The sequence below is a fragment of the Clostridia bacterium genome, from assembly GCA_035561135.1.
GTDB lineage: Bacteria > Acidobacteriota > Terriglobia > Terriglobales > Acidobacteriaceae > DATMYA01.
Window position 1 is genome coordinate 57672 of sequence record DATMYA010000071.1, and the last position, 115343, is coordinate 173014.

The 115343-nt window shown below is 58.0% G+C and carries 104 protein-coding genes and 1 tRNA gene (2 of these 105 cut by a window edge); 48 read left to right on the forward strand and 57 right to left on the reverse strand.

Annotation, left to right across the window (positions count from 1 at the left end; all coding sequences use genetic code 11):
• The 5 genes from VN622_14575 to VN622_14595 all read right to left on the reverse strand — a co-directional run.
• Positions 1 to 332: the 5' portion of an SPOR domain-containing protein gene (locus VN622_14575; GenBank protein HWR37085.1), read on the reverse strand. The gene continues 283 nt to the left of window position 1, outside the view; the window shows 332 of its 615 coding nt (coding positions 1–332); the start codon lies at positions 330 to 332; the stop codon falls past the left edge of the window.
• A gap of 43 nt (positions 333 to 375) precedes the next feature.
• Entirely contained in the window at positions 376 to 1152 is a 777-nt protein-coding gene (locus VN622_14580; protein HWR37086.1) for a slipin family protein, read from the reverse strand.
• A 111-nt stretch (positions 1153 to 1263) separates the two neighbouring features.
• On the reverse strand, positions 1264 to 1602 hold the full coding sequence (locus VN622_14585) for a spore germination protein GerW family protein (protein ID HWR37087.1): 339 nt from the start codon (positions 1600 to 1602) through the stop codon (positions 1264 to 1266).
• 194 nt (positions 1603 to 1796) lie between these two features.
• Positions 1797 to 3131: a nodulation protein NfeD gene (locus VN622_14590; GenBank protein ID HWR37088.1), complete on the reverse strand. Its 1335-nt coding sequence runs from the start codon at positions 3129 to 3131 to the stop codon at positions 1797 to 1799.
• A 45-nt stretch (positions 3132 to 3176) separates the two neighbouring features.
• A complete protein-coding gene (locus VN622_14595) occupies positions 3177 to 4820 on the reverse strand; it encodes a tetratricopeptide repeat protein (protein ID HWR37089.1) in 1644 nt (547 codons plus the stop codon).
• Positions 4821 to 5075: 255 nt separating this feature from the next.
• Between VN622_14595 and VN622_14600 the strand changes: the two genes are divergently transcribed.
• Positions 5076 to 5768: an LPXTG cell wall anchor domain-containing protein gene (locus VN622_14600; protein HWR37090.1), complete on the forward strand. Its 693-nt coding sequence runs from the start codon at positions 5076 to 5078 to the stop codon at positions 5766 to 5768.
• A 120-nt stretch (positions 5769 to 5888) separates the two neighbouring features.
• Here VN622_14600 and VN622_14605 read toward each other — a convergent pair whose 3' ends face one another.
• Entirely contained in the window at positions 5889 to 7232 is a 1344-nt protein-coding gene (locus tag VN622_14605) for an NAD(P)/FAD-dependent oxidoreductase (protein HWR37091.1), read from the reverse strand.
• 159 nt (positions 7233 to 7391) lie between these two features.
• Between VN622_14605 and VN622_14610 the strand changes: the two genes are divergently transcribed.
• The 6 genes from VN622_14610 to VN622_14635 all read left to right on the forward strand — a co-directional run bounded on the left by VN622_14610 (position 7392) and on the right by VN622_14635 (position 16300).
• Entirely contained in the window at positions 7392 to 8138 is a 747-nt protein-coding gene (locus tag VN622_14610; GenBank protein ID HWR37092.1) for a TetR/AcrR family transcriptional regulator, read from the forward strand.
• Positions 8139 to 8145: 7 nt separating this feature from the next.
• Entirely contained in the window at positions 8146 to 9336 is a 1191-nt protein-coding gene (locus VN622_14615; protein ID HWR37093.1) for an efflux RND transporter periplasmic adaptor subunit, read from the forward strand.
• Positions 9337 to 9439: 103 nt separating this feature from the next.
• Positions 9440 to 12628, forward strand: a complete 3189-nt coding sequence (locus tag VN622_14620) for an efflux RND transporter permease subunit (protein ID HWR37094.1) — start codon at positions 9440 to 9442, stop codon at positions 12626 to 12628.
• A gap of 215 nt (positions 12629 to 12843) precedes the next feature.
• A complete protein-coding gene (locus tag VN622_14625) occupies positions 12844 to 13482 on the forward strand; it encodes a GvpL/GvpF family gas vesicle protein (protein ID HWR37095.1) in 639 nt (212 codons plus the stop codon).
• 339 nt (positions 13483 to 13821) lie between these two features.
• A complete protein-coding gene (locus VN622_14630) occupies positions 13822 to 15897 on the forward strand; it encodes an ATP-binding protein (GenBank protein HWR37096.1) in 2076 nt (691 codons plus the stop codon).
• Between the two features lie 4 nt (positions 15898 to 15901).
• Positions 15902 to 16300, forward strand: a complete 399-nt coding sequence (locus VN622_14635; protein HWR37097.1) for a response regulator — start codon at positions 15902 to 15904, stop codon at positions 16298 to 16300.
• A 23-nt stretch (positions 16301 to 16323) separates the two neighbouring features.
• Here VN622_14635 and VN622_14640 read toward each other — a convergent pair whose 3' ends face one another.
• The 18 genes from VN622_14640 to VN622_14725 form a co-directional block, all read right to left on the reverse strand.
• Positions 16324 to 18336 carry a hypothetical protein gene (locus VN622_14640; protein HWR37098.1) on the reverse strand — a complete coding sequence of 671 codons (2013 nt, stop codon included), beginning with the start codon at positions 18334 to 18336 and terminating at the stop codon, positions 16324 to 16326.
• A complete protein-coding gene (locus VN622_14645; GenBank protein ID HWR37099.1) occupies positions 18333 to 18839 on the reverse strand; it encodes a DUF192 domain-containing protein in 507 nt (168 codons plus the stop codon). The genes VN622_14640 and VN622_14645 overlap by 4 nt, the downstream gene beginning before the upstream one ends.
• A gap of 166 nt (positions 18840 to 19005) precedes the next feature.
• Positions 19006 to 19914: a type II secretion system F family protein gene (locus tag VN622_14650; GenBank protein HWR37100.1), complete on the reverse strand. Its 909-nt coding sequence runs from the start codon at positions 19912 to 19914 to the stop codon at positions 19006 to 19008.
• Between the two features lie 2 nt (positions 19915 to 19916).
• Positions 19917 to 20882 carry a type II secretion system F family protein gene (locus VN622_14655; protein ID HWR37101.1) on the reverse strand — a complete coding sequence of 322 codons (966 nt, stop codon included), beginning with the start codon at positions 20880 to 20882 and terminating at the stop codon, positions 19917 to 19919.
• 34 nt (positions 20883 to 20916) lie between these two features.
• Positions 20917 to 22215 (reverse strand): CpaF family protein, encoded by a 1299-nt coding sequence (locus VN622_14660; GenBank protein ID HWR37102.1) that lies wholly within the window; start codon positions 22213 to 22215, stop codon positions 20917 to 20919.
• Complete coding sequence (locus VN622_14665; GenBank protein HWR37103.1) at positions 22209 to 23396, reverse strand: AAA family ATPase; 1188 nt, start codon at positions 23394 to 23396, stop codon at positions 22209 to 22211. Before VN622_14665 ends, VN622_14660 begins: the two co-directional genes overlap by 7 nt.
• Positions 23397 to 23446: 50 nt before the next feature.
• Complete coding sequence (locus VN622_14670) at positions 23447 to 24688, reverse strand: pilus assembly protein TadG-related protein (GenBank protein HWR37104.1); 1242 nt, start codon at positions 24686 to 24688, stop codon at positions 23447 to 23449.
• Positions 24685 to 26271, reverse strand: coding sequence for a pilus assembly protein N-terminal domain-containing protein (locus VN622_14675; protein HWR37105.1), 1587 nt, complete (start codon positions 26269 to 26271; stop codon positions 24685 to 24687). The genes VN622_14670 and VN622_14675 overlap by 4 nt, the downstream gene beginning before the upstream one ends.
• Before the next feature lie 35 nt (positions 26272 to 26306).
• Positions 26307 to 27149, reverse strand: a complete 843-nt coding sequence (cpaB, locus tag VN622_14680; GenBank protein ID HWR37106.1) for a Flp pilus assembly protein CpaB — start codon at positions 27147 to 27149, stop codon at positions 26307 to 26309.
• A gap of 18 nt (positions 27150 to 27167) precedes the next feature.
• Positions 27168 to 27686 carry a TadE/TadG family type IV pilus assembly protein gene (locus tag VN622_14685; GenBank protein ID HWR37107.1) on the reverse strand — a complete coding sequence of 173 codons (519 nt, stop codon included), beginning with the start codon at positions 27684 to 27686 and terminating at the stop codon, positions 27168 to 27170.
• Positions 27664 to 28101 (reverse strand): TadE/TadG family type IV pilus assembly protein, encoded by a 438-nt coding sequence (locus VN622_14690; protein HWR37108.1) that lies wholly within the window; start codon positions 28099 to 28101, stop codon positions 27664 to 27666. Before VN622_14690 ends, VN622_14685 begins: the two co-directional genes overlap by 23 nt.
• A complete protein-coding gene (locus VN622_14695) occupies positions 28098 to 28595 on the reverse strand; it encodes an A24 family peptidase (protein HWR37109.1) in 498 nt (165 codons plus the stop codon). The genes VN622_14690 and VN622_14695 overlap by 4 nt, the downstream gene beginning before the upstream one ends.
• A 31-nt stretch (positions 28596 to 28626) precedes the next feature.
• Entirely contained in the window at positions 28627 to 28806 is a 180-nt protein-coding gene (locus VN622_14700) for a Flp family type IVb pilin (GenBank protein HWR37110.1), read from the reverse strand.
• Positions 28807 to 28896: 90 nt separating this feature from the next.
• The gene (locus tag VN622_14705; GenBank protein HWR37111.1) at positions 28897 to 29073 is read right to left on the reverse strand and encodes a Flp family type IVb pilin; all 177 of its coding nucleotides are present in this window, start codon (positions 29071 to 29073) and stop codon (positions 28897 to 28899) included.
• Between the two features lie 301 nt (positions 29074 to 29374).
• Entirely contained in the window at positions 29375 to 30733 is a 1359-nt protein-coding gene (locus VN622_14710) for a sigma-54 dependent transcriptional regulator (protein ID HWR37112.1), read from the reverse strand.
• A 285-nt stretch (positions 30734 to 31018) separates the two neighbouring features.
• Positions 31019 to 31390, reverse strand: a complete 372-nt coding sequence (locus VN622_14715; GenBank protein HWR37113.1) for a hypothetical protein — start codon at positions 31388 to 31390, stop codon at positions 31019 to 31021.
• 61 nt (positions 31391 to 31451) lie between these two features.
• Positions 31452 to 31691 carry an exodeoxyribonuclease VII small subunit gene (locus tag VN622_14720; GenBank protein HWR37114.1) on the reverse strand — a complete coding sequence of 80 codons (240 nt, stop codon included), beginning with the start codon at positions 31689 to 31691 and terminating at the stop codon, positions 31452 to 31454.
• A gap of 98 nt (positions 31692 to 31789) precedes the next feature.
• A complete protein-coding gene (locus tag VN622_14725; protein ID HWR37115.1) occupies positions 31790 to 33643 on the reverse strand; it encodes a bifunctional homocysteine S-methyltransferase/methylenetetrahydrofolate reductase in 1854 nt (617 codons plus the stop codon).
• A 179-nt stretch (positions 33644 to 33822) separates the two neighbouring features.
• On the opposite strand from VN622_14725, the gene VN622_14730 reads away from it, so the two are divergent.
• Positions 33823 to 35016, forward strand: a complete 1194-nt coding sequence (locus tag VN622_14730; GenBank protein ID HWR37116.1) for a YncE family protein — start codon at positions 33823 to 33825, stop codon at positions 35014 to 35016.
• A 79-nt stretch (positions 35017 to 35095) separates the two neighbouring features.
• Here the strand turns inward: VN622_14730 and VN622_14735 are convergent, their stop codons facing one another.
• Positions 35096 to 37555 carry a penicillin acylase family protein gene (locus VN622_14735; GenBank protein ID HWR37117.1) on the reverse strand — a complete coding sequence of 820 codons (2460 nt, stop codon included), beginning with the start codon at positions 37553 to 37555 and terminating at the stop codon, positions 35096 to 35098.
• Between the two features lie 270 nt (positions 37556 to 37825).
• Between VN622_14735 and VN622_14740 the strand changes: the two genes are divergently transcribed.
• The 8 genes from VN622_14740 (at position 37826) to VN622_14775 (ending at position 46408) form a co-directional block, all read left to right on the forward strand.
• On the forward strand, positions 37826 to 39541 hold the full coding sequence (locus tag VN622_14740; protein ID HWR37118.1) for a hypothetical protein: 1716 nt from the start codon (positions 37826 to 37828) through the stop codon (positions 39539 to 39541).
• 53 nt (positions 39542 to 39594) lie between these two features.
• A complete protein-coding gene (locus tag VN622_14745; GenBank protein ID HWR37119.1) occupies positions 39595 to 40137 on the forward strand; it encodes an FMN-binding protein in 543 nt (180 codons plus the stop codon).
• Positions 40121 to 41329, forward strand: coding sequence for an FAD:protein FMN transferase (locus tag VN622_14750; protein ID HWR37120.1), 1209 nt, complete (start codon positions 40121 to 40123; stop codon positions 41327 to 41329). The genes VN622_14745 and VN622_14750 overlap by 17 nt, the downstream gene beginning before the upstream one ends.
• The gene (locus VN622_14755) at positions 41310 to 41807 is read left to right on the forward strand and encodes a Fur family transcriptional regulator (GenBank protein HWR37121.1); all 498 of its coding nucleotides are present in this window, start codon (positions 41310 to 41312) and stop codon (positions 41805 to 41807) included. The genes VN622_14750 and VN622_14755 overlap by 20 nt, the downstream gene beginning before the upstream one ends.
• A gap of 55 nt (positions 41808 to 41862) precedes the next feature.
• Positions 41863 to 42330, forward strand: a complete 468-nt coding sequence (locus tag VN622_14760; protein ID HWR37122.1) for a zinc-ribbon domain-containing protein — start codon at positions 41863 to 41865, stop codon at positions 42328 to 42330.
• 238 nt (positions 42331 to 42568) lie between these two features.
• Positions 42569 to 43540, forward strand: coding sequence for a phosphoesterase (locus tag VN622_14765; GenBank protein HWR37123.1), 972 nt, complete (start codon positions 42569 to 42571; stop codon positions 43538 to 43540).
• Positions 43541 to 43957: 417 nt separating this feature from the next.
• A complete protein-coding gene (locus tag VN622_14770) occupies positions 43958 to 44974 on the forward strand; it encodes an Ig-like domain-containing protein (protein HWR37124.1) in 1017 nt (338 codons plus the stop codon).
• A gap of 96 nt (positions 44975 to 45070) precedes the next feature.
• Positions 45071 to 46408, forward strand: coding sequence for a hypothetical protein (locus VN622_14775; protein HWR37125.1), 1338 nt, complete (start codon positions 45071 to 45073; stop codon positions 46406 to 46408).
• Positions 46409 to 46475: 67 nt separating this feature from the next.
• On the opposite strand, the gene VN622_14780 is transcribed toward VN622_14775, so the two are convergent.
• From VN622_14780 to VN622_14815, 8 genes are all read right to left on the reverse strand, one after another.
• Positions 46476 to 46949: a PA2169 family four-helix-bundle protein gene (locus VN622_14780; protein HWR37126.1), complete on the reverse strand. Its 474-nt coding sequence runs from the start codon at positions 46947 to 46949 to the stop codon at positions 46476 to 46478.
• 130 nt (positions 46950 to 47079) lie between these two features.
• A tRNA-Arg gene (locus VN622_14785) sits at positions 47080 to 47156 on the reverse strand.
• 215 nt (positions 47157 to 47371) lie between these two features.
• A complete protein-coding gene (locus VN622_14790; GenBank protein HWR37127.1) occupies positions 47372 to 48508 on the reverse strand; it encodes a ferritin-like domain-containing protein in 1137 nt (378 codons plus the stop codon).
• 200 nt (positions 48509 to 48708) lie between these two features.
• Positions 48709 to 49221 carry a hypothetical protein gene (locus VN622_14795; GenBank protein ID HWR37128.1) on the reverse strand — a complete coding sequence of 171 codons (513 nt, stop codon included), beginning with the start codon at positions 49219 to 49221 and terminating at the stop codon, positions 48709 to 48711.
• On the reverse strand, positions 49218 to 49451 hold the full coding sequence (locus VN622_14800; protein ID HWR37129.1) for a hypothetical protein: 234 nt from the start codon (positions 49449 to 49451) through the stop codon (positions 49218 to 49220). The genes VN622_14795 and VN622_14800 overlap by 4 nt, the downstream gene beginning before the upstream one ends.
• 51 nt (positions 49452 to 49502) lie before the next feature.
• Positions 49503 to 49742, reverse strand: a complete 240-nt coding sequence (locus VN622_14805) for a carboxymuconolactone decarboxylase family protein (GenBank protein HWR37130.1) — start codon at positions 49740 to 49742, stop codon at positions 49503 to 49505.
• A gap of 169 nt (positions 49743 to 49911) precedes the next feature.
• Positions 49912 to 50259: an STAS domain-containing protein gene (locus tag VN622_14810; GenBank protein HWR37131.1), complete on the reverse strand. Its 348-nt coding sequence runs from the start codon at positions 50257 to 50259 to the stop codon at positions 49912 to 49914.
• The gene (locus VN622_14815) at positions 50256 to 50702 is read right to left on the reverse strand and encodes an ATP-binding protein (protein ID HWR37132.1); all 447 of its coding nucleotides are present in this window, start codon (positions 50700 to 50702) and stop codon (positions 50256 to 50258) included. Before VN622_14815 ends, VN622_14810 begins: the two co-directional genes overlap by 4 nt.
• 364 nt (positions 50703 to 51066) lie before the next feature.
• On the opposite strand from VN622_14815, the gene VN622_14820 reads away from it, so the two are divergent.
• Positions 51067 to 52311 (forward strand): CBS domain-containing protein, encoded by a 1245-nt coding sequence (locus VN622_14820; protein ID HWR37133.1) that lies wholly within the window; start codon positions 51067 to 51069, stop codon positions 52309 to 52311.
• Positions 52312 to 52431: 120 nt separating this feature from the next.
• Entirely contained in the window at positions 52432 to 53673 is a 1242-nt protein-coding gene (locus tag VN622_14825; GenBank protein HWR37134.1) for an Nramp family divalent metal transporter, read from the forward strand.
• Positions 53674 to 53819: 146 nt separating this feature from the next.
• Here the strand turns inward: VN622_14825 and VN622_14830 are convergent, their stop codons facing one another.
• The 3 genes from VN622_14830 to VN622_14840 all read right to left on the reverse strand — a co-directional run bounded on the left by VN622_14830 (position 53820) and on the right by VN622_14840 (position 55673).
• Complete coding sequence (locus VN622_14830; protein HWR37135.1) at positions 53820 to 54212, reverse strand: (deoxy)nucleoside triphosphate pyrophosphohydrolase; 393 nt, start codon at positions 54210 to 54212, stop codon at positions 53820 to 53822.
• A gap of 87 nt (positions 54213 to 54299) precedes the next feature.
• Positions 54300 to 54782 carry a GAF domain-containing protein gene (locus VN622_14835; protein ID HWR37136.1) on the reverse strand — a complete coding sequence of 161 codons (483 nt, stop codon included), beginning with the start codon at positions 54780 to 54782 and terminating at the stop codon, positions 54300 to 54302.
• Positions 54783 to 54815: 33 nt separating this feature from the next.
• Positions 54816 to 55673: an ABC transporter substrate-binding protein gene (locus VN622_14840; protein HWR37137.1), complete on the reverse strand. Its 858-nt coding sequence runs from the start codon at positions 55671 to 55673 to the stop codon at positions 54816 to 54818.
• A gap of 67 nt (positions 55674 to 55740) precedes the next feature.
• On the opposite strand from VN622_14840, the gene VN622_14845 reads away from it, so the two are divergent.
• Complete coding sequence (locus VN622_14845; protein HWR37138.1) at positions 55741 to 56091, forward strand: iron-sulfur cluster assembly scaffold protein; 351 nt, start codon at positions 55741 to 55743, stop codon at positions 56089 to 56091.
• Between the two features lie 107 nt (positions 56092 to 56198).
• On the opposite strand, the gene VN622_14850 is transcribed toward VN622_14845, so the two are convergent.
• Together VN622_14850 and VN622_14855 are read right to left on the reverse strand one after the other, a co-directional pair.
• Entirely contained in the window at positions 56199 to 56903 is a 705-nt protein-coding gene (locus VN622_14850) for a haloacid dehalogenase-like hydrolase (protein ID HWR37139.1), read from the reverse strand.
• 20 nt (positions 56904 to 56923) lie between these two features.
• Entirely contained in the window at positions 56924 to 57562 is a 639-nt protein-coding gene (locus VN622_14855) for a nucleotidyltransferase family protein (GenBank protein HWR37140.1), read from the reverse strand.
• Positions 57563 to 57635: 73 nt separating this feature from the next.
• Between VN622_14855 and VN622_14860 the strand changes: the two genes are divergently transcribed.
• The 11 genes from VN622_14860 to VN622_14910 all read left to right on the forward strand — a co-directional run bounded on the left by VN622_14860 (position 57636) and on the right by VN622_14910 (position 70433).
• On the forward strand, positions 57636 to 58754 hold the full coding sequence (locus VN622_14860; protein HWR37141.1) for a 3-isopropylmalate dehydrogenase: 1119 nt from the start codon (positions 57636 to 57638) through the stop codon (positions 58752 to 58754).
• Complete coding sequence (locus VN622_14865) at positions 58751 to 60208, forward strand: hypothetical protein (protein ID HWR37142.1); 1458 nt, start codon at positions 58751 to 58753, stop codon at positions 60206 to 60208. The genes VN622_14860 and VN622_14865 overlap by 4 nt, the downstream gene beginning before the upstream one ends.
• Positions 60209 to 60362: 154 nt before the next feature.
• Positions 60363 to 61244, forward strand: a complete 882-nt coding sequence (gene mtnP / locus VN622_14870; protein ID HWR37143.1) for an S-methyl-5'-thioadenosine phosphorylase — start codon at positions 60363 to 60365, stop codon at positions 61242 to 61244.
• A gap of 1 nt (position 61245) precedes the next feature.
• Complete coding sequence (locus VN622_14875; protein HWR37144.1) at positions 61246 to 62172, forward strand: PfkB family carbohydrate kinase; 927 nt, start codon at positions 61246 to 61248, stop codon at positions 62170 to 62172.
• Between the two features lie 10 nt (positions 62173 to 62182).
• Positions 62183 to 63811, forward strand: coding sequence for a hypothetical protein (locus tag VN622_14880; protein ID HWR37145.1), 1629 nt, complete (start codon positions 62183 to 62185; stop codon positions 63809 to 63811).
• Positions 63812 to 63885: 74 nt separating this feature from the next.
• Positions 63886 to 64602, forward strand: a complete 717-nt coding sequence (locus VN622_14885; protein ID HWR37146.1) for an MgtC/SapB family protein — start codon at positions 63886 to 63888, stop codon at positions 64600 to 64602.
• Positions 64603 to 64629: 27 nt separating this feature from the next.
• Positions 64630 to 65409 (forward strand): diaminopimelate epimerase, encoded by a 780-nt coding sequence (gene dapF / locus VN622_14890; protein HWR37147.1) that lies wholly within the window; start codon positions 64630 to 64632, stop codon positions 65407 to 65409.
• A gap of 12 nt (positions 65410 to 65421) precedes the next feature.
• Positions 65422 to 66414: an LD-carboxypeptidase gene (locus tag VN622_14895; protein HWR37148.1), complete on the forward strand. Its 993-nt coding sequence runs from the start codon at positions 65422 to 65424 to the stop codon at positions 66412 to 66414.
• A complete protein-coding gene (mpl, locus tag VN622_14900) occupies positions 66411 to 67823 on the forward strand; it encodes a UDP-N-acetylmuramate:L-alanyl-gamma-D-glutamyl-meso-diaminopimelate ligase (protein ID HWR37149.1) in 1413 nt (470 codons plus the stop codon). Before VN622_14895 ends, mpl begins: the two co-directional genes overlap by 4 nt.
• Before the next feature lie 40 nt (positions 67824 to 67863).
• Entirely contained in the window at positions 67864 to 69732 is a 1869-nt protein-coding gene (locus VN622_14905; GenBank protein ID HWR37150.1) for a PDZ domain-containing protein, read from the forward strand.
• Positions 69729 to 70433 (forward strand): lysophospholipid acyltransferase family protein, encoded by a 705-nt coding sequence (locus VN622_14910; protein HWR37151.1) that lies wholly within the window; start codon positions 69729 to 69731, stop codon positions 70431 to 70433. Before VN622_14905 ends, VN622_14910 begins: the two co-directional genes overlap by 4 nt.
• On the opposite strand, the gene VN622_14915 is transcribed toward VN622_14910, so the two are convergent.
• From VN622_14915 to VN622_14930, 4 genes are all read right to left on the reverse strand, one after another.
• Complete coding sequence (locus tag VN622_14915; GenBank protein ID HWR37152.1) at positions 70434 to 70811, reverse strand: hypothetical protein; 378 nt, start codon at positions 70809 to 70811, stop codon at positions 70434 to 70436.
• Between the two features lie 57 nt (positions 70812 to 70868).
• Positions 70869 to 71663 (reverse strand): response regulator, encoded by a 795-nt coding sequence (locus VN622_14920; GenBank protein HWR37153.1) that lies wholly within the window; start codon positions 71661 to 71663, stop codon positions 70869 to 70871.
• An 86-nt stretch (positions 71664 to 71749) separates the two neighbouring features.
• On the reverse strand, positions 71750 to 72757 hold the full coding sequence (gene lpxD / locus VN622_14925; GenBank protein ID HWR37154.1) for a UDP-3-O-(3-hydroxymyristoyl)glucosamine N-acyltransferase: 1008 nt from the start codon (positions 72755 to 72757) through the stop codon (positions 71750 to 71752).
• 41 nt (positions 72758 to 72798) lie between these two features.
• Positions 72799 to 73284, reverse strand: a complete 486-nt coding sequence (locus VN622_14930; protein HWR37155.1) for a hypothetical protein — start codon at positions 73282 to 73284, stop codon at positions 72799 to 72801.
• Between the two features lie 250 nt (positions 73285 to 73534).
• Here VN622_14930 and VN622_14935 point away from each other — a divergent pair, with 250 nt between their 5' ends.
• The 5 genes from VN622_14935 (at position 73535) to VN622_14955 (ending at position 83121) form a co-directional block, all read left to right on the forward strand.
• Complete coding sequence (locus VN622_14935) at positions 73535 to 75226, forward strand: CCA tRNA nucleotidyltransferase (GenBank protein HWR37156.1); 1692 nt, start codon at positions 73535 to 73537, stop codon at positions 75224 to 75226.
• Between the two features lie 175 nt (positions 75227 to 75401).
• Positions 75402 to 78875 (forward strand): DNA polymerase III subunit alpha, encoded by a 3474-nt coding sequence (dnaE, locus tag VN622_14940; protein HWR37157.1) that lies wholly within the window; start codon positions 75402 to 75404, stop codon positions 78873 to 78875.
• 164 nt (positions 78876 to 79039) lie between these two features.
• Positions 79040 to 79996, forward strand: a complete 957-nt coding sequence (locus tag VN622_14945) for an acetyl-CoA carboxylase carboxyltransferase subunit alpha (protein HWR37158.1) — start codon at positions 79040 to 79042, stop codon at positions 79994 to 79996.
• Positions 79997 to 80239: 243 nt separating this feature from the next.
• Positions 80240 to 82081, forward strand: coding sequence for a 2-oxoacid:acceptor oxidoreductase subunit alpha (locus tag VN622_14950; GenBank protein ID HWR37159.1), 1842 nt, complete (start codon positions 80240 to 80242; stop codon positions 82079 to 82081).
• The gene (locus tag VN622_14955; protein ID HWR37160.1) at positions 82081 to 83121 is read left to right on the forward strand and encodes a 2-oxoacid:ferredoxin oxidoreductase subunit beta; all 1041 of its coding nucleotides are present in this window, start codon (positions 82081 to 82083) and stop codon (positions 83119 to 83121) included. The genes VN622_14950 and VN622_14955 overlap by 1 nt, the downstream gene beginning before the upstream one ends.
• A gap of 132 nt (positions 83122 to 83253) precedes the next feature.
• Here the strand turns inward: VN622_14955 and VN622_14960 are convergent, their stop codons facing one another.
• Complete coding sequence (locus VN622_14960; GenBank protein ID HWR37161.1) at positions 83254 to 83583, reverse strand: hypothetical protein; 330 nt, start codon at positions 83581 to 83583, stop codon at positions 83254 to 83256.
• A 468-nt stretch (positions 83584 to 84051) separates the two neighbouring features.
• Here VN622_14960 and VN622_14965 point away from each other — a divergent pair, with 468 nt between their 5' ends.
• Positions 84052 to 84378: a hypothetical protein gene (locus VN622_14965; protein ID HWR37162.1), complete on the forward strand. Its 327-nt coding sequence runs from the start codon at positions 84052 to 84054 to the stop codon at positions 84376 to 84378.
• 165 nt (positions 84379 to 84543) lie between these two features.
• Here the strand turns inward: VN622_14965 and VN622_14970 are convergent, their stop codons facing one another.
• The 6 genes from VN622_14970 to VN622_14995 all read right to left on the reverse strand — a co-directional run bounded on the left by VN622_14970 (position 84544) and on the right by VN622_14995 (position 89791).
• On the reverse strand, positions 84544 to 85398 hold the full coding sequence (locus VN622_14970) for a tetratricopeptide repeat protein (GenBank protein ID HWR37163.1): 855 nt from the start codon (positions 85396 to 85398) through the stop codon (positions 84544 to 84546).
• Positions 85399 to 85569: 171 nt separating this feature from the next.
• The gene (pal, locus tag VN622_14975) at positions 85570 to 86307 is read right to left on the reverse strand and encodes a peptidoglycan-associated lipoprotein Pal (protein HWR37164.1); all 738 of its coding nucleotides are present in this window, start codon (positions 86305 to 86307) and stop codon (positions 85570 to 85572) included.
• 174 nt (positions 86308 to 86481) lie between these two features.
• Positions 86482 to 87810, reverse strand: a complete 1329-nt coding sequence (tolB, locus tag VN622_14980; protein ID HWR37165.1) for a Tol-Pal system beta propeller repeat protein TolB — start codon at positions 87808 to 87810, stop codon at positions 86482 to 86484.
• Between the two features lie 54 nt (positions 87811 to 87864).
• Positions 87865 to 88653 carry a TonB family protein gene (locus VN622_14985; protein HWR37166.1) on the reverse strand — a complete coding sequence of 263 codons (789 nt, stop codon included), beginning with the start codon at positions 88651 to 88653 and terminating at the stop codon, positions 87865 to 87867.
• Positions 88654 to 89085: a biopolymer transporter ExbD gene (locus VN622_14990; GenBank protein ID HWR37167.1), complete on the reverse strand. Its 432-nt coding sequence runs from the start codon at positions 89083 to 89085 to the stop codon at positions 88654 to 88656.
• A gap of 10 nt (positions 89086 to 89095) precedes the next feature.
• The gene (locus tag VN622_14995) at positions 89096 to 89791 is read right to left on the reverse strand and encodes a MotA/TolQ/ExbB proton channel family protein (GenBank protein HWR37168.1); all 696 of its coding nucleotides are present in this window, start codon (positions 89789 to 89791) and stop codon (positions 89096 to 89098) included.
• A 370-nt stretch (positions 89792 to 90161) separates the two neighbouring features.
• Between VN622_14995 and recN the strand changes: the two genes are divergently transcribed.
• From recN to hpnE, 12 genes are all read left to right on the forward strand, one after another.
• The gene (recN, locus tag VN622_15000; GenBank protein ID HWR37169.1) at positions 90162 to 91850 is read left to right on the forward strand and encodes a DNA repair protein RecN; all 1689 of its coding nucleotides are present in this window, start codon (positions 90162 to 90164) and stop codon (positions 91848 to 91850) included.
• Positions 91851 to 92085: 235 nt separating this feature from the next.
• Positions 92086 to 93174, forward strand: coding sequence for a TIGR03118 family protein (locus VN622_15005; GenBank protein ID HWR37170.1), 1089 nt, complete (start codon positions 92086 to 92088; stop codon positions 93172 to 93174).
• A 229-nt stretch (positions 93175 to 93403) separates the two neighbouring features.
• A complete protein-coding gene (locus tag VN622_15010; GenBank protein HWR37171.1) occupies positions 93404 to 94375 on the forward strand; it encodes a 4-hydroxy-3-methylbut-2-enyl diphosphate reductase in 972 nt (323 codons plus the stop codon).
• A 14-nt stretch (positions 94376 to 94389) separates the two neighbouring features.
• Positions 94390 to 96342, forward strand: a complete 1953-nt coding sequence (gene shc / locus VN622_15015) for a squalene--hopene cyclase (protein HWR37172.1) — start codon at positions 94390 to 94392, stop codon at positions 96340 to 96342.
• Between the two features lie 123 nt (positions 96343 to 96465).
• A complete protein-coding gene (hpnH, locus tag VN622_15020) occupies positions 96466 to 97464 on the forward strand; it encodes an adenosyl-hopene transferase HpnH (protein HWR37173.1) in 999 nt (332 codons plus the stop codon).
• An 88-nt stretch (positions 97465 to 97552) separates the two neighbouring features.
• The gene (gene hpnA / locus VN622_15025; GenBank protein HWR37174.1) at positions 97553 to 98584 is read left to right on the forward strand and encodes a hopanoid-associated sugar epimerase; all 1032 of its coding nucleotides are present in this window, start codon (positions 97553 to 97555) and stop codon (positions 98582 to 98584) included.
• Complete coding sequence (locus VN622_15030) at positions 98581 to 99315, forward strand: hypothetical protein (protein HWR37175.1); 735 nt, start codon at positions 98581 to 98583, stop codon at positions 99313 to 99315. The genes hpnA and VN622_15030 overlap by 4 nt, the downstream gene beginning before the upstream one ends.
• A 6-nt stretch (positions 99316 to 99321) precedes the next feature.
• On the forward strand, positions 99322 to 100449 hold the full coding sequence (locus VN622_15035; protein ID HWR37176.1) for a zinc-dependent dehydrogenase: 1128 nt from the start codon (positions 99322 to 99324) through the stop codon (positions 100447 to 100449).
• 8 nt (positions 100450 to 100457) lie between these two features.
• On the forward strand, positions 100458 to 101495 hold the full coding sequence (locus tag VN622_15040; protein HWR37177.1) for a zinc-binding dehydrogenase: 1038 nt from the start codon (positions 100458 to 100460) through the stop codon (positions 101493 to 101495).
• A gap of 185 nt (positions 101496 to 101680) precedes the next feature.
• Complete coding sequence (hpnC, locus tag VN622_15045; protein HWR37178.1) at positions 101681 to 102688, forward strand: squalene synthase HpnC; 1008 nt, start codon at positions 101681 to 101683, stop codon at positions 102686 to 102688.
• Positions 102685 to 103599, forward strand: coding sequence for a phytoene/squalene synthase family protein (locus VN622_15050; protein HWR37179.1), 915 nt, complete (start codon positions 102685 to 102687; stop codon positions 103597 to 103599). The genes hpnC and VN622_15050 overlap by 4 nt, the downstream gene beginning before the upstream one ends.
• Complete coding sequence (gene hpnE / locus VN622_15055; protein ID HWR37180.1) at positions 103596 to 105047, forward strand: hydroxysqualene dehydroxylase HpnE; 1452 nt, start codon at positions 103596 to 103598, stop codon at positions 105045 to 105047. Before VN622_15050 ends, hpnE begins: the two co-directional genes overlap by 4 nt.
• Before the next feature lie 89 nt (positions 105048 to 105136).
• Here hpnE and cysK read toward each other — a convergent pair whose 3' ends face one another.
• From cysK to mutS, 8 genes are all read right to left on the reverse strand, one after another.
• Entirely contained in the window at positions 105137 to 106108 is a 972-nt protein-coding gene (gene cysK / locus VN622_15060; protein HWR37181.1) for a cysteine synthase A, read from the reverse strand.
• Between the two features lie 122 nt (positions 106109 to 106230).
• The gene (locus VN622_15065; GenBank protein HWR37182.1) at positions 106231 to 108075 is read right to left on the reverse strand and encodes a hypothetical protein; all 1845 of its coding nucleotides are present in this window, start codon (positions 108073 to 108075) and stop codon (positions 106231 to 106233) included.
• Positions 108076 to 108188: 113 nt separating this feature from the next.
• Positions 108189 to 108947, reverse strand: a complete 759-nt coding sequence (locus VN622_15070; protein ID HWR37183.1) for an HAD family hydrolase — start codon at positions 108945 to 108947, stop codon at positions 108189 to 108191.
• On the reverse strand, positions 108947 to 109744 hold the full coding sequence (locus VN622_15075) for a TIGR00282 family metallophosphoesterase (GenBank protein ID HWR37184.1): 798 nt from the start codon (positions 109742 to 109744) through the stop codon (positions 108947 to 108949). The genes VN622_15070 and VN622_15075 overlap by 1 nt, the downstream gene beginning before the upstream one ends.
• Before the next feature lie 331 nt (positions 109745 to 110075).
• A complete protein-coding gene (locus VN622_15080) occupies positions 110076 to 111635 on the reverse strand; it encodes an ABC transporter substrate-binding protein (GenBank protein HWR37185.1) in 1560 nt (519 codons plus the stop codon).
• Complete coding sequence (locus VN622_15085; GenBank protein HWR37186.1) at positions 111628 to 112770, reverse strand: anhydro-N-acetylmuramic acid kinase; 1143 nt, start codon at positions 112768 to 112770, stop codon at positions 111628 to 111630. Before VN622_15085 ends, VN622_15080 begins: the two co-directional genes overlap by 8 nt.
• A 14-nt stretch (positions 112771 to 112784) precedes the next feature.
• A complete protein-coding gene (nagZ, locus tag VN622_15090; GenBank protein ID HWR37187.1) occupies positions 112785 to 113894 on the reverse strand; it encodes a beta-N-acetylhexosaminidase in 1110 nt (369 codons plus the stop codon).
• Between the two features lie 236 nt (positions 113895 to 114130).
• Positions 114131 to 115343 carry the 3' portion of a DNA mismatch repair protein MutS gene (mutS, locus tag VN622_15095; protein HWR37188.1) on the reverse strand. Its footprint extends 1463 nt past the window's final position, so the window shows 1213 of its 2676 coding nt (coding positions 1464–2676); the start codon falls outside the window, past its right edge; the stop codon is at positions 114131 to 114133.

Here is a 115343-nt window from a genome sequence, read left to right on the forward strand (position 1 = left end):
AGTTGCGGGTTCGCATCTTTCTGTTCGACAGACTTGTAGAAAGTGAGGTCCTGGGCTTGCACTCCTTCGGCGGAAAGATTGCAAGTCTCCCCCTCAGGGCACTCGGCAGCTTTAGAAGAGCCTGACTGTCCAGCAGTTGGCTTCGTCGCGCCGGATGCAGGCTGGGATGTGCTACCTCCATCCGCTGCTGCAATCGGTTCGGTCTGCGCCGCGTTGCGCCCGAGCGTATAGCCCACGCCCAGGAAGACTCCACACAGGATCACGAGGCCGAAAAACAAAATCACTAATCGGCCAATGCCCAACGTGATCTCAGTATCGTAGTTCTCACTCATAGTTCTCACTCATACCTGCTAATTCCAACTCCTCCAGACGGCCCTACTCTTTCTCTAGCTTTGCGGCTTGCGTCTGGACCATTTTGCTAAACCCGGCGAGCAGATCGACGGGCAGCGGGAATACGATGGTTGTGTTCTTCTCCACGCCAATTTCCGTCAGCGTCTGCAAATAACGCAATTGCATACTGGCGGGTTCCTGTTGCAGCAGGTGCGCCGCGTCAATGAGGCGCTGCGCCGCTGCGAACTCGCCTTCGGCATGGATGATCTTCGAACGTTTTTCGCGCTCCGCTTCGGCCTGCTTCGCCATCGCGCGCATCATGCCTTCCGGCAGATCAACCTGCTTCACTTCAACGTTCGCGACTTTCACGCCCCACGGATCGGTGTGCATATCTAGAATCGACTGGAGGCGCAGATTGATCTTCTCGCGATGAGCTAGCAGTTCGTCCAATTCAACTTCGCCGAGCACGGAACGTAACGTCGTTTGCGCGAACTGCGAGGTCTGGTACTGATAGTTCATCACCTCGGTGACCGCACGCCGTGGTTCTACGACGCGCAGGAAGATCACCGCGTTGACCTTCAGCGTGACGTTGTCACGGGTGATGATGTCTTGCGGCGGCACGTCGAATGCGATCTGGCGAAGGTCCACCCGCACCATGCGGTCAATGGGCGCAAACACCAGGATGATGCCGGGGCCTTTCGGCGCAGGCAGCAAGCGGCCGAGGCGGAATATAACGCCGCGTTCGTATTCAGAAAGAATCTTGATGGAACTGAGCAGGTAAAAACCTACAACGAACACAACGATGAGAACGAACAAGTTCACGCCTTGCCTCCAGAAATTCGGTTTTCGACGGGGAAAGCTTCGCGCGGATTGTATCGCAGGTAAGCCTCGTTCAGGTACATACAATCCTCGCCTTCATTCCGCTATGCTGCGTTAGCTATCGCGCCGCCCCATCCACCAGCCGAAAATGATGCCTGCCATCGCCACTGCTGCCAAATTTCGCAGACTCGTAAAGTGAATGAACCGCGTGCGCTCTTTCGTTACCTCGAGCACTCCGAGTGGGATAGTGCCTCCCCCGCCACCTCCGCCGCATGGAACATCTTCCGCGCCACCGTTCTTCCGGCTAGCGCCGGCCCCGAAGCCAAAACCGATGCGCGCCACAGGAATGATTGTCTTTTCGCCAAGCTGGTACGGTTCTCCGAAGACGCTTCGCACCGTCACCTTGTCTGCTACCTGGCCGCCTATCCGGTCGATCAGTTCGCGAACGCTCATATGGCGTCGCCTCCCGTGGCGCTAATTATAGGGCCGACCGTTGGGGTAAACGTGGCGGTTCTCTCGTATTCCTTTGCAATTAACTGGCAAGAAAGACGGCAGGTACGTTGCACTATGTGTGCGATAGGTACAAAGCATCCGCGACGATGCTTGCGCAAGCTGCATAATTGGGGTGGTAGGGAACACCGCGCCCGCTAGGTTCGGTGCTCCGCTGCGGAGACATCCGGAACCGCTTCAACATCCAGGTGCAGGCCATCCACCTTTGTCACTATCACAGAAGCACCCGGTAGCAGGTCGCCGGACGAGCGAGCGTTCCAAATTTCTCCGTGCACGAACACCTTGCCTTCCGGCGCAATTGCCGTTTGCGCTACGCCCAGTTCTCCGACAAGGCCCTGAGTCCCGGTGACCACCTTGTTCGAGTGCGCTCGCAGCGCGATGGTCATGAGAAAAATTGTGATCATTCCAAGCGGAATACTTACACCGAGCGCCGTCCACAGTTTCACGCGCATCTCCGGAATCGGTCCATCCACAAGCAGCAGGCCTCCAAGCGTAAGCGCCGCTACGCCGCCAATACCGAGCACACCGTGCGTCGCAAACTTCGCCTCCAACGCGAACAGAATGAAAGCGGCCAATATCAGCGTGAGTGCGGCATAGCGAGTCGGCAGCAGGTTGAGTGCGAAGATCGCCAGCAGGATAAAAATGAGTCCGACAACTCCGGGAATCACTGCGCCGGGATTATTGAACTCCGCATAGAGGGCGAGCGCGCCGACGGCGAGGATCAGGAACGTGATATTCGGATCCATCAGCCAGCCGAGAATGTTCTGCTTCAACGACATTGGAACTTCGTGCACGGGTTTGCTGGCGAGATGCAGCGTTACGCTGTCGCCATTGAAACGGTGGATGGTGCGGCCGTCCAGTTGGCTGAAGAGATCCTGCTCGCTCGCCGCGACCACGTCGATTAGTTTCTGCTGGAGCGCTTCCTGGTCCGTGAACGATTTCGATTCACGAACCGCACTCTCGGCGACTTCCACGTTGCGACCACGTTTCGACACGAACGATCGCATAAAGGCCGCGGCATCGTTCTCCATCTTCGACTTCATCACGTCATCGATTTTGCCGCCGCCGAGCGTGACCGGATGCGCCGCTCCGGTATTGGTCCCAGGTGCCATCGCTGCCACATCTGCGGCCTGCAACAGAAAGAATCCAGCCGAAGCCGCCCGCGCTCCACTCGGCGAGACGTACACAATCACCGGCACGGGAGACGCCAGCATCTTCTCGACGATATCGCGGGTGGAGTCGACCAACCCGCCCGGCGTGCGCAACTCGATCAGTACAGCATCGGCCTTTTGTTGTTTGGCCTGTTCCAGCACGCGTCCGATGAACTCGTCAGTAATGGGGTGGATGGTTCCATCCACCTTCACTTTCAGGATGTCAGCTTGACTGGCGGTTGCGAATGCAAGCATGAGTGCCAGTACACAGTACGTGCGTAACTTGCGATGGAATATCGTGAGGATCGCTGAGGCAGCCATAGACGACTCCTGCGTTTCCGAAATTGCGGCTTTCTGTCGCTGTCTCTAGCGCTGTGCCGGTTCTGGTACTCCTGCCCTTCGCGTGGTAATGGAACGCCTGAGCGCCACAGCGGCGGGATTTGCAGGCTCCAAGCGTAGTGCGCGATCAGCGTTTTCAGAAGCGCTATCTACATTATTGTCCTTCAGGTCAAGATTGCCGAGCACGACGTATGCATCCGCAATCGGTTGCAGTCGAAGCGCGGCATCGGCCTCTGAACGCGCGACTGCGACGTTGCCATTCACCTCCGCTACGCGCGCCATGCCTGCATGTGCTCCGGCATTGACCGGATCGCGCATAATCGCCTCACGGAACTCTCTCTCCGCGTCCATCGTGAACCCGCGGTTCAGCAGTTCGCGTCCGCGTTCCACGTGGGCTGCCGCGTGTGTTCGCGGGTCGGTCTTCTCCAGCGCCTGCTCCATCGCGTTCTGCACTTCCAGCGCGAGTTGCCGGTATGAGGTCTCGTCGTAGTTTCGCTTAATGCGCTCCATTGGAACCTTTGCCGGTGAACTAGCGCTCACCGCGGGTGTTGTCCCCGGGGTCTCAGGTTTGGCAAGATTGGCGGCGGACCCGCTTACCAGCGAATCCAGGAGTTGCTTGGCCTCCGCATCGGCAGGACGGCGGGCGACGGCCTCTCGAAGTTGCCGTGTAGCTCCTGCAATGTCTCCGTTTTTGTATAAAGCCGCTCCGAGGTTGAAGCGGTAATCGATATCGTTAGGATCGGCCTGGACTGCGCGCTGGAAGTACTCAATCGCAGTCCTGCGTCCGCGACGGCTCAGTACGACGCCGATGTTGTTGTAAACCTCCGTGAGTGGCACATTCCGCTCGGTCACGCGAAAGGCAGCTTCGGCCTTCTCGAATTGTCCCTGGTAATAGTTTGTCAGCCCGAGCAGGAAATTGGCTTCGCTGGAAGCTGGATGGTTCTTCGGAACCTTGGATAGCCAGGATGCGGCTGATTCGTACTCGCGTCCCGCGTAGTACGTCTTGCCAAGTTGCAGGATTGCCGACGTGTACTGCGGGTTCAGGCGGACGGCTTCGCGAAAATGCCGAGTCTTCTCCTGGCGGGTTCCCGCGAGTACACCGCGAATGTAGTTCTCGAAGGCATCGAGGCGAGTAGGGGGATCGTTCCTCAGGAACTCGTCGCGCGCAAGCAACGTCTCGGGATAGATCGTTTTCAGCAGTTGCCACGCGATAGTGCGCTGCACGTCGAGCAGTGTCGGCAGCGGACCGGACGCGCGTGTCGCGTCTGACAGGCGCAAGCGCTTCATGTCGAGTACCTGTGCCTGTGCGCTGAATGTGCGCCCATCGAAGTTGTACTCGCCGAGCACGATGTAGTCGGCATCCATCTGCTCGGCAATACGGTAGAGGGTGGCGCGAGAGGGATGCACAGTAGCTGGAATCCCGAGACGATCGAAGGCGTAGATGCGGTCTTCGCGGCTGATTACGTACAGCATCGGGGAAGCCAACTTTGCGCCGAGTACCTCCGGAAATGCCTCGCTAATCCACTGCAAACCAGGTGCGCGCGACCCGTTTTCAAAGGGCAGGACCACGATGGTCTGCGCGCCATGCGGGCTCACCTGCGCCACCGCAATCCCAGCCAGCAGAGCTACGGCAAGCAATAGAACCGAGTAGCGGAAATACTTCGTCGCCAAGATTCGGGAATCCAAGATAGGTGAATTATAGCGGCTTCGCCCATTGTTGGCCCGAAAGTCGCTTCCCCACAGAGATGCAGAACGCACTGCCTTCCTGTGGAAAGAGAGCAGACCAATAAGCGCCGGCAACTCGTGAATATGTCCTTCAACGTTTCTGGCGCGACAACCAATGCCGGCGACTTAAACTCAAATTCTCAATGGTTGAGTGGCTAAAAGGAAAACCTCGTTTAGCAACACCCAAGGGAGAAGTTCGGCATGAAGACGATCGCTTACTTAACATCGATGGCATTACTCGCGGCGGGCATAGCGCTGGCACAGACAGGGAGTGCCGGTTCGGCCGCTGGCAGTGATCAGGGATCAGCGAGCAGCAGCACAGTCGCCCCTCCAGCAGCACGCCGTTCAGCCGCGAACCCCGCAGGAACGACGTCTGGACTGGACATGTCTCCGCCAAGCAGCACGTCGACGACATCGCCGCCAAATACGCAAACAACTTCCGGTAGCGCTCAAAGCAGTACGCAAAGCAGTACGCAGGCCGCTACCAGCACCACGGGCACGGCCCCGCAGCAATCAGCTACCTCTGCACCACCGTCCGGTACGACAGACAATTCGGCGGGCAACACTGCCGGCAATACCGGCATGAGTACCTCAGAATCAACGGCAGGCGCGGTCAGCTCGCAACCATCGGCCTCGGAATCGGCCTCGGAGACGCAGCAGAACGAAAATGCCGCGACGAGCGGTGCTACGAGCACGACTGATCAAAATGCCGCAAGCCAGTCGGGCACTTCGATGACGAGCGATCGAAGTGGGGTGGGCGACCAGTCTGCTCAGTCCGCGCAAAATCAGGGTGCCACAAGTTTGCCACGGACGGGCTCTGAACTCCCTCTGCTTGGCCTCCTCGGCATGGGCCTCGCTTCGGCCGGCTACTATGTCAGGCGCATCATTAGGTAACGGTCTCAACCAGGATTGGGACAGCAGACAAATAAGGCATAAGCAACAAGCCCTCGGTAAGCATGTCCGAGGGCTTGTTAGTGTTTACTCATTGCACTACGTAACCGCGAAGCTCAGGATTCAACTATGAAGCGGTTGATCCTTGGGAAATTCGCTCGGCCGTACATGTTCTATGACAGGCGCTACTTCATCCGTGCTCCCGGTGATGAGGCGTGCTCCGCGCTGGTAGGTGAAGTAGGCCCAGGCCCACTCAAAGATTATGAGAATGCGGTTTTTGAATCCAATAATGAAAAAGATGTGAATGAACAGCCACGCTAACCAGGCGACGAAGCCGCTTAGATGAAGCGTGCCAAACTCCGCGACGGCCGCCTTGCGCCCTATCGTGGCGAGCGAACCCTTGTCGCGATAGTCAAAGACCGCGCGAGGCCGTCCGCGCAAATCGTTGATGATGCATTGAGCGGCGAACTCCCCCATCTGAATGGCAGCAGGCGCCACGCCTGGGACTGGCTTTTCATTTGCGTACCTGGCGGACGCGAGATCGCCCACAACGAAAACTTCGGGATGTCCGGGGAGGGTGAGGTCGGGCCCTACAATCACGCGCCCTGCGCGGTCGAGTGGGACGGAGGTGCGTCCGCCAACGGATGCCGCCACCGCGAGCTGGCGTCCGAGCGGGGATGCCGCCACGCCTGCGCCCCACAACGTCACGGCCGCAGGCAGGTGCTCTTTGCCGAGTTGGATGTGGTCCGGACCGACGCCGGTCACCATAGCATTTGTCCGCACCTCCACTCCAAGCGATCGCAGTTGATCTTCGGCGCTGCGCGAAAGGTCCTCGGGATAGGTGCTGAGGATGCGCGGCGCGGCTTCAACGAGGATGATGCGCGCGAGTGCCGGGTTTATCGACCGGAAGTCAGACGCCAATGCACGCCGGGCGATCTCGACCAGCGCCCCGGCGAGCTCCACTCCTGTGGGGCCTCCGCCTACGACGACGATATTGAGCTGTTCCTGCTTGTGCTGTAGACGAGCGCGGCGCTCTGCAAGCTCAAAGGCGAGCAAGACGCGCCTGCGAATCTCCGTTGCGTCTTCGAGTGTTTTGAGGCCAGGAGCATACGGCGCCCACTCATCGTGTCCGAAGTAGGCGTGAGTGGCTCCGGCCGCGACAATCAGGCAGTCGTAGTCGATTCCGCCGTCCTGCAATGTAACTTGCTGATGGTCGAGATCGAACCCAATGACTTCCCCCAGCAGCACTTCCACATTCCCGTGTTTCTGCAGGATAGACCGGATGGGTGCGGCAATCTCGCCCGGCGAGAGGCCGGCCGTCGCTACCTGGTATAGGAGCGGTTGGAACGTGTGGTGGTTTTTACGATCCAAAAGCGTAATCCGAACGGAAGCCTTGGCGAGAGCACGCGCGGCGTACAGGCCAGCGAACCCGCCACCGACGATCACGATATGGGGAGCAGTTCCCACAAACACCTATCTGATTATATTTTTCTGCGAGTGGTTGATTTCTTTTCACATGCTGGCACGTCCGAAACAGATGGGGAAGTGTGCCCCGGCAGAATTGTGACCCTTGACGAGCTATTTGACGAGGGAGTTGCATCTAAATAAAGTAAGTAATCACTTACTATGAGCACTGCACAACAAAGATTTTCGTCGGAAGACAGGCGCCACCAGATACTGGAGGTGGCTACCGAGATATTTGCGAGGCAAGGTTTTGAAGGCACGACCACGCGCGAGATCGCGCAAGGCGCGAATGTCAACGAGGCTATAATCTTCCGGCATTTTCCTTCTAAAGAAGAGTTGTACTGGGCGGTCATCGATCTGAAGTGCCGTACGGGCCGAAGCAAGGCGCAACTGTGCGAAGCGCTTGCGGAAGGCGACGACCTGCGCAGCACTTTCGTCGGCATCTCAGAACGGATTCTGCGGCGAAGGGCGGAAGACCAGACACTGACGAGGTTGCTACTTTTCAGCGCGCTTGAGAATCACTCGCTCTCGCACCGGTTCTTCCAGACGTATGTAGCCGAGTATTATGAGGCTCTCGCCGAGTACATTCGGTCGCAGATAGACCGGGGGGCGCTGCGTGAAATGGATCCGCTGCTTGCAGCGCGGGCCTTCCTTGGCATGGTTTTTTACCATTCGCTCATTCAGAATTTGTTCGGAGGCAGCAAAGTTCGGCAGTATGACGCACGCGAGGTGAGCGAAACGCTGGTTTCCATCTGGCTGCAAGGGATGTTTTCAAAGGAAACTAAAGCGGGAGACGGCATCGCGAACACGGCCCGATCACATTCGAGAACCGCAAACGAGGAACGCAGTCGCGAACTGCGCCTCGTAACTGCAAAGTCCGTCTGCGCGAAAACAAATCAAGGGAAGTGACGCAAGCATGAATCTAAGCAGGCATGGCAATTCTTCTATTCGCCGGAGCGCGGTCGTGAGACTGGCGCTCGCGGTCTGTGTACTGTTTTTGTTGGCCATTCTGGCGGGGTGCAGCCAGGAGAAGAAGGCTTCCGCTGCGCAACCGCCGGTCCCCGTAGTGGTTGCGTCAGCCGAACACCGCGACATTCCGTTGACATTAAACGCCATCGGCACGGTAGAAGCTTTTTCAACCGTTCAGGTAAAGTCGATGGTAGCCGGGCAGATGCTGAAGGTGCACTTTAGCGAAGGCCAGGACGTAACGAAGGGGCAAATCCTGTTCACGATCGACCCGCGTCCATTCGAGGCGGAACTGGCGAGGGCAAGGGGAAACCTGCAACGTGATGCTGCTCAAGCCGAGAATGCGCGAGTGCAGGCGGTTCGCTATGCGGCGCTGCTCAAGGAAGGCGTGGTCGCACAGCAGCAATACGACCAGATGCAATCGACGGCCGATGCAGCGCAAGCTACTGTTGCGGCCGATAGAGCCGCCGTTCAAGCCGCGCAGGTGAACCTGCAATACACGAAGATCTACTCCCCGATCAATGGTCGTACGGGAAGCCTGCTCGTACATGAGGGCAATATCGTGAAGGCGAATGATGTGCCGCTGGTGACGATCAACCAGATCACGCCGATTCTCGCCGAGTTCTCGCTCCCGGAGCAATTCCTGCCAGAGATAAAGAAATACATTGCTGCCGGCCAACTGACCGTAGCAGCGGTATTCTCGGATTCTCAGCAGCCGCCCATCAAGGGCAGGCTCAATTTCATCGACAATGCGGTGGATCGCTCGACGGGGACGATTGCTCTGAAGGCGGAGTTTGGAAACAAGGACCGCATCTTGTGGCCGGGCCAGTTCGCGAACATAGTTCTGACGTTGACGACAGAAAAAAACGCTGTGGTGGTTCCTTCGCAAGCCGTGCAGTCGGGTCAGGAGGGAGCGTACGTTTTCGTGGTGAAGAGCGATAAGACAGCAGAATCGCGCCCTGTCGTAACTGGCTCAACGTACCAGGGCGCAATCGTCGTTCGCTCAGGTGTGCAGGCTGGCGAGACCGTGGTGACAGACGGACAGATGCGGCTAGTTCCGGGAGCGCACGTGGATGCGCGAACCGCGCAGGAGGCGCAACCCGCGGCAACTCCGGCCAGTGCTGAAGGAGCAAAGTCGTGAGCACCGTTCTCAAACACGCGGAATCTGATAAGAGAAGTGCTTGCATCTCACGTGGAGAGCGGCGGTGGGAGTTAGGGCCGACGGTCGTAAGAGGTAGCAATTCATGAATATTGCTGAGATTTTCATCAAACGACCGGTCATGACCACATTGGTGATGTTCGCGATTCTGTTGTTCGGAATCGTCGGATATCGCCTGCTTCCTGTCAGCGATCTTCCGAATGTGGATTTTCCGACCATTACGGTGAACGCCTCGCTACCGGGTGCAAGCCCGGAGACGATGTCCACGGCGGTCGCGATGCCGCTGGAACAGCAGTTCTCGACGATCAGCGGCGTCGATTCGATGACTTCGACGAGTTCGCTGGGTTCGACGAGCATCACCCTGCAATTCTCGCTGGATCGCAACATTGATGCTGCCGCGCAAGATGTCCAATCCATGATCGCGAAGAGCGCGCGCGATCTTCCGCAGAACATGCCCGCGCCGCCTTCTTACCGGAAGGTAAACCCCGCTGACCAGCCAATCCTGTACATGGTGCTTAGCTCGCCGACGATGCGGCTTTCGGATGTGGATGAATATGCCGAGACCACGATGGCGCAGCGCATCTCGATGATCAACGGCGTCGCGCAGGTGTCGGTCTATGGCGCGCAAAAGTACGCGGTGCGCGCGCAACTCGATCCCAGCGCACTCGCGAGTCGCAAAGTTGGAATCGACGAGGTTGTCCAGTCCATACAGAAGGGCAACGTCAATCAGGCGACCGGCACGCTCTACGGCGATTTCCAGGCGTTCACGATCGAGTCGAACGGGCAGTTAACCAAAGCGACGGACTACGTACCGCTGATCGTTGCTTACAGGAATGGAAACCCGATTCGCCTGGGCGAACTGGGCAAGGTAACGGACAGCGTAGAAAACGATAAGACGGCAAGCTGGTTCGTAAAGAATGGCGTCTCACAGCGAGCCATCATTCTCGCCGTACAGCGCCAGCCAGGCACAAACACGATTCAAGTTGTCGACAATATCAAGGAGCTGATGCCGGCTTTCCGCCAGCAGATTCCGGCGGCTGTAAATATCGATACGCTATACGACCGCTCAGAGTCGATTCGCGAGTCGGTTGGAGATGTGAAGTTCACGCTGATGCTGACTATCGGGTTGGTCATCATGGTGATCTTCCTGTTCCTGCGGAATCTGTCGGCAACTGTAATTCCCAGCCTTGCCCTGCCGATGTCCATCATGGGCACCTTCGCCGTGATGTACCTGCTCGGGTACAGCATTGACAACTTGTCACTGATGGCGCTGACGCTCTCGGTGGGTTTCGTTGTGGACGATGCGATCGTAATGCTCGAAAACATCGTGCGTCACATGGAGCAGGGCGAAGGACCGTTGCAAGCGGCGCTGCACGGGTCGCGCGAGATCGGGTTCACCATTCTCTCGATGACCATTTCGCTCGCGGCAGTGTTCATTCCTGTCATGTTCATGGGCGGACTGGTGGGCCGCCTGTTGCATGAGTTCGCAGTCACAATTACGACGGCAATTCTGGTTTCGGGTGTCGTATCACTAACGCTGACGCCCATGCTGGCTAGCCGCTTTCTGAAATCACATAAGCAGGAGAAGCATGGCAAGCTGTTCCTTGCTTCAGAACGTTTTTTTGAGGGGTTGCTTCGTCTATACGACACGACTCTGAAGGTTGCCATCCGGCGCCGGTTTGCGACGCTGATGGTGTCCATGGCCGTGCTGGTCGCGACGGTGTTCCTGTTCATGAACACGCCCACGGGCTTTCTACCGAGCGAGGACACAGGGCAGCTCTTCGCGCCCACCGAAGCCGCGCAGGGAATTTCGTTCCAGGACATGGTGCGCCACCAGCAGGCCGCTGCCGCCGCAGTGGCGAAGAACTCCAATGTCGAGCAGTTCATGTCGTCGATGGGAGGCGGTGGCGGCAATACGGGACGCTTCTTCATGCGGTTGAAACCGCGTGAGGAGCGCCAGCCGGCGCGTGAGGTGGTGCAGCAGTTACGGCGCGACGTCGCCAAAGTACCAGGGATCCAGGTTTATCCGCAGGAGCCGCAGGCCATCCAGATTGGCGGACGTTCGAGCAAGAGCCAGTACCAGTTCACGCTGCAGTCGCCTGACACGCAGGAGCTCTATAGCGTATCCCAGCAACTGCTCGTTAAGCTGCAAGGCGTGCCCGAAATTCAGGACGTGACGAGCGATCTCCAACTTAAGAATCCTCAGGTCACCGTCGATTTCGATCGGGATAGAGCGTCTGCAATGGGGGTGACGGCGCAGCAGATCGAAGACGCACTGGGTTCAGCCTATGGACAGCGGCAGGTGTCTACGATCTTCGCACCTAACGATGCATATCGCGTGCTGGTGGAGGTGCAACCGCAGTACCAACTGGATCCGACGGCGCTGTCATTGCTGTATGTGAGGGCGACTCCGCCATCCGGAACGGGGCAAGCGGGTTCATCGGGCGCAGGTCAGGATGCGACTTCGGGCGGATCGCAATTGGTCCCGTTGAACACGGTTGCGAAGCTGACGCGCACGGTAGGTCCATTGACGGTGAATCACCAGGGGCAATTGCCTGCGGTGACGATCTCGTTCAACCCCGCGCCCGGCGTTGCGCTGGGCGACGCGGTTCAGAAGGTACAGGACTTCGCGAAACAAACGTTGCCGACGAGCGTAACGGGAACGTTCCAAGGAACGGCACAGGCCTTCCAATCATCCGTAAAGGGACTGGGATGGTTGTTGGCGTTGTCAATCCTCGTCATCTACATCGTGCTGGGAATTCTTTACGAAAGCTTTATCCATCCCATTACGATCCTTTCGGGATTGCCGTCAGCGGGCTTCGGCGCTTTGGTGACGCTGAGGCTGTTCCACCTCGATCTAAATCTCTACGCGTTTGTCGGAATCATCATGCTGGTAGGTATCGTGAAGAAGAACGCCATCATGATGATCGACTTCGCGCTGGAAGCTCAGCGCAAGGAAGGGAAGAGCCCGGCGGATGCCATCTACGAAGGCTGCCTTGTACGTTTTCGTCCTATCATGATGACGAGCATGGCTGCATTGATGGGTACGCTGCCGATCGCACTCGGAATGGGCGCAGGTGCCGAGTCGCGGCGGCCACTAGGCCTGGCAGTAGTCGGCGGGTTGCTGTTCTCGCAATTGATTACGCTGTACATCACACCCGTGATTTACGTGTACATGGAATCCTTCCAGTCATGGCTTGGACGCCGTGGTGTTCGCGACAAGGTAACAGAGGCCGACGTGGAGCACGAAGAGGCTATTCTGACGGGCGACTGAAGCGCTTAGGGAGTAATTTGTAAGGGGCAGCAGTGTGGTGGGCGATTTGAGGCGTTCACGGCTGCTGCCCCTTTATCATGGTTGCACATAGACGGAGTTGAACAATTGCATCATGTTGACAGACGTGTCTGTGCGCTTGTGGTCGATCGATGCCGTACAATGAAGTAATCTGCTTTCGTGCATGAGCCGTGCGCGGAAACTCTGAACGAGAAGCCATGTCAATCCTGCCGTACTGCATCGTAGATGAATTCGCCGAAATCCATCCGCCCGCATTTGGAGTACGCGAGGCCACCATCCATGACTTGTCCGCCGCCGGGCTGCGCTGCTTCTATTCGGAAATGGACGGCATGCCGACGGCTGAGACTGTGCGCGAAGATGCGCTGCAATTCCACGAGTTTGTGCACGCGGCATTCGCGCAGGGGACGGTGATTCCATTCCGGTTCGTGACGTTACTGGAAAGCGAAGACGAACTGGAAGCGTTTCTGCGGCGCAAAGCCGAAGCCTACGTTCCTGCACTGGAACGACTGGAAGGCACTGTGCAGTTTGAGATGCGTATCAGCAACAAGTCTCCAGAGCAAGTCGAGGAGACTGCAACCGAGGATTCAAGAGAGCGGCAGGCGGCATTGCACGATGCCGCCGCGGCCCTCCAGCAGGCTGCAGGCGACTTGGCGCTGGGTTGGCATACGCGGAACGACGAGGAGCACGCGCGTTGCTACGGGCTTGTTCGTCGCGACTCGGCGCAGGCGCTGCGGGAGAAACTGAGCAAAGTAGCTCTGCCTCCCGAAATTCGTGTCGTGATGAGCGGACCATGGCCGCCGAGTGAATTCGTTGATGTACAGGCGCAGCAGGCCTGACGAAAGGCGCGTTGAACCCCAGAAAAGCGCACGGCCGCACGCTGGAGCATCTGCCGAGTGAGGTTGTGGGCGGATTGCTGCGGCCGTGCAGTCTTTGTTCCTTAATGTCTTTCTAGCTGCGCCGATGCGGCCTTTCGCTGATGAACATGCATGTTCATCCGGATTGTTCGTGGTTGTTTCTGCCTAGGCAAATTCTCCATAGTCCGCTGTGTAAAACTGCATCTAACTTTCGTAAGTTGAGCAGTGCCCGGCCAATTGGCTGCACTAGCGAGCCACGCTGTCGTTGCTCACATCCCGCAAGGTTTTGCAGCGCGAGTCTTAGCTTGTAGAAAGTTGCGAATGGCCAGTGCGCAAATGCGTGTTTCAAAAAGACGTGTGGAGGCCGGGAGTCGTGCAACGTCGTCGCTCGGCCTCGCGGCTGCTGAGCGATCGGAGGAAATCTATCCTTTGCTGCTGGACGAGATAGCTGCACTCGGCTACTCGCGCGCGCTTATTGCCACGGTTAACTATGACGCCGCGGAGATACGGCCAGTCGTAATGCGCAATTGCTCTCGCGCATTCCGCGAACGCTTTACGTCTTCTTTGCATGCAGCAGAGAATCCAATGGTGCAGGTTCTAAACGCGCTTGAGCCTCGGGTTGTGGCTGGGGCTAAACGTGGGGACGCCTACGTGTACTGCCATCCCATGTTCTTTCGCAGCCCTATGCCATGTCTTGAGGCCGACCGTGAACGGCGTCCGGGATGCCTGGGGGTGGACTCACGTAACGTGCAGTTCAGGCAGCAGGTTTGCGCCGTTTGCGATTTGGAGTCTTTCACAGCCCTTGTGAATGTCGAGTTGCCGCGCGCGCATAGCAAGACCAGCCTGAAACGCTTGACAACGGTTATTGAGGTCGCGAACCGTCTGCTCTCCCGGTTATACAAGACGGAGCAGTACTTCAACCGGATCGCGGAAATGGAAGTCACCATCGCGCAGATGCAGACGGTGATGGAGAGCATGGCGGATCCGGTGATCCTGACCGGCCCTCAGCATCGCGCAATCATGCAGAACAAGGCGGCGGAGCGCTTTTTCCGGGCGTCGGGAAATGGGAGCGTTCAGGCGGTAGAGTTGAACAACATGCTTTTTTCGGCTGCACTGACCTCCATGGTCGTCTCCGGAAGCGATTCGTCTTGCGACCTTACATTGGTGGATACGATCAGAGAGGAGGAAGTGCTGTTTGAGGCCGTTTCCGCGCCAAGCTTCACGCGCGACGGACGCCGCACGGGCAACGTTACGGTGATGCGCGACGTCACCGACCTGCGTCGCGCCGATGAGGAGTTGCGGCTGAACTACGAGCGCCTGCGGCACGCGGAAGAACTCGTGCGCCAGGATCGCGATCGACTGAATTTGATTGTCGAAAATGTCGGCGACCCGATTGTGGTCTGCAATAAGGACGCGAAGATCGTCTTGCTCGATCCGCTCGCCCAGGACCTTTTTGGAAGCGACACTGAGTCTCGCCGCTCGCGAACCCGGCTTCGAAACCAAGCGAAGCTGGATGTATACCTCACGCGATTCACCGACTCATTCTCGGAGCGGGAGAGCACACCGCTTCGCCTGTTGCATCCCGTCACCAGGCAGGAGGTGGAGTACGACGCACGCTCCGGCAAGATTTATGACGAGCGCGGGCACGTGGCTTTTACGGTCACGGTACTGCGCGATCTAACCTCGGTGCGACGCGTAGAGCAACTCAAAATGGAGCGGCGGCTGCTGGAGATGGAGAAGTTTGCAGCCGCAGGACGGCTGGCAGGAACGATTGCGCACGAGGTGAACAATCCGCTGGAGGCGATCAAGAACTGCATCTTCCTGCTGCAGAACTCGGTAACAGCCGAAGCTTCTCCGGTTTATGAAATTCTAAAATCCGAGACGGAGCGTGTGGCGCGCATCGTGCGTCAAATGCTTGGGCTTTACCGCAACACCGAGCAGGTTGGACGCTTTGACGTGAACAGCGTGGTAGAAGACACTCTCACATTGTTCGCACGGCAACTGGAGAGAGCGGGCGTGCGCGTGGAAAGCCAATTCACCGGTTTGCCGGCTTCCGTCGGTTCAGCCGACCAGTTGCGACAAGTGCTCAGCAACCTGGTGGTGAATGCGAAAGACAGTATGAGCCAGGGCGGGATACTGCATGTGCGCACGCGTGTAAGGCGCTACGGCAGCAACGAGTACATTCACATCATGGTCGCTGATACAGGATGCGGTATTCCGCCCAGCATGTTGCATTCGATGTTCGAGCCGTTCGTCAGCACGAAGGGGGAACGTGGCACCGGGCTGGGTCTCTGGATCGTTAAAGGGATTATCGAGAACCACGGAGGCAAGCTTCGCGTGAAAAGCAAAGTAAATGCGGGCACAGTATTCACAATCGATCTGCCGGTGGCGCGTTAAAGGAATGAACAGGCTTGGCCACATCCTTGTAGTGGACGACGAACCAAACGTCCTGGTGACGTACCGGCTCATCCTGGAGCAGCAGGGATATCAGGTGAGTGCGGCTCAGTCATCGGAAGCGGCGCGCAACGTGCTCGGGTCCGGGGGCGTTGACCTGCTGCTCTGTGATCTTTCGCTGGAAAAACAGGAGAGCGGTTTCGACGTCATCATCTTCGGGTCCGAAGTCGATCCCAAACTTGCATCCGTATTGCTTACTGGATATGCGTCACAGGAGGCGAACGACTGGGCCGATGAAAGAGGGATTCCTATGCTGTTCAAGCCTATCGATATCCGACAGCTGTTGGACACGATTGACGAGCTGCTAAGGAACCGCGGCGAAATGCGGCAAGCAAGCAGCAACTAAGGCTCTTCGTGAAGTTAGCTCACTCAGCGCGTGTCGATTTCCAACCCAAGAATTGCATCCACCTCTATGGCTTCGCCTCTGCGAAGGACCGGGCGGAACCGCCAACTTTCTATCGCAGTCAGCATTCGCTGAGTGGCTTCCGTGCCGCGCGACTCGATCACACGGATATTTCGCAGAGTCCCTGAAGGCTCGATAACGCACGCCAGGACGAGGCGCTCTCTCGGAACTCCGGCAGGGATATCCGAGCGGGTCGGTTCGGGCGGAGTGAGTTCGAAGTCGAACTTCGCGTTCACGGATTGTGGGTCGGAGTACTGGAGCACCGCCGTGCCGCCGCCTGTCTTGAAGTAGATGGTGTACATCCGGCTGCCCTTCAGGCGTCCGTAAAGGTTGATGCCGCCTCCGGCGCGGGGCGAGGCGACAATCGTGATGGCCGGGGCGCGTCGTGGGCCGTGCTCCGAACTTGGTGGGCTGAGGCTTGGCGGTGTGGCAGGACCGCCGAAGCTGGGGATATTCACGACCGTGGAGCCGCCGCCCAAGGGCGAGCCGCCTATGCTCACTCCTGCCATGACCTCCGTGGTCCCGTCGCCGGTTCCGCCAGGGCCGGGGTGCGGAGATATTCCGCCGCGAGCGCTTGCGTCGCTGCCATGGCCCGGTCCGCTAAGGCCAGCCCCAGTGCCAACGCCGCCGCTTGCACCACCTGGGCCGCTGCCGATACCGAGGCCGTTTCCCGCGCCCGAGCCTCCGAGACCGACATTTCCAGTACCACGCGGAGACATGGAAAGAGCACCTTCCCCAGCGCCGACCGGTCGGCCGACGACTTCGCCCGGGTGCGCGGAAAGGATTAGCCCAGTAACGCCAGCCTTGCCATGCGTTATGCCGGGGCTTTCGGGCCCAGGACTTTCTGTGCCGGAGCCAGTGCCGGAAGAGGCGGTGCGCTCCGCCGCACCAGCGATACCGCCCGTCACGCGATTCGCATCGACACCGAGAATTCCAGCTACGTTGCCGCCAGGTGAAGTTGCAAAGGCGCGCAATGAGGGGGAACCGTTGGAGACAATCCCAGCCAGCTCGACTGGCGGCGCAACCGCCGAATTCACGTAGCCCGAGAGGGCGCCAGGACGCACAGAGCGACCGTTCACGCGTTCGAGACTGGGAACTGGTTCCACCGGCAAGCGTGCTAGCAGTACGAGGTGCGCGCGGCGGGCGGTTTCGCTGGCCGGCGCCGAGACAGGCGGCTCGATTACGGTGAATGCGCTCCACGGAATCCGCTTTCCGCTGCGTAGCTCCCTCGCGTCTACCGAGGGTGCGACTGCTTCCCGCGCGAACTGCGGCATGGTACGCGAGGCGCTGACTGAAACGACGTCCACCGCAGGCCCGACGACATCTCGGGAGATGTGAACTTTTAAATGCCTGCCGGAGACGTTCACTTCTGGTGAGGGTTCGACCGCATTACGTTGCCATTCGAGTTTCCTTGTGGAACGAATGTCGTCGGCCGGCACGGGCCCGGGACTTGGCGCGCTTGCCAAGGCAAGAAGGTTGGCCACTGCTGAGGTCACAAGCGGGAGTTTGAGCGTAGGCGCGTCCGCAATCTGCTGTGCCATGCGCTCGCCGCGCACAACACGGATCGCCTGGTAGGGATTGAATGCTTCGCGTCCACCGGTTCGTCCCTCAACTCCAGCCTGGGCTCCACTAGTGTCCGTGGTCAGGGGCAGGACGGAATTGGAGTAGTAGAAAAGCTCATAGTGCGATGCATTGCTCGGGCGCAGTTCGACGCTGGTGGTGAGCTTTCCAATTTGCGAAGGCACGACGAGCAGCGCGATACACGCAGCTGTGTGAAGCAGCAGGGAAGCCGCTCCGCCGCCGCGAGGGCTCAGCCCTGCCTCGACTTCGAGACTGAGCCGTGCGGGCGAACGCATGAGCGCAGGGCGAATGGAACTCACAAAGGCGTGCCAGCCCGGCTCCCACTCGACAAGCAACTTCGGCTCGGACGGCCGATGTTCACGAGCTAAACTCTGTGCTTCTCGACCGGCAGAAATCATGCTGCAACCTTGTTTCCCGACTCAATTGCCAGCTCAATGTTATCGCCGACCGAAGTGCCCGTACTGAAGATGGTGTGCAAAGGCAATTCAAGAACGCTGCACGCATTCATCAGCACGGGTGTAACTCGCCATGGCCTGACGTTTTCTTCCAGATGGACAACAGTCCGATCGACATCGAGGTACACGACATCTATCGCAAACGTCATCGCAAAAGTGTGGACCCCGTGGCAGGGAGCGATCCAGAGACCGCGGCCGTGCGTGAAGTTCGATCGCCGTGTTCCCAGCAGTCCGATTAGTCGCCGCCAGTGCGTGACGGCAATATCCAGATCGCTGGCAAGAAATGCCTGGCGAGTCTTGTTGTAGGCGTACTGAACATCTTCCGGCCTAGTACGAGTGTTCGCAGCAGAGCTTTCGGCGTCAGGAGCGGATCTGGTGGTCGTGTCGCCGTCGCCCAGTGTCACGGTTTTCTTGCTGTTCGCACCATTTGCGTTCGCGCTCTCCATGTCGTAGTCCGTTTCGCAGGAGTCCCCTTGCGTCCTCCCATGTAGATTCACTTCCGCGACTTTGTCTTGGTCGAGGCGTTGAACAACGAACGGCCCCTAATTTGGTAAGCCGCTAGTCCTAAACCAACGAGCAGCAGAAAAACCAAAACGAAGATGAGAGTAAAGTTCATTTGTCCATCGCAGGTCCCACGGTGCGGACGAGGGCGATGACCGCCGGTCCCAGAGTTACGAACAGCATCGTCGGCAGAATGAAGATGACGAGCACCGGCACCATCTTGATCGTGGTTTTAGCGGCAGCTTCCTCGGCTCGTTGCCGGCGTTCGGTGCGCAGCGAGTCCGAGTGCACACGCAGGGCTTGCGCGATGCTGGTGCCAAACTTGTCCGTCTGGATGAGTACGGCAACGAGTGCGCGGACATCGTCCACACCCGTGCGTAGCGCCAGGTTGCGGAGCGACTCAGCCCGGGACTTGCCAGCGCGCATCTCCAGGTTGACTAGCTGCAATTCGTCGCTGAGCGAGGGATGGACTGTGGAGAGTTCGCCGGCAACGCGGGCCAGGGCTTGATCGAGTCCGAGTCCGGCTTCGACGCAGACGACCATCATGTCAAGCGCGTCGGCCAAGCCAAGACGGATGGAAAGCTGGCGTCCGGTCACCTTGCGCTTGAGGATGAAGCGTGGAATGAAGTAGCCGAAAGCTGGAGCCACCAACAGCAGTATGGGCGCCCTAATTCCAAGACCAGTTCCGAGAACCACAATAAGTCCGAGCGCGGCGAACAGGATGCGCATTCCGAGATAAATCTTCAGGTGCTTCGCTTCGCGGTAGCCCGCCTGGATAAGCAGTGCCCGCATCTTTGAAACTTCCTCGGGCGACCTGGGCAGGGCGCGGCTGAGAGGCTCCATCGCCTGCTCGAAGCGATCTTTCATCTTCGGCCGCTGGGGGCCCTCCACCTTGCGTCCGAGCAGGGACTGCATACGAGCGCCAATCAGCGATGCGGGAGCCATCAATGCCGCCCCGAGCGCAAAAAGCGCGGTGGAAAGTACGACGAAAACGAGCAACAACAGAAAGAGTGGATTCATACTCACACCCGAATCTGAATGATCTTGCGAATCAGCAAGAATCCGATTGTCTGCATAATGATTCCGGCTCCGATGAGCAGGTGGCCGATGGGATCCGTGAACATCGGCCTGATGAACTCGCGGTTCACCAGGAACAGCATCAGGACGCAAGCGGGTGGCATGATCATCAGGATGACCATCGTGAGCCGCCCCTGGGCGGTGTAAACGCGCAACTGGCGAAGAATTTTGAAACGTTCGCGGATGAGGTACGAGAGGTTGTCGAGAATCTCAGCGAGATTGCCGCCGGTCTCGCGCTGCAACAATACGGCGGTCACGAAGAACTTGACGTCCATGAGCGGAATGCGTTCGGTGAGGTTGAGTAGCGCATCCCGCAGAGGCAGGCCAAACTTCTGTTCCTCGAAGACCTTGCGGAACTCGCCCGAGAGTGGCTCCTGCAATTCCGTCGCCATGAGTTCCAGCGCGGTGGTGAAGGCATGGCCGGCACGAATGGCGCGCGCGAGCAGGTCGATAGCGGCCGGAAAGTTCTGCTCGAACAGGTGGAAGCGCTTCATGCGAAGGAAGGCTGCATACCCGAAAGGAAGAGCGCAGCCGATAGCACCACCGAGCAGCATCATGAAAATGTTGCCGGCAAGCAGATACATGGAGACCGCGCCAACGGCAATGACACATGCGTCGATGAGCAGGAACTTGCCGGCGCGCATTTTCATGTCGGCCTGTGCCAGGTAACGTTGCAGCCTGGTGACACGTGCGGAACGTGACAATGCCTTGTTGAGAGCGGGAATCTCGCTCAGCAATTCGTCCCGCAACAACTCGAGCTCTTCCGCTGGATTGCGGCGCTGCGCCTGTTCGACACTGGCGAGGCGGTCGCGAAGAAGGCGGGCGCGCCCGGAACGCTCATCAAAAGCGGCAAATACGGCGAAGCAGCCGACCGCTAGTGCCAGAAAGAACGCGAGCAATATGAACAGCACTTGGCACCTTCCTGTGTTGCCTGGAACTTGTTGCCTACAATTCAGTGTGCGATTCGAAGAGGCTGGTGCTAAGACGGAAGCCGGCAGAGGCAAGCCGGTCGGAGAACTTCGGCCGGATGCCACAAGCTCGGAAAACGCCTTTCACTTTGCCTGCCTCAGATATGCCGCGTCGCTCGAACGTGAAGATCTCCTGCATCGTGACCACCTCGCCTTCCATTCCCGTGACTTCGGAAATGGAAGTGATGCGGCGGCTGCCGTCAACCATGCGGCTCACCTGGACGACGCCATTGATGGCAGACGCAAGCTGCTGTCGGATCGCCTTGTCTGGCAGGTTGAGGTTCGCCATGGACACCATGTTCTCCACGCGAGACAGCGCGTCGCGCGGCGTGTTGGCGTGCACCGTTGTTAACGAACCCTCGTGCCCGGTATTCATGGCCTGAAGCATGTCGAACGCTTCTTCGCCACGCACCTCGCCGACGACAATGCGATCGGGTCGCATGCGCAGGCTGTTGATGACAAGCTGGCGCTGCCTGACGGCGCCCTGGCCTTCGATGTTGGGAGGCCGCGTCTCAAGCCGTACAACGTGCTCCTGCCTGAGCTGAAGCTCGGCCGCGTCTTCGATGGTGATGATGCGTTCAGTTTCCGGAATATGCCCGGAGAGCACGTTAAGAAGCGTGGTCTTGCCGGCGCCGGTTCCGCCCGAAATCAGAATGTTGAGTCGGCCCATGACCATGGCCGTCAGCAGCTCCATCATCGCTGGCGTGAGCGTCTTGTTGTTAAGCAAATCGGTTTGGGTGAGCGGGTCGCGTCCGAATCTACGGATGGACAGGCACGCTCCGTCGATTGCCAGCGGTGGGATGATGGCGTTAACACGCGAACCGTCCGGCAGGCGCGCGTCCACCATGGGCGAAGACTCATCGACGCGGCGACCTACACGCGAGACGATGCGGTCGATGATTTGAATGAGATGCTGGTCGTCCTTGAACGTGAGCTGAGTCCGAACGAGCTTGCCGGCGCGTTCGATATAGACCTGGTTGTAGCGATTGACCAGGATGTCAGAGATGCTGGAATCCTCAAGAAGGCGCTCGAGCGGACCAAGCCCGAAGATCTCGTCAAGAATCTCGCGCGCGAGGCGTTCACGCTCGGTGAAGCTGAGAGGGATGCCTTCATTCGCAATGGTCGTCCGAATGATGCCAAGCACCTCTTCTCGCGCCGTATCGCTGGGCGTGCGGTCGAGCTTCTCAAGGTTGAGCCGGTCAAGGATTTTGCGGTGTAGCTCTGCCTTGACCTGCTGGAATCCAGTTCTTTCGGAGGTTTTCTCGAGCTCTAGCATGCTTTACCCAGGCTCAGAATTGTGAGCGGCCAGTTCTTCGGTTTGGTGTCGGGCGCGGGCTCGGATACGAGTCGCGCTAATTGAGCAAAGGATCGTGAGATTTCTGAATGGTTCTGCTGTACGACGGGCATTCCACGATCAATGGAGACGGAGACGGCCGCATACTCGTTTGGAATCTTTAGCAGAATCTTCGCGCCGGTTGTCGTCTCGATTTCGGAATCGCTGAATCCCGGGATTTTGCGGAAGCGGTTCATGACCAGGCGAAGCCGCTGTGCGCCCGTGCCTTCTCCAAAAAACCGCTGCACTTTTGCTGCACTCCAGAGCGAGGCGACATCGGAGAGGCCAACGAGAAGGACCGTATCGGATAAATCGCAAACGACACGCGAGACGCGATCCAGCCGCGAAGATGCATCAACGACCACGTAACGGAAATGCTGCACCAGAAGATCGAACAAGCGCGCGACATCCGCAGTCGCCGTGTCCTCTGGCAACGGTTCGGTAACGCCGGCGAGCAACTGGAGGCCGCTGTCGAGGCGGGTCATGTAGCCCTCGAGTAACGAGTGGTCAAGGCGGTGCGCGTTGCGAATCGCATCCGAAACCGTAAACGCTGGACGCGCATTCAGGTGCAGGGCTGCGTGGCCGAGCGGAGCAAGGTCGACAAGGACGACGCCGCTCTTCAAGGAGTTCAAGGCGAGGCTGGTGTTGACGGCGATGGTGGTTGCGCCGCTGCCGCCCTTGGTACCGCAGACGGCGATGACTTTTCCGCGCTCATTGTTCTCGCGGCTCTGGCGCTGTGTTGAGGAGGCGCGAACGAAAGCCTCCAACAGTTCGGTTGTTGTAGTGGGACGCTGGAGAAATTCGCGAGCGCCGGCCCGCATCGTGTTGATGATGACTTGCGGTTGGCCGGTATCGCCGACGGCAAAGATGGTTGCTTTTGGAACTTCTGCGCGCAGCAATTCGATTGCGCGGAGCGCAGCCGACGAATTGTTCCTCTCAATATCCACAACAATGACGTGCGGTAGCGCGTCCTGTATGCGACGTACGGTGAGGTCCGTCGCACCGACGGGATAACCGGCAAAACTTTGGACGGTTCTCGCAACCGCAGTTCCATCGACCTGAATCTGCAAGATGGTCTTTTGCTCTTCATCAGGCGCCAGAACGACTACAGACAATTCAGCCATTGAACACTTCCCGCTCCCAAAGACAGATTAGGTTGAGCAAACTGTTCGGATCACGGCCGCTGTTGCACGAGGCGGATCGGCACCGTGTAGGGGCCGGGGGTGCCCGGAGGCGTTTCGGTGGTGCCACCGCCGTTGATGTCTCCGCACTCGATGGGCCCAAGAATGTGCGCCAGCGTGTCTCCCCGGTTAGATCCCGTCTGGACAACGCTGTCTACGAAGACCTTTACGAAGCCCAGGACCTTAATGTCATTGTTCGTGCCCGGATTCACCGTCTGGTTACACGAATCCCAGATCGGAGCCACTGCGAGATTGCGGCTCGTTGCCCCTGGGTTGCGCGAGAGAAAGGCATCGTAGGTGTCGATATTCTCGGTGCCAATCAAATCATTGATTCCCTGCGTGGTTGGGCCGACCATATTGCCGGTCTCGACGTCGATGGCAGTAACCTTCTGCGAATTTCCGCAGCTCAGCAGGTCCGGAGCGCCGCACTGATTCAGACAGCGACCCAGGGTGCAGCGGTACATATCAGCACCGCCAATCTGCTCGCCGTTGTAGGTTCCGTTGCCGAAATCGAGCGAGTAAAACTGACTCGGCGCAAGGCCTGTCTTCGTGACCGACGGTGTCGTGGGCCGTATGAGGTACTGGATACCGAATTTGGTGGAGCTGGTTGGATCGCTTTCGGGCGGACTATTTGCCCAGGCGCTAATGGTGCCATCTGTGTTGAATATGGTGTGGCCGGCAGAACAGGCGACACTCGGCGCTTCACCACTCAGAATTGTGTTTGGCAGAAACAGCGGCTTCAGGCAGTACGAGGTGGAACCTGCAGGCGCGCCATTACCGGTGGTTGCGACCTCGGCAGTAGCGCGTGCAAGAACGTCCGCCCTCTCAACTCCGAGGAACCGTGCGAAATATGTGGCAACTCCGTTGGTTCCGGTGCGGCGCACGGTCACCGTCACTCGCTGGTTCACGTAATCCGGCACAATGTCCGCGTCCTCAAGCAGGACGGACTGTTTCAGGATGCCGTTCTGCGAGGCGATGCTCTTAGCGGAGTTTTTGACGGCTGAATCGAGATCCCAGCTCTCGCAACCGGTAGCGGGAGGAGTTGCCGAGTTGCAAATATTCGTGAACTCGAACGCAGCGGCGAGCGCGGCTGCGTCCGCAGCATGCTGGGCACTCGTGCGAGCCGTGTAGAGCATTCCGAGGTCGATTGCAATGGCGGTGATCCCGAGGAATGCGAATAGCATGATCGTCAGAAGGACGAGGCTAACGCCGCGTTCGGAGTTCTTCCTCTTCATTGCGCACCTCCAGCAGTTGCCTTATCGGCAGACTTGTCGCCAGGTTTTTGATCCATGTACGGAAGGGGGTTGTGTGGCAGAGGGGGTGGAGCGGTTGTAGGTGATACTCTGCGGGCCGTGACGAGGACCATCAGCTCCGTTTTGCTCTTCTGAATGTTCTTGCTCTTGAAGAGGGTTCCGAGAATCGGGATGTCGCCTAGACCGGGGATCTTGGAGGCGATGTTCGTCACCCGATTGTCGAGCAGTCCGGCGATGACGAAGCTCTGGCCATCCTGCAGTTCAAGCTCGGTTGTTGCGCGACGCGTGCTCAGAGCGGGGATGAAGAACCCTGATATCTGCAATGCATTGGTGAAATCGAGCGCGCTGACCTCGGGCATGACCTGAAGGTGGATGCTCCCCTCCGGCGTGATCAGCGGAATAAATTTCAGGCGCACGCCGAACTCCTTGAACATGATGCTGATCGAGGAAGTGCCGGTACCCGCTTGCACGACGGGAAAGGGGAATTCGCCGCCAGCGAGGAAGCTGGCTTCCTTGCCGTTAAGCGCAATCAGGTTTGGCTCAGCAAGAATCTGCAGAATGTTCTTCTGCTGTAGGGCCTTGACGATGACGCCAAGGTTGATGTCGCTGCGGAACAGCATGATGTTCAGCAGATCGGTCATGCCGAAGACGCCGGGCTGATGCTGGAGTGTGTTGCCGATCGCTCCAGCGGCTGCATGATTTCCCGTAACACTTGTGCTGCCGTTGATGTCCGCCGGAAGTGAGCCAACCTTGCTCCCGCTGAAGCTACCGAACTGCTGTGTCGAGGTCGTTCCGAAGGTGTTCGCCGCTCCCGTCGAGAAGAGGTTAAGACCCAGTTGCATCAGCGCCGTGCGGTTCACTTCCGCGAACTTCACTTCGAGCAGTACTTCCTGGGCTCCGACAGGGCCGAACGTCATCACGTTGACAACGTTCTTGGTGTAGGCGCTGGCGATGAGCCCGGCGCGCTCTGCGTCTTCCTTGGTTGCAACGTGTCCTGAAAGAACGAGAGAGCTGCGCGACGAGGAGACTTCGATCTTCTGCCCGGGAAAGATGCGGCGCATCTCTTCGCCTGCGGCTGTGGCGTCAACGTCCACGCGCAGATCGAAGCTGCGTGACTGCTCGCTTTCGTTCCACATGAGAAGGGTGACTTCTCCGGGAGCGCGGCCGTGCACCAGGACTTGCGTCGGCGTAACCACCAAGGCGTCGGCAACCGCGGGGTCGGTAACCGAAACTCGCCTGAGGCGGTCGGCGGTGTTGATGAGCAAAGACTTGCCAACCCTCACGCGTAGGGGCGCGGACTGGTCCGACACCTCCTGCGTGGTGATGTTCTGATCGCTCGCGGTCGCCGGTGTTGCCGGTGTGGGGGCCTGTGGCGACATGCGTTGACCAGAGCTCTGCGGAGCAGACGGTGTAACCGATTGAAAAACAGGTTTCGCCGAGAGCGAGATTCCGCTCGCGCCGACACTCTCCGTCATTGCCTGGGCACTCGCTCTGCTATCGAGCACGATCGCCAGGAGCACGGCCAGAAGGGCACAGCCAAGCAGAAATCTCATGCGTGAATTCATTGCAGTTCTCCATCCAGTGTCAGTCTTTGCTGTAACTAGAACTTCGTAACATCGCGCTTGTCGCCCCTGATGGTTTCCACCAGGTATGCTTGCGGCGGCGGCACATCGACTGCTTTCTTGGGTCCAGCCTTTATCCGCTTCACTGCGACTTCGGGCAGAGCCGGTGCGTGGTAGAGCGCAACGTTCCGGACGGCGACCGGATTTGACTTGTCGAGATCCAGGGGATTGCGCAAGGCGAGCTGTATTTTTCCTTCGTTGGAGGCGAGAGCCAGTTTCTGCGCTTCGTCCGGCGAGACGAGAAGCGTGATGACGGTGACCTGTTGCGGCTTGCCGCCCTCGGGGTTCTGCTGCATCTCCTTGCCGGCCGCAAGAACCTCGACGTTTTCCAGCACCGTTGTTGTCATCACGTCGGACGAGCCCTGGCGAGCCGAAGGAGAGCCAGTGAGCAGGACGTCGACGTGGGTCCCGGGACTGACAAACCCTGCAACGGAGATGACCTCATTCACCTTGACCGAGACTGCTCGCATTTTGGTGGGGATCATCGATGGCAGTCCGGCACCGGCTTTCTCGGACGCAAGCTTGTTGGATAGAACCAGTTCATTTTTGGCCATCGGCACGATCACGCCGCGCCCTACGATTTCTGGCACGCTATTGAAGACGCCGCTGGGCAGATCGGACGAGGGAATCTCCACCGTGCGCAGATAGCGCTCTTCGAGTCGCTGGCCGACGTTGAGGTCCGCGGCTGCGACAACGACCGGTGTCATCGGTCTCTTGCTGCCGTCGATAGCCTTGCGCACAACACGGAACCCGGCGAAGGTAATAAAACCCGCTACTGCCAGCGCCAGCACTCCGACCATGATCAGCCGATTGCGATTCATCCTGCTTCCTCCTGAAACCTAGTACATGTTCCTGAACTCCGCCTGTGTGCCGATGGCAACTGTCGCCGGCACTCCAGCGTGGAGGCTGGGAAGATACTTGTACGTGTATTGGTATTGAATCGATATCTGTGACGCAGTCATGCAACCGCCGGTAGAGCAGGTAGTGCTACAGCCGAGGTACGTTGTCGGCGCGGTAAGCGGCACCTGGCAGTCCTGCCGGACTGTGATCTGTGCGCTCGTCAGGTCTGAGATTCCGTTGCGGGCGGCATACGCCATCACCGCATTCTTAAGCTGCTGCTCGACGCACTCGGGAGGGCAAGCGCATCCTGCGCTGCAATCGACCGGGTACTTGTTCTGCTCCAGGATCGAAAGGCGCGCGCCTTCACGGGCCGCATTATTGAGCACCTCATGCAAGAGGATCATTCTGCCGCCCTCGTAAATGATGACCGAAATGATCAACAAAATAGGGAGCGCTATGGCCATCTCGACGAGTTGTGTGCCACGCTGGCAACCTTTATGGGATCGCATTGTTTTCATTGCGCATGACCGCCTTTGTCGCGAGAGTGATCGTGGCGAACCGCAAAAGCTTAAAGCGATAGGGCGTGGTCACATCAACCTCTGTGAACGTGGTACTCACGCCATTGACCGTGTTCGTGACCGATTGCGAGACCGTGACGGTCGCGTTGTCCGGGCCGCTTCCGCAGAAGACCGCGCCAGGGCGCATGTAATCGCAGACGCGCGCCTGCACGGCATCTGCGGACGGCAGTTCGTTCGATCCGTAATACGGTGCGACTGAAAACCGTGCGCCTTCGCGCGCCGCGTTCGTCATCGTGTGATACGTCTGCAGCGCACGCGCGAAGTCGAAGATGATGAACATCATCGACACGAAAATCGGGAGCACGATCGCAAACTCGACCAGCGTTCCACCGCGTTGCTTGCCTGCATGTCTCATAGTCTGAACACCGCTGCGACTGTCCCCAACGCTGCTGCCACGCCGAATGGCGACCTGACCATGGAGGGGTTTGAGACATTCAGATCAGGATGTTGGCGCAGTCCTGCTTTGTAAAAGCTCCTCAGAATTTCGGCCATGTTGTGCAAGGTGCGTCGCAGAACTCGCAACCGGATCACCTGCACGAGAGCGATGAGACCGGCCGCCAGAATCGACACAAGCATTGCGTAAGACCAGGACGGGAAGCCCAGCATCGCGCCCAACGCCGCAATCAATTTCACGTCGCCGCCGCCAATCGCACCCAAAGAGAACAGGGCTATACCAATTCCAAAGCCCACGATGGCGGCGCCAAGAGCGCTTAAGAACCCACCGTTGATGCCGTGGTATACAAGTCCGGCGACAAAGCCTCCTACGGTTAACACCCGCGGGATCTTTCGCCAGCGCAAGTCTGAGAAAGCCGCCGTGATCGCGAACGTTATGACAATGGCCTTCCACATAAATCGGTGCCTCACGAGTAGGTCGTGACTATTACGGATTAAGTGCGGCGCTCAAGCGGCCTGCCATGCTGGTATATCCGGCCGCTAGTTGCCCGCCGAAGCCGACAACGCCCACGACCACAAGCAATGCAATGAGGCCGATAAGCATTGCGTACTCAGCAAGGTCTTGACCGTGATCATCCAAAAGAACTTTTCGAATGTTGCGAGCCATCTGCTGCTCCGTGGATCCGTGTGCAAAGGATCTTGTGGCGTGACATTAGCGGCGGAGGCCTTGACGGGCTCCGCCGCCTCAGACCGAAACTTAGCCGGTTGCCCAGCCGCCGATTGTTCCAGCAACGCCGTTCCACCAAGCGAGCAAATTCCCGCCGAAGAGTGTGACGCCAGCGATGACGATGAACGCGATCAGGGCGACGAGCATTGCGTACTCGGCGAGATCCTGACCCGAATCATCTGTCCACATCGTGCGAAGCATTTCCATCTCAGCCTCCATTTTTTGTGTGCGAGCTTTCGCTCTCGTACTGAGCTAATGCAATCAGGTGCGCAGTCGATGGCGGAGCCGTGGATTTGTTTGGGGCTGTGGAATGAGCCAGTTGCAAACTGTCACCAGTGCGTGGGCAGGCGAAGTGTCCGAGAAGTGGGACATTTCCTGTTGAGAGCTGCTCCGGTTGTCGGACAGTGCGCGTCGAAGCGATGCCTTCGGATGGCTGTTGGATGATGTTGTGCGCGAAAAAAGAGGCGCTCGTGTTCGAGCGCCTGGAGAAAGCAACGAGGTTTTCACTTCAGTGCATGAGGCGTACGTCAGCGGCAGGGGGAGGGGAAACATCCAGTTCGTCGATGAGGCGGTGCAGGGAGGAGCGGGCGATCTTGAGCGAGCGGGCCGCCTGGAGCTTGTTGTTGTCGAACTCGAGCAGTGCGCGCTGGATGAGCCGGCGCTTGAAGCTCCGTACCTCATCTTCGAAGGATGCGCCGAATTCCTCCTCCCAGCCGCCCATTTCCAGCGGAAGGTGCTCAAGGCGAACCTCGCAGTCATCACAGATGACCACTGCGCGCTCCATCACATTCTGCACTTCGCGAATGTTGCCGGGCCACTGATGCTCCTGCAATACGGCCAGGGCCACCGGACTGATGCGACGAGCAGGACGGTTGTGCTTCTCCGCGTACTGGCGAAGGAAGGCGTGCGCGAGCAGTGCAATATCGTCCCGGCGTTCTCGCAATGCAGGCAACTTGATCTCGATCGTGTTAAGCCGGTAATAGAGGTCAGCGCGGAAGATGCCGGCCTTGACCAGTTCAGGGAGCGAGCGGTTGGTGGCGCATATGACACGCGCCTCCATTGGGCGAGGTTGATTGCTGCCAAGGCGTTCGAAGGAGTGTTCCTGCAAAACGCGCAGCAACTTGACCTGCAAGCCGGGGGAAAGCTCGCCGATCTCGTCGAGGAAAATCGTTCCGCTAGCAGCGGCTTCGAATCGGCCCTGGCGCATTGTAGTGGCACCGGTAAATGCGCCTCTCTCGTGCCCAAAGAGTTCCGCTTCAATCAGGGTTTCAGGCAGGCTGGAGCAAGCGACGGCGACAAAGGGCTGTTCGGCGCGCGGGCTCGCCGAGTGAATGGCGCGGGCCATCAATTCCTTGCCTGTGCCGGTTTCGCCTGTAATGAGTGCAGACGCATCTGTGGCCGCGACCTTGGAGGCAAATGTAAGGACTGCCTGCATCTTGCGGTGTGTGCCGATAATGCAGTTGAAGCCCGGGCCTTGCGTCGTGGAGCGAAGACGCGTGAGCTCGATGTTTAGTTCATAAAACTGCGCGGCTCGACGCAGCACGATCCGAAGTTCTTCCATGCTTCCGACTTCGGGGAAGTAGTCGTACGCGCCTGCCGCGACGGCTATGCGAGTCAGTTGGCGTTCTGGGGAAGGTAAGAAAGCCACTACTGGAATGCCGGCACGATTACGGATGACATGCTGAAGTCTGGTGAGAGAGGCGTGGAATTCCGGGTTTTCGAGACCAGGCATGCCGACGATGATCACGTCGGCCAGTAATAGTGCTTCGTCGTCCGGTTCGGCAGGCAGTAGCTCAAATCCAGCACCTAATTTGTCAGAAAGAACTGCAAAGAACTCAACCCTGTGATCGACGAATCTACACCTCATCACGGGCCCCCCCGGCCAGGCTCGACCAGAGGTAAGCACGTTGAATGCCTTGATTTGCGAAGATGCTTTGTTCAATGAGAACAAAGACTTAGACTATTAAGCTCGTTTATTGGCGTAGGCTAGGAGTGCCGCTCTTGTTTACTTAGATACACACATGTACCTCGTCGGAGCACATAGCTGTGTATCGAGCTTCAGCTACATGCAACGTCGGTTGCTTATGTTGCGATTTCGACGAACGGGTAACTGCAAAAAAACAGGCGACCCTTGGGCGCCTGTTGATTGCGGTCAGGCAGCGTGCGCGTAACTCTCGCCGGCGCTCCGGCTAGCGGCTGTCACAATTCCCTTTACATCATTGATTTCGCAGCAATCCGCCGCGCCAGAGGCGAGCGACTCAGTCCACATTTGCTCGTCTGGAACGCGATGAGTGCACACGACAGCGACCTGATCAAATTCGTGGCATATCTCGCGAAGTTCAGGAAAGTCAACAAGCTCTAAATCAATAATGGCGACATGTGCCCGGTGGTGGAGGATGCTACGGCGCATTTCATCGATGTCACGCGCGACCGCAACAAGACGAAAATAACGATGCAGCGTCGCGGCCAGATGCTCTGCCGCGACGCAGTCGCTTTGAGCGACCACGATGCTGAACGGTTGCATACTACCCCCTTTGCACCTACGCCTGCTAAAGCAGGGTGGCTAAAGCTGGCGGAACGTAAGTCTAGCGTTTGGCCTCGGCTCGTTCGGCCGGTGGTTCGAACGGCTCAGCCTGGAGCTTGCCGTTCTGCTTGAGGAGGATTTCAACCTTACCTTCAGCGTCCTCGAGTTCTTTGCGGCAGGAATTTGAGAGCTGAATGCCTTCTTCAAATAACTTCAAAGCCTGTTCAAGAGGAATGTCACCCTTTTCAAGTTGATCAACGATCTTTTCCAACCGCTCAAGACACTCTTCGAACTTAGGCAAGGCTCACTCCTGAAACGAAATTCTACTGCATATCCTGAGTCACTCATCGCGAAGTTTTGGCCGCAGCGCGATACTGGAATGTAACACTCGATATTCGTCTAAACAGACGCGCCTTGGTTGGAACCGAGGACCTCCAGCACGTCAACGGCGGCTGCATAGCGGCCCAAGGGCGCACTGATCTGAACGCCCTGCACTGATTGTCGTACCTGCATAAGCATTTCGCGCGCGATAGTGACACCCTCCTCGCGTGCGGCTTCCGCCGAAGTGGCGCAGGCCATGCGCTCGATAATGGAGTCCGGCACGGAGACTCGCAATTCGTTCTTCATGAACTCGGCATTTCGTACGCTGGTTAGGGGCCAAATGCCGGCCAGCACCGGGATGCGGCAGTGCTCGATCCTGCGAAGGAAACTTTCCAGCAGTGAAACGTCGAAGACCGGCTGGGTGACTGCAAACTCGGCACCAGCCTGCACCTTGAATTCAAAGCGCCGAATCTCTTCGTCTATGTTCGGGCTGCCGGGATTAGCGCCCACGCCCAGCACAAACGAGGTGGCGGTTCCAATGGGATTGCCGCCGATATCGAGGCCCTTGTTTAGGTTGCGGACGATGTTTACGAGGCCAATGGAATCAACATCGAATACGGCGGTTGCGTCAGGATAGTTGCCAAGCTTCGGCGGATCGCCGGTAATGCAGATCAGATTCCTGATGCCGATGGCGGAAGCGCCAAGCAGGTCGCTCTGAATACTGAGGACATTGCGGTCACGGCAGGTGTAGTGCAACACGGTTTCGATCCCTACCCGTTGCTGCACAAGGGTACAGAGCGCCTGGTTGCTCATGCGCGCCGAAGCGCGGGGACTGTCGGGGATGTTGATGCTGTCCACGCCAACAGACTTGAGATAGATTGCGGCTTCGATTTCGCGTTGTGCGTCGGTGCCGCGCGGCGGCACCACTTCCACCATGGCGATGAACTCGCGCTCCGCCAGTCTGCGCCCCAGCAGCGAGCGCGTTGCAATCGGAACGGGTTCCAGCGCGTGTGCCGTAGTTTCGGTGGAGACGCGGAAGGAACTCGTGCGCGCCTCGCCTACGCGCAATGCAGACTTCATGGCGCGAATATGTTCCGGCGTGGTGCCGCAGCAACCACCAACCAGACGGACTCCGGCCGCTATGTAGCGGCGAGCGTAGCTGGCCATGTATTCAGGCGAGCAAAGATAGATGTTCCGCCCTTCGACACTGCGGGGCATGCCCGCGTTCGGTTGGGCAGAGATTGGCAGGGTTGTCGCGCTTCGTACGGACTCCACTGCGTCCAGCATGGCCGCGGGGCCTACGCTGCAATTACAGCCTATGACGTTTGCGCCCCACTCTTCGAGACGCGCGGCATAGGTTTCTGGCAAGGAACCATCGAGGCAGTTGCCTTCTTCGTCGATCGTTACCTGCGCGACGATGGGAATGTTGGCATCGACCTCACGAGCCGCGAGAATTGCCTGGTGCAATTCTTCGAGGTAGCCGAAGGTTTCCAGGATGAGAAGATCCACACCGGCTTCTACCAATATTCGGATCTGTTCCACGAAGGACTGCCGCGCTTCATCGTAGGCGATCTTGCCGAGCGGTTCGATGCGCACACCGAGCGGGCCGACGGAGCCAGCGACCATGACCTCTGTGTTGCCCGCGGCCTCGCGCGCAAGGCGAACGCCAGCATGGTTAATATCCGCGACTTTGTCCTGGCAACCATGACGTGCAAGGCGGAACGAGTTCGCTCCGAAGGTGTTGGTCTCGATGACCTCGGCGCCCGCCTTGACGTAAGACTGATGGATGCCGCGAATGAGATCGGGCTGCGACAGGTTCAGTTCGTCGTAGCAGCGATTGATGAAGACGCCCTTAGCATATAGCAGAGTGCCCATGGCCCCATCGCACAGGATGGGACCGCGCTGAAGTCGGGTCAGGAACAAACTTGGCATCCCATGAGAATACTGCACGGAAGGCAAGGGCGAAAGGGATGCTTGTTCGGGCGCAATAGCTGAACTCGATGCAGCCTCAACGCGGCCTCCGGGCTGCGTAGCGCCGCCTCTAAGCTCTGCTATACTCAGGTGTTTCCAGCAATTGTTTCTATTTACGAGCTCTCAATGGAGTGCCACGCTTGAAAAGAGCGGCTCTTGCAGTTTTTACTCTCGCCCTCGCGGGTGGAATACTGATTTCGTGCGGTGGCGGCGGTAACAATACCGGCTCCAACGCCCCGGTGATCAGCAAAATCGCGAACCGCGTATTGGTATCGAACAGCTTCAACGGCGAGTTGTCGATTGTGGACGCGGCGAAAGACCTGCTCAGCGGGTTTAAAATCACTGTGGGCGGGATGCCGCAGTTCATGGTGGTTTCCGACAGCAAGAACACCACATTGGTGTTCGAGTCCGACTCCAACAATATTACCGCCGTGGATAACGCCACAGAGACGCGCATCGCCGCCTTCACGATGCCAAGCTGGACTGAGAGCGTTACTGTGACTTCCGACGGCAAGACCGCGTATGCGGCCGTTCGCAATGCCACGGTAGAGAACAGCAGGCCCGGCGCGATCCAGATCATGGACTTGCGCGACACGCAGAAGATCACTGGAACGATCAACGTGCCAAACGTGCGTTGGATCGCCATGGATCACCAGGGCAAGAAGTTGCTGGCCTTTAGCGATGGCGCAGACACGGTGAAACTCATTGACTTAACGACCGAGGCAAAAACGCCGGCGGATATCGCCGGGCCGTTCTCGCGTCCGGTTGCCGCGTATTTCAGCTCCGACGATTCCAAAGCCTACATTCTGAGCTGCGGTGCAGAGTGCGGTGGCGCCGCCGTGGCAAACGTGACGGAGTTGACGATCGCCACAGGCGCGGTTCGAAAAGTAGATGTGCCCGCAGCGACCATAGGCGTGTTAGACGGAAACAATCTGTACGTTGCGGGTGCCCCCAATGGATCAGGCGGGGCCTTTAGCGCCGTTGATACATCGACGATGACGATTGTAGCGGGTACTCCAGTGACAATTGGCCCCGGATTCCACTCGCGAATCGCTTTAGCCGGCGGCAAGGTGTGGATCGGTGCGCGCAATTGTCAGGGTAGCGGCTGCCTTTCCATCGTGAACGTGAGTGACAAGTCGGTCCTTATCGATAACCCAGGACCTGGCCAGACATCGAAGGGAGACGTTACCGGTATCACGACGGTTGCAAATCGTAATGTCATGTACGTTGTCGAAGGAGCGGAATTGAGGGTTTATGACATATCGACAGGCAACGAGATGCAAACGCAACTGGACGTTGTCGGTATTGCGACGGACGTGAAGTCGATAACGTAGGCGGGATGAGCTCGAAAGGTAATGGGCGACGGAATCCGTCGCCCTTTCTATTTGATTCTCAGCTAATTCTTGCCGGAGCCTATTTGGCAGGCTCTAGAACGAGTTCATGCTGGCGTGCCTTCTGCACCGCCGCCGGAGTGAACGCCAGCGGGAAAGTAGTGCCGTTGTACCAGGCGCTCCACTGGTCGTTGTAGTGTGTGCTGAGCGGATGTCCTGATTGGCCGTTCACGAGGTTGAGCGTGGAGTTGTCGAAATCAGCAAAGTCCACGGTCATGCGCTGTGACGGGCCGAATTTGCGACCGACCTGCTTAATCGTGTTGCCATTCCCAGACTGTGGCTGAACTCCCGGACCACTCCAGGAACGCAGGAAAGGAATCCGGCTGAAGATTGGGTGCGATATTTCGACGGGGTTTTGCTTGCCGTAGTTCCACTTATCTAGATTCCGTGGCGCGCTCTTGTCGGCAACCGCGGCCTCAAGGGCGGCGGTAAGCAGTTCGTTGTAGCTGGAGTACTGCTGCGGCAGCCATCTTGGCTGCTGGAATAGCAACGCATTCTCCAGCCATACGGATGACATGAACCAGCTGTAGAGAGCGGCGTCTTTACCTAGCTTAGCCTCAAGCATAAGACGCGCCATGTGCCTCCGGGCGGCGGTAGTGATGGCCGCTGCGGCGGAATCTTTGCTGACCCGCGCGTCCCATTTGCGCAGAATTTCTGCCGCACGCTTTGCGCGATCGGACGCCTTAGGCGAGTGATCGACAGCGTAAGCGAATCGCTCGGCGAGGAAGCGGTCGAACTCGGAATACACGTCGGTCTGCAAAGTGAGCATGTCCGCGGTTGTGAACTTGTGGTCCGCGCGGAGCACGCGATAAATGCGTTCCGTTCGATAAGGTGAGCCCCACTGCGTGCTGATGGAGTACGGATAGCCGTCGGGCGTAATGCGCCCGTTCGCAGTGGCAATGATGCCGGAGGCGGGGTCGAAAGCGGTGGGCATCTGTTCGAATGGTATATAGCCCGTCCACTCGTGCGCGTTGTCGGCGCCATTCACGGGGACGGATCCGTCGCCCGCGGCGCGCGTAGGGACGAGCCCAGTGGCCTGGTATCCGATGTGCCCGTCGACGTCGGCGTAAACGACGTTCTGCCCGGGGCCTCCGAAGCGGGCGACGGCAGCCCGGAACTCCTGCCAATTGCTTGCCGTGTTCACTTCATAAAACGGGAACGTAAGCGCCGCCGGATCATAGATGATCCACTTGAGCGCGAGCTTGCGTTTCTCGCCGGGAATCAGAGGTGTGATGATTGGGCCATGCCGCGTTACCTCTACTTCCAGGGTGACGTCGCGGCCGTTCTTTACGCGGATGATTTCCTGCCTTCGGTCCGCAGGCTTCCAGCCATCGGGAGTCTGATACTCGCCGCGCTCGTTGAGGTTTTCCACAAACACATCTTCAACGTCGGGACCAACGTTGGTGAAGCCCCATGCCACGCGCTGGTTGTGGCCGACGATGACAAACGGGAGACCGGGAAGGGTCACGCCCGCAACATCGATCTCGCCAGCCTGGAGATGCGCCTCATACCAGACATTTGGGAGACGGTGGCCAAGGTGCATGTCGTTCGAGAGCAGAGGTTTGCCTGTAGCGGTGCGCGTGCCGGAAACAACCCAGTCATTTGAGCCAGGCCGTAGTGGATCAGAGAAGTGTGTCAGCGATAGTTGCTCAAGGGAAGCACGAGTTTTCCGGCGGCGGTGTCGTATCGGCGGTGCATTCGGCGCGTCATCATCGCGCTTTGTGGGAGAAGCCTCTTCAACCTGAATCTCCGTACTGTTCTCGACAGGTACGATGTCACGGTAGGAAGAGTTCACGTAGAGGTCGGCCACGAGCTCTGGATCTAAGCGAGCGGCGATCTTTTCACGCGTCAGTTTCTGTTCGTAGAAACCATGATTCAGCATTTCGGCCATCATGGCACCGACGAGGAATGAATCCGTCGGCGTCCACGGACGCGGCGAGTAGCGCATCAGGCGAAACTCGAGCGGCAGCGAATTTGTGTGCTGCTCCATGTATGCATTCACGCCTCGTGCGTAGGCATCGAAGAACGTGCGATCCCGCAAAGAAAGATTGTCGGCAGCGCGCTCCGCAACCTGGCGCAGTCCGAGGATGCGTTGATGTTTGTCCTGCACGAGGAATCCAGAACCGAGTACTTCCGAGAGTTCTCCGGCGGCAAAGCGGCGTGTGGAATCCATCTCCCACAAGCGGTCCTGTGCGGTGACGTAACCCTGCGCGAAGAAAAGATCCTCCGCGCTCGCGGCAGAGATGTGCGGTACGCCCTGTGCGTCACGCGTGACATGGACGGGCGCAGAGAGGCCTGCAAGTTGGATGGTGCCGTCCAACTGCGGCAGCGAAGAAGATGCAGCATTTCGCAGCCACACGGTAAATGCGAGCGCAAACGCTAGAGCGACGGCGAGCAGGATGATGAAAACGCGAACTGCAAAACGACGAGTGCGGCGGCGTAAGTAGTGGCGAGCGGCGACAGCGGGCATGACGTCTGACATGGGAGACTCCGATTGTAGACATTCGTGCGATCACGGAACAATCGGTGAAACCTGCTAGACAAGCATTTGCTTCGGAAGCAAGGTCGAATGCACCAGAGATGGTTCAAGGACGGGAATGTATTAGAAGTTTTCCGAAGGAGATTGGGCAATCGGGTTGACAGGCAGCGCCGCACGAACTTACGATGAGCCGTTACGTAATGAAATTGAATTTCAATTTCAATTACAAATCGAACGCCGGACCACTTACGTCCGGCCTCCTAGTGAGGCTTCATGCGATCCCCGTTACGACTGTCAGTGCTCGCCCTTCTATTCATCCATGCGCTTGCATCCATTTCCGTCGCGCAAGAGACTCCGGCCGATGTGCAACAAAAGCTTGAGAGCCTTGCAACACAGCTTCAGCAACAGCAGCAGCAGATTGAGACGCTTCAGCGGTCGCAACAGGAATTGCTCGATCAGCTCAAAGCAGCGCGTGCCGCCGCTTCAACTACTACGGGCACGAGCAACGCCGCGACAGCACCAGCGCCAGAGGCGACTTCGCAACCGAAGGTAGCGCAGGGAAGCGACGCTCGAACGGGCACCTCTGAGACGCCTTCCTCGACGCGTGCCGCACGTTACGTGGACTGGCAGGGGGGAGGCGTCAAGATTGGGGACGATCGCGTCAAGGTTGGTGGATACGGCTCGCTGCGTTTCGAGAGCAACGATGTGCCGAGCGGATTCAATATGCCCGGCGGGTCGGCCTCGGCGTTCACCTTCAGGCGCTTTGTCGTAACCACGGACGCACGCGTTGCACCGCGCCTGCGCGTTTACAGCGAGATTGAGTACGAGCGCCTGCACGGCATCGAGGCGGAGAAAGGCTTCGAGCGCTCCGCTGATGGGCTCAAGTTTAAGCAGACAACCGAAGGGAATGCCGGCGGCGAACTGGCGGTGGAGCAGGCGTGGGGGCAGCTCAATTTTGCAGAGAACCATGGGGTTCGCGCGGGGGTTGTGCTGGTGCCGGTTGGCCGCTTCAACCTGCTGCACGATGATGACTACTGGGACATCCCGCGACGCACGCTGACCGACCGTGATGCCTCTGTGCTGCCGGTGAAGGCCGCGTGGCGCGACCTGGGTGCAGGACTCGTCGGCAGCTTCAACGTGGGCCGCAGCGGCAAGCTCGATTACCAGGTCTATGCGTTGAATGGCGCTGCACTCGACTTCAACATGGAGCAGGAGATCGAGACCGAAGCCGGCGCGCCTGGCGCAGCCGAACTGGTTCTCAACAGCGAAATGCAGCTTTCGAGCGGCTTCTTCGATGGGACGAAGTCGGCAACGGCGGTTGCATGGCGCGCGGCTTATAGTCCGTCGCTCAACGGTGAGTTTGCGCTATCGGGATATCACGGCAAGTATGCGCCGTCGTTCCTCGACTTCCGTGAGCCGATAACGAGCGTTGCCTACGACCACAAGTGGCGCTGGAAGGGTTTCGAAACGGAAGCCGAGGCAGTGTACACATCGATGGGACGGCTGGATCGCGTAATGGGTGCTTTCGGACAGGCTGCCTTCAACTCCGCCAATGCGACTCTGCCGAGCGGTTCCGGCGCGTTCACCAGTGCAGTTGTGGAGATGGAACTGGCGAACCTGTCGCGCACGCGTGCTGGCGTGTGGTCGGACTTTAAGTATCACGCGCGGCCGAAATGGCTGAAGAACTCGTTTCTCGGGAGCAGCTTCGAAGATCCGCAGATCATCCCCATCGTACGTTACGAGCGTGTTTGGCTGAACGGCGTAGTGGATGACATCGAGATTGTGAACGGTGCGGTCGCAGGCTTCTCGCGCGAGAACATGGAGCAGGAGCGCTGGACAGCCGGTCTGAGCTATCGGCCTTCCGTGCAGTTCGCGGTGCAGGCCGCTTATGAACACAATCGGCGGATCAACGGCTCTCGCCTCATTTTCCCGAAGGTGCCGGTGGACTCAACGAACGGCATGATCCTGGGAATGGCGTTCTCGTTCTAAACAGCTAAGAGGGGCGCTCGCTAGCCGGGCGCCCCATAGTTTGGACAGGTCTTATGAAGAAAATACTGTTCGCCACGCTGATGGTCGCGATGCTGATCTGCGGTTCGCTCTCGGCTGAAACACTGCTTACCGAGGCGCAGGCGCTGAAGATCGTCTTCCCTAAGTCGCAGACAGTCGAGCGCGACACAAAGTCGTTAACCGGCGAACAACGCCAAAAGCTGCAACAGAGCACCAGGCTGCGCTTTCCCGAGCAGCAGTACACGTTTTATGTCGCGAAGAGTAAGGGGCAGATTGATGGCCACGCTCTGGTATTGGATGAGATAGGAAAGCACGAGAACATCACATTCATCGTCGGCGTAAGTCCGAAGGGCGAAGTCCTGGAAGTCGCCGTGATGGAGTATCGCGAGTCGCGCGGCGGAGAGGTCAAGGAGCAACGATTCCTGCGGCAGTTTCACGGCAAGAAGCAGGCGGACGAGATAGCCGTTAACAAGGACATCATGAACTATACGGGCGCTACGCTCTCATCGCACGCGATCGCCAGGGGAGTAAAGCGCGCCCTGGCGCTGGTCGATACCTTCTATGGCACGAGCAAGTAAAGCCACCGCCTGTGTGGTGACGCTGCTGCTCGCGCTGGCCGTCGCACACGGCGATGAGAAGCGCGACGCATCCCCTCAGCAGGCCGTACCGCGGAAGCAGGTGCGCTACGTCATGGGCACCCTGTGCGAGATTGTTGCGTATCCAATCGGCGACCATCCGGGAACGTTTCCATCTGGCCAGACATTTACCACTGAGCAGTTGGAGCGCACCGACGCAGCCATCAGCGCCGCTTTCGACGAACTGAAGCGCCTGGATGCTTTGCTCTCGAACTGGAAGCCAAATTCCGAGCTGATGAAGATGAACGCGGCGGCGGCTGAGTCGGTTCACGGCAGCCGGCCAGAGGTGCCGGTGGGCGCAGAGCTGTTCGAGCGCGTGCAGACGGCGCTGGATATAGCGAGAAAAACAGGCGGCCGATTCGATCCGACCGTTGGACCGCTGGTTCGGGCGTGGGGATTCTTGCCAGATAGTTGGCCCGCGGGTGAGCGCACCAAGCGTGTCGCCGAGGCACGAAAGCGTGTCGGGTGGAGGAAGGTGCGACTCGACCCGGAGCGCCATACGGTGAGCTTCGGGGTGCCTGGGATGGAGATCGACCTGGGCGGAATCGCCAAGGGGTATGCGTCAGAGCGTGCGTTGCAGGTTCTTCGGGACCGAGGCGTCAAGGCCGGGGCTGTTTCCCTGGGCGAGAGTTCCATCAGCGTCATGGGCGAGCCCGCTTCGAGCACAGAGACCTGCGCGCGAGAGATGGGCGATGCCCAGTGCGTCGGTTGGCAATTCTACATACGTGACCCGCGCCAGACGTATAAACCAGTGGGAAGGGTGGTTCTGAAGGATGGTGAGTCGCTGGCCACGTCCGGCACTTACGAGAAGACCACAGGTGCAGGGAGCAAGAGGCGCTCGCACATCATCAATCCTTCAACAGGGCAGGCAATCGGGGGTGCCGTGGGCGTGACGGTGGTCGCGAGGAGTGGGGAACTGGCGGACGCGCTGACGAAGGCATTTCTCCTGTTGCCAACGGAGCCCGAGCGCCGTCCGGGCGAGGTAGCCAGAATATTGCGACTGTTCGGAACGGCCAATGTTATGCTCTTGGAAGGAAGCGCGAAAGGGCTGCAAACGAGCATTTGGGGCTCCCGCACATCGCGATTCCAAACCATTTCTCAAGATCAGAAGGCACATGCTGCAGAAGCGCGTTGACGATCATTCTTCTATCTCTCGCGAGATGGTTCGCGAGGCTGAGGAGATTTTTCATAACCACTTGAAGAAAGTGGGTCTGAAGCATACAGATCAACGCGACACGATCCTTCGTACTTTTCTGGAGACGCGCGACCACCTCTCGACCGACGAACTCCATCGGCTTGTAAAAAAGAAGGATCCCAAGATAGGTTTCACCACCGTGTACCGCACCTTGAAGCTGCTTTCCGAGTGCGGTCTAGCGAGTGAAGTGGCTTTCCAGGACGGCGTCGCGCGGTATGAGCACCAGTACAATCGGCGGAATCACCATCACATGGTGTGCACGGAATGCGGAAGCTCTGTTGAATTCTTTTCTCCGGATATCGAACGCATCGAGCAGGAGATAGGGCGCAAGCATCATTATGTGACGACGCGGCACAGCTTTCAGGTTTACGGAGTGTGCGAGGAGTGCCGCAAGAAATCCGCTCGCCGCGTTGTCTAGAGCCCCGTTTCTCGTACATTCGTCAGGGTGATTGAATCCAAGCTGGAGGATAGCGATGCCTGTTTTCTGTTCTTCATGCGGCGCGCAGGTGCCAGATGAGGCCGTGTTCTGCCAGGCTTGTGGGAGAACCGTGAACCCTGTGCCAGCGGGCGCAAGTGCAGTACCGCCTTCTCCTCAGGGTGGTGAGCGCGCATCGGCCGCGCCGAGAGCCGGGCTGGCTGACAACGTCGCAGGCGCGCTGGCGTACCTGTTCGTTCCGGCGGTGATCTTCTTGGTCATTGAGCCTTACAACAAGGATCGGTTTATCCGTTTCCATTCGTTTCAGGCGCTGGCCTACTGGGTTGTGTGGGTCGTGGCGTCGGTCGTGTTAGGCGCGATCCCGCTTCTCGGCATGTTGGTGATGCCGCTTGTCGGACTCGCGTTCTTCATCGGATGGGTTGTGCTCGGGATTAAAGCGTTTCAGGGCGCTATGTTCAAGATGCCCGTGATTGGCGATTTCGCTGAAAAACAGGCGAACCGCTAGAGGGCGTTGCCTAGCTTGGGCGACAGCGGGGCTTCACCGCCCCGCTTTTCTTTTATACAGCCACAGTTGTAGGTAGCAGCGACAAAGGGACGAGCGGTCTCTTCAACCGCGCAGTGAGATTCTCCTGTGCAACGCTGCTTGACAATCGTCCTGCGGGATGTCATTCCTATTAGCTTTTCTTTCGTGGCCGTTTCAGGTGGCACAGCTTCAGTAGAAGGGCAGAGTAAGAGGGTAAACAGTGATCGTTCGGGTCTTTTATCACGACAGGTGTTTTGACGGGGCGTGTTCGGCATCGCTCTTCGCGCGGTTTTACCGCGAACGTATCCGATCCAACGTCGAGTTCCAGTACATGGGCCTGCTGCACCGGGCCGGGGCCCTCTTCCGCGAGGAAGATTTCACGGGCGACGAGAATGCGATTGTCGATTTCAAGTACTCTGCTTCGCCCAAGATTACCTGGTGGTTTGACCATCACCAGAGCGCGTTCCTTACTCCGGGCGATGCGGCGCACTTCGAGCAACAGCCCAGCAACACCATGTTTTACGACCCGGATTTCAAGTCCTGCACCAAGCTCATCGCAACCGTGGCGGAGACACGGTTCGGGTTCAAGACAGAGCCCGTAGGGGAACTCGTCCACTGGGCGGACACGATTGACGGAGCCTCCTATCCCAGCGCCCAGGTTGCAGTGGAAATGAAGGAACCCGCGATGAAGCTCACCATGGTCATCGAGGCGACACAGGACCCGGCGTTTACGCCGCGGCTGATTCCCATGCTGGCGACCCGGCCTCTGGGTGACATCATCCGTGAGCCCCTGGTGGCCGACCTGATCCCGCCTTTAATGGAGCGCCACGGGAGATCAATTGACATCATTAAGAAACACACGGAGTGCAAAGATCGCACGCTGTTTTTTGACGTAATGGGTTATGACCTTGAGGGCTACAACAAGTTCATTCCGTATTACCTCCACCCTGACTGTATCTACAGCGTTGGGCTGAGCAAGAGCAGCTTCCGTACAAAAGTTTCTGTAGGCTCGAACCCGTGGACGACTGTGGACAAAATGACAAACCTTGCGAAGATCTGTGAACGATACGGAGGCGGCGGACACGCGAGAGTGGGAGCCATCTCATTCGAACCGGACCAGGCAGATCTCGCTCGAGCGGCGGCAAAGGAAATCGTAGAGGAATTGCGTTCTTACGTAAGAACAAACAATTGATAAGTACGCCGCATGATCTGCGGCTGAACAACGCTAAGGCGCGGACATTCTCCGCGCCTTTTTCTGTTCTGCGAACAGAACGCGATTCGGGGATTGTCGCGTAAACGGGATGGTTCAATGGTACTAAGACGACTCTTTTGGACGAGGGTCTGCCGTGCGCGAAGGAGAAACTCTGGGCAACATGCCACTGCCTCGCGGCCCGTACTTAAAGGGACACATGGCAATGACAGGCTCTACTTAGAAGTCCGGTATTAAGGTCCGCTCTAATACGCTCGTAGTACTTAGCCTTGGAAACTATTTAAGAACAATCGTTTGCGCTTGAGGGAGAGTAGATGCGCAGATAGGGTGTGTGACTCCAATCCAGAAGTGTCGCCTTGCGCACAAGGCAGCTATACCAATTCCACTGGAGTCTCTTAAATGATCGTTTTCAAGAGAGTAGCGCAACGCGTGGCATTCATTGCGATGACATTCGTTGCGACAGCCAGTATCGCAATCGCAGGTACCGTTACCATCTCAACACCAACGACTGGACAGAATGTTGGTTCACCTTTCCATGTTGTCGCTTCGGCGAGTTCATCGCATTCGATCAAGGGCTACAGCATTTACGTAGATGGCAGCAGGGTCAAGTCGGTCGCGGCGACGAAGCTCGACACCTACATCTCTGCAAGCACGGGCAAGCATCGCCTCACAATTCAGGCGCACGATAGCGCAGGATCCTATTTCCAGAGCACTACCTATCCCAATGTTGGGTCCACCAGTTCGACCTCCACGGGCTCGACGTCAACAAGTGGCGGCACCACCTTTTCGAATATCGACCAGAAAACGGGGTGGGCGTCGTGTACCGTGTGTGCCGGCGCAGGCGGTAGCGGGGCCGCCGCCAGGTACTCGATGCAACTTGGAGTCTCCTCTCCCTCCATGGACGGCCACTCGGCAAGATTCAATCTCGGCGGCAGCACGCCCTACAGCTCTGCGCTGTGGTGGAAGCAGCTTGGAGCAAACAGCAGGCTTCACCGCTTCGTTTACGACCTGTACTTCTATATGAAGAATCCCTCGGCAGCACAGGCTGTTGAGTTCGACGTGAACTATGCCACTGGCGGCAAGAAGTACATTTTCGGCACCGAGTGCGACATCAAGAATACGCACACGTGGCGCATATACTCGGCTGCTACAAGGTGGAGAAGTACCGGCATTCCCTGCGCAAAACCAGCGGCTTACAAATGGCACCACTTGGTCTGGGAATTCCAGCGCACCTCTGACAACAAGGTTAAATTCATATCGGTGACCCTGAATGGCAAGAAGAGCTACGTGAATCGTGTTTACGCACCGAAGTCGAGCGGTGCCAACGAAGTCAATGTCGCCTTCCAGATGGACGGCGACAAGTACCAGACCGACTACTCCGTATGGCTCGACAAGGTAACGCTTACGTACTGGTAGAGGGTTCATTAGCACTGCGAACGGTAGCGGCGCAAGCCGTCTTCCGGATTGCATTTATTTGAACATGCGTCATTAACTAACTAGTAAAATCATAAGGTGATTTCGAATATTAAGCTGATTTGCATTGCTCTAGCATTCCTCGTCTCCGCCGTCTTCTCTGGATCGGCTGCCGCATGGCAGGCTAGTCCTGCGGTCCCCGTAAAGAAGCCTGCTTCCACGCAGGCGCGCCGCCCGGCGAAATCGCCCGCGAAAAACCGGGCCGTCAAACTTGACCCGAAGCAGCAGTTCGTTCTGGACGTGGTGCGTTCTGCCGTTGCACTTCCGCAGCCCGATCCACAGGATCGTTTGCGAGTGCTTCAGGCGGCGGCAAACGTCGTCGGCACTTTCCGGCCGGCGTTGGCTAAGCACTATGCACGCGAAGGCTTGCGCATCGAGCAGGAACTGATCCAGCAGGGTGCCTCACCCTCGGCGTCGCTGCTTGAGCACGGACATGTGGACTGTGGCACGGTGGCGGATTTCATCGACAATATCCCGACAACAAGAGTGCCGGCGGCCGAGCAGTCGCTCGTTGGCGCAATTTCCTTCTGCCCGAAACAGGCGACCGAGCCAGCGCGTCGCAAGTTGCAGGCCGCAATGGATGAAGGCCACGTTGCCCCGCGAGCCTTGCTGGCTATGATCGAGCGGGTTGGCGCAAAGACTCCATGGTCGCAGGAGCAGTTCGCGCGCCTTTTCTCATCGCTTCCCGGAGACGCGAATGCCGCCCGTGCAGAGGCCCCAAACTTTGCCGCGATGTATTCACGGATGGCTCCCGTCGTTGACAAACCAGTTGCGCGTTCTGCCGGCATTAAGTTCCTGCTCTGGCTCGGCAAACTTGACGATAGCGGCGAACGCAGCCTCGCAGTGAACATTGCTGCTGGTTCAATGCAAGAAGCCCTGGGCGAGAAAGAGTACGAAGCTGCGCTGGCATCCGACGTGATGGCCCGGCAAGTCGCACAGGGCGCTGGTCAGGCGGGAGAGGTAGAGCATCCAGAGGAGGAGAACGTTTCCGTGCTGCAGGCGATGGACAGTAAGAGCGAGGATCGCACCGCCGATCTCGAAAAGCTTCCTGCCTCGTTGAGAGCTCGCGAGGCGGCAGCCAGCGGCTTTGCAACTGGAACTGACGGTAATTCGAAGTTGGCGGACCGCTACTTTGACCTGGCTTTCTCGGCGCTGAATGATGTTTGGCAGGACCGTTCGGCGACCAAGGACGCACCTGACATCGTGCAGGAGGTAAGCGAGGCGGCGGCACAAGTGGATGCCGTCGATGCCCTGAAACGCGCCCAGAATCTCCAGGACCAAACGGCTCAAGCCATCGCTATGATCGCGGTCGCTCGGGTCGCTGCCAATCGGCAGGAAGCGGAGCCGGCTTCCACGCCAGGCAAGAGCGCAAAGTAATGAATCGCTAGTTAGAAAGAGCCCTCCCATTCCTGGGAAGGCTCTTTCTCTGCACGGCTGAAAGCCGTCAGGCAGCCTTGCGACGATCTCGTAAGAGCTTGGCGTGATCATGAGAGGTGCGGATGCCTTCGGCCTGGCGAGCGATAATCACGCGAATGTCTTCCGGCAGCAGTTCGTTGAGGGCTTCTTCATAATCTTTCTTAGCGGTGTCCTCGCCGCTTTCAACTGCCGCCAGGATGGAGGCTTCGCCACCTCCGAGCGCAGCTTTCAGGTCGATCCAACGGCGGTGTACTGCGGCGGTAGCGGTGCCTTTACGATCTACATCCCTCTTGCCGAGTCGAATGGCTTCATTCTCGAGTTCGCCCGCGAACTGCGCGCGCTCCAGGCTCTGCTCGTTGAAGAACGCACGAATGTCCGGGTCTTCGATGTGTTCGGCAGCGTCGCGGAAGCCGTTCTGTCCATCGCGACAGGTTTCAATCAGCTTCTCCAGCGTGCCGATAACTTTTTCGTTGTCAATGTGCTCGCGTTTGATGTCAGCCATAAATGCAACCCCCTAGTTTTGAGTTCTAGATTGGATGGATACGGCTTTCAGCGGGTTGCGGTCGAGTGGCCCAGAATTCAAGGACTCGCACTTGAGCATGGCACGTTGCTGAACCACGAATGAAAGTTGCTGGAGGGGCCGGGCGGATTCGAACCGCCGACCTAGAGTTTAGGAAACTCTTGCTCTATCCAGCTGAGCTACGGCCCCGATGAGAACAGATTACCATTGGCAGGCCGTGTCGCGAAATCGGCAATGCAGTTTCCAGCGATAACGGCGGTCCCGGCAGTTATCCTTCCGGGAACATGACTTCGCTACTGTTCTTCAACTAGCACGAGACACAGCGCTTTACCCGTTCACTTCGCCGAAAAGAAGGCGATGAGTTTTAACGCGAGTGAAATGTGAGCCAGCGGTCGGCTAAAGAGTTAAGTCTTCTGAGAACGTCCGCGCCTTGCTTTATCTGCATCCTCGGCGAGGTCGCGCATGAGTGCGAAGAACGTCGGCGACTGCCCGATGAAGAGTCCCATCTCGGTCAGGAACGTCACAACGCCCATCGCAGCCCCCTTGGTTGCCGTCGGCCGCACTATCGAGCATGCCGGAAGTTTTCGGCTCAGGAAAATGGTCGGCTCAGGCATGATCAAGTTCGTCTGGAATTCCTCTCCTCCAAACGGGGGCGCATTGAGATCAGGGAATACAAGCGAAGGATCCTTCGGATCGGTCAACGCAGGTGCGTTGCCTGCTTTATCGCTCCAAGTCTGAAAATGCATAGCCTCGGTCGGACCAATACTTAGGACAATTCGCAAAGCCTCCGGGTGGGTCACTCGTTGAGCGAGCTGAGGGTACAGACTGGTCCCGCCCTGCTCAATTGTTCCAAAGTGAAAACCCGCAGTGTTAGCGATCGCTTGGATGTGATCCTTCGGAGTTAGGTCGTCATCGGTTCGAGGAATCGCCGGGTGTTGCCCCTCTTTTAGGCTTGGGACAGCTTGTTCGAAAGCGTCTCCGAAATCAGGGTTCTTGTTTCCGCTACGGTATCGTGTCCACCAGCTTGTGTCCACGCTGAGCTGCATGAGGTTCGTGAGCCGCCCAATTGTCTGAGCACCAGTCGCTTTGCTGCTCGGCAATGTACGAAACGCGTCAAGGTTAACAGTGTCCGCGCCCTTCGAAGCCAAATACGCATTGATAAAGACTTCATGGGTGAGTTCATCCTCGGTATTGTCGTGGATGTACTGTGCCATGTCTTCATCCAGAACGGCGAGAGCCTCTGTATATACCGGGTTCCCGCTTCCGCCGGGAACCTCACTGTCTTGAATCCCCCCGAGTTCGTTGTACTGCTGCCAGAGATCGGTTTCGAGGATTTCGGCTGCCGCCAGGAATCTTAGAATTGCCGCATCCCCCCGAACGAGCCGACCGCTCTTTTCTTCTGCACCTTCTTGAGCCAAGACAGATGAGCTATTGGCCAGAAGTCCTGCGCCCGCCGCGACCGCGCCAGCGGCGGCCAGTCCATTCTTCACAAAGGTGCGCCGATTCAGTGAGGTCTTCAAACCGGTCAATAGACTTTTCATGCAACATTTCCTCTTCTCCGCGTGAGGAGCTAAATCTCACGCAGAAATTTCGGATGTCGTTGGCATGGAAAAAGTTTCGTTATCGTCCGAGGAGGCACATTAGGGAATCATCCGCCCCTTTTGTGCTGTCGAGGAGAGAGACGTGTGATCCAGAGACAAGAAGCGGCCTGGCGAGTACAAGGAATTTTCCTGCGCCTTCGCTACTCCACATCGATGTCGGGATTGCGACGGTCTTGGGGAGTCTTTCGCTTTGCGTCCTGTCCCGTACTGCGCTTCGCGGCCTTGGGTGCTCCGGCACTGAAACCGCCCCTGCGATTGGCGTCGAAATCCTTTGGAGGCTTCGGTAATTTCGCAAACTCGCCCTGCAACTGCGTACGGTCCTTTAGCACGATCTCGATCTGACTCTTGTAGGCTTTCACGGTCCCCTGAATTTTGATCTCCTTACCTTCCAGGTAGCGCACGTCGCCAACGTCTCGCATGTCGCTGGGAAACACCACGACGGTGAACGGGCACCCGCGATAGTCTTCGCAGAAATTGAGGAAGGTAACACCGCTCTCAACGCGGCTAACCTTCAGTACCTTTCCGCGAATGCAGACGGACTCGCCGAGGTGCGCTCCGGCGTGTTCGAAAGGGAAGCACTCGGCGGCGGCACTCGCGCCAAGGGTAAGCGCGACTGCCATCGCAGCAAGAGAGAGCCGAAATGTTCGTGTCATTTCGTCGGTTCCATTTGAAGCGCGTTGTTGAACCGGTTGAAGTAGTTGAAAAGGCCTATGACGGCGGCGAGTTCAACGACCTGCCCTTCGTCGTAATGCGCGCAAAGCTCTGCCCAGAGGCGTTCGTCCACGTTGTTGGAATCGAGCGTCATGCGTTCGGCGAAGCGCAGCGCAATCTTCTCTTCGGGCAGGAAGTCCGATCGAGTCTCAAAGTCTGCCAGATTCTCCACCTGGTCGTGGGTATAACCGTGGCGCTCTGCCAGAGCGCTATGAGACGCCAGTCAATACTCGCACCCGTTGATTTGGCTGACGCGTACCGTGACCAGTTCCTTGAGCTTGGTGGCTACCGTGCCCGTATTCATCACGGTGCGGAAATGCGCAATCATGGTGCGTAGGTATTCCGGGCGGTGCGCCATCGTACGGAACATATTGGGTACGTTGCCGCGTTCCTTTAAGTACTGGTCATAGATATGCTTGGTCTCGCCACCCACGTCTGTGGGCTCGAGGCGTTTGATTCGCATAAGAACTCCGCTTTGAAACTACTGCTGATTCTGCCCTTGCAAACGATTGCTGTCGAGTGCGAAGTGGATGAGGAAACAGAGCCATGAGAATGTCGCTCGGGATCGGGGAACTGCGCTGGATGGGAATTGCAACCAGAGGCTCGCGCGTGGCGAGCCGTCTGGCCAGAATCTATTTAGCGAACGAGTTGATCGCAACCGCTTCGTCGTCCTTGATATCGAAGACGGTATAGAGCTTCGTGATCTGCAGGAGATCGTGAACCTTCTTCGTGAGGTTGAGCAACTTGAGTTCGCCGCCCTGGTTACGCACGCTGGTAAAAGCGCTGACCAGTTCGCCAATGCCGGAGCTGTCGATATAGGTGACGTCGCCAAGGTTCAGAAGAATCTTCTTCGTACCATGGCCAACCACGTCACGGATGGTGTCGCGTAGGACCACGCTACCCTCGCCGAGGGTAATGCGCCCGCTCAGGTCCACGATTGTGACACCGTCAATCTGCCGTGTGCTTGCTTTCATTGTCACTGAGAAGCCTCCTTGCCATCGCTGTCCGCTCCGCGGACGTGCTTAATAAGTGTTACTTCCGTTCCGGGCTCCATGTTCCGGAAGCGCACCTCGTCCATGAATGCCCGAATGAGAAAGATACCGCGTCCTGACTGCTTGAGCAGGTTCTCCGGCGCGAGCGGATCGGGGATGTCCAAAGCATCGAGCCCCTGGCCCTCGTCGCGGACAGAGATGGTCAGCGCCTGCGCACTGGTTTCAAAGACCACAGTGACACGCTTTTTCGGATCATAGGCATTGCCGTGCAGGACAGCATTGACTGCCGCTTCCCGCACTGCCATCGCGATTCGCTGTACTTCTTCTTCGTCGAATCCCGCTTTGACTCCGAAGTTCTGTGCCATCTCCTCCGCCTTGTTCACGCTTTCCAAGGTGGAGTCGAGCGTGTATGAGACCCTGGTTGCATTCATCGTTTGGTTGGGTCGCCTGCACTTATGACCGTTATAGCGCACGCGACACCGTGTCCTTCCGGGAATCCGGTAGTTTGCCCTTACGAGTGTGCAGATGTCAATGTGATCTCCTCGCTGCACTCTTAGACAACGCGGGAGGCGCTACAGTTCCCACAATCTCGAATTGCCGACTTCAATCAGCTTAGCCTAAGTTGCCTCATCCCGTCCTGCAGAACCATTTGCACGATACTAAGTCCAGCAACTGTGAGCCCCAGGAAGGCAAACACTTCGCAATCTTTGATTTTGGGCGGTTCTGGTCTGGATTCTGGCGGGCCGTAGCATTATTCTCGGGGCTGTTCATCCAAGAAGCTGTATTCTCAATGTGATGCCTACGCTTGCACTGTCCGATCTGCTTGGGTTGCCGGTTTACGATTCCGCCGGCGGCAAGGCCGGACGTGTGCGCGAAGTCGCCCTCGTGCCGCAGGAGGATCAAAATCATGTCTCCGCCTTTGTCGTGAGGACGTTGGATGGCGATCGCCTGCTCTCGACCAGCACCGTTAAGAGCTTAAACGGAGGAATCCGCAGCACGAACTCGCCAGAGAATTGGGCTCCCTACGGTAGTTCTGAAGGCATGTTGCTGCTGGAGCGCGACCTGCTCGATCAGCAGATTATCGATGTGCACGGACGCAAGGTGGTTCGTGTCAACGACGTAGATCTTCTGGCAGACACCGGCGCTTACGGCAGCATACTGCTGAGAATTGGCGCCGTTGACGTTGGCGCGCGTGGCGCCGTTCGTCGACTGCTCAAGAACGTGGTTCCTAATGCGGCACTGCGGCCGCTCCTGGCAAAAATCCCGCCGAAGATGATTCCGTGGGAGTTTGTCAACCTGATCGAGACGGACCCCGCACGCCGCGTGCGTCTGAAGATTTCGTCCGACCGTATCTCGAAGCTGCATCCAGCCGACATTGCCGACATCATCGAGGAACTGGCGCCAGCCGAGCGCGATGCCGTTTTCCAGGGGCTTGATGAAGAGACGGCTGCACACGCTTTGGAAGAAATCGATCCGAAGCTGCAGATCTCCCTCGTCAGTTCGCTCGACAACGACCGTGCGGCGGATATTGTCGAGGAGATGGACCCCGATGCCGCCGCTGACCTCCTTGGCGATCTGCCGCGCGAGCAATCAGAACAGATACTGGAAGAGATGCAACCCGAGGAGCGCGAGGAAGTCGAAGAGCTGCTCGAGTTCGAGGAAGACACCGCCGCGGGTCGCATGACGACCGACTACATGGCGCTGAGTCCTCATGCTCGCGTCAGCGATGCCGTCGAGATGATGCGCAATTTCGAGGGCGGACTGGAAAGCATGAGCACGGTTTTCCTGGTCGGCGATGCCGAAAAGCTTGTGGGCGCGGTCCCGCTCGCCAAACTGGTGCTCGCTGCGCCGGACACGCGACTGGCCGAGCTCGCGGCCGAGCCACTGATTTCCTGCTCGCCGGAAGCGGATGAAAAGGAAGTCGCCGAAATTTTCGACAAATACAACCTCCTCACTCTGCCTGTTGTGGACGAGACCGGTGCGCTCACTGGCGTGATCACTGCGGATGACGTCATCAGCATATTGCGTTCGAAGCTATAGTTCCTCTTTTTTAGCGGAATCTCGCGTCATATCTCCCTGTCGGGGGTTGGCGAGATTCCCATCGGCATTTATTCTGTAATTTCTGCGATACGAATCCTTCTGAAAAGTTGATTGGCAACAATGAAGAAACTGGCGCTGTGGAAGATCAGGCTTGTGATGTTCCTCGCTGTGGTGGGGCCAGGCTTCATTACCGCGAATGTCGACAATGACGCTGGCGGGATCTACACCTATTCGTTCGCCGGAGCGCGATTCGGATACACCCTCTTGTGGACCGTGATTCCGATGACGATTTCGCTGATCGTCATTCAGGAGATCGCCGCCAGGATGGGCGCCGTCACCGGCAAGGGCCTCAGCGATCTGATTCGCGAGGAATACGGCATCCGCATCACGTTCCTGATGATGGCCGCGCTGGTGGTGACGAACTTCTTCAATGTCATCGCCGAATTCGCCGGAGTCGCCACAAGTCTCGAACTATTCAATATAAGCAAATACGTCAGCGTACCCATTGCGGCGGCGGTTGTGTGGGTGATGATCGTCAAGGGCGACTACAAGTTCGTCGAAAAGATATTCCTTGGCGCGTCTCTCTTCTACGTTGCCTACATCGTTGCCGGCTTCCTAGCGAAACCCTATTGGCCGGATGCCCTGATGGGCTTCGTCAAGCCGCCGACGATAGCCATGATGAAGAACAACGACTACATGTACCTCGTGGTCGGTATCATTGGAGCGACGATTGCGCCCTGGATGCAGTTCTATCTTCAGGCCTCGGTCGTGGAGAAGGGAGTGACGGCAAAGCAGTACGGAGCGTCGCGTATTGACGTGATCGTCGGCGCGATTTTCGCACCTATCGTGGCGGGCTTCATCATCATCGCCTGTTCCGCGACGCTGCATAGCCACGGTCACTACAACATTCGAGACGCCGCCGATGCCGCGCAGGCGCTCGGTCCCCTTGCCGGTCAGTACGCTTCGATCTTATTCGCTGCTGGGTTATTCAATGCGTCGCTCTTTGCGGCGTCCATTCTGCCGCTTTCGACGTCGTATACGGTATGTGAAGGTCTTGGCTTTGAGTCGGGGCTGGACAAGAAGTTCGGCGAAGCACCGGTATTCTACTGGCTCTATACCCTGCTGATAGTCGCCGGGGCGGGCGTCATCCTGATACCCGGGTTCCCGCTGTTGAAGATCACGATCCTTTCGCAGGTGCTCAACGGCATCCTGCTGCCGTTTGTGCTTGTGTATATGCTTCTCCTGGTTAACAAGGCAGAACTGATGGGACGACACGTGAACTCGCGGCTTTACAACGTTATCGCCTGGTTCACGGCCGGAGCCATGATCGTGCTTACCGTGATTATGCTCAGAGGGTTCTAGCAGGCTATTGGAGTACTCAAATTGTTTCATCCTGAGTCGCGCCGCTTCCGCATGACCGAAGGATTTGCTTTGCGTCGAATAGCATATCCTTCGCTGCGCTTGGGCAGCTTCCAGCTTTTCATTGCCTACAGAGAAGCGCCATGCTGTTAGAGCAGCTTGCCGGAAGCGATGTCTGCAACTAAGCCTTTGTCTGCTTCGAGGAAGTCGTAGTGCGGCAAAGCTTCGCGCTTCACCCATCGGATGTCGCGGAAGATGCGGTTGTCGAGTTCGCCTTCGAAAGTCTCGACAAGGTAGAAACGCAGATCGATAGCTGCGCCGTTCTTGTAATTGTGCTGAATGCGCGCGACCTCTGTGCCGACCGTGGGCGTGATTCCGAGCTCCTCTTCCAGTTCGCGTACCAGGGCCGCGACTGATTCTTCACCCTGTTCGATCTTGCCGCCGGGGAACTCCCATTGCAGCGCCATGGGCTGATACTTCGTGCGCTGGCAGATCAGAATCTCATCCTCTCGAACGATCAACGCCGCCACCACCTGTTTCATCTTCCTGATCTTTCTTGAACGGATACTCCAGAGCTACCATCTTAGGACGAGCGAGATCCGTTTGGCGACATCCAATATCATGCGCAATCACGAAATGCGTTCGAGATAGCTTCCGACCAGGCGGGCCGCGTGTTCACAGAGCTGGCGATCGTCGTCGCCAAATGCCGCAGGGACGTGACTGTCGATGTCGAGTTCTCCTACCACTTCGCCGCGAACGTAAATTGGCACAACGATTTCCGATTTCGTCTCGATCGAGCAGGACAGATATCGCGGATCGGAATGGACGTCGTCCACCACAACCGTTTCGCCGGACGAAGCGGCGGCACCGCAGATGCCCTGGTTCAGCGGAATGCGTTTATGAGGAGTTTCCGCGCCAACATACGGCCCAAGCACAAGCACGGGATCCACGCCGGGAAGACTGCTCTTCTCGATCATGTAGAAGCCGACCCAGTGGTAGTTGGGAAGATATTGTTGCAGGCGTCCCACGATCAACGACATGAGATCTTGAACGGTAGGGGCGCCCTCAAGCGCCTGGTCGAGTTCGCGGGCAATTTCCTGTGTGTTGCGCATGATGGATATTAAAGCAGAGAAAACTGGAACGCGTCAGCAGGAGCGCGGCCCAGTCGCTTGCGCTGTGGGCGTCGCGGAGGAATCGGCGATCTGGCGTATGCCCGGGGGCTGATTCGTTCGGTTGGGCTCCATCGCCCACGCCAGCGCGCGCAAGCCATCGAGCAGCGTGGGCGCGGGGGTATTGAGCAGCTCGTCGCTTACGCAGAATACCTGGCGCGTGCGAGCTGCCTTCGTCTCGATCCAGTCGCGCTCGCTAATGACTTTCTCCAGTGGCACGCGGTTTCCTGCGCCGCACCAGGCGGCAACGATCACGTCAGGATTATCCGTGCGTACTGCATCAGCGTCGGTCTTTTGTCCCGGTTCGCCGATGAACTCACCGCCAGCGGCCTCCACGAGCTCCTTCACCCACGGTTGCGAGTGGATGATGGGCTTGCCCCACTCCTCGCAGAAGACGCGCGGTCGGGAATTGCATCTGGTGCTGGCCCGCCGCACAAGCTCGATCTCCATCTGCATATCGCTGACAAGCCTTTCGCCTGAGGCGCCTGCGCCCATGATGCCCGCAATCGCCAGCATGTCCGAGTAAACATCTGCGAGAGTTCGCGGGGCGAGTCCGAGGAAACGTATTCCGGCTTTGAGTATCTCTGCCACGGCTTCCAACTGGTAAGGCACGGATGCGATGACGAGGTCCGGATTCGCGCCTATGATCTGGCTGGCTTGAGCGGTCCAGGAATCTGAAATGATGAGCCGAGTGCCGTCACCAGCGTGGGGACATACGTCCTGGCAATAGCGCGTGCAGGCGACGACACGATCCAGCAGGCCGAGCCGATCGAGCGTGACCGTCGCGCTTGGTTGCAGCGAGGCCACGCGATATGGATATGTGATAGCTGACATGGGAATTGTGCGGTCCGTCGCCCCAGTCTACTTGAAACCTTGGCGACAATTTAGCAAACTGGTGTGCATGTACTCGGCCCAGCTTTTGGATCATTTTCAGAACCCACGAAACGCGGGCGAACTCGCACATGCAACCTCTATGGCCGAGGTTCAGAATCCCGCATGCGGCGATGTCCTACAGCTCTGGTTGAGGGTTGATGAAGGATTTATCGCCGCCGCCTCATTCCGCGCGAGAGGTTGCGTCTCGGCGATGGCTTGCGCTTCGGCACTAACGGAGTTGCTCTCGGGAATGCCGGTCATGGAAGCGCGAAGGCTCGGGAAGGAGCAACTGCTTCAAGCCGTCGGCGGAGTGCCGGAGGCTTCGACGCACGCGATCCAATTAGCGTTGGACGCGATTGGCGCGGCATTGTCCAACTAACTGAATCCGCAGCGGTGCGCTAACAGCGGATCCTTCGCTGCGCTCAGGATACCCCGCATTGCTTCGCTGTCTCCTCCAGCAGCGACTTCGCTGTCTCCAGCAGCGTGTCAGGCAATTGGCTTGTAAATAGTCCAGTCGCGCTCGGCGGCCATGATTTCTAAATCGGGATTGGGGTTGATTGCGAACGCATGTCTCGCCACCTCGAGCATGGCTGCGTCATGAACGGAGTTTCCGAAGGCTACGCTGATAGGACGCCCAATGACCTCGCGGATGGCTTTGGCCTTGCCCTGACCGGTTGGTACTCGTAGCAGGCGAGCGCTCGCGCGGTCGCCGTCCATTTGGACGCAAGCGGCAATAACGTGTTCCGCGGGAATTCCGAAGCGGCGCACACCTTCGGTAATGACCCATTCGTTGGTGGAAGAAACCGCCCACAGATGACATCCCTTTTCGGCGAGTCTGCGCGTTAGCTCCTGAAGCTCAGGAAAGATGCGCTTGGCTACATGCTCGTGAAAGAACTCGGCGGCGGCGTGCCGGATGTTCTCCACGTTGATGCCGCGATGGATCGTGACCATTTCGCCACACATCGTCTCTTCATCGACTTTACCGGCCTTGTAATCCCTATATCGAGGAAGTGCCCATGCTGCGACTTCTGGCGAGATCAGGCCGTGCTCGATCTCCCAATAGAAGAACTCGGCACCGGCGTCGCCGGACCAAAGCGTTCCGTCGCAATCGAAGACAGCGACGCGAGGACGAAGTTGCAGGATGGATTCAACGAAATCCTGGGGGGCAGGGGCGGGGGCGGACTGAGTCACTGCTGTACTGTCTCCTGACATCATCTGAAACTGGCGCCGAGCCGTGCGTAATCGTCCGGCGTATTGATGTTTGCGGCCACCAGCGGGTCCTCGACTGGAACATACACGATGTGGTCGGCATTGGCATGCATCACATCGCGCGCCGTGGTTGTCAACGGAGCCCTCAGCAGCAACTCCATCATCTCGCGAGCAAGCACAATAGGATGACCATGCTGTCCGCCAAACTCGGGTACCGTCGCCCACATGCCATGTTCAAGGCCCTCCAGAAAAGCAGCGTGCAGTCGCATGACGGTGGATTCCAGCACGGGAGGACGGTCAACAAGTGCAACCATTGCGGCGTCGCGCCCGTACTGCAACACGGATTGCAGTCCCGCCTTCAGCGAACTGAACTGACCCAACTCGGGGGCGGTGTTCTCAACCAGGAACGCGCCTTGCGAATAAATAGTGGGAGCAAGCAGGTCGGAATTGCTTCCGGTCACCACCAGCACCATCTCGGTATGCTGCTTCAGGAGTTCGATCGTGCAACTCAGAAAGCTCCTTACAGCGCCGCCTGTGCCGTCCGCAATCGGCGGCCAGGGCAGTAATGCCTTGTCGCGTCCCATGCGCGACGATTCACCGGCCGCAAGGATGACGCCCAAAATACTTGGAGAACGGCTCATGCGAGAAAGATAGCACCCACTTGCCTGCGAAGCTACATTGTCGGCTCGCGCCCCGGCGTGGCACTCGCGCAAAATGCGGATTCAACTCGTTTTCTGGTATGTTGACGACCATATGGCGAACAAGCGCGTTGCGGTCATTCCGGGTGACGGCATTGGCAGGGAAGTGATTCCTGCCGCTCTCAAGGTAGTGCGCGCGACTGGCGCGCCGGTGGAGTTCACCAAGTTCGACTGGGGCGCTGAGCGGTATCTCAAGGACGGTACCACGGTCCCGCCGGATGGCTTCCAGATGCTGAGCCGCGATTTCGACGCAATCCTGCTGGGTGCCGTAGGCGATCCCCGAGTTCCATCCAACCAGCATGGCAAGGAAATCCTGCTGGGCCTGCGCTTCAAGCTCGACCTCTACGCTAATGTGCGTCCCGTGAAACTGCTGGATGCCGCGCTGTGTCCGCTGAAGAATGCGCGCGTGGAAGATGTCAATTTCACCGTGATTCGCGAGAACACCGAAGGCGTCTATGCCGGCATGGGCGGCTTCTTCAAGAAGGACACTCCGGACGAGATCGCCACGCAAGAAGACGTCAACACGCGAAAAGGCGTTGAGCGCGTCATCCGTTTTGCTTTCGAGTATGCGCGCGCGAACGGACGCAAGAAGGTCATGATGTCCGACAAGTCGAACGTCATGACATACGCGGGTGGTTTGTGGCAGCGAGTGTTCAAGGACGTTGCTGCCGAGTACGGCGACATCGAGCCGCAGCATATGCTCGTGGACGCGCTTTGTCTTCAGATGGTGCGCGAGCCGCAATCTCTCGATGTCATCGTCACCAACAACATGTTCGGCGACATCATCACGGACCTTGCCGCGGCACTGCAAGGCGGTTTGGGAATGGCAGCCAGCGGTAACATCCATCCGGGCCGGACTTCGATGTTTGAGCCCGTACACGGTTCGGCTCCGCCGCTTGCCGGCAAGAACCTCGCAAATCCCATAGGTTCTATCCTCACATCCGCCATGATGCTCGACTATCTGGGAATGAAGACCGAGGCCGCCCGAATCGAAAGCGCCGTGGCGGCCGCTGTGCGTGAGAAGAAGATGACCTCAGACGTGGGCGGAGCGCTCGGTAGTCGCGAGTGCACGGACTACATTGCTTCCCGCATCCAAGTGACAGCCGGAACCTCCGGACAGGGCGCACTGATTTGACCGGTTTCCAAAATATCCAGCGAGTCTGTCTTGCCGCAGTCCTGACCATCGGAGCCTTCATCTGCCCGGTTGCGCAGGCGCCTCGTCAGCCGGCGCAGCAACCAGCTCCGGCAGTCCAGCAGCAGCCATCGGTATCGCCACAGACCGGTTCGCCGACGCCACTGCCTGATCCTGCGACGGCTCCAGTCGAACGCACGATATCGCCTGCGGAGACCAAGGAACTGCTAGATTCCGTCGACGAGATTCTGGCCTTCGCAAGCAAAGATTCCGGGTTGCCAATCAAGCACAAGGTTAAGCGCCAACTCGCGACACGCGAAGAGGTTGTCAAGTATCTCGAAGAACGGCTGAAGGACGACGAAGATGCCGAGCGGATGGAGCGCTCCGCAACCACGCTGAAAAAGTTTGGCCTGCTGCCGCGCGACTTCAACCTGCGTCCTTTTCTGCTCGATCTGCTCAAGGAGCAGGTTGCCGGCTTCTACGACACGAAGACGAAAACCGTCTACATGCTGGATTGGGTGGAACCGGAAGCGCAGAAAGCGGTGCTGGCCCACGAGTTAACTCATGCGTTACAAGACCAAAACTTCGGGCTGGAAAAGTGGGCAAGCGGATCGTCTAAGGCAAAGAACGATGCTGAGAGCGCGGAGCGTGACGAGCAAAGATCGGCTCGCCAGGGAGTGATCGAGGGGCAGGCGATGGTCGTGCTGCTCGACTACACGTTGGCGCCCGTAGGCAAGAGCGTTGCTGACTCTCCGCAACTTATTGAGGCCATGAAAGCGGGCATGTTAGCCGGGGGCGCTACGCCACTATATTCCCAGGCTCCGCTGTTCCTGAAGGAGGCGCTAACATTTCCGTACACCTATGGACTCGACTTCGTGCGGGAAGTGCTGACCAAGCGCGGGCGCGACGTCGCTTTCACGGGCGTGCTTAAGGACCCGCCGAATAGCACACGGCAGGTCATGCAGCCAAATACATACCTTGCCCGCGAGTCTGTCCCGCAGCTCGCTGTCCCCGACTTCGATAAGCTGATAGCTGGCGGCTACGAGCGTTTCGACTTCGGCTCCATCGGACAGTTCGATGTCTGGGTGATGCTCAAGACGTGGATTGGCGCGAAAACCGCCGACGAACACTCCGGCACCTGGCGCGGAGGCTATTACTACGCGGCAAAGAAAGCGAAAAGCGCTCCGGATGCTCCTGTAGCGATGGTCTATGTTTCGCGGTGGACAGACGCCGCAGCCGCCCGCGAGTACGCGCGGCTCTACGCTGAATCACTGCCCAAGCGCTACAAGTCGGTCAAACAGGTCAGGGCACTTGGTGCCGAGGGCGGTCAGTGGGACACAGACGAAGGCTTGGTAGTGCTGGAGCGTCGCGGAGACACGCTGGTCGCCAGTGAAGGCTTCGAAAGCGAGTTCGCCGACAAGGTGTGCGGTGTGGTCTTTGAACAAAGCAGTCGCTAAGTTTTCGTTGATGGCCGCACGCAACTCGAAGCAGGATGAACTTCACCGGCGTTCCCGCGCAAGGTGACAACTCGAATTGGACGTTTGCTCCTGTATAATCGCGCGTTCTGCTGCAATCTTCATTCACACTTTTTTACGCAATAGGAGAGCCGTTTTGGCAAAGGCAGATATCGGTATTCTTGGCGGCAGCGGCCTGTATCACATGAAGGGTTTGACTGACGTACACGAGGTTTCGCTCGACACTCCCTTCGGAAAGCCGTCTGACAATTACGTCATTGGCATGTTGGCGGGACGCAGAGTCGCCTTTCTCGCTCGACACGGGCGTGGTCACAAGATCATGCCAACGGAGCTGAACTTCCGCGCGAACATCTATGGATTCAAGGAACTTGGCGTCGAGCGCATCCTGTCCGTCTCCGCCGTGGGTTCGCTGAAGGAAAAACACAAGCCGCTCGACTTCGTGGTGCCCGACCAGTTCTACGATCGAACCAAGCAGCGAGTCTCTACGTTCTTCGGAGATGGCATCGTGGCGCATATTGCGTTCGGCGATCCGGTTTGCATGGATGTGGCCCGCATCGCGCACTCTGCGTGCGAGAAAGTCGGAGTGAACTCCAAGCTCGGCGGAACCTACGTCTGCATGGAAGGCCCGCAGTTCTCAACCAAGGCTGAGAGCAACCTGTATCGAAGCTGGGGTATGGACGTGATCGGCATGACGAACTTGCAGGAAGCCAAGCTGGCGCGGGAGGCTGAGATCTGTTACGCGACCATCGCTATGGTCACCGACTTCGACTGCTGGCATCCGGATCACGATGACGTGACCGTTGACCAGATCGTTGCCGTTCTGCTCAAGAATGCCGAAAACGCAGCCGATGTCGTACGTGAGGCCGTTGCGGCCATGCCGAAAGAGCGTACTTGTAAGTGCGGCTCAGCGTTGGCGACGGCGATTCTCACGTCGAAGGATGCTGTTCCTCCGGCGACCCGCAAACGGCTGGACCTGATCATTGGAAAATACTTTACGGATAAGAAGGTGGGGGCATAGCGTGTCCATCCTGGTTGTGGGTTCTGTTGCATTTGATACTTTGAAGACGCCTTTCGGCGTTCGGGAAAAGATCATTGGCGGCTCGGCTACATATTTTTCGCTGTCCGCAAGTTTCTTCACCGATGTGCGTGTCGTGGGCGTCGTAGGCGAAGACTTCACGCCTGAGCACGAAAACGTGATGAAGTCGCGTGGGATCGACACCCGTGGCATTGAGCACGCGAAAGGAAAGACCTTCCATTGGGGCGGCGAGTATGGCGAGAATCTTAATGAAGCGAAGACAAAATTCACGGACCTAAATGTCTTCCAGAATTTCAAGCCGCAGATCCCTGACGAATATCTTGACTCGCAGTTCCTTTTCCTGGCCAACATCGACCCCGTGTTGCAGTCGGACGTTCGCGACAAGGTGCCAGGGGCGAAGATGGTTGGCGGCGACACCATGAATCTCTGGATCGACATCAAGCGCACCCAGCTGCTGGAAACGCTGCGCAAGGTGGACATTCTGCTCATCAACGACGGTGAAGCCAAGATGCTCGCTGCTGATGCCAGCCTGCCGCGCGCCGCACGCAAAATACTGGATGTGGGGCCGCGTGCGCTCGTCATTAAGCACGGAGAGTATGGCGCGACTATTTTCTTCCGCGACGGAGTATTCGGTGTTGGCGGACATCATCCCTTCCGCGCCCCGGCTTTGCCGCTCGACGAAGTGCATGACCCAACGGGCGCAGGCGACTGCTTCGCCGGAGGCTTCATGGGCTACATTGCGTCGCAAGGCGAGATCACGCGCGAAGTCCTGAAGCGCGCGATGTTCTACGGCAGCGTGATGGGTTCCTTCGCAGTCGAACGTTTCGGCCCAGAGCGTTTACAGATACTTACGCGCGAGGAAATTGACCAACGCTTCCAGCTCTTCCGCGATCTCACGCACCTCGACTAAGGAAGCATTCGTGAGCGACACCGAACAGCGTGGCGGCAGACGAGACGTGCTCATCGTCGCCGCCATAGCTTCCGTGATTTCGATTCTCGCGCTCGTTCATTTCTTTCGCGCGGGCGAACTCCTTCTCTACGGTGACGCCGTCGCACACATCAACATCGCCCGCCGAGTCTTCGATTCTCGGTCGCCGGGTCCTCTGCAATTAGGCACCGTGTGGTTGCCATTTCCGCACGTCGCCATGATCCCATTCATCGTAAATGACTGGATGTGGCGCACCGGAGTCGGTGGGGCCGTCCCGTCGATGCTCGCCTATGTGTTTGGCGTAGTCGGCGTCTTCCGGCTGGTTCGCGGACGTACGAGTCGATTTCCTGCCATCTTTGCCTCAGCGCTTTACGGCCTCAATCCAAACCTGCTCTACATGCAGTCCACGGCGATGAATGAGCCCATCATGCTGGCCGAGATGATCTGGGCCGTCGTTTACCTCGACGAGTTTGCACGCGGCCTGTTCGCCGGGAGCAACACGGCAGGTCACGTCGCCAGCCTCGCTCCGCACCAGGCGTTGGCGCGCTGCGGACTGGTCCTCGGAGCCGCCATCCTCACGCGCTATGACGGATGGGTGCTGGCTGCCTCCTGCGGCGTCGTCGCTCTTGTGTTGCTTTGGCGCGCGTGGCCAGAAATGGGGGCTGAAACTCGCCGAAAGACAAGCCGTTCCGCCCTTGCGTTTTTAGTATTCTGCGCTGTCGTACCGGCTCTGTGGCTCTCGCACAATTACGCCATTTCAGCGCGACCGCTCGACTTTCTTAACGGCCCGTACTCGGCGAAGGCCATTGAAGCGCGTACGACGAAGCCCGGAGACCCGCTGCACCCCGGCACGCACGACATGAAGGTTGCCGCCATTTATTTCTGGCAGTCAGCGAAGTTGAATATTGCCGAGCGGCCTTTCCATTTGTATCTCACGCTTATGGTTTTGTTCGGTACCGCAGTTGCTATTCGGCGATGGCGGCGGTTCGGGATACTTCTGCTGCTGTGGCTGCCTTTGCCGTTTTATAGCTACTCGGTCGCTTACGGCAGCGTGCCGATCTTCATGCCAGTCTGGTGGCCGCACTCGTACTACAACGTGCGGTATGGGCTGGAACTGCTCGCCGCCTTCGCCGTCTTCGGAGCGCTTCCGCTCGGCCTGTTCGAGGCTCGCCGCCGCACGGGAAAAATCGTTGCGGGGGTTGCTGCCTGTGGGATTCTGGCCCTTCTTTATATCCCCGTCGCGCTCGCTACGCCTATCAGCTTGCGGGAGGCTCGCGTAAACTCGCGCACTCGCGTTGCGCTGGAACAGCGGCTTGCGCAGATTCTTCGCAGCACTGACGCTAATTCCACCATTCTGATGTTCACGGGTGAGTATGTCGGCGCTTTGCAGCGCAGCGGGATTCCGCTTCGCCGCGTCATTTCGGAAGCCGTGCACCCCGACTGGGAAGTCGCTTTGCAGGAACCAGCGCGCCGGGCGGACTATATTGTCGCCATCAGGGGAGATGAAGTCTGGTACGCAGCACAGCTCCATCCTCAAGGCTTGCGTGTTTTAGCTGACTTCCAGCCTGACGGCAAGCCGCGAGTCATCGTCTACCAAAGCGATGTGCGGCCGAACCCATGAGTCGAATTCCGCAAGGTGTTAGAATCCAGCGAAATTGTTTTTGCCTGCGGGCCTATGTTCCCGGCGCGTGAAACATGAAACAACTTCTTCAATTTTTCGACCCCCACATGCATCCGGAGCTTGCGATCTTCGTTTCGCAAACGCTGGTGCGACTTATCCTGGCCGCGTTTCTCGGAGGCATGATCGGTCTGGAACGTGAATCGAAGCGCAAGGCTGCGGGACTGCGGACGAACATGTTCATCTGTTTTGGGGCAGCCATGTTCACGATCCTTTCAGAGCGGCTTGCGAGTGAGTTTGGAGGCGATCACACTCGGATCGCGGCGCAGATCATTCCTGGCATCGGCTTCATCGGCGCCGGATCCATCCTGCACTCCAGGGCTGGGGTGACCGGCATTACGACGGCGGCAACGATGTTCGTTGTGGCGTCCATTGGGATGGCCGTCGGCGGCGGACTGCTGCTGCCCGCAATGTTTGCCACGCTCATGCTGCTCATCGCGCTGCACTCGCTGGGCTTCGTCGAGACGCGTTGGAACCTTAAGCCGCACATGATGACGTTCGAAGTTCGCGGCAAGAGCGCTGAAGAACTCATCTGGGCGGTCAACGAAATTCTCGAAAGCGAAAATCGCGGGATGCAAAGCGTACAAGTAGGACACACGAACGGCCAGTCGCGGCTTCAGTTCACAGTGGAAGGCATGCGCGAGGAACACAGCGCACTGATGAAGAAGTTACGCATGTCGCCGACCGTATCCAGCGTAGAAGCTGTTGGTGCTGCTGAAGACCAGGAAGAATAATCGGTAAGGATTACGGTGGATCTAACTTTGCGAATTCCATTTGTAAAGGGAAGTGCCTGCGGGAACGACTTCCTCATTGTTGATGGCGCGTACGCCGGCAATGACATCGCGGCGCTCACACGTCGCATGTGCGACCGCAACAACGGCGTTGGAGCCGATGGCGTCGAGTGGCTGTACCCTTCCGAAACAGCCGATGCCCGCATTCGTCTGGTGAACGCCGACGGCTCGGACGCGGAGCTGTCAGGCAACGGGACGCGATGCGTGGCAGCGCACATCGCTTTTGAAAGCGGATTGCAACGCATTCTGATCGCGACCGACGCCGGCGTGAAGACCTGTGAACTGACGAGTCGCGAAGGACCGCTATTCGAGTTCACGACCGCCATGGGAGCACCTAAGGTCTCGGGGGCGGTTGAACTCGCCATAGGAGGCAACGTCGTCACAGGCGTGCCCGTCTCTATGGGCAACCCGCATTTCGTTGTGTTTGTGAATGAGTTTCAGCCCGGCTGGCAGGCCCTGGCCGAAGGCATACAGCGCCAGCCACTGTTCCCGCAGGGCACCAACGTCGAGTTCGTTCGCGTGCTGAACAGTGGCGAGATCGAGATTCGCATCTTCGAGCGCGGCGCAGGAGAAACGCTGTCTTCCGGGACTGGATCGTCGGCTTCGGCTGCTGCGGCCATAGCGACCGGGCGCGTAATGCGTACGCTACAGGTTCATACTCCTGGAGGAAGCCAGCAAGTCCGTTGGGAAGACGAATTGTTTTTGACCGGCCCCGCACGACTGGTCTGCCGAGGCGAGTTTTTCGTTTAAGATTGAGCAGTGATGAAGCGCAACGTGAAGCCTGGCACGAAGATTAAAGGCGAGCGGATCAAGCCGCCGTCTCTGCGTGTGGGCGATACCATCGGCATTATCGCACCGGCAAGCTCTATTGATGCCGAAGCGCTCAAGCGCGGCTGCGCACGACTTCTGACGCTTGGCTACAAGCCGCTATTCTTCGATTCCATTTTCGACAGCGATCTCTACTTTGCCGGATCCGTGCGCCAGCGCGTCAACGATCTGCATGAGATGTTCAGGCGCGATGACATTCGTGCCGTCCTCTGCGCTCGTGGCGGATACGGCTGCAATTACCTGCTTCCGTATCTCGACCTCGAACTGATTCGTTCGCATCCCAAGCCGTTCATCGGCTACAGCGACGTTACGACGCTGCTGACGTGGTTCGTCGATAACGGGCTCGGGGCGTTTCACGGACCCATGGCGACCAAGGACTTCGCTCACACCGATGGCGTCGATCTGGTGTCATGGCGCTCTGTCCTTTCTGGTGACTCCTACACGGCGGAGTTCAATGGCGACATTCAGGTGAAGCCGCTTGTGCCGGGACGCGCGCAGGGTACGCTCTACGGCGGATGCCTCTCCATGCTGACAGCCTCGCTCGGGACGCCGTATGAGATTCGGACCAGGGGCACGATTGTTTTTATCGAAGACATCGCGGCAAAACCCTACCAGGTTGACCGGATGTTGATGCAGTTGAAAACAGCAGGCAAGTTCGCTGGCGTTCGTGGAATCATCTTTGGCGAAATGCTTGAGTGCGAGCAGCCGGGCGCGAGCGATTATGACGTAAGCCAGATCGTCATGCGCATCGTCCGCGACCTTGGAATTCCTGTTGCTTACGGGCTTCCCAGCGGACACGTGACGCGCGCCAACATTACTCTGCCGCTCGGTGTTCGGGCGTCGCTAGTCGTGACAGATAGCTCGGTGCGGCTTGCGTGCAAACCGGCGACCATCGCCGCAGACTCTTCCCAATCGGCCCATTCATGAAGCCTAGTCATATACATCTCATCGGAATTTGCGGCACAGCCATGGCCTCTCTGGCCGGCATGCTCAAGCAGCGCGGCTTTCACGTCACTGGCTCGGATGCGGCAGCGTATCCGCCCATGTCGGACTTTCTTGCCTCGCTCGGCATCCCCGTCGCGGAGCCATATTGCGAGCGCAACCTGGAACCGCGTCCCGATCTCGTAGTGGTTGGCAATGCCATATCGCGCGGTAATCCCGAACTGGAATACGTGCTCGACCATCGCTTGCCGTTTGATTCCATGGCGTCGGTGCTGCATGAGGAATTTCTCAGCGCGCGTGAAACGCTTGTTATAGCCGGCACCCACGGCAAGACGACGACAACGAGCATGTTGGCGTGGATATTCAGCGTTGCCGGACGCGATCCGTCGTTCCTGATCGGCGGCATTGCCGAGAACTTCGGGTCCAGTTTCTCCGTCGCCGACGGGCGCGAATTCATCCTTGAAGGCGACGAGTACGACACCGCGTTCTTCGACAAGGGGCCCAAATTCCTGCACTACTTTCCGTCAGCCGCTATTCTCACGTCAGTCGAGTTCGATCACGCGGACATCTACAAGAGCCTGGACGAAGTTAAAACGGCCTTCAAGCGCCTGGTGAATCTGGTGCCGCGCCGTGGGCGCGTCATTGCCTGGGATGCGAGCGGCAACGTCAGCGAGTGCGTGAGTCGCGCCTTCTGTTCGGTCGAGCGGTATGGATTCGAGCCAAACTCCCACTGGCGCATCGTTGACATGGAGTTTGAAGCCGACCGCACCTGCTGGTCAGTTTGGCGCGAAGGGAAGCCATGGGCAGACTTTGAGTTTCCGCTTGCGGGCGAGTACAACGTTTTGAACGCGACTGCCGCCGCAGCCATGGCTGCCAACTATGGAATCGATCCACAGGTGATCGCCAAGGCGCTGGCGTCGTTCCTCAGCGTGAAGCGTCGTCTGGAGGTCAAGGCGAAGGTTGATGGCATCACCATCGTCGATGACTTCGCCCATCATCCAACCGCAATCAAGGAGACGCTTCGGGCCTTGCGTACGCGTTATGCCGGACGTCGTCTCTGGGCAGTTTTGGAACCGCGTTCGAATACGCTGCGGCGGAATATTTTTCGTCACGAACTGGCGAGCAGCCTGGCACTGGCGGATTGCGTTGTCGTGGCGAGCATTTTTAAGTCGGAAGCCATTCCCGAAAACGAGCGTCTCGATCTTGCCTCGGTTATCGCCGAGGTCAGCAAGGCAGGCATTCTCGCGCGTCAGTTCGCTACCGCCGACGAAATCATTGAGGCGATAGCGCCTGAACTCAAGTGCGGTGACGTTGTCGCGATTCTTTCTAATGGCGGGTTCGGCGGAATCTATGAGAAGCTTCCGGCAAAACTGAAGAGTCTTCACGAGGATTAATCTAGACGTGCATCTACGCGTAAGTGGTCGCCTGCTCAATGTGCAGGTCGCAATATTTCTATCTATATCTCTTCTTTTTCCCTGCATAACAGCAGCCCAGGATTTTGGGTGCGAACCCGGCACTCTGAGGTACCAGGTATCTTTGCGCGACCGAGCGGCACATATTGCCCATGTGCAACTGGCGTACGAAGGCGGCGGCGAACAAGACTTTCAACTTCCTGCCTGGAACGCTCTCTACCAGGTGCGGGACTTCGCCCAATACGTCACTCGAGTCGAGGCGCGTGACGGTGCTGGCCGCTTGCTGAGCCATCGCAAACTGGACAAATCGACTTGGCGCATAGATGCAGACGCAAAGCATGGCTGTTCAATCCTTAGCTATGACGTCGTTGCCGACACCCCGGGCTCATTCGGAGCTCAGATCAATGCCGACCATGCCTTCCTGAACTGGGCCATGGTGCTGATGTATCCCGTTGACGGACGCGCCGCTCCCATCCGTATTCGCATTACCGACCTGCCCACTGAATGGCGCGTTGCCGATGGAGAAGTGTTTCCCAGAACCTCCGACCGTGGCGCTGTGAGCGTGGAGGGTGCGGCCGAGAAGTACGATGCGCTGGTTGACTCGCCGGTGGAGATTGGCAAGTTTACCGAATCTTCTTTCGAAGAGGGGGGCGCGACTTACCGCGTGATCGTCCATGGCGAACCCTCGGACTTCGACATGGCCGCGATTAAAACCATGCTTCGCAAGGTTGTAGCAGCGGCGGTGGACTGGATGCAGGACCGTCCCTACAAGCAGTACACCTTCATCTATCACCTGCCGCGTGGTCCCGCGTCGGGCGGCATGGAGCATGCATATTCCACCGCCATCGACGTCGATGCACAACGCGTGGCAGACCATCCTCTGTCACTCTCAGGCGTGAGTGCGCACGAGTTCTTCCACCTTTGGAACGTGAAGCGCATTCGTCCGCGCACGCTCGAGCCTGTGGACTATACCCGTGAGAACTACACGCGCGCACTGTGGTTCAGCGAAGGCGTCACCAGCACCGTGCAGGAACACATGCTCTATCGCGCGGGCCTGATCGACGAGCAGCAGTTCCTGGATCGGCTTGCGTTCCAGATAAGTTCGCTCGAATCGAGGGCGGCGCACAGCACGCAATCAGCGGAGGAGTCGAGCCTGGACGCGTGGCTCGAAAAGTATCCGTACTATCATCAGCCTGAGCGCAGCGTCTCGTATTACACCAATGGGCAGATACTCGGCGTTCTGCTCGACCTTCGAATGCGCGAGGTGACGCGCGGGATACGGTCGTTGCGCGACCTGTTCCAGTGGATGAATGCGAACTACGCTAAGCGCGGAATCTTCTTCGACGATTCCGTTGGCGTGCAGAAAGCAGCCGAAAGCGTTACCGGCGCGAGTTTCCAGGGGTTCTTTTCACATTATGTCGCAGGTACACAAGAGCTTCCGTACGACGAGTTGTTCCGTTCGGTTGGGCTGAAGCTGGCCCGCAGAACAACACAGGTAGCCAGCGCCGGATTCACTACGAGTCGCAGGTTCGATCAACCGGCTATCGTCACCGGTGTTGAAGAGGGAAGCGACGCGCAAGCGCAAGGCATCGCGACCGGCGACGCAATCTTGGAGATGAATGGCAAGCCCGTGTCCGGTAACTTTGCAGCGACGATAGCCGCAGCGAAAGCGAACGATACGGTGCGGCTCAAAGTCCGCAGCCGGAGGGGCGAGCGCGAAGTCAATATCCGGATCAGCACGCGCATGGGCGATGACTATGTGCTGAATGAAGCGCAGGGCGTCACCAATGCGCAGCGTGCGCGGCGGTTGGCCTGGATGCGCGGCGATAGCGAAACAGGAACTAAAGCGACTCCGATCGCCGGTGCGGCAACCGGAGGTCCACAGCAGTGATACGCGCGATTTTGGCCGTCACGTTCTGGGGCTTGTACGTGCCGCTTGCCGCTTTGATCGGCTTTCCAGTTACATTCCTGACCGGAGACATCCGCCTGCTTTGGCAGTTGGCAATGTGGGGTGCGCGTGGCGGGATATGGGCAGGCGGCGTGCGCGTCCGTGCCGTTGGGCGAGAACATATGGAGCCGAGGCGGCCCTACATCTTCATGTCTAACCACGTCTCCAACCTGGACCCGCCGATCATCGCGCCACTACTCGAGCGTCGCACGTCCGTCTTGGTGAAGAAGGAACTTTACCGACTGCCTGTGCTCAGCACGGCGATGCGCATCGCGCGCCTGGTCCCCGTCGATCGCCGCAATCGAGACGCCGCTATCGAGAGCGTACGCGCCGCCGCCGAGGTATTGCGTTCCGGCCTCAGTATGCTTGTCTTTCCGGAAGGCACACGTTCACGCGACGGGCGTTTGTTGCCGTTCAAGAAGGGACCATTCCACATGGCAATGGAGTCCGGCGTCTTCATCGTGCCCATTACTATGGTCGGAACCCACGAGGCTTGGCCCAAAGGGACATTTGCCATTCATCCCGGACTGGTTACGGCTGTATTCCATGCTCCCATAGACCCCGCGCAATACAGCAGTCGCGAGGAACTCATCCAAACCGTACGCAAGCAGATTGCGAGTGCATTGCCGGAACAGTACCGCTGATCAGCGCTGTATCGCGCGTCCTGTCACGTTCTGCTGCGCATCAATGTCCAGAGCCAACTCCGGAGGACACTTCTCTCCGAGATCCAATTCCTTCCCGGGCACTTGCCGTCCCGTGGAGTCTTCAAAACTCATGAAGACGTGACATGGCGCGCCCGTTTGAATCCAGTGGCGATGAGACTCGTCCTTGCCCAAAAGCGAGCGTCCGAAGCTCCCGCCCTTAAACGTCAACTCCAAATTCCGTAATGGTGCGCCCGAGTTGTTGGATACGGTGACGTACGTCCCAGGATCGTTCTTTTTCGGGCAGGCAGTAGTTATCAGAGCAACAGCGATCACCAGTAGAAGCAGGGCACTGCGACGAAACGAATTTCGGTCTTTCAAAATCGGTGCCTCACAAGAGCAGATTAGCAGGACAGGGATGATGCGCACAGGTACGCCTTATTTGTTCTCGATCAGGCGCGCACTGAGGACGACGCCATTGCGATTGTCGTGCAGTTTGATAGGGAAGATCAGCACATTCCAGTTCCAGTGTCGCGACTTTGTCGGCAAGTGCGGCATGCCTCGCGATCCGCGACGATCGATGTACGTCTCCCGCGTGTCGGCCACGGTGCGAACGATTTCGCGCCACTCATCGCCGAGATCAGGAAACTGGTCGAAAATGTTGCGCCCCGGAAACCATGTACGCTTCTTGCTGATGAGCGCGGCGAAGTATTCGTTAACGTATTGCCAGTTGCCGTCAGCGTCGAGAATCTCAAGCACATTATCGTCGCCCATCGCCATGCTAATTCGCGAGTAGAAGAAATCGCGAGCATCCACCACCACGGGTTTGCCGCGCTTTTTGGCTTCGAAGGAACGCAGCGCATCGACAAGGTCATCGACGGAGCTGTATCCCTTCAGCAGATGCATGTCGGCGATGCCGCCGAACCTACGCTCCAAAGTGGCCGAGAGAATGATGATGGGAACCTGCGGGCGTTTCTTCCGTAACGTGTCCGCGACATCGGTCCCGAACTTTCCTGCTCCAAGATGATAGTCGAGTACAGCGATGTCTATGTCCTGCAGCTTCGCTTCAGCTTCCTCGATGGATGCCGAGGTCACAACCTGATAGCCTTTTTGGCGCAGGATCGTAGAGCGCAGTAGAAGGTTTTCCTGGCGGTCATCGAGCAGTAGAACGCGGATGGGCTTCGCCGGTTGCGCACCCTGCACGCTCTTTCCGAATTGGATTACGTCAGTCATCGTTGACCAGCGCTGGCCTTGCGGCTGGCTGTAAACGTCAGCGTCGTTGGATGCGCGCGTTCTGGCCACCGTGTGATGGCCAGAATTTATTCTTCCGTTTTCTTTCCGGCACGCCGCACGGCTTTCGCGAGTTCAGGCAACTTGTTGAACACGGCAACGGACCGCAGCCACTGTCGATTCTCGATTGCAGGATATCCACTGACCACGGTGTTCGGGGCGACGTCGCCCGGGATGCCGCTTTGCGCCGTCGCGATTGCGCCGTCGCCAATTGTGAGGTGTCCGGCCACGCCGACTTGTCCGGCAAGGATCACGTTCTTGCCAACCCTTGTGGAACCCGCAAGGCCGACCTGCGAGCACAGCATGGTGTTCTCTCCGACAGTGCAACCGTGGCCGACTTGCACCAGGGTGTCGATCTTCGCGCCCCGCGCAACGGTAGTCTGGCCGATACTGGCGCGGTCGACGCAGCTATTTCCCTGCACCTCCACACCGTCTTCGATCACGACTACGCCGGACTGCACGATTTTGTACCAGCCCTTTTCGTCTCGCGCGAATCCGAATCCATCGGCTCCGATAATGACGTTATTCTGCAGGATGACATCGTTCCCGATCCGGCAGTATTCGCGGACAATCGCATGGGCGTGTGCAAAGAACCGGTCGCCAATCTGTGCGCCACGGTAAATCACTACGTGCGGCAGCAGGACGCAGTCGTCTCCGATCACCACACCGTCATCCACAACAACGTATGCGCCAATACTGGCATTCCGTCCGACCCTGGCGTTTGCGTGAATAACCGCCGTAGGATGAACGCCGGGCGCATACTTGGGGGCGCAGTAAAACTGTTCCACCGCGTGCGCAAATGATAGATACGGGTTCTTGCTGCGCAGTACCGGGAGGTTCAGCGCCGGGAAGTCTTCCGACACGATAATGGCGGACGCCCTTGTGGTTTGCGCTGCCGACGCGTACTTAGGGTTCGCAACGAACGTAATCTGCCCCGGTGCCGCTTCCTCGATGCCTGCAACGCCGCTGATCTCAACGTCGCCCGTAGTGTTCTCAATGCGTGCGCCGATTGCCGACGCTATTTCGCTTAGCTTCATACTGTATGGTTTCGTCCTTCTGGAGTGCAAAGAGCCCTGGACTATGGCTCGCTGAACATGGGCAACGGCGCCTGCCGAACATCTTCGGCGCCCTTGCGGCGACGTGCCTGTCCGCCGATGACCGAGAGCACCGCCAACTCCGTAAGCGCCGTGCGCGGCACAAAGATGCGCTGCGTATTCGAACGCGTGTCCGGCGGATTGATAAAGTATCCGTCGGGACCGATGTGCGTTAGTTCGTTCGGCATCAGGCCTTCGAGCACTTCGTTGTCACGGAAACGGAGTCGCACCCACAACCCCTCGACGCGCGGCCTCGTCGTAAAAGTCTTTCGATTCAGAGATTCGGAATCTCCAAACTCGCGAACGAAGTACACGCCCTTAACTTCTTTCAGGTCGATCAGGACGACGTTTCCGGCCGTGTTCAGAATCTCCAATTTGCCGTCGGAAATAAACTCCGCAGACCCGACATATCCAGTAATGAAATCGCGGTCCATCTTGCGGACAATCACTTTTTTGTGGGTAGAGGCCATGACCTGCTTCGGCCGGTTGCTGAATCTCCCGGCAAGACTTGATTTTCGCATCTTTCAGGAAAAATTGGGGTTTATCATTCCAAGTGTAGCCAAACCGTAACCGTGTGTGTTATTGTCTGTGCTTTGTAGCGGAATAGTTGCAGTTGTGCGTAAGTGTATGAACGGGAGAGACTTAGGAGACCAAGGCGGGGCGTTCAACGCTGTTGCCCCACCGCCACTGCGAACTTAATCGTGGTCTCGTAATCAACGAATGGCCGATTACATTTACACCATGGAAACCAGGCTCACGCCTGATCAGATGCGCGGCGTGACTCTGGTGCAAGACATAGCCCGCGCGCAGGGCATGAACGTTTATCTTACCGGCGGCGCGATTCGCGACATCATCAGTGGCTTCGCCATTCGCGATCTCGACTTCACGGTACAAGGCAACGCACTCAAACTTCAGAAAGAACTAGAGCGCGCCGGGGTCCGCATACAGGCCCTCGACGAGCATCTCAAGGTTCTGTTCGTGTTGCTGCCGGGCAGCGTTCGTGCCGAGATCAGCATGGCGCGTGCCGAAACCTACGAGAAACCAGGCAAGCCGCCCCTCGTGGCCCAAGCCACCATCAACGAAGATCTCCGCCGGCGCGACTTCACTATTAATGCGATGGCGCTGTCGCTTAATCCCGGCTCGCGCGGGCTGCTGCTTGATCCATTCAACGGCATCGCCGACATTGAAGCCAAAGTCATTCGTGTCTTGCACAACTATGCTTTCTACGAGGAGCCCTCGCGGCTGATTCGCGCGACGCGCTTTGCTGCCCGCTTCCATTGGCAGCTTGAGGACCGCACTCAGGCTCGTTACGACTCTGCCAAAGAGAATAACTACATTGAGTACATCAGCAGGTCGACTATCGGATACGAGATCGAACAGATTGCTTTCGAAGACGATCCGTTGCAGGTCATGCGTATTCTCGAGAAGGAAGGCTGGCTGAAGGTTCTGCATCCGCATTGGACTACCGCAAAGGTAGAGAGCGCGGAAATGGGCCAGTTGATGAAGACGCGCCAGGCATTGCTCGATTTCGGCTACAACGTCGATGCCGCTCCGGCCGTTATGTACTTCCTTACGAAACGCTTTGGCGACAAGGACATCTCGGAGATCCAGCGCATGATTCCGCGCAAGGATTTCGTAGATGCCTGGAAGCATCTGGAAGACGAAGCCAAAGAACTAGCGAAAAAACTACAGGGCAAAGAAGCTGCAACACCCTCCCGCGCCTGGCAGGTACTTTCAGCCGCCAAGCCGGAAGCCCTGTTGTTTCTGGACGTGACTGTACGCCAGCAGGCGGTCGAGCAGAAGATCAAGAACTTTTTTACCAAATGGCGGCAAGTCAAAGAAAAATTGCCACTTCCGGAGATGGCGGAACTGCGAATTACGCCCCAACTGCCAGAATATCCGAAGCTCGCGGAAGAAGCTTTCCTACTCATGCTGGACGGCAAGTTGCACTCGCACACGGAAATCATCAAGTTCCTGAAACCGTATTCGCCACCGCCCCCACCGCCGCCGCCACCACCGCCGCCAAAGCGCGGACGGGCAGCCAAGGCCGAAGCCGCGGCAGCAGCAGCGGCGGCACTCTTGCCGCCTGTTTCTGGGAAGAAGGGACGAAAGCTCAAGGAGGCCTCACCGGCGCCACCTTCGCCCACGAAAGGGGCGGCAGCACCCGGCGAGCAACCAAAGAAGGTTCAAGAAGAGGCTGTCAAGAAGACGCCTTCAAAGACCGCTCCGGCAAAGCAGCCTGAACGCAAAGCGATCGCGGCGAAGAACGCTCCTCAGGTAAAGAAGGCAGTGCCTAAGGCCCCGGCTAAGAAGGCTGCACCCAGCAAGAAAGCCGCGCCGGCGAAAAAGGCTGTTCCTGCAAAAAGGTTAGCTCCGAAACCGGCAAAGAAGGCAGCCAAGAAGGGTCGCTGATTACGCAGGCGCATCATCGAAACAGTTGAAAGCCGCGCCCCTCTTTGGCGCGGCTTTTTATTTCCAGGTTGCACTGAGCTTGGGCGTTCCTTAGCTGCCGCCTACTCAGTACAATGATTACACCCGCACGCGTTAAGCACGATGGCGTGGCGGAAGAGGGCTTCCCGGAACCGGAATGGCTGAATTCGTTCATCTGCATCTGCACACCGATTACTCCATGCTCGACGGCGCTTGCGACGTCTCCGACCTCTGCAAGCGTGCCAAGGAACTGGGCATGCCTGCCGTTGCCATGACTGACCACGGGAACATCTTTGGAGCGGTGCATTTTGCCAATGCTGCCAAAGAGGCGGGCATTAAGCCAATCATCGGCTGTGAACTCTACGTGTGCAAAAAGGAAGACCACAGGGCGGCACCGGAAGGCGACTCGTATAACCACTTGCTTGTAGTCGCGGAGAACGAAGAAGGCTATCGCAACCTCGTAAAGATTACCTCTGAAGCATCACTTCATGGTTTCTACTATAAACCACGGATTAGCAAGGGGTTTCTGGCAGAGCATAGCACGGGTCTAATCGGACTTTCCGCCTGCCTTAAGGGTGAAGTCGCCGAACGCCTTACAGAAGGCAAGTACGAGGCCGCTCGCGATGCTGCCGTTACCTACAACGACATCTTCGGAAAAGGGAACTTCTTCCTGGAGATCCAGGACCAGGGTATGCCGGAGGAGAAGCGCATTCACGCCGATCTGTTTCGGCTGGAGAAGGAGCTCGGCATTGAGATGGTGGCCACCAACGACAGCCACTATCTCTGCGAGGACGACTCCCACGCGCAGGATGTGATGCTCTGTATCCAGACCGGCAAGTCAATCCACGAGACGAACCGGATGAAGTTCGCTACCAATCAGTTTTTCGTCAAGAGCGCGGACGAGATGATGAAGGTTTTCAGCGGAGCCGAGGCAGTCGTCTCGCGCACGATGAAAATCGCCGAGCGCTGTAACACGCGCATCGACAAGGTGAAGAATCCGTTTCCGAAATTCGATGTGCCGGAAGGCCACAGCATCGACAGTTACTTCGAGCATGTCGTTCGCGAAGGCTTTGCGAAGCGCATGCACTTGCTTCGCGAGTGGCAGGCCCAGGGTCGCCTGCGCAAGAGCTGGGGCGAGTACGAAGACCGACTCAACCGCGAAATCGGCATCATCAAGCAGATGCAGTTCCCAGGATACTTCCTTATTGTCTGGGACTTCATCCGTTACGCGAAGGATCAGGGCATCCCGGTCGGCCCCGGCCGTGGTTCGGCAGCGGGTTCGCTTGTCAGCTACGCAATGGGAATCACCGATATCGATCCCCTCCAGAGCGAGTTGCTATTCGAGCGCTTCCTGAATCCGGAACGCGTCTCCATGCCTGATATCGACGTTGACTTCTGCATGAACCGCCGTGGTGAAGTCATAGACTACGTCACGCGCAAATACGGACGCGACCAGGTTGCGCAGATCATCACATTCGGCACCATGGCCGCCAAGGCCGCGATCAAAGACGTTGGCCGCGTCATGGACATCCCGTACGCCGAAGTGGACCGCATTGCGAAGATGATTCCCGGCACGCCCGGCGTCACAATCAGCAAGGCTATGTCCGACTCGCCGCAGATGGAGCAGGCTTACGCAGGCGATCCGCAGATCAAGGAGATGATTGACACGGCGAAGAAGCTGGAAGGCATGGTGCGCAATGTGGGTATGCACGCCGCCGGAGTTGTCATCTCGCCACAGCCGCTCACGGACCTCGTCCCGCTTCATCGCACGAAAAACGAAGAAATCGTAACTGCCTATGACATGAAGGCAGTCGAGAAGATGGGCCTGCTCAAGATGGACTTCCTCGGTCTGACCACGCTTACGATCGTGGATGACGCGCTCAAGCTCATCAAGCAGGGCCGTGGCGAGGATATCGATCTCGCGAAGCTGCTGTTGGACGACGCCCAGACCTATGAGAAGGTCTTTCACGCTGGATACACCTCAGGCGTCTTCCAGTTCGAATCGCATGGCATGAGAGACGTGCTGCGCCGATACAAGCCGAACACCGTGGAGGACCTCACGGCTCTCAACGCGCTTTATCGCCCTGGCCCGATTCAAGGCGGCATGGTCGATGACTTCATTGAGCGCAAGTGGGGCCGCCGCAAGGTTGAGTACGAATTGCCGGAGCTGGAAGGGATCCTCAAGGAAACGCTTGGCGTCATCGTTTACCAGGAACAGGTAATGCAGATCGCTAACAAGCTTGCCGGCTATTCACTTGGCGAAGCCGATTTGCTGCGCCGTGCCATGGGCAAAAAGAATATCGAGGAAATGGCCAAGCAGCGCCAGCGCTTTATCAACGGCGCTCACGAACGCCACCATAATTCGAAGAAGATTGAAAAAATCTTTGATCTGATGGAGCAGTTTGCCGGGTACGGATTCAACAAGTCGCACTCGGCCGCGTACGCCGTGCTCGCTTATCAAACGGCGTATCTCAAGACGCACTACCCGGTCGAGTTTATGGCCGCGCTGCTTACGTCCGTCACCGGTACGACTGATGATGTCGTCAAGTACATCAAAGAATGTCGCGAGATGGGTATATCCGTCGAACCGCCGGACATCAACGTAAGCGCCGCTAACTTCACGCCGCATGGCAATGCCATTCGCTTCGGCCTCGCAGCCGTGAAGAACGCTGGTCACAATGCAATCGACTCTATCGTGAATGCTCGCCAGGAGATTGGCCGCTTCGAGTCCATTTTCCAGTTCTGCGAGAAAGTCGATCTTCGGCTGTTAAACAAGCGCGTCGTGGAATCGCTCATCAAGAGTGGCGCCATGGACTCGCTTGGCCGACGCTCGCAGCTCATGGCCGTGCTCGACAAAGCAATCGAGCTTGCTCAAAAGTCTCAGCGAGATGCCGATTCCGGCCAACACGGTCTGTTCGGCATTTTCGAAGAGAGCACGCCCACGGGTAAGGAAGACAGCTTGCCTGACGTGCCCGACTGGGACGAGCACCAGCGATTGCAGGCGGAGAAAGAAATTCTCGGCTTCTTCGTCAGCGGACACCCACTAGAGAAGTATGCCGGCAAGGTTCAGGACTTCGCCGCCAAGTCGTCGGCCGACATCGCCGCCATGACGCGCCCAACCGGCAAAGGCGAGGAGATATGTACGGCGGGCCTCATCAGTAATCTCAAGGTGATGAAGTCGAAGAAGGGTGATCTGTACGCCAATGCCATGCTGGAAGACATGGACGGCGCAGTTGAAATGATTGTCTTCCCGGAAGCATACAAGCGCCTGTCGGAAAAGGTGAAGCTCGAAGTTCCCGTTCTCGTTCGTTGCGGAGTGCGCGTTGAAGAAGGCGCGAATCCAAAGATTTCTGTCTCCGAGATTACCTCCCTCGAGCAGGCCAAACCCAAGTTGCCACGAAACTTGCGCCTTCGTATTCAGCTAGATACCGCGACGGAAGAGACCATCGAAGCCCTCCATCGCATCTTCACCGAGTGCAGGGGCGATGCCAAGGTGCTCTTCGATCTGGAGCGCAAGGGCGAGTACGTGGTTGTGATGGAGGCGGAAGGCTATAATGTCCTGCCGGACCGTATGTTCATGTCCCGCATAGAAGAACTCTGTGGACGCGGTAGCGTAAAGATCGTCGACTGATGCTGTCTATGACGACGTCAGCCTGGAAGCCGTCCGGTGTTAGTCAGATCAAGGACGCCGCACCGCCATCATGGAAACAGTTAGGAATCCTGCCAGTGCTGGAGTTTTGGATATCAGCCGTGCAGGTAGAAATTAACGCGTCCGAGGAAACGAAACTACCCATTATGGAAGCTGGCACGAAAGCTCAACAGGAACTGGAAAAGATCGAGAAGCAGATCGAGCAACTGGAAACCGCAGCAGGAGAGAACCAGGAAGCTCATCGACAACTACAGGAGCTTCACGAACGCGTATCGAACCTCCGGCGCCAAGTGACCGCCAACATGGGTGCGTGGCAGAAGACCGAACTGGCACGCCATCCTCAGCGCCCGTACTTCCTTGACTACGTCGAGCGCATCTTTACCGACTTCAGCGAAATTCATGGCGACCGCGGCTTTGCCGACGATGCAGCCCTCATCTGCGGCATGGCCCGTTTTCACGGAGACGAGTGCCTTGTGCTCGGCACCCAGAAAGGCCGCGACACCAAGCAGAAGGTTCATCGCAACTTCGGCATGCCTAGCCCTGAGGGCTATCGTAAGGCCCTCCGCGCCATGCGCATTGCAGAGAAGTTCAACCGCCCCATCTTCACCTTCGTCGATACTCCGGGCGCATACCCCGGCCTGGGCGCAGAAGAGCGTGGCCAGGCAGAGGCCATCGCCCGCAATCTACGGGAAATGTCTCGCTTCAAAGTTCCGGTGATTGTAACTATCACTGGCGAAGGCGGTTCTGGCGGCGCGCTGGCTATCGCCATTGGCGACCGCGTGCTCATGATGGAAAACTCCATTTATTCCGTCATCTCGCCTGAAGGTTGCGCGTCGATTATGTGGCGCGATCCCATGAAGCGCGAAGTTGCGGCTCAGGCCATGCGTATAACAGCAAATGACCTTGCGGAACTCGGCATTATTGATGCCACCGTTGCCGAGCCCGCAGGCGGCGCGCACAATGATCATGAAGAGGCAGCGAACCTGCTCGACCTCGAATTACAAAAGCACTACCTCGAACTCAAGAGGATGACAGCGCAAGCCATGCTCGAGGCGCGCTACACTAAATTCCGCAAGATGGCGCAGTTCTACAAGGAAGAGTAGGATCTGCGAGATTCGGAAAAGCAAACGCCGGGGCTTCTGCTCCGGCTTTTGTTTTTGGCCACCCGGATAGAATTTGCTCTACGCGGGACGGGCATTCACCTTGAGCCCGAGTGCAGTGTCGTCACACGACTTATGTTCATACGTCATCCACATCTGTGATTCTGGTTGTTGTAGAATTGATGGCATTGTCCCCTTTGCTGGTAAGCAGTCTCACTCTTCAGCTCTTTTGAGAAGGACGGTGTCATGGCCACCACTGATTTAGCGGTGCACGAACGTGCATCTGGCCGATTAGGGCGGGAGCCCATCGTGAACGACTTGAGCATTCAGGTCGCAACGGTAAACGGCTCAGGTTCGCAGTCGGCGAATACGGTGCTATTGCGCTCCATCTTCCAGATGGGAATCCCTGTTTCGGGCAAGAACCTGTTTCCTTCGAATATCGCGGGCTTGCCGACCTGGTACACCATCCGCGCCAGTAAGCACGGATACATCGCTCGCAAGAAGGAAATCGACTTCCTGATAGCCATGAATTCAGAGACGGCGAAGGACGACGTGATGTCGCTTTCGGCGGGTGCCGCCGTTCTGTATGACGAGCCTCTGAACCTGAAAGAGCTGCGCTCAGACCTTGTCTTCTACTCCGTGCCCTTCGACAAGATCGTCGCCACGGTTTGCTCTGAAGCCAAGTTGCGCAAACTGGTCAAGAACATGATTTACGTCGGCGTCGTTGCGCAGTTGCTTTCGCTCGACTTAACCGAGGTGGAGAAGGCTGTACGCAAGCAGTTCGCTACCAAGGTGAAAGCCGCTGACCTGAACTGGAACGCCGCGAAGGCCGGATACGACTACGCTGCTGCTTCATTGACAAAAGAGGATCCCTGGTCTGTCCAGCGCATGGACAAGACGAAGGACATGATCATCATCGACGGTAACTCGGCATCGGCACTGGGCTCCATGTTCGCCGGCGTGACTGTTGTTACCTGGTATCCCATCACGCCGTCTTCGTCGGTGGTTGAGACGTTGATTGAGTACATGAAGGAGTACCGCATTGGACCGGATGGCAAGGCCACCTTCGCCATCGTTCAGGCGGAAGATGAACTGGCTGCCATTGGCATGGTCCTCGGCGCAGGGTGGGCCGGCGCGCGTTCCATGACTGCCACCGCAGGCCCGGGCATCTCGCTGATGGCCGAGTTTGCCGGCCTTGGATATTTTGTCGAAGTGCCCGGCGTCGTCTGGGACGTGCAGCGCATGGGACCTTCCACCGGACTGCCGACGCGTACCTCACAGGGCGACATCTTGAAAGTCGCACTGCTCTCGCATGGCGACAGCAAACATCCCATGCTCATCCCATGTTCGGTTGCCGAGTGTTTCACCATGGCAAGTGAGGCATTCAACCTTGCGGAACACTTGCAAACGCCAGTGTTTATCATGTCCGACCTTGATCTCGGCATGAACTACTGGATGAGCCCTGCATTCGAATACCCGACCGAGCCCATCCGTCGCGGCAAGGTGCTCGGCAAGGAAGACCTGGAGCGCCTCGGGTCATTCGCCCGCTACAAGGACGTGGACGGCGATGGTATAGCCTACCGGACTTTGCCTGGCACAGAGCATCCCGCAGCTGCCTACTTCGCTCGTGGCAGCGGGCACAACGAGAAGGGGCAGTACAGCGAGCGCCCTGACGATTACCAGAAGAACATGGACCGCCTATCGCTGAAGTTCGAGACAGCGCGCACGCTCGTTTCCAGGCCTGTTCTTGAGAGCGCCAATGGATCGGAACTGGGCATCATCGCCTACGGAACCTCGCACTGGGCGCTGATCGAAAGCCTCGATCAATTAGAACGCGAGCACGGCATCAAGGCTGACTATCTTCGACTGCGCGGCTTCCCGTTCAGCACGGAAGTTCACGACTTTATCGCTCAACACAAACGCGTGTACGTCATCGACCAGAACCGCGACGCGCAGATGTTGCAGCTACTCAAGCTGGACCTGCCGGCATCCGAAGTCGGCAAACTGCGCAGCGTCCGCCACTACAACGGTCTGCCGCTCGATGCGCGAACCGTAACTGATGAAGTCGTTTTCCAGGAGGGCAAGTAATGGCCACCACACCTCCAGTTGCAGCCAAGACAAACCGCGCAGGTCTCACTGTCGTCGACTACCGCGGTGGCAAGACCACGCTGTGCGCAGGCTGCGGGCACAACGCTATCTCTGAACGCATCATCGACGCGTTTTACGAGATGGGCATACAGCCCGAGCGTGTCGCCAAGCTCTCCGGCATCGGATGCTCATCGAAAAGCCCTGCCTATTTCATGGGCAGGTCGCACAGCTTCAACTCTGTGCACGGACGCATGCCGTCCATGGCAACGGGCGCTGTGCTTGCAAACAGCAAGCTCGTTGCGCTCGGCGTCAGCGGCGACGGAGATACTGCTTCGATTGGCATCGGTCAGTTCGTACACCTGATGCGCCGCAATCTGCCGATGATCTACATCATCGAAGACAACGGCGTGTATGGGCTTACGAAGGGGCAGTTCTCGGCAACGGCCGATAAGGGCTCACGGCTGAAAACCGGCGTCATCAACGAACTTCCGCCGATCGACACGTGCGCGCTAGCGGTTGAACTCGGCGCCACATTTGTCGGACGCTCCTTCAGTGGCGATAAGCGTCAGCTCCACTCGATGCTGAAGGCCGCTATCGCGCATAACGGCACTGTGATGATCGATGTCATCTCGCCATGCGTCACCTTTAACGATCATGAGGGTTCCACGAAGTCTTATAAATTCATGAAGGACCACGAAGAGCCGCTGCACGAGATAAGCTTTGTGCCTTCTTTTGAAGATATCGCGATCGATTACGAGCCGGGGACCAGCATTAACGTAACCATGCACGACGGCTCGCAGCTCCGCATGCGCAAGCTGGAAGAGGACTATGACCCGACGAACAGGATCGGAGCAGTCAAGCGCATTATGGAATCACATCAGGCAAATGAGGTACTCACCGGCGTGTTCTACATCAACGAGAACGCCCCTACGTTCCTCGATCTGCTGAACATGACTGACCAACCGCTGGCAACACTTCCGGAAGAGCTTGTGCGCCCACCCAAGAGCGTACTCGACGCCTGCATGGATGAGCTCCGATAACAGCATCGCGGAAAATGCGAATCACGCCTGGCCTCCGAGCCAGGCGTTTTCTTTTGATAAGCACGATTGGTTGGCAGCTCCAGCGAAACGGGCCAGCACAACATCCTCAAAAATTGCGTTTTCTCCGCCTCTCTACGCTGCCAGGGGGTCGTCTTTCTCTTCTCCCTGGTTTCGCTTCTGCCGCTCACCGGGGTCCTGATCCTGAAGCTCGGCTTCTGCATCAGCGTCAGCATCACGAGGCCTACCCTGGTTCGCCTCCGGACGATCACCACCGGCAACCTCCGGTTGAACATTGACGCCTTCCGGTCCTTCGCGCAGAGCCTTATTAGGAACATCCTGGTCCGCGCTCAGCACATGCGTACGGTCTTCTGCGACGTTGGCCTTCTGCTCCGGACTGTCCTGCTCGACTCCGCCTTTCTTCGCATCGCTATCGTGCCGCGTAGTCTTTTTCTGTTTAGGCATGGGTGACTCCGAGAGGGAAGATGTGCCGGAAACCGCAGCTGTTGCCCTCAAAGTGCCCAGGTCCAACCTCTGCGTGCTAGCCACTTCCTCGCACACTTTCAAGGGATGTATGCGAACTTCAGCGTGAGCTGCCAGCAGAAAATGCAGCTCTCGATTCCGCAAAACTTTCGCGAAACGAGCGTGTTTGCGCAATTAGATTGATCGCCTCGATCCAGGGAGGGGTGGGGCGGAGAGTTGGTGAATCGACCGCGTATTGCCTGACGAGAGAAGGCAATTCTGGTCAAGAGTTGTTGGTGTGTGGAGCGGAAGAGGGTGCCCGCAGGCGTTACCTGGGGAACTCTACACACCGTCGCGCGAGCCGTTCCCGAGAGAATCGGTTCGCCAGGAAAGGCGGTTCCCGGGTCTCCCCGGCCGACGGAACCGCCTTTCTCTTTGCGCTGCAGTTGCCATCCGGCTACAATCCCGGCAATGAGTTCGCCAGGCACCCTGTTCCGTCCATATCAAAAACTCGTCTCGATTCGCATTAAGGAGCGCGAGTTCCAAGTCGCCGAGAACAACATGCTCTTGCGCTGCCTGCAATACCTGGCCGCCGAGGATGTCGCGCACGGGCGCTTCTGCTGGAATGAGGAGTGCCAGTATTGCCGCATTACCTATGACATGGGGGAGGGCACACCAACGCATACTGCGTTGTCCTGCAAACTCATGGTCAAGGAAGGCATGCGAGTGAAGGACATGCAGCTCGAAGTTCGCTACTGCTTGCGAAGCCTCAACCTCACCGTCCCTCAAGAGCGATGACCCGAGCGGTCTCACGCCGCTGTTGGTGGTAATTAGCGGTTAGTAGATTAAACAGAAGGCCGCCGTTGGCGGCCTTGTTTGTTGGCAAACTGTTGCGTGAAAAAGAGAAGCGTCGTCCTGAGCGACGCGAAGGATCTGCTTTTATCCTCGGCCGATAAACGCCGCCTACCGGCGGCGGGTGGCCGAGGGCTTCGTGCCCGTGACTCCAGCTTTGCGCAGACGCTCGCGTGCCTGCTGTGCCTCAATCGACCGCGGATAGCGCTGCATCAGGCTGTTCAGTTCTCGGACGCCGGCATCGCGCTGTCCGAGTTCGAGCAGCGCATAGCCTTTCTTCAGCTGTGATGCCGCGGCTTTGTTGCCACTCGGATACTGTTCCAGGACCTTGTCATAATCCTTCACTGCCTGCTCAAAATTTCCCTGCCGATACTCGATGTCCGCGACATAGAACTGAGCGTTGCCCGCAAGCTCCGTTGTTGCATAAAACTTCAGATAATCGGCGAACTGCCCCATCGCCAGATCGTAGCGGCCGGAGTTGTAATCACGTAGCGCGTTGTTGTAGAGGACGTCGGCCGGAGGTGCCGCGGGAGGGGCGAGAGCCGCACCCATCCCAGGCTGCGCGGCGTTCAAGTTTTCGCTCGCGGCGTTCATGTCGTCGAGCTGTTTGCTCAACTTTGCCATGCGCGCTTTCATCTCGTCGAGCGAGTCATGCAACGACTGCACCTGTCCTGAGACCTGGTCGATCTTTGCCTGTGTGTTTGTGTTCTCTTGTTGCAGGGAACGCTGCACGGTATCGACGCTGGCGGCAAGCTTGTTGACGTTATCTGTGCTTTGCTCGATCAGGTTCCGCATCACGCCCATGCGTTCGTCAAACGTCTGCTGCATGCGCGCCATCTGGTCGGACAGAGCCTGCACCTGTGTTTGAAGCTGGACGATCTCTTTGCTGACGGCGAAAGCCGGGGTTACCGGCCCGATGAGCATCGCCAGCACTGCAATCAAAGCGATTAGTTTCTGAGATTTCATAAGGCTGTCCAGTTTGATGCCGAACTGCTGCTTCCCGGCAAATATGGTCGGAGCAGGAAGGCGAGTTAGCCAGACCTGCAGGACTGCGTTGATGTCCGCTTTGGAGAGCAAACCATAGCGGTCGTGAAATGTGCCCGGAGCGTCCGTAGGGCGCTCCGGGTCGTGTTGTATCTATTTGGCTAGAACGAAGTGCGCGCGGCGGTTTTGCTGCCAGCACTGCTCCGTGCTGTCCGTGCAAGACGGCTTTTCCTTGCCATAGCTGATCGTGCGAATGCGTTCCGCCGGTACGCCTAACTGCACCAGCATCTGCTTCGCCGAGTTGGCGCGATTGTCGCCCAGCGCCAGGTTGTATTCCGTCGAGCCACGCTCGTCGCAATGACCTTCGACCGTGAACGTCATGTTCGGGTGGGCCGCAAGGAAACTCGCATTCTGCTGGAGCACCTGTTGGTCAGCCGTGCGAACATCGTACTTGTCGTAGTCGTAGTAGATGTCTTTTACGTTCTGCGCGAACAACTGTTCGTCCGTCAGGCTCGGAGCGGCGGGCGGAGGTGGCGGAGGCGGTTGCGTCACAGTGACGCGGGCGGTTGCGTCGATGCTGCCGCCGGGACCTTTCGCCGTCAAGCGATACGTTGTCGAGTCCGTTGGCGAAACGCTGCTGGAACCGCTTACGTCCACTTTGCCAACAGATTCAATGGTGACTTCCGTCGCGTTCTGCGTCGTCCAAGTCAGCGTCGTTGACTGACCCGCCTGGATGGTCGCCGGATTCGCCGACAAAGAAGCAGTCGGAGACGGCGGGGGCGGCGGAGGCGCGGGGGGCGCGGCCGGAGTTTTCTTTTTGCAACCTGCGACGAGTAACAAAGAAGCTAATGCCAACACCAGGAACACCCACTTCATCCTGCTGTGATTCACCTCATACCCTCCATGCGAGAAATCTCGCAAACACTTGGTCTGTGGAGCTGTCCTCTTTCGTTCGCGCGTACTGGCTGGAACTGCCAAAAACGCACCGGGGCTGCTCCGTGGTTACGTTTTATGAGTCCAATACCGGATCCCGTTTGCCGTCACAACCTGCTACAAGGAATCCTACTACTTGAAACTCCAATTCGGCTGTGAGTTTTTTCCATCACTTGTCAGCCGCTTCTGTTGGCTGCCGTCCGCGAGCATCGTCCATATCTGGTCGCCACCTGCGCGATCCGACTGGAAGACCAGATGCCTGCCGTCCGGCGACCATGACGGGAAGTCATTGCGACCGCCATCGTGGGTCAACTGCACCCACTGGCGACTTGCTACATCCATGATGTAGATATCCTGCGCACCCGGCGCGCCCGGCCCGTAATGACGTATCCAGGCAAACGCAAGGAACTGTCCATTGGGCGACCACGAGGGCGATACCGCGTAGCCTTCATCTGTGAGGCGCTGCAAATTGGTGCCGTCGGAATCCATCACATAGATCTGCGGCAGCCCGGTGCGTCCGCTGACGAACGCGATTTGCGAGCCGGTCTTCGGGTTCCACACGGGCGACACATCCGGCCCCTTGTAGGCCGTAATGCGCTTAAGCCCGCTGCCGTTTGCGTCCACTGTATAAATTTCTGGATCGCCGCTTCGTGATGATGAGAACGCCAGCCTGGTTCCATCCGGCGACCATGCGGGAGACAGGTTGGTCCCGCCGAAGGAAGGGAAGCTCACCAGGCGCCCAAGCTCCATCGACCACATCATTACGTTCGGGCCGCCTCTTGCGAAGGACGAGAACGCCAACCGCGAGTTGTCCGGCGAGATTCGCGGCGAGAGCGAAATCGAGCCCATCCGCGTTACCGCGTGCTGGTTCGCGCCGTCGTAGTCCATCGACCAGACTTCTTTGCTTCCTGCCCGCGCACTAACAAAAAAAATCTTGCTCTCTGTAATCCCCTGTATGCCGCCGCCAAGCCGGAAGATGATCTCGTTGGCGAAGCGGTGTGCGATCGCGCGCGCATTGTCTGCGGAAGCGCTCTCGCGATATTGCTTGCCGAGCACCTGCGGCGATTGCGCATTCTTTACGTCGTAGAGCCAGCCCTGCACGGCGACTTGTCCGCCGCCCACGCCAAGATTTCCAAACGCGAGCATACTGGCGTTTGGGGGAGGATTGCCCCAAGCTTCCAGCCTGACATCGGCCGGGGAGCCAAACCGTCCAAGCGGGTAGAAGCTCTTCGAAACCATCTCGAAAATTCCGGCCTGTTCGAGGTCGTTCCACAGCGTACTGTTGAAAGCCGTGAGAAGCTCCGCAGTCTGCGTCTCCGTGCTGGCCGCAGCAAAGTCAGGCGCAGATACTCGGATCTTCTCCACTCCGAGCCCGGTGCCGGTGCGGATCCAGTCCTGCTGTGCCATGGCAGAGCAGGCAAAAAGAAGAAGAAAAAACAGACTCGTTAGATATCGCCTCATCCCTCGTCCTGTCCTCGTGCGTCCGGCGAAGATCGCCGAAGCAGTGCTGCATCTCTATCTCTTGTAATCGAACCAGAACTCCACAGCGACGCTACTGCCGCGATAGTCGCCGGGCAACGGACCGAAGGTGTCAATCCGTTGCAATGCCCGCATAGCCGACTGATCCAGTGCCGGGATACCGCTCGACTGCTCCACTTTCACGTTCTTCGGAGAGCCCGACCTGCCGATTTCAAAGTAGATGTAAACCCTGCGCGCCGTTGAAATGCTCGGATCGATTTCGTACTTCAGCCAGTTCTCCGAAACTTTCTTGCGCACCACATCGACGTACCACGAATAACGGCTACCGAAATCTCCGCCGCCGCCGCTGAAGCCGAAACCGCCTTTTGCGCCGCCGGAATTGAACACGCCATACGGCCCGCTTACGGGACCGCCCTGGCCGAACGGAATTTTGTTATCGACGGTCGCCGTTTCGCGTGGCGCTTCCCTGGCCGGAGTTGGCGTGGTCACTTTCGGTGCCGGTTTGCGCTTTGTCTCCTTGTCGGGAATCGGCACAGCATCCGGCTCTTTCACTTCCTCTTTCGGCAAGGATTGGGTCAGCCCCTTCGACTCGGTCGCCAGAACGTTCGTCGCCTCCGGATTCGCCGGCAACGGCACGCTGTTCACCAGTGTGGCACTCATCGCGCCACCGCCGCTGCCCGCTCCGCCCCAGCTTTCGCCCGTGCCGCCTGTTAGCACGGCGTAGAGCAGCAAGCTGCCAAATAGCAATACATGCAGCGCCAGCGAGACGGCCAGCGGGCGTCGCCAGTCGTCGCGTTCTTCGAATATGTCAGCGTTGACCGGCATCTATCTTGCGCTCGTCCCCTTGTCGTTCAGCGGCTGAGTCACGATGCTCACGTTCGTGATGCCGGTAGACTTCACGGCGTCCATCACGGTTGCGAAAGCGCCGAAGGGCACGTTCTCGTCAGAACGCACGAAGATGGACTGCCGCTCGGGGTCGCGCATCTTCTGCCTCAGCTTGTCCCCAATCTCGTTGATGTTGACCGCATCATTGCCGAGGAATACTCGCTGCTGCCGGTCGATGGAGATGACGACGCGCTCCTCCGTGATTTCCTTCACCGTGCGCGTCTTTGGCACATCAACCTCAATGCCGGATTGCAGCACGGGCGCCGTCACCATGAAGATGATTAGCAGCACCAGCACCACGTCGACAAAGGGCGTCACGTTGATGTCGGCGAGTGAACTCTGCGTTCGGCCTTGATTGTTTGTGAACGCCATCGCTGCCGCCTTATCTCTGCTCCGGCGTGGTCGGCTGCGCACGCTCGACGGCATTCATCAGTTCCAAACTGAAGTCGTCCATGCGTGAGCCGAACTGCCGAATCTCGTTCAGGAAGTAGTTGTAGGCGATCACGGCTGGTATAGCGGCAAACAAGCCTGCCGCGGTTGTGATCAGCGCCTCGGAAACTCCTGGCGCAACCGCGCGCAGCGTAGCTGCACCGGCCGTGCCCAGTCCATGGAAGGCATCGATGATGCCCCAAACGGTGCCGAACAGACCGATGAACGGAGTCACCGAACCTGTCGTGGCAAGCCAGGGCAGCCTGCGCTCCAACCGGCTCAACTCTTCGCTGGAAGCGATTTGCATTGCCCTTTGCATGGAAGCCGTATTGCGTGCGCCAGCAGGGCCCTGCCGCCGCAACTCTTCGTACGCGCCTTCAAGCACGGAGACAAGCGGACTTGGCTTGAACTGCTCTGCAACCGCAGCCACGTCCTGCATGCGACCCGACTTGCGGAATGCGCGAAGGAAACGGCTACTCTGCACACGTGCGCGACGGAAAAGTCCCCACTTGGAAACGATGACCGCCCACGAGAACAGACTGGACAACAGCAGGATGATGAGTATTAGCTTGGCGACCGGACCGGTTTGCAGGACCAGGTTTGTGATTTCGCCGCCAATGGCATTCGCCAGCAACAAGGATTGAACCATTTCACTCTCAGTCAGGTGTGCTAAAAAGCGCAGCTCTCATTATAGATAAGACATCCGCCCATAGCACTGAAACGTTGTCCGTTGGACTGCGTCTATCACGCGTTTAACCGGCGAATTCTCGGCTCTAGAACCGGATTGGTTACTAAAGTGTATGACCCGCTCGCCGGGCGAGGCGCGTCGATGTTTGCAGTGTGTGCCTGTTGCTATAGTTGTAACACTCATTGTGCTCGTTGCGGCACAGCGGTATACCTGAATTCTCGCTTTCGATAACTGCAGAGATGCGCCCTTCTTCGCGGAGTTCGAAGCTGCGGAGCCTGTGCCAATGCTGTGGTATCCTTCGCTCAACTTTTTGAGGCGAAGAGGGTCTGCGGTGCTCGTCGAACTGAGGGTCGAAAACTACGCGGTCATCGATAACGTGGTCGTCGAGTTCGCCCCCGGACTTAACCTTTTGACCGGCGAAACCGGCGCGGGCAAATCCATCCTCATCGACGCTCTCGCGCTCCTGCTCGGCGAAAAAGCATTCACGGACGCGATTCGCCATGGCGCTGAGAAGGCAGTTGTTGCCGCAGTCTTCGAGCCGGAATCGTCCGTTGTTCCGGTACTGGAAGCTAACGGCTTGGATTACGACGGCGCTCAGTTAATCGTTCGTCGCGAAATTCTTTCCAGCGGCAAGGGCCGAGTCTTCATCAATAACCAGCCCGCGACGGTGGCGGTTCTCAAGCAGTTGGCCGCACACCTTGCAATCATCCACGCCCAGAACGAATCGATTCTCGCCTTCGACGCCGAGCATCGGCTTGCGCTGCTTGATGCCGCCGCTGCGCTCGAGACCAGTGCTGTCGCCGCGGCACACAGCGCCTGGCGTGCCGTTCGTCGCCGCATCGGCGATCTCGAGCAGGACGAACAGGATCGCCTGCGCCTGCTCGACCTCTGGAAATTCCAACTAAAGGAGATAGACGCCGCCGATCCCGAGCCGGATGAAGATCAGCGCCTCGAATCAGAAAAGCGCGTCCTCGGCAACGCCGAGCGTGTCTTCGCAGCGGCGTCGGGAGCCTTCGACAGTTTGTATGACGGTGATGCCTCCGCGGCAGCTTCCATGCGCGCCGCCACCCGGCAACTTGAAGAACTTGTCCGCTTCGACTCCAAGTTCCAGGAGACATTGCAGAATTTGGAATCGGCCCGCATTACAGTCGAAGACATCAGTATCACTCTGCGCGACTACGCCGACGGCATTGACGCCTCGCCCGAACGCCTCGCCGAAGTCGAAGACCGCCTCGCTACGCTCGACCGTCTCCGCCGCAAATACGGCCAGACGCTCACCGAAGTTCTGGCCTATGCCGAGGACCTCCGCCGCAAACTGAACGAGATGGAGAATAAGGACGAGGTGATTCGCGAACTGCGCATCGAACTCGCGCACGCCGCCGAGGCCTATTTGAAAGCAGCGCGCACTCTATCACTCAAGCGATACGAAGCCGCACGCAGGCTCGAAAAGACGGTCGAGGCCGAGATCAACGATCTCGCAATGAAGGCGCGTTTCAAAATCGAAGTGTCGGGTAGCGACGAAGAAGGGAACTGGGCGCCGACCGGTTTCGATTCCGTTGCATATCTGATCTCGGCCAATCCGGGCGAGCCGCTTGGCCCTATCGAGCACATCGCCTCTGGCGGCGAACTCTCTCGCGTGATGCTCGCGCTCAAAGCCAGCGTAGAAGCCGGCAAAACCGCGTCCACCCGCAAGTCCGACTCCGGCGCGCAGCGCACACTGGTATTCGACGAGATTGACGCTGGCATCGGCGGGCGCGCCGCCGAAGCCGTTGGCCGCAAGCTGAAGCAGTTGTCGCGAACCAAGCAGGTTCTCTGCATCACGCACCTGCCGCAAATCGCGTCCTTTGCAGATCAGCATTTCCTCATCGACAAGCGTGAGAGCAATGGACGGACTCGCACCTCCATCCGCGCACTCGAAGTCCGGGAACGCACCCATGAAATCGCTCGCATGCTCTCCGGCGCGAAGCTCACAGAAGCGTCACTCAAGAATGCGGAAGCCATGTTGAAGGCAAACGCATAGCACTCCTAAAAACCTACAATTGGCCCCCAGACTCCAGATCGTTCAAGGTTGAAGTTGGGAGTGTGCGCTGGCCAGCGCACATTAAGGCCATTGCGTATGACTCGGCTTGTGACTAGTGTTTTGCGCGGCCGGTTTCGTGCGCCGGTGGCTTGAGCTATTTCCGAAAAGTTAATCCCTGAACCTCCATCGGTAATCGTCGGCTCCTCGGCATATTCCACCCGAACCGGAGGACACCATGACTACTGCTCGCAACCGACTACTCCTGGTCGTGCTGACACTGGCGACACTAACCCTGCTTCCTACCAGCGCCGAGGCGCAACACTACAGTACGAGAAGGCTCGTTTCTGACATTCCGGGCTTCGCTGTCACTACGGACAAAAATCTTGTGAATGCCTGGGGAATAGATCGCAGTCCGACAGGACCGTGGTGGGTTGCGGATAACGGCACAGGAGTCTCGACCCTGTACAACGGAGCGGGCCAGCCATTTCCGCTTGCCGCGCCGCTGGTCGTAACGATTCCGGCGGCGAGCGGCACGTCAGCTCCGACCGGTTTGGTTTTCAATGGGACGATGGATTTCGCTGTCGAGCCGGGGAAGCCGGCCATCTTCATCTTCGTGACGGAAGGCGGCACCATCGCCGGGTGGAACCCGCAGGTGAATCCGACGACGGCCGTGCAGGTGGTCGACAACTCAGGGAAGGCTATCTACAAGGGCGCCACCATAGCGCAGCACCTGGGCTCGAACCTGTTGTACGCCGCCAATTTCTTCAGCGGACAAATTGAGGTTTACGACAGCAGCTTTCATCCGGTCGATCTCGGCTCTGGGGCTTTTGTGGATTCCACCTTGCCTGAGGGATTCGCTCCCTTCAACGTGAGATTGGTGGGCAATCGGATTTACGTTGCCTATGCCAAGCAGGATGCCGAGAAGAAAGATGAAGTCGCGGGTGCGGGACTTGGCTTTGTGGACGCCTTCACGCCCGGCGGCAAGCTGATCATGCGTCTCAAGACTGGACACTGGCTCAATGCGCCATGGGGTATCACGCGCGCTCCCGCCGGCTTCGGCAAGTTCTCAGGCAAGCTCCTGATAGGCAATTTCGGTAGTGGAAAGATCGCCGCCTACAATCCGCGAACAGGAAACTTCAGAGGACTGCTGCGCAATTCGAAGGGAAAGCCAATTCAGATAGACGGTCTGTGGGCACTCGTGTTCGGCAACGGCGCGCTGGCCGGACCGGCGACGACGTTGTTCTTCTCCGCCGGTATTGACGACGAAGCACACGGGTTATTCGGGACCATCCGGCCAACCTGCTGCGGCTTCGGGGTGCGGTGACACATTGAGGCAGCGGGCGAGTGGCACACGGCGGAAGGTGCCGCTCGTCCGTCTCAAGGAGTGCGAGTTCAGGACTAGCCGAAGGCCGCGCGCTGTTCACCTTTAAAAGCAAGCCTGTCAATGCTAATTCCAGCACATTCTATGCTTTACGCTGTTTTTACCGGGGCGGAGTGTTGTACTTTTCCCAATTAAGAACGCTGGCCTTCTCGCGTATACTAGACAGGTTGCCATGACCCATAACTCCGACGCCAAGACCCTGTTGTTACTCAAGCCTCGTGGTTTCTGCGCCGGCGTTGTCCGTGCCATTGACATCGTCCGTATCGCTTTGGAAACTTTTGGGCCGCCGATCTATGTGCGCAAGGAAATCGTCCATAACCGTTACGTCGTAGAAGAGTTGCAGGGCAAAGGCGCAATCTTCGTTGATAACGTAGACGAGGTTCCGGAAGGTGAGCGCGTCATTTATAGCGCCCACGGTGTAGCCCCTGAAGTTCGCGATGCCAGCCTCAATCGAAGGCTGCGCGTGATCGACGCGACCTGTCCGCTCGTCACCAAGGTTCATGTTGAAGCGATCAAGTTCGCACGCGACGGTTATTCGCTCATCCTCATCGGTCACCTTAATCATGATGAAGTTATAGGCACTCTCGGCGAAGCTCCGGAATCGACCCAGGTCGTCAGTTCTGCCGAGCAGGTTCGCGATCTCCAGGTGCCCGATCCGAACCGCGTCGCTTACCTGACGCAGACCACTCTCAGCCTTGACGAAGCGCACGACATCATTGAGGCACTGAAGACGAAGTTCCCCAAGATCAAGGGGCCCCACGCGCAGGACATCTGCTACGCGACCGAGAATCGCCAGGTTGCAGTCAAGCACGTTGCCAAAACGGCAGACCTGGTGCTCGTTGTCGGCTCCGACAATAGCTCGAATTCGAATCGCCTTGTCGAGGTCGCCGACAATCTCGGCACAAATTCTTTTCTGATCGAGAACTATCGCGCCATCAAGTCTGAGTGGTTGGAGAGTGCAAAGACCGTCGCACTGACCGCTGGCGCTTCCGCCCCTGAAGTCCTTGTACAGGAAGTTATCGAGTTCCTTGCCAGCAAGGGCTTTTCGTCTGTGGAGGAAGTTGAGGTAATGCCGGAAAATGTTCGCTTCGCTCTGCCGCCCGAGATCGTGGAAGCCATCGGCTCCGCGCCAACGGTGGAGTAACCGGAGTCATGGGAATGGACGATATCTCCCCTGTATCTCCCGCAGAGATGCGGTTCGGGAAAATTGACCGGATCAAGACCCGCATCGCGTCGGCGATTGACGCCTCGCGTGAACACCTTTTTTCCCGGCAGGTTGAGGACGGCTACTGGTGTGGCGAACTCGAAGCCGACACCACGCTCGAATCCGACTACATCTTCTTGCACACATTGCTCGGCACAGGAAACCAGAAGCGTTTCGAACAGGCGTCGCGAGAGATTTTGCGCCACCAGAACGAGGACGGTGGTTGGCCCATCTTCTCTGGTGGTCCTTCGAACATCAGCGCTTCCGTAAAAGCTTACTTTGCCCTGAAACTTGTCGGCTTCAAGGCTGAGGACCCGGTGCTTGAAAAAGCACGCGATTTTATTCTCGATCACGGTGGCGTTCCGGCCGTAAACACGTTCACCAAAGTCTATCTTTGCGCGCTCGGCCAGTATGACTACGACGCAGTTCCGGCAATCCCGCCGGAGATCGTACTGTTTCCGAACTGGTTCTGGTTCAACATCTACGAGATCTCGAGCTGGTCGCGCGGTATTCTCATCCCGCTCTCCATCTGCTACGCCAAGAAGCCGTTCAAGAAGATTTCGGACGAGATGGGCTTGGACGAACTCTTTCCGCATGGCCGCCACAAGTCCGAACTGCGGCTCAAGTGGGACAAGAAGCTCATCAGTTGGCGCAACTTCTTCCTCCTGCTTGATCGCGTCTGTCACGGGTTTGAACGCGTGCATATACGCCCGCTACGCAGCATCGCCCTGAAGGCCGCGGAGAAGTGGATGCTTGCGCGCTTCGAGATGAGCGACGGCTTGGGCGCTATCTACCCGGCCATTCTCAATTCCATCATCGCGCTGCGTTGCCTCGGTTATTCGCTCGACGATCCGCAGGTCATTCGCGCTGTGGATGAATTTGAAAAGCTCGGCATCGAGGAAGGCGACACCTTCCGGATGCAGCCTTGCGTTTCGCCTGTGTGGGATAGTGCTTACGCCATTTTTGCGCTGGGCGAGAGCGGAGTCTCGCCGACGGATCCGCGCCTGGTTGCGGCTGCCGAATGGATCCTTAAGAAGCAGGTTCACACCAAGGGCGACTGGGCAGTTAAGAACAGTAAAGCTGAACCGGGCGGCTGGTATTTCGAATTCAATAACGAGTTTTATCCGGACGTTGATGACAGCGCCATGGTCATGCTGGCTCTCAGCCACGTGCAAACGCCCAACGAGCGCTATCAGAACGAGTCCGTGCAACGTGCGATCGAATGGGTTTTGTCCATGCAGTGCAAGAATGGTGGATGGGCATCATTCGACAAGGACAACGACCGCATGGTGTTCCAGTACGTCCCATTCGCCGACCACAATGCCATGCTCGATCCGGCAACGGTGGACATCACGGGACGTGTTCTGGAGTGCCTCGCCAACCAGGGTTTCACTCTGGCCGACAAACCGGTTCAGCGCGCGCTTCAGTTCATCCGGGCCGAGCAGGAGCAGGACGGTTCGTGGTTCGGCCGTTGGGGAGTCAACTACATCTACGGAACAATGTGTGTCCTCCGCGGACTTGAAGCAATCGGCTTCGACAATCACGAGCCAATGGTGCAGCAGGCAGCCGAGTGGATTCGCATGGTACAGAATTCCGATGGCGGCTGGGGAGAAACCTGCGGTTCTTATGACGACAGGAATACAAAGGGAGTCGGCCCCAGCACCGCATCGCAGACGGCCTGGGCCGTTATGGGCCTGCTCGCAGCCGCCGATTACAACAGCGACTCCGTCGCGAGAGGCGTCGCCTACTTGCTCCAGACGCAGCGCAGCGATGGTTCCTGGTTCGAGGCGCCTTATACAGGCACCGGTTTCCCGCGAGTGTTCTATCTGAAATACCACATGTATTTCCAGTACTTCCCCTTGATCGCGCTCACGAAGTACGCAAAGGTGGTTAATTCAACGCAATAAGCCGAACACGTGCGTTGTGCTCTCTTGTTGTTGTGTGTTGTTGTTGCGAAACATCAAATTCTCGGTGGCTTCGGCGCCGGATGCCGGCTTCTCCTGGCGGCTAGGTAAGGACACAGATAACCCATGCGTCATCCGTTGGTATTACAGGCAGAGCTGGCAAAGTATATCATCTCGAAGAAGATGAAGGGTGAGAAGCATTTCCCTTTGGTCATGATGCTGGAGCCTCTTCATGCGTGCAATTTGACCTGCACGGGTTGCGGCCGAATTCGCGAGTATGAGGACACGATTAAGGAAGTAGTGCCGGTGGAGACCTGTCTCGATGCAGCCGAGGAATGTGGCGCGCCTATCGTCTCGATCTGCGGCGGCGAACCGCTCATCTATAAAGACATCGGCAAATTGACACGCGCACTGCTCGATCGCAAAAAGCACGTTATCCTCTGCACGAACGGGATGTTCATTCCCAAGAAGATCGACCAGTTCACGCCGGAGGTGCGCTTCATATGGAACGTTCACCTCGACGGTCTGAGGAAGTCGCACGATCTCGCTGTTGAGCGCGAGGGCGTATTCGATGAGGCGGTCGCTGGCATTAAGCTTGCCAAGGCGAAGGGCTTCCGCGTCATGACGAATACCACCGTTTACGAAGAAACCGACATGAACGAGATCGAGGCGCTGTTCGAATTTCTCAGGCCGCTCGGTGTCGATTCGCACAGCATCTCGCCCGGATACTCGTACTCCGCTGTCGCGACGAAAGAGATATTCCTGGATCGCAAGGCCATCAGGGAAAAGTTCAAAGACATCAAGCGTCTGGCGAAGAAGTATCCGGTCTCGAACACGCCGATTTATGCGGAGTTCCTCGCCGGCGATCGCGAATTGATGTGCACTGCCTGGGGCAATCCGACCTACAACACCAAAGGCTGGAAAGGCCCGTGCTACCTCATCACCGACGCGCATCATGAGAAGTTCGAAGGGCTGATTAACGACACGCCGTGGGAGAAGTACGGCTACGGTCGAGATCCACGGTGCGAGAATTGCCTCGTCCATTGCGGATACGAAGCCAGCGCGGCGACCGGAAGCGGACTGGCGGATACTTGGAAGATGGCGGCCTGGTCGCTATTCGGATAGGGGATAAGATTCGCTGCGGTGCATCTCGCTCGCAAAGCTCTTGAGGGCAGGCGGTGCGCCTGCCTCATTTCTTGGATATTTAGCTAGAGTGAAAGTCTTCGTCACAGGTGCAACCGGGTTTGTAGGCAGTCACGTGGCTCGCCAACTGGCAGAGCGCGGCGCGGAACTGCGCCTGCTGGTGCGCTCCAGCAGCCCGAGGGACAATGTTGCTCGCCTGAATGCCGATCTAGTCGTCGGCGATATGACGAAGCCCGAGTCTTACAGCAAGGCGCTTGAGGGCTGCGAGTGCGTTTTCCACGTTGCCGCCGACTATCGACTCTGGACACGCGATCCGCGGCAGATGTATGCCTCGAATGTGAGTGGCACCACTTCGCTGCTCCGCGCCGCACATGATGCTGGCGTACGCCGCATAATCTACACCAGTTCCGTTGCGACCATGGGCTTTGGCCACGCACCCGAAGGCCGCCGCGCACCTGTGGATGAAACGACGCCCGTATCGTTGGACGACATGATCGGGCACTACAAGCGCAGCAAGTTTGTTGCCGAGCAGCGCGCGATGGAAGCCGCTCGTGAAGGCATCGACGTAGTGATCGTCAATCCCAGCACGCCTGTTGGCGAGCAGGACATAAAGCCGACTCCCACGGGACGAATTATCCTCGATTTCCTGAAGCGCAGGTTTCCTGCGTACGTGGAGACTGGGCTCAATTTGGTTGACGTTCATGACTGTGCCGCTGGACACATCGCAGCCATGGAGCACGGACGCTCCGGTGAGCGCTACATCCTTGGGGGGCAGAACCTCACGCTCAAGCAGATCCTCGACAAACTCGAGATCATCACCGGTCTTCCGTCGCCAACGATGAAAGTCCCTTATGCGCTTGCCTTCGCTACCGCCGTTGTGGACACCGCGTGGACGGGCCTGGTGCTAAAGCGCGAACCGCGCGCAACCATTGACGCTGTGCGCATGGGGCGCAAGATGATGTTTGTCTCGTCGGCAAAATCCGAGAGGGAACTCGGCTGGAGAGCCGGACCGGTTGACGAAGCCCTGCGCCGGGCAGCCGAATGGTTCGTCTTACACGGATACACGCCCGCTTACGGAAGGGAAGCGGCTGCGGCGGTATGAGCGCACGCCCACAACTCGGAATCATTGCGGCCCTGAAGCGTGAGATCCAGCCCTTGATTCGCTCCCGCAAGTTTGAACGCGCCACGGCCGCTGGCAGCAATTTCTTCCGCAGCAGCACGGCTGTCGTTGTTTGCTGCGGTACAGGATGCGGAGCAGCTCGCCACACCACCAATGTGCTCGTTGAGACATTCTGCCCCGAGGTGTTAATTTCGATAGGTTTCGCTGGTGCGCTGGACGCGAGAATGAAGGCACCGGCCGTTTTTGTCCCAGAGTATGTTGTGTCCGAACAATCCGGTGCCGAGTTTCGCAGCGCATTCGGCTATGGACGATTGGTGACTGCCGCGGCGGTTGCGAATGTTGACAAAAAGCGTGAGCTGGCCGCGCGCTTCAACGCTCAGGCGGTGGACATGGAGGCTGCGGCTGTCGCCGAGGTAGCGCAACAGCAAGGCCTAAAGTTTGTTGCCGTCAAGGTTATTTCCGATGACCTTGCGTCTGACATGTCTTTCGTCGGGCAGTTCATCACCCCGAAGAGATTTCGGACAGCCGCCTTCCTGTCCTACGTCGCTGTGCGTCCGCGGCTATGGCCGGCAGTGAATGAGTTACGAACGAACAGCTCGCGAGCCAGCATCGCACTTCGCGAAATTCTTGAGCTTATAATCGAGAAACCAGAGAAGCTGGATTATTTACTAGCCTCCGTTGCGGAGCCGAATGCCGTGGCACGAACCAGATAAGCAGACATGAACACAGCTATTCATAGTCGAACAGAAGTGCTGAACCGAGCGATACCGGAGCAAATGCTTGCAGCCGTGTACTACGGCAAGCAGGACATGCGCCTGGAGAGAGTGCCGGTTCCGCGAATAGGCCCCGGCGAACTGCTTGTCCGGGTACACACCTGTGGAGTTTGCGGCACCGATCTCAAGAAGATTGCGACGGGCTCACATTCAGCTCCTCGCGTCTTCGGACACGAGACGGCCGGCATCGTCGTTGCCGTCGGCGAGGGTGTCAGCCGGTTCTCAGTGGGAGACCGCGTGGTGGCCTTCCATCACATCCCGTGCAGAAAGTGCTTCTACTGCCAGCACAAAGTCTTTTCGCAGTGTCCCGTTTACAAGAAGGTCGGCATCACGGCCGGCTTCGATCCCAGCGGTGGCGGCTTTGCAGAATACGTTCGCGTCATGGATTGGATCGTCGCCAACGGGGGCGTCATCCGGATTCCCGACGATGTCAGCTACGAGCAGGCTTCGTTTGTAGAACCGGTGAATACCTGCGTCAAGGGCATTGAGACTCTTGCGCTCACGCCTGGTGAAACTGTTTTCGTTATCGGTCAAGGTCCCATCGGTATCATGTTGGCGTTATTGTCCAAACGTGCCGGTGCACAGGTTATAACTTCCGATTTGTTCCCGCAGAGGCTTACAATAGCTGAGCATTTGGGCCTAACGAATCACGTTGACGCTTCCTGTGTGAACACGGCTGAACGGGTGAGGGAGCTTACCGGGGGACGTGGCGCGGATGCCGTCATTTTAGCGGTCGCGGGGAATAACCTGATCGCTCCTGCCATGGATGCGACTCGGCCTGGTGGAAGGATTTTATTGTTTGCGCAGACTCAACGCGGCGAAGCAACCATAGACCCTGCCGCAGTGTGCGTCGACGAGAAGGCGCTCTTGGGCTCTTATAGCGCTTCGGTCGACTTGCAGGATGAGTCTGTGAGTTTAGTTTTCGGCCGCGAGATAGAATTTGCGCGGCTCTTTAGCCATCGATTCCCTCTGGCTGGGGCAATCGATGCTTTGAATCTGGCTGCGCATCCTCAGCCGGAGACCATGAAGATTGCAATACAGCCGGGTAGCACATGGGAAGGATCGTCAGAGTGAACGGACACATGACAGCAGCAGTCCTCTACGGTAAAGAGGACGTGAAGATTGAAAAGGTACCGATTCCGCGTGTTGGCGAGGGCGAGGTCTTAATCAAGGTTCAGGTCGCCCTCACGTGCGGGACTGACCTGAAGGTTTATCAGCGCGGTTATCACGCGCGCATGATCGTTCCTCCCGCTCTTTTCGGACACGAGCTCGCTGGCATCATTGAAGAGGTTGGACCAAATGTAAAGGGTTTCAAGCGCGGAACACGCGTTGTCGCCCTCAACTCGGCGCCATGCGGCATGTGCTTCTATTGCTCCAAGCACCAGGAGAATCTTTGCGAAGACCTGCTGTTCAATAACGGTGCGTACGCCGAATACATACGTATCCCTAGGCGCATTGTCGAAAGCAACATGCTGGCCATGCCCAGCGACGTGAGCTTTGAAGAGGCCGCGATGGTTGAGCCTCTGGCCTGTGTTCTGCGCGGCCTGCATGAAACGAATGTCGAGATCGGCGACACGGTTGCCGTGATCGGCGCAGGGCCGGTTGGCCTCATGTTCCTTCAGGTAGCCAAGCTGACAGGGTGCAACGTCATTGCGGTCGTAAAGCGTGATGGCCAGGTCGAAGCAGCCAAGCGCGTCGGAGCACATGAAGTCGTACAGATCACCAAGGTTTCCGACCCGGTGGAAGCCGTTCGTTCGCTGACGCCCGACCGTCGCGGCGCAGACGTCGTCATCGAAGCCGTAGGCCGTCCGGAAGCGTGGGAATGGGCCATCGACATGGCGCGCAAGGGCGGGACCGTGAACTTCTTCGGAGGATGCGCCAGCGGAACCAAGGTCAACCTGGACACGCAGCGCCTGCATTACTCTGAGATCACGCTAAAAGCCACGTTCCACCACACGCCGGAAACCGTGCGCAAGGCTTTCGCTCTGATTGCGGAAAAGAAGATCAAGGGCACCGACTATATCACCGGCGAGGCTCCGCTTTCGCGTTTGCAGCACGTGCTTCGTCACATGCTCAACCGCAATGGCGATATCAAGACCGCCATTATCCCCGGTCACTAAGCGCCGCAGGCAGGGCACACCGAACCAGATGAGCAACGCCAGCGCGATAACTTGGCATCGCTTGAGCAAGCGCGCGTGTGAGAACGAAAAACAGTTGTGCTAATCAAGTCATCGCGCCTCGGATGCGCCCCGCCTCTTCACGGCGGTCATAACCAGCGATTGCAAAAAGGCCAGGAAGTTCGCACATGACATCTCGTCCCGGAAATCCTGTTGCGAATATGCTCCCCAAGCCTGAGTCGCCGCTTTCTGCAACTTCCGCCCATCTCGCTACGGCATGGAATCGCCTACCGGCGTCGTACAGAATTCCCGAGCAGGCGCCCTCCGTCGAGGAAGCACGACGCTGGTGTGAGCGCCTGGCGCGCAGCCACTACGAGAATTTTTCGGTCGCGAGTTGGTTTCTTCCAAAGCATCTGCAGCAGCATTTCTTCAACGTCTACTCCTATTGCCGAGTTTCCGACGATCTGGGCGACGAGGTCGGCGATACCCGTGCGGCGCTATTGCTACTCGATCGTTGGGAGCAGGAACTCACGGCGTGTTATCTGCATCTCGATTCCGCATCCGGAATGCCTGGTGGCCCGACGCATCCCGTCTTCATCGCGCTTCGTGACACCATTCGCGAGTTCGGGATTCCGCAGCAAGAGTTCGCAGATCTGCTGACGGCGTTCCGCCAGGATCAGATCGTCTCGCGCTATCGGACTTTCGAGGACCTGCTCGCCTATTGCCGCAACTCGGCGAATCCGGTCGGCCACCTCGTTCTGTACCTCGCCGGATACAGCGACACCGAGCGCCAGCAACTTTCCGACTACACCTGCACGGCTCTCCAACTCGCGAATTTCTGGCAGGATGTCTCGGTTGATCATGAAAAGGGACGCATATATCTGCCGCTGGAAGACCTGTCCCGTTTCGGCGTGATCGAGGACGACATCGCGGCGACCCGCCCAACGGCTGCCTTCCGCGAAATGATGCGCTTTGAAGTCGGGCGTGCGCGTGATTGGTTTCAGCGTGGTTTACCGCTCGTTGGCAAGGTCAATCGTGGCCTCGCAATCGACCTTGAGCTGTTCACGAGAGGCGGCCAGGAAATATTGAATGCCATTCAGAAACAGGATTTCGATGTTCTTTCGCGTCGCCCCGTAATCTCAAAACCGCGCAAGCTCTGGCTCGTGGCGCGTGCTGTTGTGGGGAAGGTGCGATGACGACGGCCGTGGGAAATGATCCGTTACAGCTCGCCACCGCTTATGGCGCTTGCCGCCATATCACCCGGTCAGCGGCCAAGAACTTTTATTACGGATTTCTCGTACTGCCTCGACGAAAGCGCAACGCGCTCTCGGCCGTATACGCCTTCATGCGTCACGCCGATGACATCTCCGATGACCCCTCGCTCCCGGCTTCGTTGCGCCGTTCCAAGCTCCAGAACTTTTTGGACGGATACCATCGAGTCGCGGCGGGTGCTGCCACCGATGACCCGGTTTTCATGGCGCTCCGTGACACGCAGGAGCGCTATAAGATTCCCATTGAGTTGCTCGATAAGCTGGTTGAGGGCACGTGCATGGACTTGTCTGAATCGGCCATGCACTCGGATTCCGCACAGCCAGCTCTTGCCTACAACTCCTTTGCGGAACTCTATGGGTACTGCTACCACGTTGCTTCCGTGGTAGGCCTCATCTGCATACGCATCTTTGGATACCGCGATTCGGCCGCAGAGCCTCTCGCCGAACAGGTTGGGATTGCGTTCCAACTCACGAACATCCTGCGCGATGTCAAAGAAGACGCAGCGATGGGCCGCATCTACATTCCACAAGAAGACATTGATCACTTCGGCATCACCGTCGACGAGCTTACGACGGGCTCCAACCTGGAGAAGCTACGCCCACTCTTCGAACTTGAAGCGCAACGCGCACGCGAATTCTATGTCGCCGCCGAGCAACTCATCCCGCTCGTTGATGAGGTCAGCCAGCCTGCTCTCTGGGTCATGGTGGAGATCTATCGTGGTTTACTGAACAAGATTGCTGCGGGCGGCTACGACGTTTACGCCGGGCGCGTACGGCTCACGACCTTCGAAAAGCTGAAGATCATGTACCGGGGGATTGTCCGGAAACTCTCGTGAGCAGCCCCTCCCAACACGCACAACGGAGCGCGCATCAGCCGCAAGCTGCGCGTGTCGCGGTCATCGGCGGAGGACTCTCCGGCCTCGCTGCCGCCTGCGCACTCGCCGACACTGGATACCATGTCAGCCTCTTCGAGCGCCGGCCTTATCTCGGCGGACGCGCTTCGTCTTACCAGCATCCCGGCACCGGCGAGGTTGTTGACAATTGCCAGCACGTGCTGCTCGGCTGCTGCACGAACCTTCTCGATTTCTACCGGCGACTTGGCGTTGAAGGCAAGATCCGCTGGTTTCGCCGCATAACGTTCATTGAACCCGGCGGACGTCGCGGCACGCTCGAGCCAGCCGGAATTCCGGCGCCTTTCCACTCATCTCTGGCCTTTTTACGTTACCCGCTGCTGTCGATGCGCGATAAGTTCGGCGTCGCTCGAGCCATGCTGGCGTTCATGGATGGTGTGCCGAAGGACGCTTCGGAGCAAGATTTCCTGGGCTGGCTGCGTCATCACGGACAAACGCAGCGCGCCATCGATCGATTCTGGACGCCCGTACTTGTCAGCGCATTGAATGAAGAACTCGACCGCGTATCCGTGTACTACGGTGCCATGGTCTTTCGCGATGCCTTCCTCAAGTCCGCTGAAGCAGGACGCATGGGAATACCGACCGTGCCGCTCAGCGAGCTTTATGGCGTTGCCGCCGATTACATCCGAGCGCGTGGCGGACAGGTGCACTTGCGTGCCTCGGTGGAATCGTTCTCGCCCCACGGTGAGTGTGTGCGCATCACCGTAGATGGCCGCCAACTCGAATTCGACTACGCCGTGCCCGCGGTGCCATTCAACGTGCTTGCGCGCCTACTGCCGGAGGGTGATGCATCTGCGGACCTCCGCTCCGCGCTCACCCAGTTCGACAGCTCTCCGATCACCGGCGTACATCTCTGGTTCGATCGCGAGGTGACAGAACTTGAACACGCCGTCCTCCTCGACCGCAACATCCAGTGGATGTTTAATAAATCGAAGCTGCTTGCCGGACGAGTCGCTTCGCCCGATGCGCCACTCGCAGCCGGGAGCTACCTCGAACTGGTCGTCAGCTCTTCGAAGAGCATGGTCGAAATGTCGCGCCAGAATGTCATTGAACTCGCGATCAAAGAGCTGGCGGAGTTCTTTCCTGCCGTCAAAGAAGCGCGTCTTTTGAAGGGAACTGTCATCAAGGAAGTGCACGCTACCTTTGCGCCTACCGCCATCTCCGAACTGCATCGCCCACAGCCGCAAAGCGCGTGGTCTCGCATCTTCCTGAGTGGCGACTGGACGGCCACAGGGTGGCCAGCAACGATGGAAGGCGCTGTAAGGGGCGGTTACGCCAGCGCCGAAGTCCTCACTCGTGCAGCCGGCTCGCCTAAGACCTTCCTCGTCCCCGACCTTCCTGCCCGCGGCTTAATGCGCTTGTTCAAGGACTAGATAGCAGACGGCAAGCCTTAGACGCTAGAACGTCATCTCCAGCCCCAGGTTTTTGCTGACGTCTAGCGTCCAACGTCTGCCGTCTGCTACTACAGCTCCACGTCCACAGTTGCCATCTGCTGCGACTCGTCCCGCAGATGCTGGAAAAGCACGCTGCTTAAATAGCGCTCTCCGTAATCCGGCAGTACCACGACGATGAGCTTGCCGACATTCTCTTCGCGCCGGGCCACCTTCACCGCCGCGAATGCCGCAGCTCCGCATGAAATACCTGACAGCAGTCCCTCCTCCACGCCGAGGCGGCGCGCCATTTCGATTGCCTCATCGTTCGTCACCGTGACGATGTCGTCGATCAAACTTGTGTCGAGGTTGTTTGGGATGAACCCAGTGCCAATTCCCTGGATTTTGTGGGGTGAAGGCTTACCGCCCGAAAGGACCGCGCTGTCCGCTGGTTCAACGGCTACGATCTTGAATTCGGGCTTCTTCGGCTTGATATAGCGGCCAACTCCCGTGATGGTGCCGCCCGTGCCAGCGCCGGCGACCATGATGTCCACCTTGCCATCCGTGTCGTCCCATATCTCCGGACCGGTGGTCTCGTAGTGAATCTTCGGATTGGCCGGATTGTCGAACTGTTGCAGGATGTAACCGTCCGGCGTCTCCGCCAGAAGCTCCTCCGCTTTCTTGATCGCACCTTTCATTCCCTTCGGTCCGGGCGTCAGGACGAGGTCTGCGCCGAAGGCGCGCAACAGGACGCGGCGCTCCATGCTCATCGAATCGGGCATCACGAGGAGCAGTTTGTAACCGCGCACGGCCGCCGTAAAGGCGAGCCCTATGCCAGTGTTTCCGCTCGTTGGCTCGATCAGAATCGTTTTGCCAGGCTTGATTTTCCCCTCGCGCTCGGCTTCCAGCACCATGCTGACGCCGATGCGGTCCTTCACACTGGCTGCTGGATTGAAACATTCGAGCTTTGCGACAACTGTTGCCTTGCAGCCCCTTGTTATGCGGTTTAATCGAACAAGCGGCGTGTGCCCAATCAACTCTGTAACATCGTTCGCAATCTTCAATGTCTCACCCCTGCGTGACGGCCTGCACGATTGGATGAGCACACTCGAAAAGTTGACGCAAAGCATTGCCGTGAACTGAACCAGCTAATGATTGTGGCAAAACAGGGAAGGATGTTTCGGTACTATCGCGGCATCGTGATCTGGTTGGAACTATTCGACTCTCGAGAACGGATAATGTGAGGCGTAAGCACGATCAGCAACTCGGTCTCGGATTCCTGCCTGTTCTCCGAACTCACTGCCCTATTCGCGACTGGAACATGGCTAAGCGCAGGGATTCCGCGCAGGGTTTTCTGCTCGGAAGTGGACATCGAGCCTGCCACAATCGCCTGCTCGCCATTCCTTACCGTGATTGTTCCCTTGTACTCGCGATTGGAGATTACGGGCACACCATTCAGGCTCTGTGTCCCAATCGCCCGGACCTGCAGTTCAAGATCAATTGTCACGTCGCTTTGCTCGTGTACCCGCGGCGTCGCCTTCAGATTCACGCCGATATCCTCGTATGTGATGGACGGGAACGGTGCCTCGAAGGACTGGTTCTGAATAACTTGCGACAACGCGGCTGAGTTGAAAATTGGAGCAAATGTCGCATTCACGATCGGAACGCGCGTCCCTATGCGCATGATCGCCGGGTTCATATGGGACGCCCGGAGAGTAACATGTTCCAGCGATTTAACGGTAGAGTTGTCAACGCTGAACTTTAAGGAAGAGCCCGGAATCGTTAGGCCCATAAGGGTTATGCCGCCGCCAAACGTCGCAAACGGGGTAGAGAATATCGAGTTCTGCTGGTTCATTACCTGGGCGACGAGTGCCGCCAGAGCCGTGCTGTTTGCTTGGTTAATAGCGCCGGAAGCGATTAGCTGGTTAATGATGTCCTGCACACTCTGATTGCCCAACAGCCCCGCAGCTTCAGTTGGCAGGTTGAATGCGCGAAACTCTAGTGGAATGTCGACTCCAAGCTGCCGCACGAGCGAGCGGCTGACTTCGAAGACTTTGATGTCGAACAAAACCTGCGGCCGCCCGTCCGATAGGCCTGCCAGGAACTGCGTTGCAGCGTCAAGCGTTGGCTGCGGCGCCCGTAAGGTGATGGTTGCGGAAGCCGGTTGCGGTGTGATGTAGCGTATATCGAACAACACCCGCATGGTGTTCAGCAGATCGTTCAATTCCTGTGGAGTCGATGCGTCCGGCACATAGAACGTCCGCATCGACATGCGCTGAAGCGAGCGACGGTTCTGGTCGGTATCCGCCGCAAACAGCACGTGCTTACTTCCCAGCGTCGTCCAGAAAGTCTTGGTGAGGCGTGATGCGACGGACATGGCCGTAGCAAAATCCACGCCGGCCAGTTCCATCTTCACCTGTCGGCTTGCCACGCTATCGTCGAAGGTCGGAACCAGTCCGTACGCTCGCGCCACCTGCTCCAGCAGCTCGCGACTCGATCCTTTGAAATGGAAATTGTGGGTCGCAGGCTCGGGTGTCAGGATCGTTTCCGCCGCTGCTCCGTAAACATCGAAGTGTTGCTCTGCCTGCACGGACGACGCGCCTAGGATGTCTCGAACTCTCTGCTTGACGAAGTCATTCTCGGGATCGAGTTCCAGCGCGCCGCGGAGTTCGGCCATGGCCTCGACGCGGCGTCCGTCTTTGTCTGCGGCATTCGCGCGTTGCAGTGCCTCGTTAACCAGCTGCTGACGCATAACTTCGCGCGCTGTAATGTATTCCACGCTTCGCGGATTCAGCTTCGCCGCTACTTCGAAATGCGAGAACGCTTCCCGAATACCGCCAGCGTTCTGCCGCTTCAACCCGCGCGCAAACTCGCGTTTAGCATCCTTCTTGTCGCGTTCGGAAACCTCACAAGCACTCCTCTGTTCGCCAACTGCACTCACGCAGGGCACTGCCACAGCCTGCGCCGATTGCGCTGCGTGAGCCTGCGGCGCTTCTGACACTGCGGACTGTGCCGCGCCCAGAGCGCTCATGGCTGCTGCCAACAAGAGTGAAAGAGGACCCCGCATCAGAGACCCGATTCTACCGCGTACGGGCAATGCGGGCGAGTAAAGCTGGAAGGGAATCGGTCGAAATCGACCGGGAACTACTCAATAAGATCGCCGTAGCACGATATGCAGGCGGATGGCCGCAGTTTCTGCAGCTCCGCAACGGGATAAATACCTGTTGCGACGGCAATCACAGGCATGTTCAACGCACGCGCCGCAAGCACATCTGCCGGGGTATCGCCCACAAAGCAGACGCGTACATCGCTCCCAAGCCTGCGCCTCGCTTCCTCCAGGCCCCAGCGATAGATATCTTCCCGCAGCTCATTGCGATCGCTGAACGACCCTATGCTGAAGAACTCGCGAATCCCCGCAGCTTCCAGCTTGAGCCAGCCAATGCGCTCCACGTTGCCGGATACGATGCCGATCACCTTGCCGCTGCTCGCCAGAGTTTCCAGCAATGCCCGAGTGCCTGGGCACAACACCGGCCTCAGTTCACCGGCGTTCCGGTCCACGTAGCGAAACATATGTTCAAGTGCATCCAGCAGACCTGCGGAGAATTCCGCCTCCGTCGCACCATACGCGTTCAGCGCCGCGCGCAGGATTCCTATGTCGGTATTCCCGTGTACCGGTACGTTGTCAATCTTCAACTCACAGCCATACACATTCTGCAGCGCGCTGTGGAACGCATTGTAGTGCACCGCGTCATGGCTGTTCAGCAAAGTGCCGTCGATATCGAAGAGGTAGGCGTCGAAGTCCAGCAAGCGAAATTCCTGCTCCGAATGGGCCATCTTCTCGGGCGTATTCGCCTCGACAACGTGCGATTCGGAGTTGTCCGTGCTTCTCAGGTCAGAGGTCATCAGTCGCGAATCATGAGGCGTTCGATGGAAGTTGCGCGCCCAGTCGCTTCGTCGCAGTCGATCAGCACGGCGCAGAGTCGTACGTCGCCGGTCGCCGGTTCGAAGCGGGACGGCAGGCTTGTCAGAAACTTTTGCAGAATCAGTTCCTTCTGCACGCCGATCACGCCATCGTACGGGCCCGTCATGCCAACATCCGTCTGTACCGCGGTACCGTTAGGAAGCACGCGCTCGTCCGCCGTCGGCACGTGCGTATGCGTGCCAACTACGGCAGTCACGCGACCGTCCAGGTACCAGCCCAATGCCACCTTCTCAGAAGTCGCCTCGGCGTGCATATCTACAAAAACGATTTTGGCCGACACGCGCGCGAGCAAGTCGTCCGCCACGCGAAAAGGGTCGTCGATGGTCGTCATGAACACGCGCCCTTGCAAATTTATGACGGCGTACGGCACACCGGCGCGAGTCTTGCCTTCGTACAGCCCATGTCCGGGCGTGCCCGCGGGATAGTTTGCGGGACGCAGCACTCTCCTTGCCGGCGAGTAAGGACTCCCATTCGCGGAGTTCATGTACTCCATGATCTCGCGCTTATCCCAAACATGGTTGCCGGTCGTCAGTACGTCGATCCCGAGTTCAAACAGCTCTTCTGCGATCTGCGGTGTCACGCCGAAACCACCGGCGGCGTTCTCGGCGTTCGCGATCGTCAGGTCAACCTTGTGTTCGGCGACAAGACGTGGCACATGATCGTGCACGATACTGCGGCCCGGCCGTCCAAAGATGTCTCCTACGAAAAGTATCCGCACTAAAGGCAACTCCGTGCATTCGGAAGAATTCTCGAATGAAACCTTGATGTTATCACGCACTTCAGATGTTCAATGGAGCGGTCCAACAGGTGGGACTTGGCCCTCAAGTGAAAAATCGCCCCGCACAGGAGACTTATGTTCGAGACCAATGTTCGATGCTGGCTTGCGCGGCGACGCCGTTTTCTTCCTGAGCGGAGCAACGCAGTCGCGGGGTCGAAGAACCCCTACCATCAGCACCGAGTCAAAGGGAGCGTTCAACTCCGGTTGTAACTTTGGTTTAGAAAGACAATCGAAATCCGAGCGGCACAGCTTGAGAGTTCGGGAAGTTTCACTACTGCCGAACTTCTTGCCACAGTTCTGCCACTTTCAAAAAATCGTAATTGCCAGACGAACTCATCTCTATGTTGCGAAGCCGGCGCGTGTGCACCAGAACGTTGTCCAGATACCAAAGATTGATATATGGCTGGTCCTCGGCTATCAGTCGCTGCACTTCCGCATAGATCTGCTTGCGCGCCTGCTTCTCCAGCGTCGCCCGCCCCTGGTGGATCAGTTCGTCCACGCGCGGGTTTGCGTAGTAGCTACGATTCGCGCGCTTTGGCGGAGTGCTGGTGGACTCGAACACGTGCTCGTAGATGTCTGGATCCTCGTTGCCGCCGATCCAGCGCAGCGAATACAACTGGAATGAGCCTTTCACTACATCGGAGTAGAAGGTCGCGAACTCGAAGCTTCGAATGTCCAGCACGATTCCCACTGCGCGTAATTGCTGCTGCAATACTGCCGCCAGCAAGCGGGTGGATTCCTCCGTTGAGGTCTTCATCGTCAGGTGGAAGCGCACGCCACCGCGTTCCGGATACCCCGCCTCGTCCAACAACTTGCGCGCCTTCTCCGGATCGTAGTTGTACTTTGGCACATCATCCGTGTACGCCCAGTGTTGCGTCGGTAAGACACTTGCGGCCGGGCGCGCCATGTCGCGCCACAGATAGTGAATCATCGGTCGGCGGTCTACCGCGAACGCCAACGCCTGCCGCACGCGGCGATCCTGCAATATCGGGTCGCGAAGGTTCAGAGCCAGATAGGTGTAGATGGTCCCAGGCGAGCGCTGCACTACGAGGCCGTTGTCCTTCTCCAGGGTTAGTACCATGTCTGCCGTCAACGCGTTGATGGCGACGTCGGCGCTGCCTTTGCGCAACTCCAACGCGCGTGTCGTCGCATCCGGCACCACGATGAATCGCACGCGTTCAAGTTTCGTTTTAGTGCCCCAATAGTGAGGGTTGCGCTCGATCGTGACTTGCCGATCCTGCTCCATGCTCGCCAGCTTGAAGGGCCCTGTCCCGATGGGACTGCGCGTGATTTCATCGCCACTGCCGTTCGGCACGATTCCGATCGCGCCATCCGACAGGTTCCACGGCAGCGACGCATACGGTTCCTTCATATGGAAGACGATGGTCCAGTTATCAGGTGCATCCACGCGCTCGACGAATCGGTACGTGCTCGCCTTCGGCGTACGAATTTTACCGAGCAGAATCGAATCGAACGTCCATTTCACGTCTGCCGAAGTCATCTGCCGCCCATCGTGGAAGCGCACGTCGTGTCGCAAATGGAAGACGTAGGTCAGCGGGTCTGGGACTTCCCAGCGCTCCGCCAGCCAGGGTTCCACTTCGAACTTTTCGTTTCGATGGAGCAGCGCGTCGAACACGAGTTTGCCAATGCGTTCCGACTGGGCGTCGGTTCCCACGCGCGGATCGAGGTTCGTGGGACTGCTCTCGATGATCATCACCGCCGTGTTCGCCTCCGGCTTACGCGAACACGACGTAGCGAAGCACGCCGCGAGCAGCAACATCATGACAACCGAGGTTCGCGACCGGCGACTCGTGCCTCGCGCCCTATACATACGAAATCTTCCCCAGGATCGCCGGTCTGTTCGCGCCCGTGGCTGAGGGCACGTTTGACGGCCGCCGGTTCCATGTCTCGAATGCAAGCACCGCGAACGCCACAGCCTCTTTTGCCTCCGCCGGTAACCCGAGTTCGTCGGTGGACCGCAGCTTGAGTCCGCGCCGATGTAATTCTTCTCCGATCATCGACATCAGTGTCGGATTTTTCGCTCCGCCGCCGGAGACCAGGAAGTCGTGGAACTTGCGCTCACCGTCCGAGAGCACTCGCACCGCCTCGCCAATCGAGCGCGCGGTCAGCAACGTAGCCGTCGCGATAACGTCTTCTTTACGCGCCCGCCCGCAACGCTTCAGGAACAACTCCACATACTCGCGTCCAAACTGTTCGCGGCCAGCCGTCTTCGGTGCCCTGCGCCGGAAGAACGCATCGCGCAACGCCTCGCTCACCACCGTCTGAAGCGCCTGGCCCTTCGCGGCCACCTTGCCATCGCGATCGAAGCGCTTGTCGAAAAGCCTCTCCATGACTGCGTCAATCACCATGTTGCCGGGGCCGGTGTCGAAGGCAACAACGCTTTCCGCCGTGGCGCCCGCCGGAATGGCCGTAAGGTTCCCAATGCCGCCGATGTTCTGCACGATGCGTCCACGCGTTGCATTTCGGTACAGCAGGTAGTCGAGGAAGGGAACCAGGGGTGCGCCCTTGCCGCCGGCGGCCATGTCTGCAGGGCGGAAATCGCTGACCACCGGCACGCCGACACGCGCGGCCAGCACCGCGCCTTCCCCCGTCTGCCACGTCACGGCCAGCTTGCGTCCAAGGAAGCTCTCGGCTTCGCCCTGGTGATAGAGAGTCTGTCCGTGGCATCCCACCAGCTCGCACTTCGTTGCCGAGCGTCGCTGAGTCTCCAGCACGGCGTCCGCATAGAGTTCCGCGAGCAGGAAGTTCAATCGCGCGAGGTCCGCCACGCTCGCGGCCGTGGCGTTCATCATGGAGAGTACGGTCCGACGCACCGCGCCTGGGTAAGGGAACTCCTCGTGCGCCAGCAGTTCGAATCGCGTGCGGAAGCCGCTGCCCGCGAGGCGCACCAGCGCCACGTTGATGCCGTCCGCCGATGTTCCACTCATCACACCCGCAACAATCACGCTCGCCTCGTTCCCTAAACAGACCCCGCCATCGCGGTCATAGAAGCCAACCGCACCCGCTCAGTGAACTCCCAGTTCAGCCTGCGCAACTTGTCCACCATTGCCTGCGTCGGTACCGACACTGGCCTGTGCTTCAGTTCTGCTGATTTCTTTTTGAATGTAAGCACGCGTTTGGCCGCCGTCTCCACCAGCCTGGCGAACCGCTTGTCGCGCTCGGCCTCGCGGAGAACCGCATTGTATGTGCGCCAAACATGCTCATCGTTGCGGCATACCAGGAAGATATCGGCGCCGGCGCGTATCGTCTCCACCGCGGCGTTTTCGATCGAGGCCGCCGCCAGCACGCCGCCCATCTCCAGATCGTCCGAGATAACCAGCCCTTTGTAGCCGATCTTCTTGCGCAGAATCTCGGCGATCCACTTCTTCGAGATAGAAGCTGGAGTTGAATCCTTCGTTACCGCCGGATACGCCCCATGGGCAACCATCACGAACGGCAACTCTCGCCGCATCGTCCTGTACGGCACAAGGTCCTCGTCCCACAGCTTCTTCCACGACTTCTCGATCGAGGGCAGCTTGTGGTGCGTGTCCAGGTTGGCCTCCCCGAGCCCGGGGAAGTGCTTGCCGCAGCCCAGCACGTGCTCGTCCTTCAATCCCTTCAGGAACCCGCGCGCATACGCCACCGTATCGGTTGCGTTCGGGGAAGCCGTGCGTGACGTCATCACCGTCTTCGACGCCTCAAAGCCGAGGTCCACCACGGGAGCAAAGTCCACGTTGAAGCCGAGCAGGTGCACTTCCTTACCAATCAGTTGCCCATGCTTGCGAAACAGCCTCTTGTCGCCCGTGGCGAACACGTCGGCGACGGACGGCGCGGGTGCGATCACGTCTTTCAGGCGGTCTACGGTGCCGCCTTCCATGTCCACGCACAGGAGCATGGGCGTCGCGACCGACTTCTGGCACTCACGCAAAAGAGCGTGCGTCTGCGCCGGCGACTCGATGTTGCGCGAGAACAGGATGACCCCACCCGGCTGCATTGTTGCCAGCGTCGCCCGTAGCTTCGCGGACACCTCTGTACCATCAAAGCCAAAAGTAAGCAGTTGTCCGATTTGGGAGGGAATATCTTTGGGCATCGAGTTCACCTGTTAAGCATCAGCGCGATGCAGAAAATCTCGCTAAGAGTTTCTGCTGAGCGCAGCGAAGCATCTGCTCTCTGTAGCGAAATTGTTCGATTCTCGCCAACGATTCCAGCCAACAAGGAAACCGTAGAAGTTTCGCAATAATACGCACACGCAATCGATAGCAATAGCGGGGACGACGGATCGTTTCCCCCGTCCTTGTTACTTCACTACGAGTCAAGCCGTCTGCCCTAATCTAACTGTTTCTTCAGTTCGTGCAGCAGATTCAGCGCCTCCAGCGGCGTAAGCCGATTCAGATCGGCATCACGTATGCGATCCACAACCGTATTCGATAGCGGCGTAAAAATGGTTAACTGAGCCGCACGTGGCGTGCGCTCCTCTACGGCGGCAAGATGATGCGTCGCCTCGCGTTCGGCGTTCTCATGCTCGGCTAGCACCTCGCGCGCTCGCGCGATTACTTCCGCAGGCAAGCCCGCCAGCTTTGCCACTTCGATTCCGTAGCTCTTATCTGCAGCGCCCTTTTCCACCTTGCGCAGAAAGACGATTCCGCCGCCGCTCTCCTTCACCGATACGTGATAGTTCTTTACGCCTTTGAGCAGTTCTTCCAAGTCCGTCAGTTCGTGGTAATGCGTCGCGAACAGCGTCTTCGACCGCGTCCTCGCGTGTATAAACTCAATTGCAGCCCACGCAATTGCCAGTCCATCATAGGTCGCAGTGCCGCGTCCAATTTCATCCAGCAGGATCAGCGATTGCGGCGTGGCAGTATTCAGGATCGCCGCCGTCTCCGTCATCTCCACCATAAAGGTCGAACGCCCGCGCGCCAGATTGTCACTGGCGCCGATGCGCGTAAAAATGCGGTCCACTACGCTGAGCCGCGCCTGTCGCGCAGGCACGAACGAACCCATCTGCGCCATCAGCACGGTTAGCGCAGACTGCCGCAGGTAGGTGGATTTGCCTCCCATGTTCGGGCCAGTCAACACCATCACCGCGTGACTCGAGTTGTTCAGGTAAAGATCGTTCGGAACGAACCGGTCGTTGCTGCCCGTCAGCTCGGCTTGTTCGATGACCGGATGCCGACCGCCGGCAATTTCTATGTCGCCGCTTTCGTCGAACTTCGGGCGACAGTAGTTCCGCACCGCCGCCAAATTCGCCAGCGCTGCCAGGACATCAACTTCCGCCAGCGCCAAGGCCGTCTGCCGTACGCGCTTTGCCTGTGCCGTTATGCGCAGTCGCAGCTCGGCAAACAATCGCCGCTCCAGCTCGACGATCTTCTCCTGCGCGTCCAGCACCTTCGTTTCATATTCTTTAAGTTCGGGAGTTGTGAAACGCTCTGCGTTGACCAGCGTCTGCTTACGCTCGTAGTCCTGCGGGGCAAGGTGCGAATTCACCTTGCTTAACTCAATGTAGTAACCGAAGACGTTGTTGAACTTGACCTTCAACGAA

Excerpts from the sequence above, each read along its gene's own strand:
- VN622_14650 (HWR37100.1), bottom strand. The coding sequence starts at position 19,914 with ATGAATCCACTCTTTCTGTTGTTGCTCGTTTTCGTCGTACTTTCCACC.
- VN622_14685 (HWR37107.1), bottom strand. The coding sequence starts at position 27,686 with ATGAAAACAATGCGATCCCATAAAGGTTGCCAGCGTGGCACACAACTC.
- VN622_14600 (HWR37090.1), top strand. The coding sequence starts at position 5,076 with ATGAAGACGATCGCTTACTTAACATCGATGGCATTACTCGCGGCGGGC.
- VN622_14620 (HWR37094.1), top strand. The coding sequence starts at position 9,440 with ATGAATATTGCTGAGATTTTCATCAAACGACCGGTCATGACCACATTG.
- VN622_14830 (HWR37135.1), bottom strand. The coding sequence starts at position 54,212 with ATGAAACAGGTGGTGGCGGCGTTGATCGTTCGAGAGGATGAGATTCTG.
- VN622_15030 (HWR37175.1), top strand. The coding sequence starts at position 98,581 with ATGAGCGCACGCCCACAACTCGGAATCATTGCGGCCCTGAAGCGTGAG.
- VN622_14795 (HWR37128.1), bottom strand. The coding sequence starts at position 49,221 with ATGACACGAACATTTCGGCTCTCTCTTGCTGCGATGGCAGTCGCGCTT.
- VN622_14735 (HWR37117.1), bottom strand. The coding sequence starts at position 37,555 with ATGTCAGACGTCATGCCCGCTGTCGCCGCTCGCCACTACTTACGCCGC.
- VN622_14635 (HWR37097.1), top strand. The coding sequence starts at position 15,902 with ATGAACAGGCTTGGCCACATCCTTGTAGTGGACGACGAACCAAACGTC.
- VN622_14960 (HWR37161.1), bottom strand. The coding sequence starts at position 83,583 with ATGCCTAAACAGAAAAAGACTACGCGGCACGATAGCGATGCGAAGAAA.
- VN622_14715 (HWR37113.1), bottom strand. The coding sequence starts at position 31,390 with ATGCAACCGTTCAGCATCGTGGTCGCTCAAAGCGACTGCGTCGCGGCA.
- VN622_14920 (HWR37153.1), bottom strand. The coding sequence starts at position 71,663 with ATGACTGACGTAATCCAATTCGGAAAGAGCGTGCAGGGTGCGCAACCG.
- VN622_14740 (HWR37118.1), top strand. The coding sequence starts at position 37,826 with ATGCGATCCCCGTTACGACTGTCAGTGCTCGCCCTTCTATTCATCCAT.
- VN622_14995 (HWR37168.1), bottom strand. The coding sequence starts at position 89,791 with ATGGTTCAATCCTTGTTGCTGGCGAATGCCATTGGCGGCGAAATCACA.
- VN622_15005 (HWR37170.1), top strand. The coding sequence starts at position 92,086 with ATGACTACTGCTCGCAACCGACTACTCCTGGTCGTGCTGACACTGGCG.
- VN622_14930 (HWR37155.1), bottom strand. The coding sequence starts at position 73,284 with ATGGCCTCTACCCACAAAAAAGTGATTGTCCGCAAGATGGACCGCGAT.
- tolB (HWR37165.1), bottom strand. The coding sequence starts at position 87,810 with ATGAGGCGATATCTAACGAGTCTGTTTTTTCTTCTTCTTTTTGCCTGC.
- VN622_14610 (HWR37092.1), top strand. The coding sequence starts at position 7,392 with ATGAGCACTGCACAACAAAGATTTTCGTCGGAAGACAGGCGCCACCAG.
- VN622_14970 (HWR37163.1), bottom strand. The coding sequence starts at position 85,398 with ATGAAATCTCAGAAACTAATCGCTTTGATTGCAGTGCTGGCGATGCTC.
- VN622_14840 (HWR37137.1), bottom strand. The coding sequence starts at position 55,673 with ATGTCAGCTATCACATATCCATATCGCGTGGCCTCGCTGCAACCAAGC.
- VN622_14630 (HWR37096.1), top strand. The coding sequence starts at position 13,822 with ATGGCCAGTGCGCAAATGCGTGTTTCAAAAAGACGTGTGGAGGCCGGG.
- VN622_14820 (HWR37133.1), top strand. The coding sequence starts at position 51,067 with ATGCCTACGCTTGCACTGTCCGATCTGCTTGGGTTGCCGGTTTACGAT.
- VN622_14965 (HWR37162.1), top strand. The coding sequence starts at position 84,052 with ATGAGTTCGCCAGGCACCCTGTTCCGTCCATATCAAAAACTCGTCTCG.
- VN622_14585 (HWR37087.1), bottom strand. The coding sequence starts at position 1,602 with ATGAGCGTTCGCGAACTGATCGACCGGATAGGCGGCCAGGTAGCAGAC.
- VN622_14885 (HWR37146.1), top strand. The coding sequence starts at position 63,886 with ATGAAACAACTTCTTCAATTTTTCGACCCCCACATGCATCCGGAGCTT.
- VN622_15070 (HWR37183.1), bottom strand. The coding sequence starts at position 108,947 with ATGACCTCTGACCTGAGAAGCACGGACAACTCCGAATCGCACGTTGTC.
- VN622_14675 (HWR37105.1), bottom strand. The coding sequence starts at position 26,271 with ATGAATTCACGCATGAGATTTCTGCTTGGCTGTGCCCTTCTGGCCGTG.
- VN622_14705 (HWR37111.1), bottom strand. The coding sequence starts at position 29,073 with ATGGAAATGCTTCGCACGATGTGGACAGATGATTCGGGTCAGGATCTC.
- VN622_14750 (HWR37120.1), top strand. The coding sequence starts at position 40,121 with ATGGCACGAGCAAGTAAAGCCACCGCCTGTGTGGTGACGCTGCTGCTC.
- VN622_14855 (HWR37140.1), bottom strand. The coding sequence starts at position 57,562 with ATGAGCCGTTCTCCAAGTATTTTGGGCGTCATCCTTGCGGCCGGTGAA.
- VN622_14825 (HWR37134.1), top strand. The coding sequence starts at position 52,432 with ATGAAGAAACTGGCGCTGTGGAAGATCAGGCTTGTGATGTTCCTCGCT.
- VN622_14760 (HWR37122.1), top strand. The coding sequence starts at position 41,863 with ATGCCTGTTTTCTGTTCTTCATGCGGCGCGCAGGTGCCAGATGAGGCC.
- VN622_14845 (HWR37138.1), top strand. The coding sequence starts at position 55,741 with ATGTACTCGGCCCAGCTTTTGGATCATTTTCAGAACCCACGAAACGCG.
- nagZ (HWR37187.1), bottom strand. The coding sequence starts at position 113,894 with ATGCCCAAAGATATTCCCTCCCAAATCGGACAACTGCTTACTTTTGGC.
- VN622_14835 (HWR37136.1), bottom strand. The coding sequence starts at position 54,782 with ATGCGCAACACACAGGAAATTGCCCGCGAACTCGACCAGGCGCTTGAG.
- VN622_14615 (HWR37093.1), top strand. The coding sequence starts at position 8,146 with ATGAATCTAAGCAGGCATGGCAATTCTTCTATTCGCCGGAGCGCGGTC.
- VN622_14660 (HWR37102.1), bottom strand. The coding sequence starts at position 22,215 with ATGCTAGAGCTCGAGAAAACCTCCGAAAGAACTGGATTCCAGCAGGTC.
- VN622_14745 (HWR37119.1), top strand. The coding sequence starts at position 39,595 with ATGAAGAAAATACTGTTCGCCACGCTGATGGTCGCGATGCTGATCTGC.
- VN622_14700 (HWR37110.1), bottom strand. The coding sequence starts at position 28,806 with ATGGCTCGCAACATTCGAAAAGTTCTTTTGGATGATCACGGTCAAGAC.
- mpl (HWR37149.1), top strand. The coding sequence starts at position 66,411 with ATGAAGCCTAGTCATATACATCTCATCGGAATTTGCGGCACAGCCATG.
- VN622_15035 (HWR37176.1), top strand. The coding sequence starts at position 99,322 with ATGAACACAGCTATTCATAGTCGAACAGAAGTGCTGAACCGAGCGATA.
- VN622_14990 (HWR37167.1), bottom strand. The coding sequence starts at position 89,085 with ATGGCGTTCACAAACAATCAAGGCCGAACGCAGAGTTCACTCGCCGAC.
- shc (HWR37172.1), top strand. The coding sequence starts at position 94,390 with ATGGACGATATCTCCCCTGTATCTCCCGCAGAGATGCGGTTCGGGAAA.
- VN622_14790 (HWR37127.1), bottom strand. The coding sequence starts at position 48,508 with ATGAAAAGTCTATTGACCGGTTTGAAGACCTCACTGAATCGGCGCACC.
- VN622_14665 (HWR37103.1), bottom strand. The coding sequence starts at position 23,396 with ATGGCTGAATTGTCTGTAGTCGTTCTGGCGCCTGATGAAGAGCAAAAG.
- VN622_14755 (HWR37121.1), top strand. The coding sequence starts at position 41,310 with ATGCTGCAGAAGCGCGTTGACGATCATTCTTCTATCTCTCGCGAGATG.
- VN622_14695 (HWR37109.1), bottom strand. The coding sequence starts at position 28,595 with ATGTGGAAGGCCATTGTCATAACGTTCGCGATCACGGCGGCTTTCTCA.
- lpxD (HWR37154.1), bottom strand. The coding sequence starts at position 72,757 with ATGAAGCTAAGCGAAATAGCGTCGGCAATCGGCGCACGCATTGAGAAC.
- VN622_14590 (HWR37088.1), bottom strand. The coding sequence starts at position 3,131 with ATGGCTGCCTCAGCGATCCTCACGATATTCCATCGCAAGTTACGCACG.
- VN622_15040 (HWR37177.1), top strand. The coding sequence starts at position 100,458 with ATGACAGCAGCAGTCCTCTACGGTAAAGAGGACGTGAAGATTGAAAAG.
- VN622_14895 (HWR37148.1), top strand. The coding sequence starts at position 65,422 with ATGAAGCGCAACGTGAAGCCTGGCACGAAGATTAAAGGCGAGCGGATC.
- VN622_14690 (HWR37108.1), bottom strand. The coding sequence starts at position 28,101 with ATGAGACATGCAGGCAAGCAACGCGGTGGAACGCTGGTCGAGTTTGCG.
- VN622_15050 (HWR37179.1), top strand. The coding sequence starts at position 102,685 with ATGACGACGGCCGTGGGAAATGATCCGTTACAGCTCGCCACCGCTTAT.
- VN622_14645 (HWR37099.1), bottom strand. The coding sequence starts at position 18,839 with ATGGAGAGCGCGAACGCAAATGGTGCGAACAGCAAGAAAACCGTGACA.
- VN622_14780 (HWR37126.1), bottom strand. The coding sequence starts at position 46,949 with ATGGCTGACATCAAACGCGAGCACATTGACAACGAAAAAGTTATCGGC.
- VN622_14710 (HWR37112.1), bottom strand. The coding sequence starts at position 30,733 with ATGAGGTGTAGATTCGTCGATCACAGGGTTGAGTTCTTTGCAGTTCTT.
- VN622_14935 (HWR37156.1), top strand. The coding sequence starts at position 73,535 with ATGGCCGATTACATTTACACCATGGAAACCAGGCTCACGCCTGATCAG.
- VN622_14625 (HWR37095.1), top strand. The coding sequence starts at position 12,844 with ATGTCAATCCTGCCGTACTGCATCGTAGATGAATTCGCCGAAATCCAT.
- VN622_14770 (HWR37124.1), top strand. The coding sequence starts at position 43,958 with ATGATCGTTTTCAAGAGAGTAGCGCAACGCGTGGCATTCATTGCGATG.
- VN622_14805 (HWR37130.1), bottom strand. The coding sequence starts at position 49,742 with ATGCGAATCAAACGCCTCGAGCCCACAGACGTGGGTGGCGAGACCAAG.
- VN622_14945 (HWR37158.1), top strand. The coding sequence starts at position 79,040 with ATGGAAGCTGGCACGAAAGCTCAACAGGAACTGGAAAAGATCGAGAAG.
- VN622_14955 (HWR37160.1), top strand. The coding sequence starts at position 82,081 with ATGGCCACCACACCTCCAGTTGCAGCCAAGACAAACCGCGCAGGTCTC.
- hpnH (HWR37173.1), top strand. The coding sequence starts at position 96,466 with ATGCGTCATCCGTTGGTATTACAGGCAGAGCTGGCAAAGTATATCATC.
- hpnC (HWR37178.1), top strand. The coding sequence starts at position 101,681 with ATGACATCTCGTCCCGGAAATCCTGTTGCGAATATGCTCCCCAAGCCT.
- VN622_14725 (HWR37115.1), bottom strand. The coding sequence starts at position 33,643 with ATGCCAAGTTTGTTCCTGACCCGACTTCAGCGCGGTCCCATCCTGTGC.
- VN622_15065 (HWR37182.1), bottom strand. The coding sequence starts at position 108,075 with ATGAGCGCTCTGGGCGCGGCACAGTCCGCAGTGTCAGAAGCGCCGCAG.
- VN622_14670 (HWR37104.1), bottom strand. The coding sequence starts at position 24,688 with ATGAAGAGGAAGAACTCCGAACGCGGCGTTAGCCTCGTCCTTCTGACG.
- VN622_14950 (HWR37159.1), top strand. The coding sequence starts at position 80,240 with ATGGCCACCACTGATTTAGCGGTGCACGAACGTGCATCTGGCCGATTA.
- VN622_14640 (HWR37098.1), bottom strand. The coding sequence starts at position 18,336 with ATGATTTCTGCCGGTCGAGAAGCACAGAGTTTAGCTCGTGAACATCGG.
- VN622_14815 (HWR37132.1), bottom strand. The coding sequence starts at position 50,702 with ATGAATGCAACCAGGGTCTCATACACGCTCGACTCCACCTTGGAAAGC.
- cpaB (HWR37106.1), bottom strand. The coding sequence starts at position 27,149 with ATGAATCGCAATCGGCTGATCATGGTCGGAGTGCTGGCGCTGGCAGTA.
- VN622_14985 (HWR37166.1), bottom strand. The coding sequence starts at position 88,653 with ATGCCGGTCAACGCTGACATATTCGAAGAACGCGACGACTGGCGACGC.
- VN622_15010 (HWR37171.1), top strand. The coding sequence starts at position 93,404 with ATGACCCATAACTCCGACGCCAAGACCCTGTTGTTACTCAAGCCTCGT.
- VN622_15080 (HWR37185.1), bottom strand. The coding sequence starts at position 111,635 with ATGTATAGGGCGCGAGGCACGAGTCGCCGGTCGCGAACCTCGGTTGTC.
- dnaE (HWR37157.1), top strand. The coding sequence starts at position 75,402 with ATGGCTGAATTCGTTCATCTGCATCTGCACACCGATTACTCCATGCTC.
- VN622_14860 (HWR37141.1), top strand. The coding sequence starts at position 57,636 with ATGCGGATTCAACTCGTTTTCTGGTATGTTGACGACCATATGGCGAAC.